95 protein-coding genes, 1 tRNA gene and 1 pseudogene (1 of these 97 cut by a window edge) are annotated in these 115,343 nt (G+C 71.4%); 36 read left to right on the forward strand and 61 right to left on the reverse strand.

Annotated elements, in window-relative coordinates; all coding sequences use genetic code 11:
• Window positions 1-64: 64 nt before the first annotated feature.
• Entirely contained in the window at window positions 65-517 is a 453-nt protein-coding gene (locus AMA02S_RS11530) for an FtsB family cell division protein (protein WP_084264993.1), read from the reverse strand.
• A gap of 108 nt (window positions 518-625) precedes the next feature.
• Window positions 626-1,909 carry a phosphopyruvate hydratase gene (gene eno, locus AMA02S_RS11535; RefSeq protein ID WP_067455924.1) on the reverse strand — a complete coding sequence of 428 codons (1,284 nt, stop codon included), beginning with the start codon at window positions 1,907-1,909 and terminating at the stop codon, window positions 626-628.
• A gap of 190 nt (window positions 1,910-2,099) precedes the next feature.
• Between eno and AMA02S_RS11540 the strand changes: the two genes are divergently transcribed.
• The 4 genes from AMA02S_RS11540 (at window position 2,100) to AMA02S_RS11555 (ending at window position 6,357) form a co-directional block, all read left to right on the forward strand.
• On the forward strand, window positions 2,100-3,158 hold the full coding sequence (locus tag AMA02S_RS11540) for an ABC transporter substrate-binding protein (RefSeq protein ID WP_067455927.1): 1,059 nt from the start codon (window positions 2,100-2,102) through the stop codon (window positions 3,156-3,158).
• Window positions 3,155-3,949 (forward strand): ABC transporter ATP-binding protein, encoded by a 795-nt coding sequence (locus AMA02S_RS11545; RefSeq protein ID WP_067455929.1) that lies wholly within the window; start codon window positions 3,155-3,157, stop codon window positions 3,947-3,949. Before AMA02S_RS11540 ends, AMA02S_RS11545 begins: the two co-directional genes overlap by 4 nt.
• The gene (locus tag AMA02S_RS11550; RefSeq protein WP_067455932.1) at window positions 3,939-4,841 is read left to right on the forward strand and encodes an ABC transporter permease; all 903 of its coding nucleotides are present in this window, start codon (window positions 3,939-3,941) and stop codon (window positions 4,839-4,841) included. The genes AMA02S_RS11545 and AMA02S_RS11550 overlap by 11 nt, the downstream gene beginning before the upstream one ends.
• Before the next feature lie 76 nt (window positions 4,842-4,917).
• Window positions 4,918-6,357, forward strand: coding sequence for a sensor histidine kinase (locus tag AMA02S_RS11555; protein WP_245667456.1), 1,440 nt, complete (start codon window positions 4,918-4,920; stop codon window positions 6,355-6,357).
• A gap of 96 nt (window positions 6,358-6,453) precedes the next feature.
• On the opposite strand, the gene AMA02S_RS11560 is transcribed toward AMA02S_RS11555, so the two are convergent.
• The 6 genes from AMA02S_RS11560 to mfd all read right to left on the reverse strand — a co-directional run bounded on the left by AMA02S_RS11560 (window position 6,454) and on the right by mfd (window position 15,571).
• Window positions 6,454-6,663, reverse strand: a complete 210-nt coding sequence (locus AMA02S_RS11560; RefSeq protein ID WP_067455935.1) for a hypothetical protein — start codon at window positions 6,661-6,663, stop codon at window positions 6,454-6,456.
• A gap of 8 nt (window positions 6,664-6,671) precedes the next feature.
• On the reverse strand, window positions 6,672-7,616 hold the full coding sequence (locus AMA02S_RS11565) for an NADP-dependent oxidoreductase (protein WP_067455938.1): 945 nt from the start codon (window positions 7,614-7,616) through the stop codon (window positions 6,672-6,674).
• A gap of 101 nt (window positions 7,617-7,717) precedes the next feature.
• Complete coding sequence (locus AMA02S_RS11570; protein WP_157430513.1) at window positions 7,718-10,234, reverse strand: penicillin-binding protein; 2,517 nt, start codon at window positions 10,232-10,234, stop codon at window positions 7,718-7,720.
• A 70-nt stretch (window positions 10,235-10,304) separates the two neighbouring features.
• Window positions 10,305-11,318, reverse strand: coding sequence for a nucleoside triphosphate pyrophosphohydrolase (locus tag AMA02S_RS11575; protein ID WP_067455941.1), 1,014 nt, complete (start codon window positions 11,316-11,318; stop codon window positions 10,305-10,307).
• Window positions 11,315-11,983: a hypothetical protein gene (locus tag AMA02S_RS11580; RefSeq protein ID WP_067455944.1), complete on the reverse strand. Its 669-nt coding sequence runs from the start codon at window positions 11,981-11,983 to the stop codon at window positions 11,315-11,317. The genes AMA02S_RS11575 and AMA02S_RS11580 overlap by 4 nt, the downstream gene beginning before the upstream one ends.
• A gap of 54 nt (window positions 11,984-12,037) precedes the next feature.
• On the reverse strand, window positions 12,038-15,571 hold the full coding sequence (gene mfd, locus AMA02S_RS11585; protein ID WP_067455947.1) for a transcription-repair coupling factor: 3,534 nt from the start codon (window positions 15,569-15,571) through the stop codon (window positions 12,038-12,040).
• Between the two features lie 326 nt (window positions 15,572-15,897).
• Here mfd and AMA02S_RS44655 point away from each other — a divergent pair, with 326 nt between their 5' ends.
• The 3 genes from AMA02S_RS44655 (at window position 15,898) to AMA02S_RS11600 (ending at window position 19,710) form a co-directional block, all read left to right on the forward strand.
• A complete protein-coding gene (locus tag AMA02S_RS44655) occupies window positions 15,898-16,986 on the forward strand; it encodes a class I SAM-dependent methyltransferase (RefSeq protein ID WP_281181865.1) in 1,089 nt (362 codons plus the stop codon).
• Between the two features lie 168 nt (window positions 16,987-17,154).
• A complete protein-coding gene (gene cysC, locus AMA02S_RS11595) occupies window positions 17,155-18,627 on the forward strand; it encodes an adenylyl-sulfate kinase (protein WP_067457070.1) in 1,473 nt (490 codons plus the stop codon).
• 150 nt (window positions 18,628-18,777) lie between these two features.
• On the forward strand, window positions 18,778-19,710 hold the full coding sequence (locus AMA02S_RS11600) for a sulfite exporter TauE/SafE family protein (RefSeq protein ID WP_067457073.1): 933 nt from the start codon (window positions 18,778-18,780) through the stop codon (window positions 19,708-19,710).
• On the opposite strand, the gene AMA02S_RS11605 is transcribed toward AMA02S_RS11600, so the two are convergent.
• Genes AMA02S_RS11605 through AMA02S_RS11615 form a run of 3 tightly spaced genes read right to left on the reverse strand, consistent with a single transcriptional unit; the run spans window position 19,687 to window position 23,758 of the window.
• The gene (locus AMA02S_RS11605) at window positions 19,687-21,018 is read right to left on the reverse strand and encodes a polysaccharide biosynthesis protein (protein ID WP_067455950.1); all 1,332 of its coding nucleotides are present in this window, start codon (window positions 21,016-21,018) and stop codon (window positions 19,687-19,689) included. The two genes, AMA02S_RS11600 and AMA02S_RS11605, sit on opposite strands and share 24 nt — an antisense overlap.
• Complete coding sequence (locus tag AMA02S_RS11610) at window positions 21,015-22,592, reverse strand: YveK family protein (protein WP_067455953.1); 1,578 nt, start codon at window positions 22,590-22,592, stop codon at window positions 21,015-21,017. Before AMA02S_RS11610 ends, AMA02S_RS11605 begins: the two co-directional genes overlap by 4 nt.
• A 14-nt stretch (window positions 22,593-22,606) precedes the next feature.
• On the reverse strand, window positions 22,607-23,758 hold the full coding sequence (locus AMA02S_RS11615) for a glycosyltransferase family 4 protein (protein ID WP_245667457.1): 1,152 nt from the start codon (window positions 23,756-23,758) through the stop codon (window positions 22,607-22,609).
• A 164-nt stretch (window positions 23,759-23,922) separates the two neighbouring features.
• On the opposite strand from AMA02S_RS11615, the gene AMA02S_RS11620 reads away from it, so the two are divergent.
• Window positions 23,923-25,053 (forward strand): DUF1972 domain-containing protein, encoded by a 1,131-nt coding sequence (locus AMA02S_RS11620; RefSeq protein WP_067457079.1) that lies wholly within the window; start codon window positions 23,923-23,925, stop codon window positions 25,051-25,053.
• A gap of 11 nt (window positions 25,054-25,064) precedes the next feature.
• Window positions 25,065-26,036 carry a phosphotransferase gene (locus AMA02S_RS11625; protein WP_157430514.1) on the forward strand — a complete coding sequence of 324 codons (972 nt, stop codon included), beginning with the start codon at window positions 25,065-25,067 and terminating at the stop codon, window positions 26,034-26,036.
• A 110-nt stretch (window positions 26,037-26,146) separates the two neighbouring features.
• On the opposite strand, the gene AMA02S_RS11630 is transcribed toward AMA02S_RS11625, so the two are convergent.
• The gene (locus AMA02S_RS11630) at window positions 26,147-27,799 is read right to left on the reverse strand and encodes a YncE family protein (RefSeq protein WP_157430515.1); all 1,653 of its coding nucleotides are present in this window, start codon (window positions 27,797-27,799) and stop codon (window positions 26,147-26,149) included.
• 106 nt (window positions 27,800-27,905) lie between these two features.
• Here AMA02S_RS11630 and AMA02S_RS41610 point away from each other — a divergent pair, with 106 nt between their 5' ends.
• Window positions 27,906-28,058 (forward strand): hypothetical protein, encoded by a 153-nt coding sequence (locus AMA02S_RS41610; protein ID WP_157430516.1) that lies wholly within the window; start codon window positions 27,906-27,908, stop codon window positions 28,056-28,058.
• On the opposite strand, the gene AMA02S_RS44060 is transcribed toward AMA02S_RS41610, so the two are convergent.
• Entirely contained in the window at window positions 28,048-31,248 is a 3,201-nt protein-coding gene (locus AMA02S_RS44060; RefSeq protein ID WP_157430517.1) for a LamG-like jellyroll fold domain-containing protein, read from the reverse strand. The genes AMA02S_RS41610 and AMA02S_RS44060 overlap by 11 nt on opposite strands.
• 225 nt (window positions 31,249-31,473) lie before the next feature.
• Here AMA02S_RS44060 and AMA02S_RS41615 point away from each other — a divergent pair, with 225 nt between their 5' ends.
• Together AMA02S_RS41615 and AMA02S_RS11645 are read left to right on the forward strand one after the other, a co-directional pair.
• Window positions 31,474-32,058: a hypothetical protein gene (locus AMA02S_RS41615; protein WP_067455965.1), complete on the forward strand. Its 585-nt coding sequence runs from the start codon at window positions 31,474-31,476 to the stop codon at window positions 32,056-32,058.
• 111 nt (window positions 32,059-32,169) lie between these two features.
• On the forward strand, window positions 32,170-33,966 hold the full coding sequence (locus AMA02S_RS11645) for a right-handed parallel beta-helix repeat-containing protein (protein ID WP_067455967.1): 1,797 nt from the start codon (window positions 32,170-32,172) through the stop codon (window positions 33,964-33,966).
• 58 nt (window positions 33,967-34,024) lie between these two features.
• Here the strand turns inward: AMA02S_RS11645 and AMA02S_RS42815 are convergent, their stop codons facing one another.
• Window positions 34,025-34,843: a sulfotransferase domain-containing protein gene (locus AMA02S_RS42815; RefSeq protein WP_084264996.1), complete on the reverse strand. Its 819-nt coding sequence runs from the start codon at window positions 34,841-34,843 to the stop codon at window positions 34,025-34,027.
• A gap of 132 nt (window positions 34,844-34,975) precedes the next feature.
• On the opposite strand from AMA02S_RS42815, the gene AMA02S_RS11655 reads away from it, so the two are divergent.
• Window positions 34,976-36,343: an O-antigen ligase family protein gene (locus AMA02S_RS11655; protein WP_084264997.1), complete on the forward strand. Its 1,368-nt coding sequence runs from the start codon at window positions 34,976-34,978 to the stop codon at window positions 36,341-36,343.
• On the opposite strand, the gene AMA02S_RS11660 is transcribed toward AMA02S_RS11655, so the two are convergent.
• Window positions 36,290-37,366 (reverse strand): hypothetical protein, encoded by a 1,077-nt coding sequence (locus AMA02S_RS11660; protein ID WP_157430518.1) that lies wholly within the window; start codon window positions 37,364-37,366, stop codon window positions 36,290-36,292. The two genes, AMA02S_RS11655 and AMA02S_RS11660, sit on opposite strands and share 54 nt — an antisense overlap.
• 47 nt (window positions 37,367-37,413) lie before the next feature.
• On the opposite strand from AMA02S_RS11660, the gene rfbC reads away from it, so the two are divergent.
• Window positions 37,414-38,004 (forward strand): dTDP-4-dehydrorhamnose 3,5-epimerase, encoded by a 591-nt coding sequence (gene rfbC, locus AMA02S_RS11665; RefSeq protein ID WP_067455976.1) that lies wholly within the window; start codon window positions 37,414-37,416, stop codon window positions 38,002-38,004.
• On the opposite strand, the gene rfbD is transcribed toward rfbC, so the two are convergent.
• The 13 genes from rfbD to AMA02S_RS11730 form a co-directional block, all read right to left on the reverse strand.
• On the reverse strand, window positions 38,001-38,840 hold the full coding sequence (rfbD, locus tag AMA02S_RS11670; RefSeq protein WP_067455978.1) for a dTDP-4-dehydrorhamnose reductase: 840 nt from the start codon (window positions 38,838-38,840) through the stop codon (window positions 38,001-38,003). The genes rfbC and rfbD overlap by 4 nt on opposite strands.
• Entirely contained in the window at window positions 38,837-39,826 is a 990-nt protein-coding gene (gene rfbB, locus AMA02S_RS11675) for a dTDP-glucose 4,6-dehydratase (protein ID WP_067455980.1), read from the reverse strand. The genes rfbD and rfbB overlap by 4 nt, the downstream gene beginning before the upstream one ends.
• On the reverse strand, window positions 39,823-40,890 hold the full coding sequence (locus tag AMA02S_RS11680) for a glucose-1-phosphate thymidylyltransferase (RefSeq protein ID WP_067455982.1): 1,068 nt from the start codon (window positions 40,888-40,890) through the stop codon (window positions 39,823-39,825). The genes rfbB and AMA02S_RS11680 overlap by 4 nt, the downstream gene beginning before the upstream one ends.
• 169 nt (window positions 40,891-41,059) lie before the next feature.
• Complete coding sequence (locus AMA02S_RS11685; protein WP_157430560.1) at window positions 41,060-42,322, reverse strand: sulfate adenylyltransferase subunit 1; 1,263 nt, start codon at window positions 42,320-42,322, stop codon at window positions 41,060-41,062.
• Window positions 42,323-42,369: 47 nt separating this feature from the next.
• Complete coding sequence (gene cysD / locus AMA02S_RS11690) at window positions 42,370-43,284, reverse strand: sulfate adenylyltransferase subunit CysD (protein WP_067455986.1); 915 nt, start codon at window positions 43,282-43,284, stop codon at window positions 42,370-42,372.
• Window positions 43,285-43,408: 124 nt separating this feature from the next.
• On the reverse strand, window positions 43,409-44,347 hold the full coding sequence (locus tag AMA02S_RS11695; protein ID WP_067455988.1) for a 3'(2'),5'-bisphosphate nucleotidase CysQ: 939 nt from the start codon (window positions 44,345-44,347) through the stop codon (window positions 43,409-43,411).
• 118 nt (window positions 44,348-44,465) lie between these two features.
• Entirely contained in the window at window positions 44,466-45,941 is a 1,476-nt protein-coding gene (locus AMA02S_RS11700; protein ID WP_067455994.1) for a sugar transferase, read from the reverse strand.
• 182 nt (window positions 45,942-46,123) lie between these two features.
• Complete coding sequence (gene pth, locus AMA02S_RS11705) at window positions 46,124-46,699, reverse strand: aminoacyl-tRNA hydrolase (RefSeq protein ID WP_067455997.1); 576 nt, start codon at window positions 46,697-46,699, stop codon at window positions 46,124-46,126.
• A gap of 75 nt (window positions 46,700-46,774) precedes the next feature.
• Window positions 46,775-47,395 (reverse strand): 50S ribosomal protein L25/general stress protein Ctc, encoded by a 621-nt coding sequence (locus AMA02S_RS11710; RefSeq protein WP_067456000.1) that lies wholly within the window; start codon window positions 47,393-47,395, stop codon window positions 46,775-46,777.
• 555 nt (window positions 47,396-47,950) lie between these two features.
• The gene (locus AMA02S_RS11715; protein ID WP_067456003.1) at window positions 47,951-48,931 is read right to left on the reverse strand and encodes a ribose-phosphate diphosphokinase; all 981 of its coding nucleotides are present in this window, start codon (window positions 48,929-48,931) and stop codon (window positions 47,951-47,953) included.
• 206 nt (window positions 48,932-49,137) lie between these two features.
• The gene (glmU, locus tag AMA02S_RS11720; protein WP_084264998.1) at window positions 49,138-50,574 is read right to left on the reverse strand and encodes a bifunctional UDP-N-acetylglucosamine diphosphorylase/glucosamine-1-phosphate N-acetyltransferase GlmU; all 1,437 of its coding nucleotides are present in this window, start codon (window positions 50,572-50,574) and stop codon (window positions 49,138-49,140) included.
• Window positions 50,575-50,739: 165 nt separating this feature from the next.
• Window positions 50,740-50,811: transfer RNA gene (locus AMA02S_RS11725), tRNA-Gln, on the reverse strand.
• A gap of 72 nt (window positions 50,812-50,883) precedes the next feature.
• The gene (locus AMA02S_RS11730) at window positions 50,884-51,642 is read right to left on the reverse strand and encodes a hypothetical protein (protein WP_067456006.1); all 759 of its coding nucleotides are present in this window, start codon (window positions 51,640-51,642) and stop codon (window positions 50,884-50,886) included.
• Between the two features lie 457 nt (window positions 51,643-52,099).
• Here AMA02S_RS11730 and AMA02S_RS11735 point away from each other — a divergent pair, with 457 nt between their 5' ends.
• Both AMA02S_RS11735 and AMA02S_RS11740 read left to right on the forward strand, forming a co-directional pair.
• Window positions 52,100-53,053, forward strand: a complete 954-nt coding sequence (locus AMA02S_RS11735) for an acyl-CoA desaturase (RefSeq protein WP_067456009.1) — start codon at window positions 52,100-52,102, stop codon at window positions 53,051-53,053.
• A 17-nt stretch (window positions 53,054-53,070) separates the two neighbouring features.
• Window positions 53,071-53,850 (forward strand): TetR/AcrR family transcriptional regulator, encoded by a 780-nt coding sequence (locus tag AMA02S_RS11740; protein WP_245667460.1) that lies wholly within the window; start codon window positions 53,071-53,073, stop codon window positions 53,848-53,850.
• A 169-nt stretch (window positions 53,851-54,019) separates the two neighbouring features.
• Here the strand turns inward: AMA02S_RS11740 and AMA02S_RS11745 are convergent, their stop codons facing one another.
• Window positions 54,020-54,808, reverse strand: a complete 789-nt coding sequence (locus AMA02S_RS11745; protein WP_067456015.1) for a trans-aconitate 2-methyltransferase — start codon at window positions 54,806-54,808, stop codon at window positions 54,020-54,022.
• A gap of 112 nt (window positions 54,809-54,920) precedes the next feature.
• Window positions 54,921-55,940, reverse strand: a complete 1,020-nt coding sequence (locus AMA02S_RS11750; RefSeq protein ID WP_067456018.1) for an aldo/keto reductase — start codon at window positions 55,938-55,940, stop codon at window positions 54,921-54,923.
• A gap of 193 nt (window positions 55,941-56,133) precedes the next feature.
• Here AMA02S_RS11750 and AMA02S_RS11755 point away from each other — a divergent pair, with 193 nt between their 5' ends.
• Window positions 56,134-56,631: a MarR family winged helix-turn-helix transcriptional regulator gene (locus AMA02S_RS11755; protein ID WP_067456021.1), complete on the forward strand. Its 498-nt coding sequence runs from the start codon at window positions 56,134-56,136 to the stop codon at window positions 56,629-56,631.
• Window positions 56,632-56,713: 82 nt separating this feature from the next.
• Here the strand turns inward: AMA02S_RS11755 and AMA02S_RS11760 are convergent, their stop codons facing one another.
• The 9 genes from AMA02S_RS11760 to metG all read right to left on the reverse strand — a co-directional run bounded on the left by AMA02S_RS11760 (window position 56,714) and on the right by metG (window position 65,735).
• Window positions 56,714-58,486 carry an ABC-F family ATP-binding cassette domain-containing protein gene (locus AMA02S_RS11760; RefSeq protein ID WP_067456023.1) on the reverse strand — a complete coding sequence of 591 codons (1,773 nt, stop codon included), beginning with the start codon at window positions 58,484-58,486 and terminating at the stop codon, window positions 56,714-56,716.
• Between the two features lie 53 nt (window positions 58,487-58,539).
• On the reverse strand, window positions 58,540-58,776 hold the full coding sequence (locus AMA02S_RS11765; protein ID WP_067456026.1) for a hypothetical protein: 237 nt from the start codon (window positions 58,774-58,776) through the stop codon (window positions 58,540-58,542).
• A gap of 67 nt (window positions 58,777-58,843) precedes the next feature.
• On the reverse strand, window positions 58,844-59,008 hold the full coding sequence (locus tag AMA02S_RS41625) for a hypothetical protein (RefSeq protein WP_157430519.1): 165 nt from the start codon (window positions 59,006-59,008) through the stop codon (window positions 58,844-58,846).
• A gap of 95 nt (window positions 59,009-59,103) precedes the next feature.
• Window positions 59,104-60,024, reverse strand: coding sequence for a 4-(cytidine 5'-diphospho)-2-C-methyl-D-erythritol kinase (locus tag AMA02S_RS11770; RefSeq protein WP_218004936.1), 921 nt, complete (start codon window positions 60,022-60,024; stop codon window positions 59,104-59,106).
• 56 nt (window positions 60,025-60,080) lie between these two features.
• Window positions 60,081-61,226, reverse strand: coding sequence for a glycoside hydrolase family 26 protein (locus AMA02S_RS11775; protein ID WP_067456033.1), 1,146 nt, complete (start codon window positions 61,224-61,226; stop codon window positions 60,081-60,083).
• Window positions 61,126-62,145, reverse strand: a complete 1,020-nt coding sequence (gene rsmA / locus AMA02S_RS11780; protein ID WP_067456036.1) for a 16S rRNA (adenine(1518)-N(6)/adenine(1519)-N(6))-dimethyltransferase RsmA — start codon at window positions 62,143-62,145, stop codon at window positions 61,126-61,128. The genes AMA02S_RS11775 and rsmA overlap by 101 nt, the downstream gene beginning before the upstream one ends.
• An 18-nt stretch (window positions 62,146-62,163) precedes the next feature.
• A complete protein-coding gene (locus tag AMA02S_RS11785; protein WP_084264999.1) occupies window positions 62,164-62,973 on the reverse strand; it encodes a resuscitation-promoting factor in 810 nt (269 codons plus the stop codon).
• 144 nt (window positions 62,974-63,117) lie between these two features.
• Window positions 63,118-63,945: a TatD family hydrolase gene (locus AMA02S_RS11790; protein WP_067456039.1), complete on the reverse strand. Its 828-nt coding sequence runs from the start codon at window positions 63,943-63,945 to the stop codon at window positions 63,118-63,120.
• Window positions 63,942-65,735: a methionine--tRNA ligase gene (metG, locus tag AMA02S_RS11795; RefSeq protein ID WP_067456042.1), complete on the reverse strand. Its 1,794-nt coding sequence runs from the start codon at window positions 65,733-65,735 to the stop codon at window positions 63,942-63,944. The genes AMA02S_RS11790 and metG overlap by 4 nt, the downstream gene beginning before the upstream one ends.
• Window positions 65,736-65,943: 208 nt before the next feature.
• Between metG and AMA02S_RS11800 the strand changes: the two genes are divergently transcribed.
• A complete protein-coding gene (locus AMA02S_RS11800) occupies window positions 65,944-67,566 on the forward strand; it encodes a glycosyltransferase family 39 protein (RefSeq protein ID WP_067456045.1) in 1,623 nt (540 codons plus the stop codon).
• A gap of 236 nt (window positions 67,567-67,802) precedes the next feature.
• Here the strand turns inward: AMA02S_RS11800 and AMA02S_RS11805 are convergent, their stop codons facing one another.
• Window positions 67,803-69,635 carry a hypothetical protein gene (locus tag AMA02S_RS11805; RefSeq protein WP_067456048.1) on the reverse strand — a complete coding sequence of 611 codons (1,833 nt, stop codon included), beginning with the start codon at window positions 69,633-69,635 and terminating at the stop codon, window positions 67,803-67,805.
• 193 nt (window positions 69,636-69,828) lie between these two features.
• Entirely contained in the window at window positions 69,829-71,214 is a 1,386-nt protein-coding gene (locus AMA02S_RS11810; protein WP_245667461.1) for a glycosyltransferase family 2 protein, read from the reverse strand.
• Window positions 71,215-71,525: 311 nt separating this feature from the next.
• Between AMA02S_RS11810 and AMA02S_RS11815 the strand changes: the two genes are divergently transcribed.
• The gene (locus AMA02S_RS11815) at window positions 71,526-73,244 is read left to right on the forward strand and encodes a glycosyltransferase family protein (RefSeq protein WP_245667462.1); all 1,719 of its coding nucleotides are present in this window, start codon (window positions 71,526-71,528) and stop codon (window positions 73,242-73,244) included.
• 79 nt (window positions 73,245-73,323) lie between these two features.
• On the opposite strand, the gene AMA02S_RS11820 is transcribed toward AMA02S_RS11815, so the two are convergent.
• Together AMA02S_RS11820 and rsmI are read right to left on the reverse strand one after the other, a co-directional pair.
• Window positions 73,324-73,629: a hypothetical protein gene (locus AMA02S_RS11820; RefSeq protein ID WP_157430521.1), complete on the reverse strand. Its 306-nt coding sequence runs from the start codon at window positions 73,627-73,629 to the stop codon at window positions 73,324-73,326.
• 111 nt (window positions 73,630-73,740) lie between these two features.
• Window positions 73,741-74,574 carry a 16S rRNA (cytidine(1402)-2'-O)-methyltransferase gene (gene rsmI / locus AMA02S_RS11825; RefSeq protein WP_067456054.1) on the reverse strand — a complete coding sequence of 278 codons (834 nt, stop codon included), beginning with the start codon at window positions 74,572-74,574 and terminating at the stop codon, window positions 73,741-73,743.
• A 68-nt stretch (window positions 74,575-74,642) separates the two neighbouring features.
• Here rsmI and AMA02S_RS11830 point away from each other — a divergent pair, with 68 nt between their 5' ends.
• A complete protein-coding gene (locus AMA02S_RS11830; RefSeq protein WP_067456057.1) occupies window positions 74,643-76,334 on the forward strand; it encodes a dolichyl-phosphate-mannose--protein mannosyltransferase in 1,692 nt (563 codons plus the stop codon).
• 22 nt (window positions 76,335-76,356) lie between these two features.
• On the opposite strand, the gene AMA02S_RS11835 is transcribed toward AMA02S_RS11830, so the two are convergent.
• Entirely contained in the window at window positions 76,357-77,577 is a 1,221-nt protein-coding gene (locus tag AMA02S_RS11835; RefSeq protein WP_067456060.1) for an MFS transporter, read from the reverse strand.
• 141 nt (window positions 77,578-77,718) lie between these two features.
• On the opposite strand from AMA02S_RS11835, the gene AMA02S_RS11840 reads away from it, so the two are divergent.
• Window positions 77,719-78,726 carry a LacI family DNA-binding transcriptional regulator gene (locus AMA02S_RS11840; protein WP_084265094.1) on the forward strand — a complete coding sequence of 336 codons (1,008 nt, stop codon included), beginning with the start codon at window positions 77,719-77,721 and terminating at the stop codon, window positions 78,724-78,726.
• Between the two features lie 104 nt (window positions 78,727-78,830).
• Window positions 78,831-79,859 (forward strand): magnesium transporter CorA family protein, encoded by a 1,029-nt coding sequence (locus AMA02S_RS11845; protein WP_084265001.1) that lies wholly within the window; start codon window positions 78,831-78,833, stop codon window positions 79,857-79,859.
• Between the two features lie 41 nt (window positions 79,860-79,900).
• Here the strand turns inward: AMA02S_RS11845 and AMA02S_RS11850 are convergent, their stop codons facing one another.
• Window positions 79,901-81,568, reverse strand: a complete 1,668-nt coding sequence (locus tag AMA02S_RS11850) for a penicillin-binding transpeptidase domain-containing protein (RefSeq protein ID WP_245667463.1) — start codon at window positions 81,566-81,568, stop codon at window positions 79,901-79,903.
• Between the two features lie 133 nt (window positions 81,569-81,701).
• Here AMA02S_RS11850 and AMA02S_RS11855 point away from each other — a divergent pair, with 133 nt between their 5' ends.
• The 4 genes from AMA02S_RS11855 (at window position 81,702) to AMA02S_RS11870 (ending at window position 88,378) form a co-directional block, all read left to right on the forward strand.
• Window positions 81,702-82,673, forward strand: coding sequence for a LysR family transcriptional regulator (locus AMA02S_RS11855; protein ID WP_067457099.1), 972 nt, complete (start codon window positions 81,702-81,704; stop codon window positions 82,671-82,673).
• Between the two features lie 113 nt (window positions 82,674-82,786).
• On the forward strand, window positions 82,787-83,662 hold the full coding sequence (locus tag AMA02S_RS11860; RefSeq protein WP_067456066.1) for a serine hydrolase: 876 nt from the start codon (window positions 82,787-82,789) through the stop codon (window positions 83,660-83,662).
• 182 nt (window positions 83,663-83,844) lie between these two features.
• Window positions 83,845-86,538 carry an AAA family ATPase gene (locus tag AMA02S_RS11865; RefSeq protein ID WP_067456070.1) on the forward strand — a complete coding sequence of 898 codons (2,694 nt, stop codon included), beginning with the start codon at window positions 83,845-83,847 and terminating at the stop codon, window positions 86,536-86,538.
• Window positions 86,539-86,815: 277 nt separating this feature from the next.
• Window positions 86,816-88,378 (forward strand): toprim domain-containing protein, encoded by a 1,563-nt coding sequence (locus AMA02S_RS11870; RefSeq protein ID WP_067456073.1) that lies wholly within the window; start codon window positions 86,816-86,818, stop codon window positions 88,376-88,378.
• 20 nt (window positions 88,379-88,398) lie between these two features.
• On the opposite strand, the gene AMA02S_RS11875 is transcribed toward AMA02S_RS11870, so the two are convergent.
• Window positions 88,399-89,670: an amidase gene (locus tag AMA02S_RS11875; RefSeq protein WP_157430522.1), complete on the reverse strand. Its 1,272-nt coding sequence runs from the start codon at window positions 89,668-89,670 to the stop codon at window positions 88,399-88,401.
• Window positions 89,671-90,163: 493 nt separating this feature from the next.
• On the opposite strand from AMA02S_RS11875, the gene AMA02S_RS11880 reads away from it, so the two are divergent.
• From AMA02S_RS11880 to AMA02S_RS11900, 7 genes are all read left to right on the forward strand, one after another.
• Window positions 90,164-91,744, forward strand: coding sequence for a gamma-glutamyltransferase (locus AMA02S_RS11880; protein ID WP_067456080.1), 1,581 nt, complete (start codon window positions 90,164-90,166; stop codon window positions 91,742-91,744).
• Between the two features lie 54 nt (window positions 91,745-91,798).
• Window positions 91,799-94,159, forward strand: a complete 2,361-nt coding sequence (locus tag AMA02S_RS11885; protein ID WP_067456083.1) for a phosphoketolase family protein — start codon at window positions 91,799-91,801, stop codon at window positions 94,157-94,159.
• 39 nt (window positions 94,160-94,198) lie between these two features.
• A complete protein-coding gene (locus AMA02S_RS11890; protein ID WP_067456086.1) occupies window positions 94,199-95,272 on the forward strand; it encodes an acetate/propionate family kinase in 1,074 nt (357 codons plus the stop codon).
• A gap of 4 nt (window positions 95,273-95,276) precedes the next feature.
• Window positions 95,277-95,852: a sigma-70 family RNA polymerase sigma factor gene (locus tag AMA02S_RS44970; RefSeq protein WP_084265002.1), complete on the forward strand. Its 576-nt coding sequence runs from the start codon at window positions 95,277-95,279 to the stop codon at window positions 95,850-95,852.
• Window positions 95,792-96,391 carry a DUF222 domain-containing protein gene (locus tag AMA02S_RS11895; RefSeq protein ID WP_067456089.1) on the forward strand — a complete coding sequence of 200 codons (600 nt, stop codon included), beginning with the start codon at window positions 95,792-95,794 and terminating at the stop codon, window positions 96,389-96,391. Before AMA02S_RS44970 ends, AMA02S_RS11895 begins: the two co-directional genes overlap by 61 nt.
• Window positions 96,392-96,420: 29 nt before the next feature.
• Complete coding sequence (locus AMA02S_RS41630; RefSeq protein WP_157430523.1) at window positions 96,421-96,576, forward strand: hypothetical protein; 156 nt, start codon at window positions 96,421-96,423, stop codon at window positions 96,574-96,576.
• Window positions 96,577-96,719: 143 nt separating this feature from the next.
• Entirely contained in the window at window positions 96,720-97,205 is a 486-nt protein-coding gene (locus AMA02S_RS11900) for a DUF4760 domain-containing protein (protein ID WP_157430524.1), read from the forward strand.
• Window positions 97,206-97,265: 60 nt separating this feature from the next.
• Here the strand turns inward: AMA02S_RS11900 and AMA02S_RS11905 are convergent, their stop codons facing one another.
• Complete coding sequence (locus tag AMA02S_RS11905; RefSeq protein ID WP_067456094.1) at window positions 97,266-97,766, reverse strand: Lrp/AsnC family transcriptional regulator; 501 nt, start codon at window positions 97,764-97,766, stop codon at window positions 97,266-97,268.
• 103 nt (window positions 97,767-97,869) lie between these two features.
• Here AMA02S_RS11905 and AMA02S_RS11910 point away from each other — a divergent pair, with 103 nt between their 5' ends.
• The gene (locus AMA02S_RS11910; protein WP_067456097.1) at window positions 97,870-101,385 is read left to right on the forward strand and encodes an indolepyruvate ferredoxin oxidoreductase family protein; all 3,516 of its coding nucleotides are present in this window, start codon (window positions 97,870-97,872) and stop codon (window positions 101,383-101,385) included.
• A gap of 7 nt (window positions 101,386-101,392) precedes the next feature.
• Here the strand turns inward: AMA02S_RS11910 and AMA02S_RS11915 are convergent, their stop codons facing one another.
• On the reverse strand, window positions 101,393-102,193 hold the full coding sequence (locus AMA02S_RS11915; protein WP_084265003.1) for a transporter substrate-binding domain-containing protein: 801 nt from the start codon (window positions 102,191-102,193) through the stop codon (window positions 101,393-101,395).
• A gap of 191 nt (window positions 102,194-102,384) precedes the next feature.
• On the opposite strand from AMA02S_RS11915, the gene AMA02S_RS11920 reads away from it, so the two are divergent.
• Window positions 102,385-102,927 carry a peptidoglycan-binding domain-containing protein gene (locus AMA02S_RS11920; protein WP_067456103.1) on the forward strand — a complete coding sequence of 181 codons (543 nt, stop codon included), beginning with the start codon at window positions 102,385-102,387 and terminating at the stop codon, window positions 102,925-102,927.
• Window positions 102,928-102,938: 11 nt separating this feature from the next.
• Here the strand turns inward: AMA02S_RS11920 and AMA02S_RS11925 are convergent, their stop codons facing one another.
• The 5 genes from AMA02S_RS11925 to AMA02S_RS11945 form a co-directional block, all read right to left on the reverse strand.
• Window positions 102,939-103,757, reverse strand: a complete 819-nt coding sequence (locus AMA02S_RS11925) for a hypothetical protein (protein ID WP_067456106.1) — start codon at window positions 103,755-103,757, stop codon at window positions 102,939-102,941.
• Between the two features lie 22 nt (window positions 103,758-103,779).
• Window positions 103,780-104,565 (reverse strand): hypothetical protein, encoded by a 786-nt coding sequence (locus tag AMA02S_RS11930; protein WP_067456109.1) that lies wholly within the window; start codon window positions 104,563-104,565, stop codon window positions 103,780-103,782.
• Window positions 104,566-104,660: 95 nt separating this feature from the next.
• Window positions 104,661-105,350: a hypothetical protein gene (locus AMA02S_RS11935; protein ID WP_067456112.1), complete on the reverse strand. Its 690-nt coding sequence runs from the start codon at window positions 105,348-105,350 to the stop codon at window positions 104,661-104,663.
• Between the two features lie 269 nt (window positions 105,351-105,619).
• Window positions 105,620-106,279 (reverse strand): TetR/AcrR family transcriptional regulator, encoded by a 660-nt coding sequence (locus AMA02S_RS11940; protein WP_067456115.1) that lies wholly within the window; start codon window positions 106,277-106,279, stop codon window positions 105,620-105,622.
• Between the two features lie 256 nt (window positions 106,280-106,535).
• Window positions 106,536-107,981: an MFS transporter gene (locus AMA02S_RS11945; RefSeq protein ID WP_067456118.1), complete on the reverse strand. Its 1,446-nt coding sequence runs from the start codon at window positions 107,979-107,981 to the stop codon at window positions 106,536-106,538.
• A gap of 74 nt (window positions 107,982-108,055) precedes the next feature.
• On the opposite strand from AMA02S_RS11945, the gene AMA02S_RS11950 reads away from it, so the two are divergent.
• Window positions 108,056-108,592: a winged helix-turn-helix transcriptional regulator gene (locus tag AMA02S_RS11950; RefSeq protein WP_218004913.1), complete on the forward strand. Its 537-nt coding sequence runs from the start codon at window positions 108,056-108,058 to the stop codon at window positions 108,590-108,592.
• A gap of 175 nt (window positions 108,593-108,767) precedes the next feature.
• On the opposite strand, the pseudogene AMA02S_RS11955 reads toward AMA02S_RS11950, so the two are convergent.
• The 8 genes and pseudogenes from AMA02S_RS11955 to AMA02S_RS11990 all read right to left on the reverse strand — a co-directional run.
• Window positions 108,768-109,379: pseudogene (locus tag AMA02S_RS11955) on the reverse strand (GTP-binding protein); the annotation flags it as partial.
• Complete coding sequence (locus tag AMA02S_RS11960) at window positions 109,360-109,800, reverse strand: DUF742 domain-containing protein (protein WP_245667464.1); 441 nt, start codon at window positions 109,798-109,800, stop codon at window positions 109,360-109,362. The gene AMA02S_RS11960 and the pseudogene AMA02S_RS11955, both read right to left, overlap by 20 nt.
• 27 nt (window positions 109,801-109,827) lie before the next feature.
• Window positions 109,828-110,247, reverse strand: coding sequence for a roadblock/LC7 domain-containing protein (locus AMA02S_RS11965; RefSeq protein WP_067456121.1), 420 nt, complete (start codon window positions 110,245-110,247; stop codon window positions 109,828-109,830).
• A complete protein-coding gene (locus tag AMA02S_RS11970; RefSeq protein WP_067456125.1) occupies window positions 110,244-112,796 on the reverse strand; it encodes a sensor histidine kinase in 2,553 nt (850 codons plus the stop codon). The genes AMA02S_RS11965 and AMA02S_RS11970 overlap by 4 nt, the downstream gene beginning before the upstream one ends.
• A gap of 4 nt (window positions 112,797-112,800) precedes the next feature.
• The gene (locus AMA02S_RS11975) at window positions 112,801-113,178 is read right to left on the reverse strand and encodes a hypothetical protein (RefSeq protein WP_067456128.1); all 378 of its coding nucleotides are present in this window, start codon (window positions 113,176-113,178) and stop codon (window positions 112,801-112,803) included.
• Window positions 113,179-113,309: 131 nt separating this feature from the next.
• Entirely contained in the window at window positions 113,310-113,828 is a 519-nt protein-coding gene (locus tag AMA02S_RS11980; protein WP_084265007.1) for an ATP-binding protein, read from the reverse strand.
• 135 nt (window positions 113,829-113,963) lie between these two features.
• Complete coding sequence (locus AMA02S_RS11985; RefSeq protein WP_067456131.1) at window positions 113,964-114,545, reverse strand: PadR family transcriptional regulator; 582 nt, start codon at window positions 114,543-114,545, stop codon at window positions 113,964-113,966.
• A gap of 119 nt (window positions 114,546-114,664) precedes the next feature.
• Window positions 114,665-115,343: the end of a fatty acyl-AMP ligase gene (locus AMA02S_RS11990; protein ID WP_067456134.1), read on the reverse strand. The gene runs 1,196 nt beyond the window's last position; the window shows 679 of its 1,875 coding nt (coding positions 1,197-1,875); its start codon lies beyond the right edge, outside the window; its stop codon occupies window positions 114,665-114,667.

Consider the following 115,343-nt stretch of genomic DNA (forward strand, 5'->3'; position numbering starts at 1 on the left):
GTCCCCACCCGCGGATCTCGCGATCGGTGTCACGCGTGCACACCACCGGACGCGCCGTCGGCTGTCAGCGCGGCCTGTCGGCGGCCTCCACCGACCGCCACAGTGTCTCGTACCACGGCGGCCTGCTCGGCGTGCCGCCTTTGCGCGTCTGCTGCCCTTCGTTCCCGCCACCGTCCAGGACGATGTAGCACTTCACGTCCGGTCGGCAGTAATGGAGTCTTCGTGTCGCTTCACGCTCAATGTACGACTTATCACCAAGTTGTCGCTTACGTTGGGCGAGCTCGTCGACCTGGCCGCGTGCGACGCCCTCCTTGTGCTGGAGATCGGCGATCTCCTTACGCTGGGCGATGTACTCGCGCACCGGGTAGGCAAGGCTCAGCGCGATGGCGCACACCACGACCGCGAGAATGGCGGCACGGCTGGTCAGCGCGGGGTTGCCGCGGCGCGCACCGTCGTCTTCGGGCTCGGCCCGCTCGGCTCGCGCCGCTCTGGAGCGGGCCTTCTCGTCCTGCGCCATGGCGTGTCCCCTGCCTGTACGAGAGCTGGTGCCGGGGTCCGGGGTGTCCCCCGGTGGGAGCGGGCGGGGCCCGGCGGGCGGGCGTGCCGAACGCCGGGCCGCGTCCGCTCAGCCCTGCGCGCCGAACCTCGGGAACGCGGCGGCGCCGGCGTAGCGGGCCGCGTCGCCGAGCAGTTCCTCGATGCGCAGCAGCTGGTTGTACTTGGCGACGCGGTCGCTGCGGGCCGGGGCACCGGTCTTGATCTGACCGCAGTTGGTCGCGACGGCCAGGTCGGCGATCGTGGTGTCCTCGGTCTCACCGGAGCGGTGGCTCATCATGCAGCGGTAGCCACTGGTCTGCGCGAGCGACACCGCGTCGAGCGTCTCGCTCAGCGTGCCGATCTGGTTGACCTTGACCAGCAGCGCGTTCGCGGCACGGTCCCTGATACCGCGGGCCAGCCGCTCGGGGTTGGTGACGAACAGGTCGTCCCCGACGATCTGGACGCGGTCGCCGACGGCGGCGGTGAGCCCCTCCCAGCCGGCCCAGTCCTCCTCGTCGAGGGGGTCCTCGATGGAGACCAGCGGGTACGCGCCGAGCAGCTCGGCGTAGTAGGCGGCCATGTCGTCGGCGGACCGCTTGGCGCCTTCGAAGGTGTACAGGCCGTCGGAGTGGAACTCGGTGGCGGCGACGTCCAGCGCGAGCGCGATGTCGCGGCCGGGGGTGAAGCCCGCCTTGCCGATCGCCTCCACGATGAGGTCGAGCGCGTCCCGGTTGGAGGGCAGTTCCGGGGCGAAGCCGCCCTCGTCGCCGAGGCCGGTGTTCAGGCCCCGGGACTTCAGCACCGACTTCAGCGCGTGGTAGGTCTCGGCGCCCCAGCGCAGCGCCTCGCTGAAGGTCGCCGCGCCGATCGGCGCGATCATGAATTCCTGGACGTCGACGTTGGTGTCGGCGTGCGCGCCGCCGTTCAGAATGTTCATCATCGGGACGGGCAGCAGGTGCGCGTTGGGGCCGCCCACGTAGCGGAACAGCGGAAGGCCCGCGGAGTCGGCGGCGGCCCTCGCCACGGCGAGGCTGACGCCGAGGATCGCGTTGGCGCCGAGCGCGGACTTGGCGGGGGTGCCGTCCAGGTCGAGCAGGAGATGGTCGATCAGCCGCTGGTCAGAGGCGGGGTATCCGACGAGCTTGTCGTCGATGGTCTCGTTGACGGCCCGGACGGCGTTTCGGACGCCCTTGCCGCCGTACCGCTCGCCGCCGTCGCGCAGCTCGACGGCCTCGAACTGGCCGGTGGACGCGCCGCTCGGGACGGCTGCCGACGCTTCGGTCCCGTCGGCGAGCAGTACCTCGACCTCGACGGTCGGGTTGCCACGGGAATCAAGGATCTCCCGGGCGATAACGGCCTCGATCGACGACACGGCGACTCCCTGATCATGAATGGTCTGGTGCGGTCACCGAGCCTATCCGCCGGTTCCCCGGGCGGCCCAACTGGCTCGCCGTTCTCAAAAGGGGCGCTCGTTACGAAACCGTTCCGGGCAAGCGACTTGACGAACTGATTGCCAACCTTATCTACTGTGCACGTCAAACCGACTTGAGAAGTAGGAAAACATGACATTGCATCGCAGACTCGGCGGACGCATCGCCGCGGTGGCACTGGCCGTTCTCACGGGGGCGGGGACGCTGACTGCGTGCGGCGATGACGGCGGCGAATCCGGCGGCTCCGGTGCGGCCGTCCAGCTCAAGCTCGGATACTTCCCGAACATCACTCACGCTACGGCTCTGGTCGGTGTGCAGAAGGGCATCTTCGCCAAGCACCTCGGCACGGCACCCAAGACGGCGACGTTCAACGCGGGCCCCGCAGCGGTGGAGGCTCTGTTCTCCGGTGCGATCGACGCCACATTCGTGGGGCCGAATCCGGCCATCAACGCATGGGCCAAATCACATGGGAAGGCCGTGCACATCATCTCCGGCGCGGCTTCCGGCGGTGTGTCGCTGGTCGTCAAGCCCGGAATCAACGGAGTCCAAGATCTCAAGGGCAAGAAGATCGCCACTCCGCAGCTCGGCAACACCCAGGACGTGGCGATCCGCTACTGGCTGAAGAAGCAGGGCCTCACCGCGAACAAGGACGGCAGCGGTGACGTCAAGATCGTCCCGCAGGAGAACTCGCAGACCCTCCAGACGTTCGCCGAGGGCCAGATCGACGGCGCCTGGGTCCCCGAGCCCTTCGCCTCGCGCCTGGTCCTGGAGAGCAAGGGCAAGAAGCTGCTGGACGAGAAGACCCTCTGGCCCGGCGGCAAGTTCGTCATCACGAACCTGCTGGTCAGCCAGAAGTTCGAGAAGGCGCACCCGGACCTTGTGAAGAAGCTCCTCCAGGGCGTGGTGGAGAGCAGCGACTTCATCAACAAGAACCCTGAAGAGGCCAAGACCGTCGCCAACGACGCCCTCAGCAAGCTGAGCGGCAAGCCGCTCAAGAAGGACGTCCTGGACTCGGCGTTCAAGGAGATCGAGTTCACGACCGACCCGGTCGCCGGCTCGCTGTTCACCGGGGCCCAGCACGCCGAGGAGGTCGGGCTCCTGGAGAAGACCGACCTGAACGGCATCTACCACCTCACCCCCCTCAACGAGGTGCTCAAGGCGAGCGGGAAGGCACAGGTCAGCGACAAATGACTGCGGCCACGGCGGTCCGGCTAAGTGATGTGTCGAAGGCGTTCGGGGCCGGCAAGGCGTCCCTGCTGGCGCTGGACCAGGTCTCCCTGGACGTGGCGCCCGGCGAGTTCGTGTGCCTGCTCGGCGCCTCCGGGTGCGGCAAGAGCACGCTGCTCAACCTGGTCGCCGACCTCGACCGGCCGAGCGCGGGGACGATCGACAAGAACGGGGCGCGCGTCGCGCTCATGTTCCAGGAGCCGGCCCTGTTCCCCTGGCTGACCGTCACGGGGAACCTGGAGCTGGCCCTGAAGATGCGCGGCGTCCCGCGCCAGGACCGCCGTGGCAAGGCAGCCGAACTACTCGAGTCGGTGCACCTCGGGGGGTTCGCCAAGAGGCGCCCGCACGAGCTGTCAGGTGGCATGCGGCAGCGCGTCGCGCTGGCCCGCGCGCTGGCCCTGACCGTCGAGGAGCAGCAGAACGGGAAGGACTCGGGGGACACGAGCGGCACCGTCCTGCTGATGGACGAGCCGTTCGGCGCCCTCGACGCCATGACCCGCGACCTGCTGCACGACGAGATCGAGCGGATCTGGCGGACGCGCGGCCTGACCGTGCTGTTCGTCACCCACAACGTGCGGGAGGCGGTACGGCTGGGCGACCGGGTCGTGCTGCTCAGCAGCCGCCCCGGCCGGGTCGTGGAGGAGTTCCCCGTACCCATGGATCGTCCCCGGCGGATCGACGCGCCGGACGTGGCCGCGCTCGCCGCGTCCATCACCGACCGGCTACGCGAGGAAGTAGGCCGCCATGGCGCATGACGTGAAGTCCCACAGCGGCCAGGCGCCCGAGATCACGGCGCCCGGCGGACGGCTCGACCGTGAGATCGCGGGGCTGGACGCCCTGGAACTCGGCGGCGGGACGTCACGCAGGCTGCTCCAGCGGGTGTGGTCGGCGACGTGGCCGATGGCCAGCGCCGTGCTCATCGCGCTGGCCGCCTGGCAGTTGGTGGTGTGGAGCGGCTGGAAGGAGCCGTGGGTCCTGCCCGGCCCCGCCGACACCCTGCCGGTCTTCAAGGACCAGGTCACGAGCTCCCGGTTCTGGGAGGCGGTGGCCCTGACGATGCAGCGCGCCCTGGTCGGGTTCGCGCTCGCCGTCGCGATCGGTGTGCTGATCGGCGCGCTGGTGTCGCAGTTCCGGGTGCTGCGCCGGGCGTTCGGGTCGCTGATCACCGGGCTCCAGACGATGCCGTCGATCGCGTGGTTCCCGCTCGCGATCCTGCTGTTCCAGCTCAGCGAGAGCGCGATCCTGTTCGTGGTGGTGCTCGGCGCCGCCCCGTCCATCGCCAACGGGCTGATCGCGGGCGTCGACTACACCCCGCCGATCCTGCTGCGCGCCGGCAAGGTGATGGGGCTGCGGGGCCTGAACCTGTACCGGCACCTGATCATGCCGGCGTCGCTGCCCTCGTTCGTGGCGGGGCTGAAGCAGGGCTGGGCGTTCGCCTGGCGCAGCCTGATGGCCGGCGAGCTGCTGGTCATCATCGGCGACACCACCTCGCTCGGCGTGCTGCTGTCGCAGGCGCGCGAGCTCAACAACACCGCCGACATGATCTCCTACATGATCGTCATCTTGATCATCGGCATCGTGATCGACCAGCTGTTCGGCTTCGTGGACCGCTCGATCCGGACCCGCTGGGGCGTCGACCAGGACTGAACGATCTTTTTACCCCCGCACCACGGTCGTGTTTGCCCCGCTCTGGCAAGAAAGAACGGGTAGTGGCAAACACGCAGTGGAGGTCGTCATCCATGTCCGGCGCCGCCGCTCCCTCGGGGGCCTGACCCACTGGGTCTGGCGGGTCGCGCTCCGGCACCCGGAGATCCGCGTCCGGGTGACGCTTTCGGCGGTCCTCGCGGCGCTGGTGCTGTCCACGGCGTTGTACGTGGTGCTCCTGGCGGTGGTGCGGCGGCAGGCGGTCGCCAACGGGGTGGACGACCTGGCGCGGGAGGGCCGGCGGGTCGCGACGGTGATCCACTCCGGGGCGCTCGGCCCGCGCGTCTACGGCTCCGATGACCAGCGGATCCAGGTCCAGGACGAAAAGGGCCGGGTGGTCGCCTCCAGCCCACCCATGGAGGGGCGACCCCCGGTCCGGTTCCCGCCACCGCCGAACGACGACGCGCGCCGTGACGGCCGCACCTGCACGGTGGACGCGCCGGGCGGGCGGTGCTTCCTCGTCGTGGTGTACCGGGTGGGCGTGGGCAGGGCGCAGCGCCTCGTCTACACGCTGGAGCCCGAGCCTGGCCTGCTGCCGCGCCCGCTGCTGGCGGGCCTGCTGGCGCTCGGCATCCCCCTCATCACCGGGCTGGCGGGCTGGGGCACCTGGCTGTCGGCGGGCCGCACGCTGCGCCCGGTCGACGCGATCCGCCGCGAGCTGGACGAGATCACCGCCACCGACCTGGAACGCCGGGTACCGGTGCCGTCCCGCCGCGACGAGGTGGCACTGCTCGCCCGCAGCGTCAACGCGACCCTCGACCGGCTGGAGAAGGCCGTCGCGCGGCAGCGCGCCTTCGTCTCGGACGTCTCCCACGAGCTCCGCAGTCCCCTCACCGGGCTGCGGATGGAGCTGGAACTGGCCCTCGCCGACCCGGACGCCACCGACCTTCCCGAGACGCTCCGGGCCGTGCTGGACAACACCGACCGGCTCACCGCGGTGGTGGACGACCTGCTGGCGCTGGCGCGGCTGGAGGCCGACCAGGACTTCGCACGCGAGGTGGTGGACCTGACCGAGCTGGTGGACCAGGAGGTGCTGCGCCGCCCCCGCCGCTCGCAGGTGACCGTCCTGTCGGAGGGACCGGTGCGGGTGAACGGCGGGCGCAGCGAACTGGCGCGGCTGCTGACCAACCTCCTCGACAACGCCGACCGGCACGCGGCCGGCGCGGTGACGGTGATCGTGGGGACGGCGCTGCCCGCGACCGCGCTGGTCGAGGTGATCGACGACGGCATCGGGATCGCCCCCGAGGACCGGGAGCGGGTCTTCGAACGCTTCACCCGCCTCGCCGAGGGGCAGCACCGCGACGCCGGCGGAACGGGACTCGGACTCGCCATCTCCCGCGACATCGCCGAGGCGCACGGCGGCAAGCTCGCCCTCACAGACCGCGCCGACGGCTACCCCGGCGCCCGCTTCGTCCTACGGCTGCCTAGCGCAAGACCAGCCCGAGAAGACGGCGCCTAATGCGCCCCGGCCCCCAGAGGCGGGGCTCGCCTTCGGCTCCGGCCCACCGGTCAGGTCGCGCGCTCGCGTGACACTTGAGGCCGCTGGTTACCCGGCTTAGCCCAGTTCCGTTAGTTCGTCCTCTAGGCGTTGGTGCTCGGCCTCCAGGATCTCTATCTGGCCCGCCAGCTCTTCGCGGGCGGCGAGGTCCTGGCCCGCGTCCACGAAATCGCGGGGAGCATCGGGGGGCGGCGACAGGTCGCTGCGCAGTCGGGCGAGGTCCTCGTCGATCACGCGGAGTCTTTCCCGCCTCTCGGCGTCGTTCATGATCCTCCTCAGATACGGATGACGGTCTTGCCTCTCGCACCGCCCGCGCGGTTGTCCGCCAACGCCTCCGGTGCCTGTTCCAGCGGCACTTCGCGCTCGATCACGACCCGCAGCGTGCCCGCGTCGATGAGGTCGGAAACCCTGGCCAGCAGCGCCGCGGTGGGCGCGCCCTCGAAGTTGACGCCGCGGATCTCCTGGGCGGCCATCGAGTCGGGGTTCACCGACCATGTGGTGCTGACGTAGGTCCCGCCCGGCCGGAGCAGCCGCGCGAGCGCCTCGGTGCGGGCGGTGTCGCTGACCATGTCCAGGACGGCGTCGACGCCGTCCGAGTGCGCGGCGAGCACCTGCTCGTTGAGGTCGCCGGCCGAGTGGTCGACGGTCTCGTCCGCGCCGAGCCCCCGCATCGTCGCGGCCATGTCGTCGCGGGCGGTGGCGATCACCTTGGCGCCGGTGGCGGCGGCGAGTTGCACCGCGGCCTGGCCGACACCGCCGGTCGCCCCCACGACCAGGACGGTCTGTCCGGTGTCGACGCGTGCGGTCTCGACGATCTCCAGGGCGCTCATGCACGCGGTCGGCACCGCCGCGGCCTGGGTGTAGATCATTCCCTCGGGCATCGGCCCGACCGGGCCGTGCTCGTCGGCGAGGGTGTACTCGGCGTAGGTGCCGAGGCCCCGCGCGACGCCGAAGAAGGATCCGTAGACCTGTTCGCCGTGGCGCAGCCTGGTCACGCCGTCGCCGGCGTCTTCCACGACGCCCGCGCCGTCCTGGCCGAGGACGAGCGGGAACGGCGCGTCCACGTCGTCCTTGAGCATGCCGTCGGCGACCTTCCAGTCGAGCGGGTTGAGACCGGCGGCGATCAGCTTCACCAGGATCTCCCCCGGGCCGGGCTCCGGGCGCGGCACGTGCGTCAGCGCGGGTGTCGCGCCGTACTCGGACACGGCGATGGCTCGCATGTCGATCGTTCCCCCCGATCGGATCTTTCGGGGCGCAAAGCCCCGAAAGTCGATCTACCCGACCGTCGAACGATCACACGACCGGGCAGGGAAAGTGCAGGTCAGGCGGGGTTCTCGCGTTGGTCGGGCGGTGGTGACCCCGCAAGGTCCGGCGGCAGTGTCGGAAGTGTCGTCGGGGGCGTGGTCGGGGGCACCGGGATGTGCTCCCCGCCGCCGCCACCGGGCCCCCGGGGCCCGGGGCCCTTGCTGATGCGCAGCGTGATGGTGTCCCCCGGCTCGGCTGAGCCGGCGGGCGGGGACGTCTCCGCGACGGTGCCCTTCTTGTACTTGTCGGACCGGACCGGGGAGCCGACGCCCACCGTGAAGCCGGCGGCGCGCAGCCGGGCGACGGCCTCGCCCGGCCTCATGCCGCGGACGTCGGGCACCTTGACCTTGTCCTCGCCCGAGCCCCTGCTGAAGAAGTGGGCCGGCGGGCGGTGGAACGAGCCGGCGGACGTGTCCGACAGCGCCCCGGCCATGCTCTGTTGCCAGATCGGCGCGGGGATCGTGGCCCCGAACACGGCGCCGTAGCAGCGGCCGTCCATGCAGAGGCTGTCCATCGGGAACCGGTATCCGCCACGCGGGTCGCCGACCCATACGGCCGCCGCGAGCTCGGGCGTGTACCCGGCGAACCAGGCGGCGGAGAAGTTGTCCACGGTGCCGGTCTTGCCCGCGGCGGGACGGCCGAGCCCGAGGCCCTTCGCGGTGCCCTTGGTGAGGACGCCGCTCAGCACGTAGTTCACCGCGTCCGCGACGCCCTTGTCGATCGCCTGCTTGCAGTCGGCGCCGGGGACCTTCATCCGGTGCCCGTCCCCGACGGTGACCTGCGTGATGGCGATCGGGGTGCAGTAGCGGCCCCGCGCGCCGAACGCCGCGTACGCCGCGGCGAGCCGCAGCGGTGAGACGGGGTTGAATCCCAGCGTGAACGAGGGGTACTGCTCCAGCGCCTGGCCGTTGGCCTGCCGCATCCCGAGCCGCTCGGCCATCTCGACCGTCTCGCACAGCCCGACCTTCTTCTCCAGTGCGAGGAAGAACGTGTTGACCGAATGGTGCGTTCCGGTGACGAGGCTGAAGGTCCGGCCGCCCTCTCCGTCCGCGGAGTTGCGCAGTTCGCTGTCGGGGTCGCTGCGGGTCCTGCCCTTGCAGTCCCGGTAGCCGACGGGGGTGTAGCTGCGCGGCGCCATCAGCCGGGTCCCGAACGGCAGTCCCTCGTCCAGCGCGGCGGCCAGCGTGAACGCCTTGAAGGTGGATCCGGCCTGCATGCCGATGCTGGACCCGTGGCTGGCGTCGGCCGCGAAGTTGATCCAGGTCTTGCCGCGCTCGCGGTCGGGGCCGAGTCTGCGGTCCACGACCATCGCCTTGATCTTGCCGGTGCCGGGTTCGACCATCGCCTCGGCGGCTGCCTTACCCGCGGAGTTGCGGCGCGGGACGTGCCCGTCGACGGCGCGCTGCGCGGCCTTCTGCGCCCGCCAGTCCAGCGTGGTGCGGATGGTCAGGCCACCTCGTTTAAGTAGCTTCTCCCGTTCCTGCGGGGTGTCACCGAACGCGGTGTTGGTGAGGATCTCCCGCTGGACGTAGTCGCAGAAGAACGGGGCCGAGCTGGTGACGCAGCCGCTCTGGACGTGCTGCACGCGCAGCCCGATGGGCTCCCGGACGGCCGCCTCCGCGGCGTCGTGGTCGAGCCAGCCGAGCTCGGCCATCCGGCGCAGGACGATGTCGCGGCGCTCGCGGGCGGCGCCCGGGTGGTGGACGGGGTCGTAGGCGTAGGGATAGCGGATGACCCCGGCCAGCAGCGCCGCCTCACCGAGCTCCAGCCTGGCGGCGGGCTTGGAGAAGTAGTGCCGGGCCGCGGCCTCGATGCCGTACGCGCCGTCCCCGTAGTAGGCGATGTTGAGGTAGCGGCGGAGGATCTCGTCCTTGGAGTAGCGCTTCTCCAGGGCCACCGCGAACCGCAGCTCGCGGATCTTGCGGGCTGCGGAGACCTCCTTGGCGGCGCGCATCTCCGCGGCCGAGTCGGCGGTGGTGAGCAGCAGGTTCTTGACGTACTGCTGGGTGATGCCGGAACCGCCCTGGGTCACCTGCCCGTTGGACAGGTTGCTCGCGAGCGCGCGCAGCGTCCCCTGGGAGTCGATGGCGCCGTGCTGGTAGAAGCGGCTGTCCTCGATGGCGAGGACGGCGCGGCGCGCGACCGGCGCGATCCGGTCGAGGGGGACGTCCACGCGGTTCTGGTAGAAGAACGTCGCGAGGACCGAGCCGTCCGCGGCGAGGATCCTGGAGCGCTGCGGGACGCCGGAGGTGCTCAGCCCCTCCGGCTCGCTCTCGAACCAGCCCGCCGCGTCGCGGGCACCGACCCCCGCGGTACAGGCGGTGGGCAGGAGCATCAGGGCGACGAGCAGGCCCGCGAGGCCGCCCAGCGCGCCCAGGCCACGGAGCGCACGCGCCTTCTCGGCGCGGGTCGTCGTGGTGGCGAACACACGGCGCGAGCGGCGGCGTCCTTGTAAGGGGCCGTGCCCTGCCGAGGGACGGCCCCTCAGTGAGGGGATGGCGTCCCCGCCGTCACTTCCCGCCTCGTTCGGCACGCGCCTAGGGTAGACGTGCGTCCCCCGCCAGACCACCCCATCGGCGATCTTTCGGACGAAATCCCCCGATTCAGACGTCTCGCTCGCGTCGTTCCCAGGCTCGGACACGATCGCGGAATACCCGCGAAACCGCGCGCAACTCAGCCTCCGGATCAACGCCCCGCTCAGCCGCCTCCCGGACCAGCCCGAAAAGCCGTATCCCCAGGTCACTCCCCGTACCGGAACCGTTGTCGGAAACCTCATCGGTACCGGTACCGGCACCCGGCCCGGACCCGATCCGGGCGGGCGCGCCGATCCGCGCGGCGCGCCGCTGGAGCTGCGCCGCGAGCGACAGCGCGGGCTGCCCCATCGGCACCCCGTCCAGCGCCGACGCCTCCGCGCCGCTCTTCTCCGCCCGCTCGGCCGCCTTGATCTGCTCCCAGTTGGCGTTGACCTCGTCCGAGCCGGAGACCGTCACGTCCCCGAACACGTGCGGGTGCCGGCGGACGAGCTTGTCGACGATCCCGCCCGCCACGTCATCGATCGTGAAAGCGGTCTCGTCGGTGCGCTCGGCGGCCACCACCGAGTGGAAGGCCACCTGCATCAGCACGTCCCCGAGCTCCTCGCGCAGCGCCCCGAGGTCGCCGGACTCGACGGTGTCGAGGACCTCGTACGCCTCCTCCAGCAGGTACGGGACGAGCGTCACGTGCGTCTGCTCGCGGTCCCACGGGCACTCGCGGCGCAGCGTGTCCATCACCGACACGAGGTCGAGCAGCCGCGCGCCGGGCAGGTCGTACGACCCGTGCAGCACCTCCACGTCCAAGGGGTCGTCCACGACGAGCGCACCGACCTCGCGCATCAGCGACTCGTCGCCCTCGGGCGCCGCCACCCACACGACGTCCCCGAACCGCGCCGCCGCCACCAGAGCGGCGGCGTCCGGGGCGTCCACCTCCTCCGGGACCACCCCGGCCTCGCGCAGGTAGGGCAGCAGCGGATGGCCGGCGCGCACCCGGACGTGCGCGCCCGACCGGAGCACGTCCCACGCCTTCCAGGTCAGCAGTCCGGGCGCCACCCGGTGGGTGGTGGCCAGCAGCGTCAGGCTCATGTGCGGTCGATACCCGATTCCGGTGTGGACAGCCGGTACAGGACCGGCCCGACGTTGCCCTTGACCGGGTCGAACGTCCCGTACCGGGGGTTGACCTCGATGTGCAGGCCGTCGGCGGTGGAGCGGAACAGGTCGTTCCACCGCTTCCCGGCCACGGCGGTCTGGAGGCTCTGCGGGTTGCCGTCCGCGCCGAGCCGCTGCATGACGAGCCGCTGCGTCGCCAGGAAGCGGGCCAGGTCACGGGTCTTGTCCCGGGGCAGCCCGCTCGCCAGCGTGATCGACTCCGCGCCGCCCTTCTGGTTCAGCAGGTCGACGGCCTCGTCGGTCCTCCCGTCGGGCACCGCCACCCCCTCCGAGGCCGCCATCTTCGCGGCGACGTGGAAGTTGACCAGCAGCGTCAGCGCGTCGCGCAGGTCGGACTCGCCGGAGTCCTCGCCCATCCCCTCGGCCGGGTCGACCGAGCCGGCCCGCATCCGGTTGGCCATCGGGTCGTCCTTGAACTGCTCCCGCCAGTCCCGGACGGTCTGGCTGAGCGAGGTGACGGTGATGCGGTCGTCGCCGACGACGGCGGCGGTGCCGGCCTTCGCGGTGCCGCCGCTACAGCCGGCCAGCGCGCCGGCCGCCACCAGGGCGGCCACCGCGACCTTCACGGACTTACCGAGCACGGGGACCCCATCTCGTCGCTGTCTCGTCGATGATCACTTCAGATCCGCGCCAGCCTAGGCGCGGACCGGTTCGAGGAACAGTGCCTCGACCAGGTCGGTCGCCCACGCCAGCAACTCCTGGTCGCGCAGCGGACGGCCGCCGAGCGCCGCGGTCTTCGGCGCCGGCACCAGCAGCGTGTCCGTCGCCGGCTTGAGGATGCTCTTCGGGTACAGCCGCTGCAACCTGACCTGCCTGGAGTCGGGCAGGTGCACGGGCGTGAACTTGACGAACGTGCCCTGGAGGGTGACGTCGGTGAGCCCCGCCCGGCGGGCCTTGGCGCGGAACCGTGCCACTTCGAGGAGGTTCAGCACGGGGACGGGCAGCGGCCCGAACCGGTCCTTCAACTCCTCGTGCACCGCCTCGATCTCGTCCTCGGACGTGATCGCGGCGATGCGGCGGTAGGCGTCCAGGCGGAGCCGCTCCCCCGGCACGTACTCGTGCGGCAGGTGCGCGTCCACGGGCAGCTCGACCTTGGTCTCGACCGCCTCCGGCTCGCGGCCCCCCTCCTTCAGGTCGCGGACGGCCTCACCGATCATCCGGACGTACAGGTCGAAGCCGACGCCGGCGACATGCCCGGACTGCTCGGCACCGAGGATGTTGCCCGCGCCGCGAATCTCCAGGTCCTTCATCGCCACGTACATGCCGGCGCCGATCTCGGTGTGCTGCGCCAGCGTCGCGAGCCGCTCGTGCGCGGTCTCGGTCAGCGGCTGCTCCGGCTGGTACAGGAAGTAGGCGTACGCGCGCTCGCGGCCGCGTCCCACCCGTCCCCGGAGCTGGTGGAGCTGCGAGAGCCCGTACATGTCGGCGCGGTCGACGATCAGCGTGTTGGCGTTCGGCACGTCCAGCCCGGACTCCACGATCGTGGTCGCGACCAGGACGTCGTGGTTGCGCTCCCAGAAGTCGACCATGACCCGCTCCAGCTCATGCTCGTTCATCTGGCCGTGCGCGGTCGCGACCCGCGCCTCCGGGACGAGCCTGGCCAGGTTCGCCGCGACCTTGTCGATCGACCGGACCCGGTTGTGCACGAAGAACACCTGGCCCTCGCGCAGCAGCTCGCGCCGGATCGCCGCGGCGATCTGCTTCTCCTCGTAGGGCCCGACGAACGTCAGGACGGGGTGCCGCTCCTCGGGCGGGGTGAGGATCGTCGACATCTCCCGGATGCCGGTGAGGCCCATCTCCAGCGTCCGCGGGATCGGCGTCGCGGACATGGCGAGCACATCCACCTGCGTCCGCAGCCGCTTCAGCTCCTCCTTGTGCTCGACACCGAACCGCTGCTCCTCATCGATGATCACCAGTCCGAGGTTCTTGAACCGGGTCTGCGACGACAGGATGCGGTGCGTCCCCACGACCACGTCCACGCCGCCCTCCGACAGCCCGCGCAGCGTCTCGCCGATCTCGGTGTCGGACTGGAACCTGCTGATCGGCTTCACCACGACCGGGAACGCCCCGAACCGCTCGGAGAACGTCGACATGTGCTGCTGGACGAGCAGTGTCGTCGGCACGAGCACCGCGACCTGCATCCCGTCCTGGACGGCCTTGAACGCCGCCCGCACCGCGATCTCGGTCTTGCCGTAGCCGACGTCACCGCAGATCAGCCGGTCCATCGGGACGGGCTTTTCCATGTCGCCCTTCACCTCGTCGATGGCGGCGAGCTGGTCGGGCGTCTCCATGTAGGGGAAGGCGTCTTCCAGCTCCCGCTGCCACGGGGTGTCGGCGCCGAACGGGTGCCCGGGGCTCGCCATCCGCGCCGAGTACAGCCGGATCAGCTCGCCGGCGATCTGCTTGACCGCCTTGCGCGCCCGGGACTTGGCCTTCTGCCAGTCGGCGCCGCCCAGCCGGTGCAGGCTCGGCGCCTCACCGCCGACGTAGCGGGTCAGCTCCTCCAGCTGGTCGGTCGGGACGAACAGCCGGTCGCTCTTGGCGTACTCCAAGATCAGATATTCGCGGGTGGCGCCCTGGACGGTCCGGCTGACCATCTCCACGTACCGGCCGACGCCGTGCTGCTCGTGCACGACGTAGTCGCCCGGCTTGAGCTGGAGGGGGTCGATGCCGCCGCGCCGCCGCGACGGCATCCGCCGCATGTCCTTGGTGGAGGACTTCTGCCCCGACAGGTCCGTCTCGGTCAGCACCGCGAGCTTGACCGACTCCCACGTGAAGCCGTTCTCCAGCAGCCCGGTCGCGACGTTGACCAGCGATGGCTCCGGCGGCCCCGGCAGATCGGTGAGCCGCGCGCCGAGCCCCTCCTCGCCCATCAGCTGGACGAGCCGCTCGGCGGGCCCGTGACCGGCCGTGACCAGCACGACCCGCCAGCCGCCGTCGATCCAGCCCTTGACGTCCCCGACCACCCGCGACGTATCGCCCCGATACGCCTCCGCGGGCTGAACCCCCAGGTTGAGCGCCTCGCCCTCCGGGTTGAGAGCTGTCACGCTCCACCGGGGCAGCCCCAGCTCCGCGCTGTGGGCGCGGACGTCCTCCAGCGACCGGAACGCGGCGGCGCCCAGGTCGATCGGCGCCTCGCCGCCGGCCGCCGCGTTGACCCAGCTCGCCTCCAGGAACTCCTGGCTGGTCCGGACGAGCTCCACCGCGCGGGTCCGGATCCGCTCCGGCTCGCACACCAGCAGCGCCGATCCCGCCGGCAGCAGGTCGGTCAGCAGCTCCATCCTGTCGGCGAGGACGGGAGAGAACGCCTCCATGCCCTCGACGGTGTCCCCATCGGCGATCCGGCCGAGGATCTCCTCCAGCGCCGGGTGCTCGGACGCCAGCCGCCGTGCGCGCCGGCGCACCTCGTCCGTCAGCGGCAGTTCCCGGCACGGCGGTGCCCACAACCCGTCCTGCGCCACTTCGAGGGAGCGCTGGTCGGCGGCCTTGAAGTAGCGGATCTCTTCGACGGTGTCGCCCCAGAACTCCACCCGCAGCGGATGCTCCTCGGTGGGTGGGAACACATCCAGGATCCCGCCGCGCACCGCGAGCTCGCCGCGCTTCTCCACCAGGTCGACCCGGTGGTAACCCGCGTCCACCAGCCGCCGGACGACGTCGTCCATCTCCGCGTCCTCGCCCGAGGACAGCCGGACCGGCTCCAGGTCGGCCAGCCCGGACACGATCGGCTGGAGCACCGCCCGGATCGGCGTCACGACCACGTCCAGGCCGCCGCCCCGGCCGGGGCCCGCACCGGCCTCGCCCGCCGGGTCGCCGGCGTCGGGGTGGACGAGCCGCCGCAGCACCGCGAGCCGCTGCCCGACGGTGTCCGAGCGGGGTGACAGCTTCTCGTGCGGCAGCGTCTCCCACGCCGGGAAGTGCGCCACCCGGCCGGGGTCGAGCAGGCTCGACAGGGCCGCGGTGAGGTCCTCCGCCTCGCGGCCCGTCGCGGTCACCGCGAGCACCGCGCCGCGCCGTCCCGCGGGCGCGCCGGTGGCGCGTGTGAGCGCCGCCGCCAGGATCGGCCACAGCGACGGCGGCGCGACGACCTCGTGGTCCACCCGCGCCTGCTCTAGCGCGCGCTCCAGCCCGGGGTCGGTGCACGCAAGGTCAACAAGTCCGATGAGCGTCATTCGCCAGCTACCCGATCCGCCCCGACAGGGGCCGCTCCGGCGCTCCCGCCGGTTCTCGCGCGGGCCCCCCGTCCAGCCTCGGGGCAGCCCGAAGTACCGAGATCCCAGCGGACCCCGGTGCCGGGTACCAGGGTACGCGCCCGCCAGAGCCCGCGTGCAGGCCCCGAGTCCCCCCTTAGGCCGACCGGGGTGCGGGCAGGATGCCCGCGGGTGCCGTCCCACCACGGTGCGGCTGGTCATGACCTTTTATCGGGGCGCGACACGACGGTAACCAAGAATGGGCAAATAGCGGACAGAGTGCAGTCGGACGATTACGCTGCGAGATTGTGACCGATCTGCGTACGCCGCCGGTCAGCGACGGCGATCTCTTCTCAGAACGCGCCCGCCAGTACGCCCTCGAGAAGCCCTTGCAGCGGATCCACATCCTGGAGGCGGGCTGCGGCTGGGGCACGGGGCTGGAGCTCGGCGACCGCGACCGCCAGGTCACGGGGGTCGATCTGGAGTCCCCCGAGCTGCGCGCCCACACCTGCGAGCGCACCGACCTCGACACCTGGTACCTGGGCGATCTGCGCACGGTGCCCATGCCGCCGCGCGCCTACGACGTGGTGCACGCCTCCTACCTGATCGAGCGCGTCCCGCACGCCGAACTCGTCCTGGACCGGTTCGTCGCGGCGCTGAAGCCCGGCGGGCTGCTGCTGGTCCACCTGCGCGACCGCAACACCGCGTTCGGCTTCCTCGACCGGCACCTCCCCCGGTGGATGCACGCGCCCGGAAGGCGAAGGAAGACCCGGCCGGGCCGGGCCGCCCGGGCCGCCCGCGGCGCCCACGCCCGCGTCGCCTACGCCGCCACCGACTCCGACTCCGGCTCCGACTCCGCCACCGGCTCCGGCTCCGCGGCAGGGCCCGCCGACCCGGCGACGAGCGCTGCCGCGGAGCCGGCCACCACGGCACCGCTCGCCGCCCGTCCTGAGGCCCGGCCTGAGGCCCAGCCTGAGGCCCAGCCTGAGGCCAGGCCGTCCGCCGCCCCCTCCCCCCAGTCGTCGACCGGGTCGCCGCCGCAGCCGGCGGAGGAGCAGTTCGGACGGCGGCGCGAGCCCCGGCGGGGGCACCGGGCCGCGGCGAAGGACGCCGACCCCCGTCCCGGCCGGAACAGGGTCGCCCACCCGCCCCGCGCCGTCTACGACCGGGTCGCGTCCCGGCAGGGAATGCAGTGGTACTGCGTGATGCGCGGGCTGGTCGTCGCCGAGGAGTACACCTCCCGGCAGGCCATCGACGCCCTCGGGGCCGGAACCGGCCTCGCCGACGTGCTGTGCCGCCTCGTGTCGGCGTTCAGCCGCGGTCGCCTCACCGCAGACCACAGCGAGGTCACGATGGTCATCCGCAAGCCGGAGAACCGTTTCGCCAGGGTGATCTGAGCCTCCCGGCCACCCGGGCCGAGGTGCGCCCACCGGCGCCATCGCAGTATTTTTCCTGCAGTACGTTTTCCAGGGGAAACGGGGCGCGGGGTGGCGTCCGCGTGCACACGACACTGGCACATGACATGGCTCGGCCCGGCCCTGCGCCGGGCGGGATCGGAGACTGCGGTGACCGCCGAAGCCGGCCTACCCGACACGCTGCGCGACTTGCCCACCTGGACGCCGGACGCACGCGAGCTCGCCGATATGGAGCTCGTCCTGGCCGGGGTGTACCGGCCGCTGACCGGGTTCCTCGGCTCGTTCGACACCGCGATGGTCATCGCCGGCGGGCGGCTCGCGGACGGGACACCCTGGCCGGTGCCAGTCACGCTGGCGGTCCCGAAGGAGCTGACCGACCACGAGCGGATCGTCCTGCAGGACCCGGAGGGCGTCCCGCTGGCGGTGCTCCAGGTCGTCGAGAGGTGGCAGGACCCCACCACGAACGCGTGGCAGCTCGCGGGGCCTCTGGAGGCTCTCCGCGCGCCGGCGCACGGACCGTTCCACCGTCTGCGTCGCCGTCCCGACGAGGTCGAGCCCGGCGCGGGGCCGCTGCTCGCCGTCGCCACCGGCGATCCCCTCCACCGCAAGCAGCTCGGCCAGCTCCGCCAGGTGGCCGAGGGTCTCGGCGCCCGCGTCCTCGTCCTGCCGCTGCTGAGCGGCGCGCACGACGAGTCCCTCGTCCGGGCGGTGCTGGGCGTGCGCAAGGAACTGCCCGAGGGCACCCAGATCATCCCCGTGCCGCTGCCCGCGCGCGGCGACGCCCCGGACCGTGACATTCTCCTGCACGCCCATGTCGCCGCCGCCTACGGCGCCACGCACCTGCTCGCCGAGCGGGAGGTGGAGGGCACCGCGATCCCGGTGGCCGTTCCCGAGCCCTGGGCGTACGACGCCGACGTGGAGGTCTGGCGGCCGGTCGCGCGGATCGAGCCCGACCACGTCCAGGCCGAGCTGACCCCGGAGCGGCTGGGCGAGTTGCTGGACGCCGGGGAGCCCGTCCCCGACTGGTTCACCCCGCCCGCCGTCGCCGCCGAGCTGGCGCTGGCGCGGCCGCCCAAGCGCTCGCGCGGCATCACGGTGCTGTTCACCGGGCTGTCGGGGTCGGGCAAGTCCACGGTCGCGCGGGGCCTCGCCGACGCGCTGGTCGAGCGCGGCGGCCGGACGGTCACGCTGCTGGACGGAGACGTCGTGCGGCGGCTGCTGTCGGCCGGGCTGACGTTCTCGCGCGCCGACCGCGACGCCAACGTCCGGCGGATCGGCTTCGTCGCCGCCGAGATCACCCGGCACGGCGGGGCGGCGATCTGCGCGCCGATCGCACCGTACGCGGCGACCCGCGCGGAGGTGCGCCGCATGGTGTCGGCCGCGGGCGACTTCGTGCTCGTCCATGTGGCCACGCCGCTGGAGGAGTGCGAGCGCCGCGACCGCAAGGGCCTGTACGCCAAGGCGCGGGCGGGTCTGATCCCCGAGTTCACCGGCATCTCCGACCCCTACGAGGCGCCGGACGACGCCGACCTGACGCTCGACACCTCCCGGCTGACGCCGGACGACGCGGTCGCACGCGTCCTGGACCTGCTCGTGGAAGGCGGCTGGGTCAGGCCGGAGTAGCGGCCCCGAGCCGTCGACGGGCGTCGGTGGTCGCCTCGGGCCTGCCCGTCCGCCCTACCTGTTTGTCCCACTTCGCCCCGGTTACAACAGCGACCTGATGTCCTTTAAGGTGTTAGGGAGTTTTTCCGATATAGCTGGTAGGTCATGGCGATGGACTTCGATTGGACGATGGCGGGCGGCTCCTTCCTGGTCGCTATCGTCGTCGGGCTGACCGGGATGGGCGGCGGCGCGCTGATGACGCCGATGCTCGTGACGTTCTTCGGCGTGAGCCCGCTCGCGGCGGTCTCCAGCGACCTCGTGGCCGCGGCCGTGATGAAGCCCGTCGGCAGCGCCGTCCACTACCGCCAGGGCACGATCAACATGCGGCTGGTCGGCTGGCTCTGCCTCGGCTCGGTGCCCGCCGCGTTCTCCGGCGTGCTGCTCGCCCGCGCGCTCGGACACGGCGAGCGGGTCGAGGACGTCATCAGCAAGGCGATGGGCGTCGCGCTGCTCATCGCGGCGGCCGGGCTGGTCGTCCGCGGCTACCTGGCCCACCGGGGCCGCTCCGGCGCGCGCACGGACGGCGGGCAGACCCCCGAGATCACGATCCGGCCGGTGCCGACCGTACTGGTCGGGCTGGTCGGCGGCCTGGTGGTCGGCATCACCTCGGTCGGCTCCGGCTCACTGATCATCGTCGCGCTGCTGGCCCTGTACCCGGCGCTCAAGGCCAACCAGCTCGTCGGAACGGACCTGCTCCAGGCGGTGCCGCTGGTATTCGCCGCCGCGCTCGGCCACCTGCTGTTCGGCGACTTCCGGATGGAGGTCACCGCCGCGCTGCTCGTCGGTTCGATCCCCGGCGTCTACCTCGGCTCGAAGGTCTCCGCACGCGCGCCCGGCGGCCTGATCCGCCGTGTCCTGGCGCTGGTGCTGGTCGCGTCCGCGCTCAAGATGTTCGGCCTCGGCGCGGTGCCGCTGGCCTGGACGATGGTCGTGCTGGCCGCCGCGACCGTGGCCGTGTGGCTCGTCCAGCGCGGCCGCACCGCCCGGTCCGAGTCCGGCGAGGGGACGGCGCGGGACCTGTCAGCCGACCAGCTCGTCCACTGACCCTTCCGTCGGGTGCGGCTCGACCCGCTGCTCACCGGCGGGTGGATCGGTCTTGCGCAACGCCCGCCACAGCATCGCCGCCGAGACCAGCCCGCCCGCGCCCAGGCAGTACGGGGCGATGGACGCGTGGCCGGGATCGGCGACCAGCAGGCCGAGCAGGACCAGCAGCCCGGTCGCGCTCTCGACGCCGCGCACGGTGAAGACGGACTTGGACATCTTGCGGGCCGTCGCCAGGCTGGCCAGCGGCAGCGTGCAGGCGAAGCAGACCGCGTAGACGCCCCAGCCGACGAGCGCGACCCGGTCCACCGAGAACGACCCGCCGGTCACCAGCGGGCCCAGCCAGTCCACCAGCAAGATCCCCGACAGGCTCATCACCAGCGCGATCACCGACAGCAGCACGCAGACGCGCACCGCCCGGCGGGCGGGCATGGGCGTCCCGGTGCGCTCCGCCTGGGCGAAGTCTCCGAGCAGGAACCCGCCGGCGCCGTTGACGAACGTCAGCGCGGGCGCCAGCAGCAGCCGCGCGGCCTCGATCCCGGCGAGGGCGGCGGTGGAGGCGAAGGCGGCGATCATGACGCGGGCGAGCAGCAGCGAGCCCGGCCGCAGCCCCGCCTGCACCGACCGCCACACCGCGAACCCGGCGATCTCCCGGAACGCCGTGTTCCGCAGCGGGGCTAGGGCGTACTCGGGGGCCGGCAGCCGGAGCCGGGCGAGCACGATGGACACCAGGCAGCCCGCGCACATCGCGGCGAGCATCAGCTCCACCGAGGCGTCCGCGCCCAGGGTCAGCGCGCCGCCGAGGGTCCCGAGCGTCACCACGAGGTACGCGGTGTCGTTGACGGCCAGCCGCCAGAACTCCATCCGCGCGGTGAAGATCCGCCGCCCGGTCTCGTTCAGCAGCCAGAGCGCCACCAGCAGCGCGAACATCGCGATCCCGGCCGCGCCAGCGAGGCCCATCACCGCGGTCACGGCCGCACCCACCGAGGCGCCCGCGGTGACCGTGATGCACACCGACAGCAGCAGCGCGCCCCGGATGCGTGGATCGAACCGGTCGAACACGGTGAGGCTGTCGCCCACCCAGCTCGTCTGCACCGCCGTGATCATGACGAGGACGGAGACGAACAGCGCGTAGGCGCCGTATCCGGAAGGACCCACCGTCCGCGCGCACAGCGCCTGGACGACCAGGCTGCCACCCGCCGTGACGAACTGGACGGTGACCGCCCCGCCCGCCGAGGACAGCAGCCGGCCGGCCTTACCCGAGAGTCCGCCGGCCTTGCCCGTGCCGTGCCCTGAAGCGGCCTGGCTCACCTGTCCACGTCGTAGTGCATCAGGGACGTGTCGCCTTTTCCCTTGCCGGACCCACTGCCCTGCTCCGGGCTACCGGAGGCGGGCTTGCCGGAGGAGGGCTTTGCGGGGGCGGACTTTCCAGTCGCGGAGTTCTTGCCGCCGAGAAGGGATGCCGGGTCCTCGGCGGTGCGGGTGGGGTCGCCGCCGCCATCCCCCCACAGGTCCACGGGCAGGTCCGACGCGGGGTTCTTCTCGGGCTCGGGTGCGGGCTCCTCACCGGGCGGGGGCTTGCCGCGCGTGCCCTTGCCACGCGGCGCCTTGCTCTGCGAGGACGAGCCGTTGCCGCCGCCCCGCGCCCCCCGGGAACCCGACCCGGTGCTGGTCGGCAGGCCGGAACCGGGGCTGGAAGCCGACGGGCTGGCCCCGTTCAGCCGGGGCCTGCCCCGGTCGCGGTCGGCGGGCGGCGCCGGCGGAACGGACGGGGGCGTCGCCGGGACTGCCTGCGTGGCGGACGCGGACGGCGCGGCCGGGGTCGACCGGGCACGGCGCGTCCCCCTGCCGCGGCCGGATGAGGGCGGCGGCGGGGCCGCTTCCTCGGTCCGCTCGCGCAGCGAGTCGCGCCCCTCGGGCAGCAGGCCGCCCACCCGCACGTCGGAGGTGTGCCTGCGCCCCTGGTAGGACCGTCCGGCGGGAAGCTCCGGCACCGCGCCGGCGCCCTGGCCGCTGCCAAGCGCTCCGCCCGGCGCGCCGGACGCGCCGCCGAGGTCGGGGGCGGGCCCGCCGGCGGGCAGCGGGCCGGTGCCCGCCGGCCGCCGCGGACGGGCGGACGCGCGCAGGAACGACACGACGCACGCGATGATCACACCGAGGGCCAGCCCGATCACGCCGTTCTGCGGCAGCTTGCTGGGGGTCGGCGCGGTCGGGTCGGCGGTGTCGAGGAACTGGACGCCGTCGTTGGTCTTGGACCGGGCCGACAGCAGCCCGCTCTCCTCGGACTGGAGCTTGGTGAGCTGCGCGGCGAGCAGCCGGTACGAGCGGCTCCCGGCCTGGGTGAGCTCCATGTCCTGCGTGACCTTGGTCTGCAGGGACTTGATGCTCTTGATCTGCTCGTCCAGCTTGCCGGTGTTGGTGGAGATCGTGACGTCCTGGTACGCCTGTAGGACCGAGTTGGCGATCACGGCGGCCTCGGTCATGCTGGCGCCGGTCGCGGTCACGATCACGACGCCGCCGTCCGGCTTGCTGGAGGTCTTGACCCGGCCGCGCAGCTGCTCGCCGGTCAGCTTGGGGCCGCGCTTGTCCCGGACGAGCTGCGCGGCACGCGCCATCACCGGCGTGGACCCCGCGAACGCCGCGCGCTGCGCGGTGTAGGTCGCATACCCCTGACCGGAGACGACGCCCATCCGCAGCGCGTTGTTGTTGTTCGTCGGGTCGGTGACCGCGAACTTCGCGGTGGCCGTGGCGCTGCCGAACAGGATCTGCGTGGCCGCGACGGACGCCAGGACGCAGGCCAGCACGATGATGAGCGACATCAGCCGGTAGCGCCAGACGGCCTCGACGAGGCTGATCTCCGGAGTGGCGGGGGTCTGTGCTGTCATCAGGTGCTGAGTCCTCAGGGGGCCGGGGGCAGGGTCGCGGGGGAGGCCGCGGTCAGGCCGTGCACGGCCGCACGCAGCTCGCGGTGGTAACGGTCGGTACCGAACCGCAGGGCGGCGTCGGCGCTGGCCTGCTTGGCCATCACCAGGGCACCGTCCCAGTCGTCCAGGAGCCGGGCGATACCGTCGGCGAGGGCGGCGGGATCGTCCGGCGGGACGACGACACCGTTGTCGCCGTCGGTGAAGATCTCGACCAGCCCCTGGGTGGCGCAGGCCACGACGGGACGCCCGGCGAGCATGGCCTCGACCGCACCGTTCCCGAATGATTCGACGCGCGAGGGCACGATCGCGATGTCCGCCTCGGCGAACGAATTCCAGACCGACGAGCGGAACCCCGCGAAGACCACGGAGTCGTCGTCACCGGCCAAGGCCCGCAGCTCCTCCTCGAACCACTCATAGCCAGGGTAGACGCTGCCGACCAGTGTCAGGTTCACGTCGTACCCGCGCCGGCGGAGCAACTGGACGGCCTTGACCCCGATGTCGGAGCCCTTGCGCTGTGACAGCCGCCCCACCAGGACGATCCTCGCCGGCGGGCCGGGCTCCGGGCGCGGCGGGGCGGGTTCGGCCGGCGGCCCGTCGACGCCGTTGTAGATGATCTGGGCGCCGGAGTCGCCGACCGCGGCGGCGCTCGCCCGGCTGTTGACGACGACCGCGCGCGCGAGGCGCAGCGGCGAGTACAGCAGCGCGCGCATCGGGCGGGGCATCCCGTCTTCGGCCTCGTGGACGTGGCAGAGCGCGGGCACCCGCGCGACCCGTCCGGCCAGGAGCCAGAACGGGAGCGTCACGGTGTTGACGTAGAGGGCGGCGGCGCGCTCGCGGCGCAGCAGCCGCCGGGCACGGGGCAGGGCGCGGGCGGCGGCGATCATCAGCCGCACGAGCCCGATCGGGGTGAGGTAGGCCTTGCGCAGGACCGGGACCGGCAGCACGACGATCTCCGCACCGGCATCGCGGAGCACCGCCGACAGTGGTCCGTCCTCCGGTAGCGTCACGATGACGCGCCACTGGGCCACCAGCGCCCGCACCGACTCGATGAACACCCGGTCGGAGCCGTACAGGTCGGGCGACGGGTGCGCCAGCACCACCGTGGACCGTGCGTCCCGTTCGGCCACTTGCCCTCCTCCAGGCACCCGGATCTATCCAGGACACCAGTCTCCCGCAACCTTCAGATTAACTGTTATTTGCCACCAAGACGTGCGCTGCCCCTTGCGCATAACCTGTGCGGATCGTAACGAGAGCGTCTGCAATCAGAGTGGGGGTCAGAGTGCGCATCGCCATGGTAGGTACACGCGGAGTGCCTGCGCGATACGGCGGCTTCGAAACAGCGGTGGAGGAGATAGGCAAGCGGCTCGTGACAGCTGGCCATGAGGTGATGGTCTACTGTCGAGGCGAACGCCATCCCGAGCCGCAGTACCTGGGGATGCGGCTCATCTATCTCCCGGCGATCGAAAAGAAAGTGGCCGAGACCCTCAGCCACACCGGACTGTCCGTCCTGCACGCGTTCCGCGGCAAGATGGCCCGCGAGGGCGCCGACGTGGCGCTCGTGTTCAACGCCGCGAACGCGCCGCTGCTGCCGGTGCTGCGGACCCTGCGGATCCCGGTCGCCACGCACGTCGACGGCCTGGAGTGGAAGCGCACCAAGTGGAGCGGTACAGGCCAGCGCTACTACCGTGCCGCCGAGTCCATGGCCGTGCGCTGGTCGGACGCCTTGATCGCCGACGCGGTCGGCATCCAGGAGTACTACCGCGAGAAGTTCGGCGCGGAGTCGGTCTTCATCCCCTACGGCGCACCGATCCTCACCTGTACCGACACCGCCAAACTGGCGGAGGCGGGCTACGAGCCGGGCGGATTCCACCTGGTCGTGGCACGGTTCGAACCCGAGAACCATGTGCACCTGGCGGTCGAGGGCTACCGGCGGAGCGGTGCCCGCAAGCCCCTGGTCGTCGTCGGATCGGCCCCCTACTCCGACGAGTACACCACCCGCGTCAGGGAACTGGCGGGTGACGACCCGCGCATCACCTTCATGGGCGGCGTGTGGGACCAGGGCCTCCTGGACGCGCTGTACGCCGGCGCGCTGACCTACGTCCACGGCCACTCGGTCGGCGGTACGAACCCCTCGCTGCTGCGCGCCATGGGCGCCGGCGCGTCCGTCCTCGCCTACGACGTCAACTTCAACCGCGAGGTGCTGGGCGAGGAGGCGGGCCGGTTCTTCGCCGACGCGGCGGAGCTGGCGGCGCGGATCGATGCGGCCGAGGCCGATCCGGGCGCGGCGGCCGACCGGGGCGACGCGGCGCGCAAGCGGGCCTCCGAGCGGTACGTCTGGGACGACGTGGCCGCCGCGTACGAGCGGCTCTGCTCGGACCTCGCCGAGCGCAGGCTCACACGCAAGACCGTGCGCGCGAAGTGAGGGAGCGGTCGATGACGGGGCGTGACGAGCCCGAGCGTGCGGGCCCGGGGCCCGCGGGGGGCGGACACGAGATGGCCACATCTGGACACGAGTTCATTCGGCCCGGAATGGGGACGCGGAACGTCCTCATCCCGGCCCGGTCGCGGCGCGGCGCGCTCGCGGGGGTGTCGTTGATCACCCGCTCCAAGCCCGCGGCGCTGGCCGCCCAGTGGGCGCTGTACGGCGCGGTCGCGGCCTTCGGGACGCGCGTCGTGCCCGGCCCGCGGGTCCGCTGGGAGCCGCCGGGCGGGCCGGAGCGCTGGGCGGCGCTGGCCGCGCGGGTCGGGCCGTTCGACGATCTGGCCCTCTACGAGCGCCCGCAGGCGTCCCGGACGGGGCTGGCGGCCGTCCTGCTGCGCTCAGGAAGGCCGGTGGGCTTCCTCAAGCTCCGCGAGGAGCCCGGCGAGCTGGACCGCGAGGAGCGGGCCCTGGCGGCCTTTCCAGGGGGCCAGGCCGGCGGGTTCCGGGTACCGCGGGTGCTGGACCGGGGGGAGACCGCGGGCTGGCACTGGATGGTCATCGAGGCGATGCCGGCCCGGCCGGCCCGGCCGGCCCGCGGGGTCGCGCTGGAACCGCTGCTGTCTGACCTGCAACGGCACTTGAAGGAGGTGCTGCCGCGCACGCAGGACGTGCCGGCGCACTGGGTCCCGATGCACGGCGACCTCACCGCGTGGAACCTGCGGCGCTGCGGCCCCGGCGTGCCGTGGCTGATCGACTGGGAGGACGCGGCGTGGGCGCCGCCGGGCGCCGACCTCGTCTACTACGAGGCGACGAACATCACCGTGTTCGGCAAGCCGTCGAGCCCGGGGGCCGGCCGGGGCCACGCGGAGGCGGCGGAGTTCTGGTTGAAGCGGGTGGCGTCGCGTTCCGATGATGACCATGACGCCGCGCTCAAGGTGCGGCTGAGCGAGGTTCTGCGGTCCCTGGGCCCGCACGTCGCCTGAGGGGGCGAGAACGGCCTGAGCAGCGGGAAAGACGAGAAAGCGAGAGCGCGCCCCGGCATCCGCCGGGGCGCGCTCTCGTCAGATCGTGCTGGGGTTGCAACCCAGGGCGGTCAGCCGACCGACGGGGAGGCCGCGCTGGTGAGCGTGTTGCCCAGCGCGTCCTTCACGCGGATGCGGTAGGTGTGCTTGCCGCTGGGTGCGGTGGTGTCGGTGAAGGTCAACGTGGGCCGGACCCAGAAGGAGGAGTCCTTCTTGATCGTGGTGAGCGGCTTGGTCTCGGCGTCGCGCAGCACCTCGTAGGTGAGCGATTCGTTGTCCTGGTCCCAGGTGGTCTTCCAGGACACCTTGATCTGCGAGGACATCCACGCCTTGGACGCGGTCGGCGCGGCCAGGTCGGCCTTGACGGGGCCGGTCTTGTTGGGCGCCTTGCCCTTCACCGCGAACCGCACCAGGCCCTGCTGCGCCTTGCCGTTCACCTTGGGGAACTCGCCGCCCATGGCGACGTAGTTGTCGTTGCCGGTGACCGACCAGGCCGCCTGGTACTGCTTGGTGAACGTCCCCTGCGAGAGGGTCGGGAACCAGTGCAGCAGGCTGGGGATCGGCTGGTTGCGGTAGTTGCTGTTGGAGCCGGGGGGCGCCTGGTCGGTGCCGGTCGCGGCCTTGGTCTCGGCGAGCGCGCGGTGCCACGTCGTCGGCCGGGTCTCCGGGAACGCGCCGAGCGAGGAGCAGTCGTGCGCGTGCGAGACGCTGTAGACGGCCTGGCCCTGGGCGAACATGCCGTAGGTGGCGCCATAGCAGTTGTCGAGCCACACCAGGTCGCCGGTGGCGGCCTTGGCGGCGAACCGGCCGTCGAACCAGTGGCCGCCCTCGCCGTCGGCGGAGCCGTACACGGTGTCACCGTCGACGAACAGGTCGGTCACGTAGGAGAAGCGACGGCTGTCCTGCCTGGTCGGGATGGGCCTGCTGGTCCACGGCAGGGACGCGCCATTGGTGGTGTTGACCGCGCCGATGCCGACGTGGGCCGCCCCGTTGAGCTGCTGGAACCGCCCGCCGATCAGGACCCGCTCGTTGCCCGGGGCCATCGCCAGGGCGTACACCTCGTTGTCGTTGGCGACCGGGCGCCAGGTGTCGATGTTGGCGCCGGTGGAGGCGTGCACGGCCGCGAGGCGTGTGCGGGACTTGCCGTTGACGTTGAAGAAGTTCCCGCCGAAGTACACCGTCGAGTTCGTCGCCGCGATGCCCCGCACGATGTTGCCGACCTTCGGGGCGAACGCGTCGACCAGCTTGCCGGTGGCGGTGTCGAACGCGGCGAGGCGGTTGTGCACCTTGCCGTCGACCTCGGTGAACTCGCCGCCGACGTACACGCGCTTGCCGTCGGGCGAGGCCACGATCCGCAGGCCCTGCCCGTTGAGCGAGTGCGCGAACGAGGTGATCAGGTTCCCGGTGGTCAGGTCGAACGCCAGGATGTTGTTACGCGTGACTTCCTTGGCGTTGCCGGTCGCCGTCCCCGGCGGGCGCGCCTTGGTGAAGTTGCCGGTCGCGTAGACCGTCGTACCGACCGTGGTCATGCTCCACACGACCCCGTTGACCTGCCACGTCGGCAGCGGGTCGGCGCTCACCGTCGGCGGCGTGCCGGTCGCCGGCACGGTGTCGGCGCCGGCGGTCGTGGCCGGCATGAAGGACGCGCCCGCGAGCGTGAGGGTCGCGGAGGCCGCCAGACCCGCGCGCACGCCCGCCCGGCGCTGTCGCAATAGAGCTCTCACGAGTCGGATCCCCTAGCGCATAAGCCCCTTGTGGCCCCTACGGCCACTCTGGATCTGGAGAGCCTAGCGGTCCCTCCGCGCGCCACATCGGGGCCCTTATGAAATCGTGACCGAATTCATGGAACAGGAGACTTCGCCCGCTCGGTGGACCGATCTCATTGTCGTGGCGAAAAAGAAAACGCCCCGGGAGGTAAACCCCGGGGCGCTTTCACACGTCAGCGATTTCTCACCGATGTCCGGCTTTGCCGTCAACCGGTGACGCGAACCGCCAGCAGATCGTCCATCGACACCACGATGGGTGCGTTGGTGGTGTTACCCGCGAGATAGGTCCAGACTCCGAGGGAGCCCGCGGATTGCAACCCGGCGGTCGAGTCCGTGCCGGTGAGCTGCCAGGCCGGTTCGGCCGTCCCGTCCGCCCAGACCTTGGCCTTCAGCGTGGTGGGCGACGTGCCCGTCACCTGGAGCCGCACGTGCAGCCGCTTGCCCGGCTCGTACGTCAGGCCCGCGACGGTCTGCTCGGCGACGATGTCGGTCTCGGCGCCGCCCGCGCCCAGCCGGCTGAGCTTGAGCGACACCACCCCGGACGGCCGCAGCCGGAGCCGGGCCCGGTAGTCCTCGCCGCCCACGCGCCGCCCGATGGCCGCCAGGTAGACACCGTTGCCGGTGCCCTCCTTGTCCACCGCCGCCGTGAAGGTCAGGTCGGTGTCCGCGGACGACACGCCGTTGAGGTAGCCGCCCCCGCTGTTGCCGGGGGCTCCCAGCTCGATGTGCCCGGTGCCGCCCACCGACAGGACACCGCCCGAGCCGTTGCGGGTCCAGGCGCCGCCGGTGTCGGCACTGCCCCACCCGCCGGTGGCGGTGCGGCCGAACTCGTCGGCCGCCAGCGTGCTGGACGTGGCCGCGACGGTGTGCAGGACCTCGGCCGTCGCGCCGTGGTCGTCGGTCACCTTCAGCTTGACCGTGTACTCTCCGGCCGTCGCGTAGGTATGGGACGGCTTGACGCCGGTCCCGCTCTGCCCGTCACCGAAGTCCCACGCGTAGCTCGCCACGGACCCGTCGGTGTCGGTGGAGCCCGACCCGTCGAACGTGCACGCGAGCTGGTCACAGGACGAGGTGAACGCGGCGGCCGGCGGCTGGTTCGGCTGGACGGAGCCGGTGCCGAGGCCGTGGTGCCGCGTCACCTCCGCCGCCGTCAGCGCGCGGGGGTAGACGGCGACCTCGTCCAGCGTCCCGTTCAGGAAGTTGCTGGTCGGCTTGTTCGGCCACCCGGTGGTGTTGTCGCCGCCGACGCGCCAGTAGCCCGCGTAGCTCTCGGCGGTCTTCGCGGTGGAGTCGGCGGCCTTCTGCGCGCCGTCCACGAACAGCTTGAGGCCGGCGTCGCCGTCGAGGGTCCCGACGACGTGGTGCCATTTGCCGTCGTTCAGCCCGGTGCCGCTCTGGACGGTCTTCGTCGCGCCCGGGTAGACGCCGAAGACGATCCGCCCGTCGTTGGTCATGTACAGGTGCCGGTCGTACTTGGTGCTCAGCCCGGTCGCGGCGTTCCCGTACCCAATGATCTTCCCGCCGCTCTTGGAGGTGGTCTTCACCCACGCCTCGACGCTGAGGTCCTGCCGGGTGGGGGCCGCGCCGCTGGCGGCCGTCCCGGACGAGGTGCCGTTGAACGTCACCGCGCGGTCGGCGTCACCGGAGATCGCGCCGGCCTGGCCGCGCGCCCCGCCAGAGCCGATCGTGAGGTCGTTCACGCCCGCATAGTCGTAGCCGGGGCCGCTGCTCTCGCCGAGCCGCCAGTAGGCGCTCGCGCCGTCACCGGTGACCTCCCCCGCGTACGGGCCGGGGGTGCCGTTCCCGGGCGTCGCCGCGTTGGACACGGCGCTGGTCACGGCGTTGCCGGTGGAGTCGACCGCGCGGACCTTGTAGGTGTGGGCGCCGGCCGGTGCGGATTTGTCGAAGAACGCCGCGTTCGGCTGGTCCCAGAACGTGGACGACTTCTCGACCACGCCGATGGGCGTCGTACCGCTGTCGCGGAGCACCTCGTACTTCAGGGAGGCGTTGTCCATGTCCCAGGTCGTGTTCCAGGACACGCGGACGCTGCCGTCCGCCATGCTCTTCGCGGTCGGGGTGCCGAGCTCGGCGGCGATCGGGCCGGCCTTGTTCGGCGCGTTGGCCTTGACCGCGAACCGGACGAGGCCCTGCTGCGCCTTGCCGTTCACCTTGGGGAACTCGCCACCCAGGGCGACGTAGTTGTCGTTGCCGGTGACCGACCAGGCCCCTTGGTACTGCCCGGTGAACGTCCCCTGGGCGACGGTCGGGTACCACTGGAGCAGGCTGGGGATCGGCTGGCCGCTGTAGTTGCTGTTGGAGCCGGGGGGCGCCTTGTCGGTGCCGGTCGGGTAGGCGGTCTCGGCGAGCGCGCGGTGCCACGACTGCGGCTTGGTCTCCGGGAACGCGCCGAGCGAGGAGCAGTCGTGCGCGTGCGAGACGCTGTAGACGGCCTGGCCCTGGACGAACATGCCGTAGGTGGCGCCATAGCAGTTGTCGAGCCACACCAGGTCGCCGGTGGCGGCCTTGGCGGCGAACCGGCCGTCGAACCAGTGGCCGCCCTCGCCGTCCGCCGCGCCATACACGGTGTCACCATTGACGAACAGGTCGGTCACGTACGAGAAGTGGGTGGCGTCCTTCTTCGTCGGGACCGGCTTGCTGGTCCACGGCAGGGACGCGCCGTTGGTGGTGTTCACCGCCCCGACACCGACCTGCGTCGCCCCGTTGAGCTTCTGGAACCGCCCGCCGATCAGGACCCGCTCGTCGCCCGGCGCCATCGCCAGGGCGTACACCTCGTCGTCGTCGGCGACCGGGCGCCAGGTGTCGATGTTGGCGCCGGTGGAGGCGTTGACCGCGGCGAGGCGCGTGCGGGACTTGCCGTTGACGTTGAAGAAGTTCCCGCCGAAGTACACCGTCGAGTTCGTCGCCGCGATGCCCCGCACGATGGAGCCCACCTGCGGCGCGAAACCCTCGACGAGAGCTCCGGTGGCGGTGTCGAACGCCGCAAGACGCTGCCGGGCCTTACCGTCCACCTGCGTGAACTCGCCGCCGACGTACACGCGCTTGCCGTCGGGCGAGGCCACGATCCGCAGGCCCTGCCCGTTGAGCGAGTGCGCGAACGAGGTGATCAGGTTCCCGGTGGTCAGGTCGAACGCCAGGATGTTGTTACGCGTGACCTCACCGGCGCCGCCGGTGGCCGTCCCCGGCGGGCGCGCCTTGGTGAAGTTACCGGTCGCGTACACGGTCGTACCGACCGTGGTCATGCTCCACACGACCCCGTTGACCTGCCACGTCGGCAGCGGGTCGGCGCTCACCGTCGGCGGCGTGCCGGACGGGGGGTCGATGTCGGCGCCTGCCTCCGCGGCGGGCAGGGCGGAGCCGCCCAGCAGCGCCAGAGTCAAGGCGGTCAAGGCGGCGGTCGCCGTTCTGCGTGCACGCGAGGCACGCAAATGCGAAGGTACAAGTCTCACTGGGTGATTCCCCTGCCGTTCGCTCCCGTGGCCCCCACGGACACAGGAGTAAAGGCAGAGTAACGGAGTCACCGCGTCTACACTGTTCAGCCCCAGGCCGGTTTCACACGGGGCCCGCCCTCCGCCCTTGACTTTCCCAGCCCGACCACTTTCGAGGAGAGCCGCATGTCCGACCGAGGAACGCGTCCGCCGAAGCGTCTCGTCGCGACGGGCGCGACGCTGGCCCTCGCGCTGGCACTGGCCGGATGCGGCGGGGGCGGGGGCAAATCCGCCGGTAAGCAGAATCCGCCACCGCCGCCCAGCACGCAGCCGGAATCGGCGGCCAACGCGGCCCCGGGGGCGCTCGACCTGAAGTCTTCCACCGGCCTGCGCAAGCCCGTCACCTATAACGACAAGATCACCGTGAAGATCGGCGGAATCCGCTACGTCAAGAACAAGGCGGACGGGCCGGGGCAGATCGCCGGACGCGTGGTGACCATTTTCACACTGAGCTTCACTAACGGCTCGGCCAAGCCGCTCGACCTCAACCAGGTCCGCGTCGTGGCCAAATACGGCCCCCGCCGGGCCGAGGCGAAGCCCACGTCCTACGCCAACATCAACGACTTCTACGGGACGGTACCGCCGGGCCAGGGCAAGAAGGCGTCCTACGCGTTCGAGATCCCGCCGGCGGGCTACAAGTCGGTCGTTCTCGGCGTCAAGTTCGATGCCCAGCACAAGGCCGCTCTCTTCGCGGGCGCGCTCCGTCCCTAAGCCACCCGGCCCCTGAGCCACACTCATCGGACCGGTGACGGGAGTGGCCGGACAGGCCCGTGGTCGGTACGTTCCTTATGTCAAGGCTTTCCGGGGGTAGGAGGTCTCGCCGTGCCGCACAGCTCGCACCGGACAACGATCGTCCGGGTCCTGACACTGCCGGTGATCGTCAGCGTCGGCTTCCTCGGCTGGCAGCTGCCCCGGCACGACGGCAAGGCACCCGTCTCCTCGCTGCCCGCGGGGCCCGGCGCCGCCCCGGTCGGCAGCACCTCCTACAAGATCCCGGACGGGGCCGTGTTCGTCTCGCCGTCCGGCGACGACGGGGCGCCGGGCACGCGCAAGCATCCGCTGCGCACCCTCGGCAGGGCGATCGGCAAGGCCGGCTCCGGCGGCACCATCGTGCTGCGCGGCGGCGTCTACCACGAGAGCGTCACCGTCCCGCGCGGCAAGCGGCTGACGATCCAGTCCCATCCCCGCGAGGCCGTCTGGTTCGACGGCAGTTCCCGCGTCACCGACTGGAGTGCGGAAGACGCGGAGGGTAATGCCTGGGTCCACGACGGCTGGACGACGAAGTTCGACTCCAGCCCCACCTACACCCCGGGCGCGCGGCCGAGCAGGGACGTCGACTTCCAGTTCGTGTCCCCCAAGCATCCGATGGCCTCCCACCCCGACCAGCTGTGGCTCGACGGCACCGCGCAACGCCAGGTCGGGTCGCGGGACGAGGTCAAGCCCGGCACCTTCTACGTCGACGAGGGCGCCTCCCGCCTCTACATGGGCTCCGACCCGCGCGGGCACGACGTGCGCGCGAGCACGCTCGGCAAGGCCATCACGATCGACGGCGAGGGCAGCACCCTGCGCGGCATCGGGGTGCGCAGGTACGCGACCTCGCTGCCCGACATCGCCATGGTCCGGGCCACCGCGCCGCGGATCACCGTGGAGAACGTGGTCGTCACCGAGTCGGCCACGACCGGCCTCACCGTCGTCGCCGCGCACGGCCGCGTCCGGCATGTGACCAGCTCGCACAACGGGCTCCTCGGCATCCACGCCAACACCGCCGACGACCTGCGGCTGGAGGGGGTGCGCCTCGACCACAACAACGTGGAGCAGTTCAAGTACTCACCGGTCTCGGGCGGCTTCAAGATCACCCGTTCTCGTAAGGTCGCGGTGGTCGACAGCGAGATCGTCGGCAACCTCGGCAAGGGCCTGTGGATGGACGAGTCCGTCTACGACATCACGATCACCGGCGACCGGATCCTGCGCAACGCCCACCACGGCATCTCCCTGGAGCTGAGCGCCAAGGCGGTGGTGGCGGGCAACGTCATCAGCGGCAACGCCGGCGACGGGATGAAGGTGAATAACACCTCCGACGTCCGGATCTGGAACAACTCGATGGCCGGCAACGGCCGCGCCGTCTTCCTCGTCCAGGACCCGCGGCGCCGCGACGACCCGGGCGTGCCCGGCCGCGACCCGCGGCAGAAGGGGCCGGACCCGGCCATGACCTGGCGGATCGGCAGGACCGCCGTCAGCAACAACACCTTCGCCGACGCCCGCCCGGACACCCCCTGCCTGCTGTGCGTGACCGACCACACCGGTGAGCGCACCGCCGCCCAGATGAACCTGACCGTCAACGGCAACGTCTACGTCCGTCCGGACGCCGCCAACCCGCGCACGCTGATCCTGTGGTCCCGGCACTCCTTCGCCGAGCTCGGCCGGTTCAAGACGGCGACCGGGCAGGAGACGCGGGGCGCGTTCCTCGCGACCGCGACCGCCGCCCGCGCGGAGGGCGACCTCGACCGCACCGTCGCGCCGGGCGCCGACGCCAACAACGCGGTGCCGCTGCCCGCCGACATCGCCGCGCTCCTCGACCGGCCGGCCGGCACCCGCCACATCGGTGCCTGGTCCGACTAGGCGGCGGGACGTAGGCGCCCGGCCCGGCTGACAAGCCCCAGGGGCGGGCCCAGGGGCCTCAGGGGCGGGTCCAGGGGAAGGTGCGGCCGAGGAGGGTCTCCAGGTCGGCGTTGAACGGGGCGTAGTGCTCGGCCAGCCGCTGGCGCGTCTCGGGGGTGAGGTCCTGGCTCGGTGCGGCGTTCCACACCTTGATCGCAGAGGGGGGCAGTGGCGCCGGTTCGAGGCCGAGGAACACCGCCACCTCGTCGCAGGCGGCCTGCGGGTCGGCGTAGAACTCCTCGGCGGCGAGCACCCGGACCCGCTCGGCGGGGAAGTGCCGCATCCAGCGCCGCAGGTGCGGGGCGTACTCCCCCTGCGCCCGGTAGGACTGCTGCTCGTGGGCGTAGCTGAGGTAGCCGGGCTCGGAGACGATCCGCTCCTCCTCGCCCTCCAGGCGGCCCGTCTCGGCCTCCAGGGCCTCCTCGAACGTCGCGAGGTCCTCGGCGTTCTGGCGGCGTCGCTCCCGGTAGTGCGAGAACGCCCGCTCGATCGGGTCGCGCAGGACGAGCAGGATCTTGGCCTCCGGGACGTCGCGTCCGGCCCGCTCGGCCGCCAGGGGGTGGAACAGGTAGTACGGCGACCCCTCCCCCACGACCTTTCCGGAGCGGCGGCTGGAGGTCGGGAAGTGCGACCGGTACCAGGTGCCGCCCTTGTCGTAGTGGGAGTCGAAGTAGTGGACGCCCTTGGTGTGGTTGTCCTTGGGCAGCAGCCGCGCGTTCGGGAACAGCGGCATCACCTGCGGGTGCTCCAGCAGCGTGTAGTAGAGCGACGTGGACCCGCCGCGTTTCGCGCCGATCAGCAGGAAGTCGGGGCCGGGGCGCAGGGCGGCCGTGCTCATCCCGTATCCGCGGATCACACTGCGGCCCGCGGACACGACAGGGCCGGGCAACGTCGCTCGATTCACAGCGGACAGATTACCGGCCCGCCGCCCGTATTCTTGGACACGTCTTGAGAGCTTGTGAGGACGCCCATGACCGTGAAGGGGATCTTCCCGCGCCGGACGCCGCCTCCGCCCAGCGCGGGCTGGTGGGCCGTCGCGCTGCCGCTCGCGCTCATGCTCGCCAGCGACTACAAGCTGCGCAGCCGGGAGGTCGACCAGGCGGTGGGCGGCAGCGCCGACCTGACCGTCCTGGTCGAGGTCGCCGTGTACGGCATGGCCGCGCTGTACCTGGTGTACAAGTTCGGGCTGCGGCCGCCGTCGCGGCGCATCACCGGCCTGCTGTTCGCGGCATGGGTGTTCTGCGGGTACGTCGCGTTCTCGGCGTTCTGGTCGCCGTTCAAGTCGCTCGGCATGGTCCGCGGCGCGCAGCTGCTGGTCACGATGCTGCTGGCGCACCTGCTCGCCACACGGGCGACGCTCGCGGACCTGCGGCGGCTGGCGCACGTGTTCATCGGCATCGTGGTGATCTCGGTCGGGATCGGCGTCGCGCACCCGTTCCCGCGCACCCGCCTCACCGAGGAGCGCTTCAACTGGCTGTACGTCCATCCCGTCCAGGCGGGCGTGTATCTGGGCATCGCGGTGCTGCTGACGGTCGGCTACCTGATCCGCTGGACGACCCCGCAGGACCGGCTCTGGCATCCGATGCTCTACCTGGGCGCCCTGGCGGTGCTGTCGGGCGCGCTCGTGGCGACCGGGACGCGGGGCGCGGCGCTCGGCTGCGCGCTCGGGCTGGTGGTCCTGCTGGCCACCGCGCGGGGGCCGAAGGGCCGGGTGGACGTGCTGGTGATGGGCGCCGCGGTCGCCGCCCTCGGCGTGCTGGCGTTCTCCGACTCCATCCTGGCGTTCGTGGCCCGGGGCGAGTCCGCCGAGACGCTGTCGTCCCTCAACTCCCGCACCGACCTGTGGTCGCTGGCGATGAAGGCCTACTCCGAGGAGCCGATCTTCGGGCGGGGCCTCGGCGCCTCGCGCGGGCTGTTCCTGGACGACATCGGCCTCGGCGGCGGGCATAACGCGTTCGTCAACGCGCTGGTGGACAACGGGACGGTCGGTACCGCCGCGTTCGTGGCGCTGCTGCTGACGCTCGGGTTCGTCCTGCTGATGCTGGCCCGGCACCGGACGCTGCGCGCCGACGCGGGGATGCTCCTCGGCATCCTCGGCTTCTTCCTGGCCGACAGCATCACCACCGAGGGCCTGGCCGCGCCCGCCAACGTCTCCAGCGCGTGGCTGCTGCTCCTGGTGGCCTGGGCGGAGACCATGCGGCGGCAGGGCGGCGACCCGCAGCAGGCACCGGACGACGCGCTGGAGGACGAGGCGCTGACCGACGATCCGGCGCGGGTGAGGGCGTCAGCCGGAGCGCTGGCGTCCCCGCACGTAGAAAAAGCCCCCCAGCAGCCCTAGCAGCACCAGCCCGATGAGGGCGCCGGTCCCGAGGAGCCCCCCGGGCGGCCCCGACTCGGACGGGAACGACACCGGGGAGCTCTGGTCGTTGATCGGCATCGTGCCGGACGGCTTCGGCTCCCCGGCGCCGGTCGCGGAGGCGGCCCCGCTGGGCAGCGTGACCGACCGGAAGACCGGGCGCGTTCCCGGGTCGGCCATGACGACCCGCCGTCCGTCCGCGGAGACACCGAACGCCGTTCCGGTCATCTTGGCGGCCGTCCGGACGACCTGACCGACCTTCTCCCGGATCCCGCCCAGCACCCGCACGTCCCGGGTCGTCTTGAGGACGACGTGGCCGTCCCGGGTGAACTCGGCGCCGCGGACGGGGAACGACAGGGTCCGCAGCCGGGTCAGGGCGTTCAGTTGCGGGCCGAGGACGCCGGGCAACGCGAACACGGCCGCGGCGGTGTCTCCCTTGGTGATGATGTAGACACGGCTCTCGGCGGGGTCGGCCAGCAGCGCGCCGCCCTGGTGGCCTCCGTCGGGATAGCGCAACCTGAACGGCTTCACCTGGAGCGTGCCGCCCGTCAGCGCGGCGGGCTCGGCGACCCGGTACAGGGTGAGGCTCCCGGCGCGTCCCTCGTCGAGGTTCCCGACGAACAGCCCGGACTCCCCCGCCCCGTTCTTCACGATCGTGACCGCGCTGAGCCGGCCGATGGTGGCGCCGGCGAGGGTGTAGGCGGCGCGGGTGCGGCCCCGCGCGTCGAGGGCGAACAGCAGCGGACGGCCGGAAGCGGACCCGATCGTCCACCAGATCTCCGGGTGGAGGACGCCCGCGACCAGATCGACGGGGGCGCTCAGCCGCGGGTCGGCCGCCCGGAACGCGGCCGTCGCGGGAACAGTGCTGGTCACGGCGGGGCTAGGCTTTGGGGTGGGCGCCGCCGCCGCGGGCGCGCCCGTCAGGACCGGGCCTGTCAGGACCACGAGCGCCGCCACCGCACTGCCGGCGGCGAGGCGGCGCGCACGCGGAGAGTGTGCTCTCACTGTGTGACGTCCATCTCTGCGGGGGACCGTGTGGCATTCTTGCGCATGTGGATCCACTCGGCATCAAAGGTACTTACTTGTTCACCCCGCCCGTGCACGGTGATGAGCGCGGGTCCTTCCATGAGTGGTTCCGGAGCGACGACCTCCAGGCGCACGCCGGGCACGGCCTGAACCTGGCCCAGGGCAACTGCTCCATCTCGTCCAAGGGTGCCCTGCGCGGCATCCACTTCGCGGACGTTCCACCAGGCCAGGCCAAATACATCACCTGCCTGCGCGGCGCGATCCTGGACGTGGTCGTCGACATCCGCGTGGGCTCGCCCACGTTCGCCCAGTGGGAGGCGGTGCGGCTGGACGACAAGACCCGCTCCGGCCTGTACATCGGCGAGGGGATCGGCCACGGCTTCCTGGCGCTCACCGACGACGCGACCGTCATCTACCTGTGCTCGGAGCCGTACACGCCCTCGCGCGAGCACGGCGTCCACCCCCTCGACCCCGAGATCGGCATCGAATGGCCGGCGGACGTCGAGCCCGTCCTGTCCCCGAAGGACGCCGAGGCGCCGACGCTGGAGGAGGCCCACCGGGCCGGCCTCCTCCCCGACTATCAGTCCTGCCTCGACTACTACGCCAAGCTCGGCTAGGAGGGGCGAAGCACCGGCCACGCCGCGTGGAGGGCCTGCCTCCAGTCGCGCATCGGCGTCAGGCCCGCCTCGGCCCACCGCTCGTGCCCGAGGACGCTGGACGCCGGCCGCGGCGCCGGGCGGACGAACCGGTCGCTCGTCGTCGGCCGGACCCTGTCCGGGGCGAGGCCGAGGAGCGCGAACACCTCGCGCGCCAGCCCGTACCAGCTCGTCCAGCCGCCGTTGGTGCCGTGGTAGACGCCGGCGGGCGCGCCGGACCCCGCCAGCGCGATGATCCGGTCGGCCAGGTCACCGGACCAGGTGGGCTGCCCGGCCTGGTCGTCGACGACCTCGACGGTCTCGCGCTCGGCGGCCAGCCGCACCATCGTCCGCACGAAGTTGTTGCCGTGCGCCCCGTACAGCCACGCGGTGCGCACGACGTAGCCGCGCCCGTAGCCGAGCACGGCCCGCTCACCGGCGAGCTTCGTCCGCCCGTAGGCGTTGATCGGGCCGGTCGGGGCGCCCTCGGGATAGGGAGCCTCGGCGGTGCCGTCGAAGACGTAGTCGGTCGACAGGTGGACGAGCCGCGCGCCGATCTCCTCGCACCCGGCGGTGATCGCCTCAAGCGCGGTGCCGTTGACGGCGAGCGCCTCGTCCTCGTGGGTCTCGGCGTCGTCCACGGCCGTCCAGGCGGCGCAGTTGACGACGACCAGGGGCCGGTGCCGCCGCAGGGCCTCCCGCACCGCCGCGGCGTCGGTGATGTCCAGCTCGTCGCGTTTGGGGGCGACGACGTCGTCCAGCCGCGCGACGAGGTCGGCGCCGAGCATCCCCCCGGCGCCGGTGACGAGCCAGGTCATGTGGCGTCCTCCGACCGCTTGCGCAGCGGCTCCCACCAGTCGCGGTTCTCCTCGTACCACCGGACGGTCGCGGCGAGGCCCTCCTCGAAGGGCACCCGGGGCGCGTAGCCGAGGCGCCGGAGCCGGGCGTCCGACAGGGAGTAGCGGCGGTCGTGTCCCTTGCGGTCCTCGACGCGCTCCACCCTGTCCCAGCCGGCGCCGAACGCCTCCAGAAGGCGCCGGGTCAGCTCCAGGTTGGACAGCTCCGCAGTCCCGGCGATGTGGTAGACCTCACCGGGTTCGCCGCCCTCGGCCACCACCTGGATGCCGCGGCAGTGGTCGGAGGCGTGGATCCAGTCGCGGACGTTCCCGCCGTCCCCGTACAGCGGCACCGTCCGGCCGTCCATCAGGTTGGTGACGAACAGCGGGATGATTTTCTCGGGGTACTGGTAGGGCCCGTAGTTGTTGCCGCAACGGGTGATCGCGACCGGCAGCCCGTGGGTCCGCGCGTAGGCGCGGGCGATCATATCGCCGCCCGCCTTGGCCGCCGAGTACGGCGAGTTCGGCGCGAGCGGGGCGTCCTCGTCCCAGGAACCCTCGTCGACGCTGCCGTACACCTCGTCCGTGGAGATCTGCACGACCCGCGGCGTCCCCGCGTCCAGGCACGCCTGCATCAGGGTCTGGACGCCGAGGACGTTCGTCCGCACGAACTCCCCGGCGCTCTCGATCGACCGGTCGACGTGCGACTCCGCCGCGAAGTTGAGCACGACGTCGTGCCCGGGCACCAGGTCCGCGAGCAGCTCACCGTCGCAGATGTCGCCGTGCACGAACGTGTACCCGCCCTCGACGGGCTCCAGGTTCCGCAGGTTCCCCGCGTAGGTGAGCTTGTCCAGGACGGTCACCTCGACCTCCGCCCACGCCGGATACGCCCCGCCGACCAGCTCCCGCACGTAGTGGGAGCCGATGAAACCGGCCCCGCCCGTCACCAGGATCCGCCGCGCGCTCATCTGCTGATCTGCACTTTGCTGTGGTCTCCCAACACGAGACGGTGGGCCTTCGGGACGCGGGGCGCGGGCGTGACCTCGGCCTCACGCCCGATGAGGGAACATTCGATGCGGCCGACCCCGTCGATGGACGCGCCGCGCAGCACGATCGAGTACTCGATCTCGCTGTCCAGGATCGCGCAGTCCCGGTCGATGGAGGTGAACGGTCCCACGTAGGAGTCGCGGACGGCCGAACAGGCGCCCACGATCGCCGGGCCGACGATCCGGGACCCGGTGACCCGCGCGCCCTCCTCCACGACGACCCGGCCGATCAACTCGCTGGCCTCGTCGACCTCGCCCTCCACCCGGGCCTCGACGCCCTCCAGGACGAGCCGGTTGACCTCCAGCATGTCGGTGACGTTGCCGGTGTCCTTCCAGTAGCCGGTGATCACCGTGGACTCGACCCGGTGGCCATGGTCGATCAGCCACTGGATCGCGTCGGTGATCTCCAGCTCGTTGCGGCGGGACGGCTTCAGCTCCGCGACCGCCTCGTGCACGGCGGGGCTGAACAGGTACACGCCGACGAGGGCGAGGTCGCTCTTGGGGAACTCGGGCTTCTCCTCCAGCGCCACGACCCGCCCGTCCAGGTCCAGCTCGGCGACACCGAACGCACGCGGGTCGGACACGTGAGTCAGCATGATCTGGGCCTGCGGCCGCTCCGCCCGGAACCGCTCCACCAGCCCGTCGATGCCGCCGACGACGAAGTTGTCGCCGAGGTACATCACGAAGTCGTCGTCACCGAGGTACTCGCGGGCGATGAGGACGGCGTGGGCGAGCCCACGCGGCGCGTCCTGGACGAGGTAGGTCACCTCCAGCCCGAACTGCGAGCCGTCGCCGACCGCCCGGCGGATCTCGGCGGCGGTGTCGCCGACGACGATGCCGACCTCGCGGATGCCCGCGTCCCGGATCGCCTCCAGCCCGTAGAACAGCACCGGTTTGTTCGCGACGGGGACGAGCTGCTTGGCGGAGGTGTGCGTGATCGGGCGGAGCCGGGACCCGGCACCCCCCGCCAGCACGAGGGCCTTCACGCGGCGGCCGGGAGGGGCGGGCGCTGGAGGGAGGGCACGTTCAAGGGGACTCCAAACAAGCCGGGGTGCCGGGATCGACACTCGACAGTACCGGCCTCGCAGGCCGCTGACGCCGATACGTCCGGCCCTGGCCGTGCAGGTCAACGCCAGGGCCGGGTTCCGCGTCGGGCTACCGCACGCTGGTGATCATCCCGGCGGCGACGGTGTTGTGGGTGGCCTCGTCGATGAGGATGAAACCGCCGGTGAGCCGGTTACGGCCGTAGTCGTCGACGAACAGCGGCTGGGTGACCCGCAGCGACACCCGGCCGATCTCGTTCAGCCCCAGGCTCGCCGCCTGCTCGTCGCGGTGCAGCGTGTTGACGTCCAGCCGGTAGTGCAGGTCCTTGACCATGGCCTTCGCGGTCCGCGTGGTGTGCTTGATCACCAGCTTCATCCGCGGCGACAGCGGCCGGTCGGGGGTCATCCAGCACACCATCGCGTCCAGGTCCTGCGCGGACTCCGGCCGGTTGTGCGGCCGGGCGATCATGTCGCCGCGGGAGATGTCGATGTCGTCGGCCAGCCGCAGCACCACCGACATCGGCGCGTACGCCTCCGCGACCGGCCCGTGCGGCCCGTCGATATGCGTGATCGTCGTGGTCAGCCCGGACGGCAGGTGCACGACCTCGTCGCCCGGCTTCAGCACCCCGCCCGCGACCTGCCCCGCATAGCCGCGGTAGTCGTGCAGCTCGGGGTCGGTGGAGGCGTGCGGGCGGATCACGTACTGCACCGGGAACCGGACGTCGATGAGGTTGCGGTCCGAGGCGATGTGGACGTGCTCCAGGTGGTGCAGCAGCGACGACCCCTCGTACCACGGCATGTTCACGCTGCGCTCGACCACGTTGTCGCCGTGCAGCGCCGACAGCGGAACGAACGTCAGGTCGGTCACCTCCAGCTTGGAGGCGAACGCGGTGAACTCGTCCACGATCTGCTCGTACACGGCCTGGTCGTAGTCGACCAGGTCCATCTTGTTGACCGCCACCACCAGGTGCGGGACCTGGAGCAGCGTGGTGAGGAACGCGTGCCGGCGGGACTGCTCCAGAATGCCCTTGCGCGCGTCCACCAGGATGATCGCCAGGTCGGCCGTGGACGCGCCGGTCACCATGTTGCGGGTGTACTGGATGTGCCCGGGGGTGTCGGCGATGATGAACTTGCGGCGCGGCGTCGCGAAGTACCGGTAGGCGACGTCGATCGTGATGCCCTGCTCCCGCTCGGCCCGGAGGCCGTCGGTGAGCAACGCCAGGTTGGTGTACTCCTCGCCGCGGTCCGCGCTGGTGCGCTCCACCGACTCCAACTGGTCCTCGAAGATCGACTTCGAGTCGAACAGGAGCCGTCCGATCAGCGTCGACTTGCCGTCGTCGACGCTGCCCGCCGTCGCGAACCGCAGGATGTCCATGCTCTTGGGGGTGCCCGGCCTCGGGGGGGTGCTCTGCCCGGTCGCCATCAGAAGTAGCCCTCTTTCTTGCGGTCCTCCATGGCGGCCTCGCTCGCCCGGTCGTCGGCGCGGGTCTGGCCGCGCTCGGTGACCCGCGTCGCCGCGATCTCCTCCATCACCTGCTCCAGCGTCGCCGCCGTCGACTTCACCGCGCCCGTGCAGGACGCGTCGCCGACCGTCCGGTAGCGGACCGTCGCCTCGAAGGCCGGCTCGTCCTCGCCCCGGTTGGCGTACGGCAGGTCGGCCAGCAGCATCCCGTCGCGCTCGAACACCGAGCGGGCGTGCGCGAAGTAGATGGACGGCAACTCCAACTCCTCACGCCGGACATAGTCCCAGATGTCCAGCTCCGTCCAGTTGGACAGCGGGAACACCCGGACATGCTCACCACGGGCGATCCGGGTGTTGAACAGATTCCACAGCTCCGGACGCTGATTCTTCGGATCCCACTGCCCGAACTCGTCCCGGAACGACACCACCCGCTCCTTCGCGCGGGCCTTCTCCTCATCCCGGCGGGCACCACCGAACGCCGCATCGAACTCATGCGACTCAATGGCGTCCAGAAGCGTGACGGTCTGCAACCGGTTCCGGGACGCCCGGCGCCCCTTCTCCTCCACGACCCGCCCCGCATCGATCGACTCCTGAACGGACGCGACCACCAGCCGCACGCCCGTCTCCGCGACCCGCCGGTCACGGAAATCGATCACCTCGGGAAAGTTGTGGCCGGTATCGACATGCATCACCGGAAACGGGATCGGCGCCGGCCAGAACGCCTTCTGGGCCAGGCGCAGCATCACGATGCTGTCCTTGCCACCCGAGAACAGCAGCACCGGCCGCTCGAACTCGGCCGCCACCTCCCGGAAGATATGGATGGACTCGGCCTCGAGGACGTCTAGCTGGGATAGCAGGTAATCGCAACGCTGCATGGTCTGCGGCTCTCTCCACGCTGGTCTGGCAGATACACCGGTGGCAGGGGGATCGACGGCATGCCTTCCCACCGGATCGAACGTCTCCCCGCCGGGTTTTCGTCCCGCCGGGTCACGATGGGCGCTACGGCAGAGTTCCCTCAAGAACCCGGATGCCGGTCAGCAGCGTCGACGCCGACATGGGATGGCACACCAGGATATCCGGCAACCGGGGGTCCTCCCGGTTGTAGACGAGCGGCGACCCGTCCACCCGCGACGCGTGAGCGCCCGCCGCGAGCGCCACCGCCGCCGGAGCAGCCGAATCCCACTCGTACTGGCCGCCCGCATGGACGTAGGCGTCGACCTCGCCGAGGAGCACCGCGGAGATCTTCGCCCCCGCCGACCCGATCGGCACCAGCTCCACATCCAGCTCCAGATCGTCCGCCAGCCGCCGCACGAACTCGGGCGGCCGAGTCCGGCTCACCGCGATGCGCAGCTTCCCGGCATCAGGCGCAGGCGCGTGCAACGGCACCTCACAGGGCGACCCGCCCCGGCCACCGCTCCGCGGCCCCGACGTCCCCGGCTCCCCCGGATCGTCCCGGACGAGCAACGCCCCACCCGTCGCGGCCGTCCGCAACGTCAACCCCTGCGCCGGAAGCGCCACCGCCCCCGCCGCCAACCGGCCCCCGCCACTCCCCCGCTCCCACAACGCCACGTGGACGGCCCAGTCGCGGCGGCCCTCCTCGGAGAACTCACGCGTCCCGTCCAGCGGATCCACGATCCAGACCCGCCCGGCGGTAAGCCGCTCGGCGTCGGCGGTATTGGCGGTCGGCGCCCGGTCGGCGCCACGGGCACGCTTGCCCGCGACCGAGGAACGGCCTTCTTCAGAGAGAACGGCGTCGCCGGGACAGCGCTCGCCCAGCGCCGCCATGAGGTACTCGTGCGCCCGCAGGTCGCCGGTGTCCTTCAGGGCCCGCGCGTCGGCGAAACCCACCTCGTCCCGTACGCCCAGCAGCAGACGCCCGGCCACCGTGGCGAGCTCAGCCGCCAGGGCGTGGTCGTCCGCCGCCACACTCTCCGTCATCCGTCGATCACTTTCCCGACTCGAAAGGTCCGCTCGACCCCGACCCGACTGGCCCGGTCGACCCACAGTCTCATGGATACCCGATGACGGCTTGTGCCGGGGTGCCAGGATGGGCGGCTCAATAGGCGCCCGAACCGCGGAACACCGCGGACCACGTCTTCCACATGATCTGCAGATCGAGCGCCAGCGACCAATTGTCGACATAACGCAGGTCGAGCCGCACCGACTCCTCCCACGTCAGATCGGACCGCCCACTGACCTGCCACAGCCCCGTCAGACCGGGCTTCACCACCAGCCTGCGGTAGACGTCACCGCCGTACTGGGCGACCTCCTCCGGCAGCGGCGGCCGCGGCCCGACCAGCGACATGTCACCACGCACCACATTGATGAGCTGCGGCAACTCATCGAGCGAGTAACGACGCAGCCACCGACCCACCCGCGTGATCCGCGGATCCCGCTTGATCTTGAACAGGACGCCGTCGTTCTCGTTGTTCTCCATCAGAGCGCTCTTGCGGGCCTCCGCGTCCCGCACCATCGTGCGGAACTTCAGCACCGTGAACTCGCGGCCCCCACGCCCCACCCGGACCTGCCGGAACATCACCGAACCCGCACTCGTCACCTTGATCAAGAACGCGACGACCAGCAGCAACGGGCTCAGCAACAGCAGCCCGGCCAGCGCCGCCGTCCGATCGAACAGGCCCTTCAGCACCTTACGGCCGCCGTCCAGCTCCGGATGCTCGACGTGCAACAGCGGCAACCCCGACACCGGACGGATCGAGATCCGCGGACCCGTCACATCCATCAGCGCGGGCGCCACCACCAACTCGACGTCATCCCGCTCGATCTGCCACGCCAACCGGCGCAGCGCCACCCCGTCCATCTCCGGGCACGCCAGAACGGCCACGGAATCCGCACCGATCCGATCGGCGACAGCCGCCGCCTGACCGAAATCGCCCAGCACCGGGACACCCTCCACCTCGCTGACTGCGTCCTCACCCGACGCCAGCGCAGCCGGCAGGCACACCGCCGCGATGTCCATCCCGTGGTACCGCTTCTGCCGCAACAACCGGATCAAGTCCTGAACCGACGTCCGGTGCCCGACCGCCACCACCCGCCGCATACAGTCGCCGTTCCACCGCTTGCGATGCAGCCACTTCCGCAACCGATACCGCGCGACAAGATCAAGGAACGTTCCGAGGGGCATCGCCATGATCACATAGCCCCGCGCGACCTCCGTCTTGGTGGCATACGCGACGATCGCGAGCGTGGCCATGAAGATGAACCCGGCACGCAACACCCGGTGGAACTCCTCATACCCCACACCGATGTACCGCGGCTGATAGGCCCGACACAGCATCAGCATCGGCACCCACAGCACGGGCAGCGCCACGGTCAGGGCCACATACGGCACCGTCGGATCACTGGGCACCCCCGGGAAGCGGAGCACGAACGCGATCACCCCGGCCGCCAGCATGCTGAAGAAGTCGAGGGCGCCGGCGAACCGCCGATACCATCCACTCCAGCTCTGCGGCTGCGGGCGACGTTGCTCGTGGCTGATCGGTGACTCGGACTGAACCTTGTCAACGACGGCCATACGCCCTCACCAACCTTTGTAACGCGCGCCCCGGAAAGCTCGATCCACCTCGAAGACGGCTGAAGAGCGCTTCAGGTTCACAAACAACCTGAACCTCATTAGTGATGCATCTTACGAGCGCTTTGCCATCACGCCAGGCCCAAGACTCGCATCCGCCTCAAAGCGGTCGTGGCCCAATCCGGTCAACCCGCGTGGAAGGTGTTCTGCGCGGCGCCCAGCCCCACACTCACCAGTGCCTCCACCGCATCCGCGGCCCGCTCCACCTCAAGCGCCAGATCCTTGCGTTCGACCGCGGAGAAGTCTTTCAGGACGAACGCGGCGGCGTCCATCCGCCCAGGAGGCCGTCCCACCCCAAAACGGACACGCAGGTAGTCCTTGTCCCCTAGCGACTTGGTGATGGACCTCAGACCGTTGTGACCGTTATCACCGCCGCCCTGCTTCAACCGCAACGTCCCATAAGGGATGTCCAGTTCGTCGTGCACGACGACCACCCGCTCAACCGGCACCTTGAAGAAGTCCCGGAGCGCTTTCACCGGACCACCGGACTCGTTCATGAACGTCCGCGGCTTCGCCAGCACCACACGCACGCCACCGAGCCGCCCCTCCACCACGTCCGCACGGGCCCGATGCGACTTGAACCGCCCACCGACCCGCCCCGCCAGCACATCCAGCACCATGAACCCGACATTGTGCCTATTACCCGCATAGGACGGCCCCGGGTTGCCCAAACCAACGACAAGCCAGACGTCCGCGCTCACCCTCACTCCTCACCGGCGACGGCCCCCGCAGGCACGCACCTGCGGGGGCCGTGACAGCCCGTGCTCGCGTCCGCGCTACTCGGCGCCCTCGCCCTCGCCCTCGGCGGCCTCGCCCTCGGTCTCCTCGCCTTCCGCCTCGGCGGCCGGCTCGGTCGAGACCGTCGCGTCCACGATCTGGACGATCAACGTCTCCTCATCGGCGGCCAGCGTCGTCCCCGAAGGAAGCTTCAGGTCCCTCGCCAGCACCTGAGAGTCGATCTCCAGACCGGTGATGTCCAGATCCACCGACTGCGGAATGTGCGTCGCCTCGGCCTCGATCGAGATCTGCACCTCGGTCTGGACGAGCCGCCCACCCGCCACCACATCGCCGACCACATTGACGGGCAGGTCCACCACGACCTTCTCGCCCCGCTTCACCAGCAGCAGGTCGACATGCTCCAGGAAGCCCTTGATCGGGTCACGCTGCACGTCCTTCGGCAACGCCAGCTCCGCCCCACCCCCGAGACCCTCGATGGTCAGCAGCACATTGGGGGTCTTCAGCGCGAGCATCAGCTCGTGACCGGGCAGCGAGATGTGCTGGGGGTCGGTGCCGTGACCATAGAGGACGGCGGGCACCTTGCCGGCCCGGCGGGTGCGCCGCGCGGCACCCTTACCGAACTCAGTGCGCGGCTCGGCGGCAATGCGTACCTCGGACACGGCGAAAACTCCTCGTTGTTGCGATCCACGGCCGTCCGGCATGGACGTCCGCTGCGGACAGAGCGAATCAGGCGATGCTCGATGCGTCAGGCGCCTCGAAGATTCTTTGCGTTCCCCAGGGAGTACGGCTCCAGACCAGGCACCGCACTGAACGACCCGGGGCATACGCGGATTGAACAAGTCTAGCCGATGGCCGCGACGCGCAAAGCCAGCACGGTGCGCCCGGCAGCGCTAGAGCACCCCTCAACACCGGCGATCAACATGGTCACCACCGTGGTGAATACCGGGACCCACGCTTCCACACCACCGCCACCCTCATCACCTGAGCAGCCACCCGGCGGCCTGAACCGCACCCCGACAGGTCGAACCTCAACCCCGGCCGGCCTGAACCTCAGCCGCCGGTTACGGGACAGGCACGCGGAGCGAGCTCTGCGAGCGCAGCGGGCATGCCCGGCGCGCCGCGCCCCCGCAGCGAGCGCCAGCGGAGCGAGGAGATGGCGAGCCGCGCAGCCGGGGGTCTGGGAGTCGCCCCCCAATAAGGACCAGCCCCCAAACCTAGCTGTGCCCTCCGAACAGGCTTGTCACCGAGCCGTCGCTGAAGACCTCGTTGATGGCGCGGGCCACCAGGGGGGCGATGGACAAGACGGTCAGCTTGTCGAACTGCTTGTCTTCGGGGATGGGAAGGGTGTTGGTGAGGACGACCTCGGAGACGCGGGAGTTCTTCAGGCGATCGACCGCGGGACCGGAGAGGACACCGTGGGTGGCGGCGACGACGACCTTGGCGGCGCCCTGGTCGAAGAGGGCGTCCGCGGCCTTCACGATGGTGCCACCAGTGTCGATCATGTCGTCGACGACGACGCAGGTGCGGCCCTTGACCTCGCCGACGACGTCGAAGACCTTGACCTCGTTGGCGACGTCGGGGTCGCGCTTCTTGTGGATGATCGCCATGGGAACACCGCCCAAGCGGTCGGACCAGCGTTCGGTGACGCGCACCCGGCCGGCGTCCGGGGCGACGACCGTGACCTGGGACGTGTCCAGCCGGCTCTCGAAGTGCTGGGCGAGCAGGTCGAGGGCGAACAGATGATCGACGGGACCGTCGAAGAAGCCCTGGATCTGCGCGGTGTGCAGGTCGACGGTGATCAGCCGGTCGGCGCCGGCGGTCTTGAACAGGTCGGCCATCAACCGGGCGGAGATCGGCTCGCGGCCACGGTGCTTCTTGTCCTGGCGGGCATAGCCGAAGAAGGGCGCGACGACGGTGATCCGCTTGGCGGACGCGCGTTTCAACGCGTCCACCATGATCAGCTGCTCCATGATCCACTGGTTGATGGGAGCCGTGTGGCTCTGGATCACGAAGGCATCGGAGCCGCGAACCGACTCCAGGAACCGGACGAACGTCTCACCGTTGGCAAAGTCGTACGCGGACGTCGGCGTGAGGTCGACGTGGATGTTGTCGGCTACTTCCTTGGCCAGGTCCGGGTGGGCTCGGCCGGTGAAGAGCATCAGCTTCTTCTGGCCGCTCGCTTTGATCCCACTCACCTCTGACAACTCCCCCTCAATGGAACGGTTCCCTCACGTGGGGTGGTGTCCCCACTCCCGCGCAGCACAAGGGTCTCCGTGTCGCGCGGTTGTCTTTTGTCCGTGTTGTCTCTTGTGTGTGGGGAACGCCGCTGTTCCTCCACCTCCCCACCCTGAAGCGGGGCAGTCCTGTGATCGCGGACGGGTCACCCCGCCCGCACGCCGGCCTACTGCTCGGCCTCCTGCGCACGGCGGGCGGCCTCAGCCGCGGGCGTGCCGGGACGCTTGCGCTCGACCCACCCCTCGATGTTGCGCTGCCGCGCCCGCGCGACGCCCATCGCCCCCGCCGGCACGTCCTGAACGATCACCGACCCGGCGGCCGTATAGGCGCCGTCCCCGACCGTGACCGGAGCGACGAACATGTTGTCGCTGCCGGTCTTGACGTACGACCCGATCACGCTGCGATGCTTCTGGACGCCGTCATAGTTCACGAACACCGAACTGGCGCCGATGTTGGAGTGCTCGCCGATCTCCGCGTCGCCGACATAGGTCAGATGCGGCACCTTGGTGCCCTCACCGATCTCGGCGTTCTTCGTCTCGACGTAAGTGCCGATCTTGGCCCTGCGCGCCAGCACCGTACCGGGCCGCAGGTACGCGTAAGGACCGACCATCGCCTCCGGACCGATCACGGCACCGTCACAGACGGCATTGACCACGCGGGCGCCTTCACCGACACGGGTGTCGGTAAGCGTGCAGTTCGGGCCGACCTGCGCACCCTCGTCCAAGTGCGTGCTGCCATGGAGCTGGGTGCCCGGGTGGACCTCGGCGTCCGAACCGGCGGTCACGGTCACATCGATCCAGGTCGTGGCCGGGTCGATGATCGTGACGCCGGCGCGCATGTGCGCCTCAAGGATGCGGTCGTTGAGCTGCCGACGCGCCTGCGCGAGCTGGACCTTGTCGTTGACGCCCTGGGTCTCCACCCAATCGGCCGCCAGGTGCGCGCCGGCGCGGTGCCCGTCGCCGCGCAGGATCGCCACGACATCGGTGAGGTACTCCTCGCCCTTGGCGTTGTCGGTGGTCACGCGCTTGAGCGCGTCCTCCAGCAGGGCGCCGTCGAAGGCGTACATACCGACGTTGATCTCGTTGATGGCGCGCTGCGCCTCGTCGGCATCCTTGTGCTCGACGATCGCGGTGACGCTGCCGTCCGTCGCCCGGACGATCCGCCCGTACCCGGTCGCGTCGGGGATCTCGGTCGTCAGGACGGTCGCCGCGTTGCCCTCATCCTCGTGGGCGCGGACGAGCGCGGAGAGCGTCTCCCCGCGCAGCAGCGGATGGTCGCCGTTGGTGACCACGACGGTCCCGGTCAGTGCCCCGGTCTGCTCCAGCGCCATGCGGACGGCGTGCCCGGTGCCGCCCTGCCGTTCCTGGACGGCGGCCTGGGCGTCGGGCGCATGCTCGGCGAGATGCTCGACGACCTGCTCCCGACGATGCCCGACGACCACGACAAGGCGCTCGGGCTCCAGCTCACGGGCGGCGGCCAGGACATGGCCGAGCATGCTGCGCCCGCAAAGCTCATGGAGCACCTTGGAGGTGCGGGACTTCATCCGGGTGCCCTCGCCCGCGGCGAGGACGATGACGGCGGCCGGGCGGCTGGCGGCGCTCACTAGGAGGCTCCTCGGCGTCGCGGACAGGTTCCTGGGTTGGGCTATCTACCTGCTGCAACAGCCCACGGCAGGCCACAGCGCGCCCAACACGGGAAGGATACCGCCCGCCGCCCCCGGCGCAGCCGCCCCCCACCCGGATGACCCGAGAACGGACATTTCCGACAGCTCCGGCGCAAGGACTCGAACCTTGTCTAAGGGTACCAAAAACCCTTGTGCTGCCAATTACACTACGCCGGACCAAACGGGACGAACCAGACATGGCCGAACCGGCTGGTGCCACGATACCGACACTGCGGGCGCGAGCACACATCAGTTATCAGACGCGTCCTGTCGCAGAATGTGACGCTCGGCTTGCTGTGAGCGTCGGGTCAGATAGACCTCGGCAAACCCCGCCCCCAGAATGGCGCCGTGGGCCCAGCCCTCGATGCGGCGGTACAGATCGGCACTGTCCAGCACACGGACCTCAAGGCAGCCGCGATAGCCCACGGACGTGTTCTTGCGGAGAGTCTTTGGCTTGTGGCGCTTGATCACCGGCTTCTGGAAGCGGTCTGCCGTGATCCCAGCTAGGGCGGACCAGTACTCCGTGGCGGCTTCCCGGTCGGCCGTCTCATGGATGTGCAGCCGGAGACGGAGTCGCTCCAGGGACACACCTGCCACGTCAAGGAAGTGGAGGAAGAGGACGATCAACGCAGGATCGCTGTTGATGAAGGCGACCATCTCACTGCGTCGATGAGCCTTGTCCTTGCTGCCTTCACACCGGTAGGCCACGGCCCCAGCGATGAGAACGTCCCGTTCGGTGAGCTGACCTACCTCCTGACAGGCGGCCAGCTTCGTCTCTCGTCGTTCACGCTCACGCCTCGCATGGAACGGCACCCAATGCCCGTTCCACATCGCGGCCGCCCTCTGCTGGCTGTACTTCTTGCGCGGAGACCGCGGGAGATCCCTTAACCACAGGGAGCAGATGCTTATCGAGATATCCAGGGAGCCTGCGATCTCCCGGTAGGTCCAGCCTTGGCGGCGGAGCTCGATGGCCTTGGGCTTGAGCTTGTCTCGGATCTCGTCCGACATTGATCCACTCATGACGCGACGCTAGCAGCCTTTTAACTCTACGTGTTCGATCCATCGCTCAGTGCAGCTGAATCTCTGGGTCGATTCACCCGAAACGGTTTAGAACCTCCAGGACGGAGCACCCCAACCTCGTGTCGTCCGGTCGAGCCCAGGCGCGGGCGGCACCGCGGTCTCCGCGGAGACATCAGGGTCGGCGAGGAGGAAGAAGCGGCCTCCGCGTTCGTCGCCAACTGACAACCCGACGTGTGAACCTTCGGCGCCGGCCGAGCGTTCCTCCGGGGTGAGGGCTGTCTGGCCCTTCCTCTCCCGGGCTGACGACATCTGGAACGCAAGTGAGTCTTGTGGCTCATGGGGCAGGTTCCCACTGATTTGGGTTCACCACTGTCCAACTTACGGTTCCGTAGGTTACGGTGGCGTAGGTAAGGCTGCCCATAGGAGCAAGGAAAGCGGTGAGTACATGACCACGGCCCCCGCCCTCGATCCTCCCCGACCTCAACGACGCCCAGAGATCGGGCCCGACCAGCAGGGGAACGCCGAGCGGGTGCTCGTCGCGGTCTTCACCGGCGTGCCCTTCCTGGCGCTGTTCGCTGCCGTCCCGCTCGCCTGGGGCAGGTTCCTCGGCTGGACCGACATCGCGATCATGGCCGTGTTCTATGTGCTCTCCGCGGCGGGGATCACGATCGGCTACCACCGCTACTTCACCCATGGCTCGTTCAAGGCCAAGCGTCCGCTGAAGATTTTCATGGCGCTGGCCGGCAGTCTCGCCATAGAGGGTCCCGTCATCACGTGGGTCGCCGACCACCGGCGCCACCACAAGCATTCCGACAAGGAGTTCGACCCGCATTCGCCGTGGCGGTTCGGCAATGACTGGAAGGCGTTGAGCAAGGGTCTCGTCTGGGCCCACTACGGCTGGCTGTTCGACAGCAACCGCACGTCGAAGTCGAGGTTCGCGAAGGATCTGCTGGACGACCGGGACATGGTCCGCATCCACAAGCTGTTCCCCGCTCTGGTGGCGGTGTCGTTCCTGCTGCCGGCCGCGCTCGGCGGTCTGCTCACCATGTCGTGGGCGGGTTTCCTCACGGCCCTTTTCTGGGCGGGCTTCCTGCGGATCACGCTCGTCCACCATGTGACGTGGTCGATCAACTCCATCTGCCACACCTTCGGCAAGGAGGAGTTCGAGGTTCGCGACAAGTCCCGCAACGTGTGGTGGCTGGCGATCCCGTCGCTCGGTGAGTCCTGGCATAACCTGCACCACTCCGACCCGACCTGTGCACGTCACGGTGTCCTCAAGGGGCAGGTCGACATCAGCGCGCGGATCATCTGGGTGTTCGAGAAGGCGGGCTGGGCGTACGACGTCCGGTGGCCGAACCACGACAGGCTCTCCGCCAAACGCACCAAGCAGGCTAATTGACCGCCACAATTGATCCCGTGACAGAACCTGCTCCCAGGGCCCGCAGAAAGCGGATGACCGGCAAGGAACGACGCGAGCAGCTCCTGGACATCGGACGGACTCTGTTCGCCGAGCGCGGCTTGGACGGGACGTCGGTGGAGGAGATCGCCTCGGCCGCCGGTGTTTCCAAGCCCGTGGTGTACGAGCACTTCGGTGGCAAGGAGGGGTTGTACGCGGTCGTCGTCGACCGGGAGTTCGAGAAGCTCTTGAGCCTGGTCACGGAGTCGCTGAATTCGGCGGTCCACTATCGGAGCAAGCTGGAGAAGGCCGCGCTGGCGCTGCTGGAGTACATCGAGGAGAGCCCGGACGGGTTCCGCATCCTCGTCCGTGATTCGCATGGCGGTACGGGTACCGGCAGTTACGCCAGCCTTCTGAGCGAGATCGCGGGAGAGGTCGAATACATCCTCGCCCAGGAGTTCGACCGGCATGACTACGACGACAAGTTCGCGTCGTTGTACGCGCAGAGCTTGGTGGGGATGGTGGCGCTGACGGGGCAGTGGTGGTTGGACGTCCGCAAGCCGCGCCGTGAAGAGGTCGCCGCGCATATCGTCAATCTCGCTTGGAACGGTCTGTCCGGGCTGGAGCCGCGTCCTTCTCTCGACCCCCGCCGTCGCCGTAAGGAGATGGAGCGTTTGGGGAAGCGCGCTGAGAAGGCGGCGGCCAAGGCGGAGAAGGCCGAGGAGAGGGCTGCGGCGAGGGCCGAGAAGGCGCAGCGTAGGGGTCGGCGCGAGTCCGAGGGCGAGCCGCAGGAGGAGTGAGGTTCTCCCGGATGTGGAACCGGTGGCCGTCCGGAGTTCGTCCGGTCGGCCACCGGCCGGGGTCGCCGCCGTCGGGTCACGACGCCGGGTTGTCGGATGCCGCCTGCCCGCCGGGTTGGCACACCGCAGGGGAACGAGTCGCTTTCCCGGTGGGCGGGCGGCACCCCGTCTATGGGGCGTTTCGGTGCGCTATGACGAATACTCGCCGGAAGGGGAACACGGTTCCGTAGGGGGCCGCGGGGTAGGCCTCGCGGAGCAGGTCTCGGTAGGAGGCGAGGAACTCGTCGCGCTCCTGCTGGTCGAGTTCGGTCAGGATGGGCCGGAGTGTGGTGCCCTTGACCCATTCGAGGACGGGGTCGTCGCCTTGGAGGACCTGCGTGTAGGTCGTTTCCCAGGCGTCGACGAGGCATCCGTGTCGTGCCAGGAGGTCCAGGTATCTGGCCGGGTCGAGGATGGGGTCGGATTGCAGGACGTCTCCGATTCGATCGACCCATCTGTCCGAGCGGCACAGCATCCGTAGTAGTGCGTGGCTGGGCTCGTCGAAGTTGCCGGGTACCTGGAATGCCAGTCGTCCGCCTGGGGCGAGGGCGTCGACCCATTGTGGTAGCAGGTTGTCGTGCTCGGGGACCCAGTGCAGGACGGCGTTGGACACGATGATGTCGACGGCCTTGTCCGGCTTCCAGGCCGCGACGTCGCCGACCGTGAAGTTGAGCCGTCCGGGGATGCTGTGGGCCTGTGCGGCGGCGATCATGTCGGGTGAGCTGTCGATCGCGTCGATGACGGCGTCGGGCCAGCGGGTGGCGAGCGTGGCGGTCAGTTCTCCTGGCCCGCAGCCGAGGTCGACGGCGTACCGGGGTTCTGGGCCGCTGATCCGCCCGACCAGTTCGGCGAATGGTCTGGCGCGTTCGTCTCCGAAGACTCCGTACTGTGCGGGGTCCCATTCTGCATCTCTTGACATCAAGACATAGGATGCCCCGCCTCATATCTTGATGTCAAGAATCCCCCCGGGGGTGCCTGATGCGACTAGCTGGTCCTGGAGCCCCAGCGTGGACAACGATTGTTGCGCTGCCTCACTCGAGGTCACCGCGACTCGGGTTCGCCCAAGCCGGCCGGCGGCCTTCCAAGGTGACGTCGCCGTGCAGCCAGGGGCGGGCCCCGGCGTTGACGTCGGACGGGTATCCCGGCTCGAAGTCCACCGCCGCGTCCAGGCGGGCCACGGTGTCCGCCGGGAGGGCGACGTCGGAGGCGCCGAGGTTCTCCGTGAGCTGCCGGACGTCTCGCGCGCCGATGATCGGATGCACCGCGCGGGACCGGGCCATCGTCCAGGCGACCGCCACCTGTGACGCGGTCACTCCGAGGTCGGCGGCGACCTCCCGGACGGCGCGGGCCGCGCGCCGGTCGCGTGCTGTGAGGGTGCCGGGGTCGACGCGGGTGTCGCCGGGTGGCCGGCCCTCCTCGAATTTGCCGGACAGGATCCCGGCGGAGAGGACCCCGAACGCGGCGACGCTCAGTCCGTACGCCTCGGCCATGGGCAGCAGTTCGCGCTCGATGTCGCGTTTGAGGAGGCTGTAGCGGACCTGCACGCCGGCGAAGGGTGTCCAGTCGCGCCACTCCGCCAGGGTGTTCGCGCGGGACACGAGCCACGCGGGGAGGTTGGAGGCGCCGACGTAGAGGATCTTTCCGGCGCGGACGGCGTCGTCGAGTGCCCGCATGGTCTCTTCGATGGGGGTGTTCTCGTCCCAGGTGTGCACCCAGAACAGGTCGATGTAGTCGGTGCGGAGCCGCCGCAGGCTCGCCTCCAGCGAGAGGGTGAGGTTCTTGCGGTGGCTGCCGCCGGAGTTCGGGTCCTTGGCGTCGCGGGTCAGCGTGTACTTGGTGGACAGGACGAAGCCGTCGCGCCGGTCCTTGAGGATCTGGCCGAGCAGTTCCTCGCTGTCGCCGTAGGCGGAGGCGGTGTCGATCACGTTGCCGCCGGCGCCGGCGTAGGCGTCGACCATCGCGCGTGCCTCGTCCGGGCCGGTGAAGGTCATCGCGCCGAGGAACATCTGCGAGACCCGGAGCCCTGTCGGTCCGAGCAACCGGTACCGCATCACGCCACCTCCCGCGTGGACGGTCCAAAGGCGTCAGTATGGGGTGGCATGGTGAGGGAGAGGGATGGCATGCCGTGATTCTGACGCCGGGCGGGGGCCGGGAGGGAGGCCGGGCGGAGACCCTCCCTGGGAGGGCCACCCTGGGCGACCACGATGGCGATCGTCTCGATATCAAGACAGGTAGGGTGTCGGCATGGAGGATGAGGTCGACCGGCTGGTCGCGGCCTGGAACGCCGAGCGCCCCGACCTCGACGTGCGTCCGCTGCACGTCCTCAGCCGGGTTTCGCGGCTCGCGCGGCATCTGGACCGGGCCCGGCGGGCGGTGTTCGTCGCACATGATCTGGAGTCGTGGGAGTTCGACGTCCTCACCGCGCTGCGCAGGGCGGGCGGCCCCTACCAGCTCAGCCCTGGACGGTTGTTGCGCGCGACGCTGGTGACGTCCGGCACCATGACCAACCGCATCGACCGGCTGGCGGCGGCGGGTCTGGTCGAGCGGCATCCCGACCCGTTGGACAAGCGCGGGGTGCTCGTCCGGTTGACCGATGCGGGCCTGAAGCGGGTGGACGCGGCGTTCGCCGACCTGCTCGACCGAGAGCACGCGATCCTGGAGAGCCTCAGCCCTGCCGAGCGGGAGACTTTGGCGAACCTGCTGCGAACCCTCCTGGTCCCCTTCGATTCCACTCCCGCCTAGGTCTGTCCAACGCGCCTCAGCCGCGGCGTGAGCGCGCTACCTGAGCGGTGAGGCGAGCCCCTGGGCCGGGATTGAAATAAGTTCAGCCGACGTCTTCGGCGAGCATGAGCCATTCCTCTTCGACCTGGGCGGCCTCGGCCTGGATTTCCTTGAGGCGGCCGTCCAGTTCCTGGAGTTTGGCGTAGTCGGTGGCGTGTGCGGCGAGCCGTTCGTGGAGCTCGGCCTCCTGGCCGGCGAGTTTCTCCAGGCGGCGTTCGAGGCGGTCGAGTTCCTTGCGGGCCTTCCAGTCCTGGCCGCCCTTGGGCTTCGGCGCCGCTTCCGCCTGTTTCGCGGGCTTTGCGGGGCTCTCGGGGGGACGGGACGGGGCGGTGCCGGCGGCGCGGCGTTCCAGGTATTCGTCGATCCCGCCGGGGAGCAGGGACACGCGTCCGTCGCCGAGCAGCGCCACCACGTGGTCGGTGATGCGCTCCAGGAAGTACCGGTCGTGGCTGACGACGACGAGCGTGCCGGGCCAGCCGTCGAGGAGGTCTTCGACTTCGGTGAGCGTCTCGATGTCGAGGTCGTTGGTGGGCTCGTCCAGGAGCAGGACGTTGGGTTCGCCCATGAGCAGCCGGAGGACCTGGAGGCGCCGCCGCTCGCCGCCGGACAGGTCGCCGACGGGGGTCCACTGCCGGTCGCCGGGGAAGCCGAGCCGTTCCAGGAGTTGGCTCGCGGTCCATTCGCGTTTGCCGACGGTGATGCGGCGGCGGATCTCCTCCACCGACTCGAGAACGCGGCGGGAGGGGTCCAGTTCTTCGAGGTTCTGCGTTAGATGCGCGAGTTGGACGGTCTTGCCCTGTACGACCGTGCCGGCGACCGGGGCGACCGAGCCGTCCAGGAGCCGCAGGAGGGTGCTTTTGCCGCTGCCGTTGACGCCGACGAGGCCGACGCGGTCGCCGGGGCCGAGCCGCCAGGTCATCCTCTCGAAGAGGGAGCGGTCTCCCAGCCGGACGGTGACGTCTTCGAGGTCGTAGACGGTCTTGCCGAGGCGTGCCGTCGCGAACCGGGTGAGTTCGACCGCGTCGCGCAGGGGTGGTTCGTCGGCGATGAGGGCCTGCGCGGCGTCCACCCGGAATTTGGGCTTGGACGTGCGGGCCTGGGGGCCTCGGCGCAGCCACGCCAGTTCCTTGCGGAGCAGGTTCTGCCGTTTGGCCTCGGTCGCGGCGGCGATCCGGGACCGCTCGGCCTTGGCGAGGACGTAGGCGGAGTAGCCGCCCTCGTAGCGTTCGACGCGGCCGTCGACGACCTCCCAGGTCCGGTCGGTGATCTCGTCGAGGAACCAGCGGTCGTGGGTGACGACGAGCAGCGCGACCTTGCGGGTCTTGAGGTAGCGGGCGAGCCAGTCGATCGCCTCGATGTCGAGGTGGTTGGTGGGCTCGTCGAGGATCAGCAGGTCGGACTCGGGGACGAGCAGCCGGGCCAGTGCGACGCGGCGGCGTTCGCCGCCGGACATCCCGGCGAGGGGCGCGTCCAGGTCGAGGCCGGAGAGCAGCCCGGCGAGGACGTCGCGGGCGCCGGTGTCGCCCGCCCACTCGTGTTCGGCGCGGTCGCCGAGCACGACGGAGCGGACGGTGGCGCCTTCGGGGAACTCGTCCCGCTGCGTCAGGAAGCCGAGCCGCAGCCCGCGGGCGTGGGTGACGCGCCCGCCGTCGGGCTCGGTCTGGCGCGCCAGGACGGACACGAGGGTGCTCTTACCGCCGCCGTTGCGGCCGACGACGCCCACGCGGTCGCCGTCGTCCAGGCCGAGGGAGATGGCGTCGAGGAGCGGCTGTGGCCCGTACGCCTTGGTGACGTTCTCAAGGTTGATCAGATTCACGACGCCTCAAGCCTATTGCCCTTCGCGAACCGGTCGTGCGGGCGGCCGGGCGGTCAGGGCGCGGGCGGCCCGGCCGGGCCCGGGGGCTGGCCTTGGCCCGGCGGCTGCTCGTGGCCGGGGGGCGGGCCGTACCCGGGCGGCGGGTAGGGGCCGTAGCCTGGCGCGCTGCCGGGGGTCTGGCGTTTCCGGCTGAACATCACGGCGATGGCGACGACCACGACGATCCCCACGAGGACGAGGAGCACGACGAGCAGGAGCAGGATCTCTAGTAGTCCGAAGCTGGTCGCCATGGATGGCCTCGCAGAGTTCGCAGGGGTTTCGGGGCGCTCGGGCTCGGGACGGCGGGGTCGCCGGGGTTCAGCCCTCGTGCCGCGACATCAGGCTAGTGCCCTGCGAGTGCCCTTCGGCGGACGAACCGGGCGCGTCCCTGCGGATGGCGCGGTCGTGGCGCACGGTCAGGGCGGCCAACGCGACCAGCATGGCGATGGCCAGGAGGCCCAGCAGCCCGGACAGATACGTCATCTCTCCACCTCGTCGTGGAATCGGCGTCACCGATACAGACGTCCGGCGGGCGGCCGAGGTTCGCTTGTGTGACCAGAGCAGCTAGTGCGCCTCAGTCACACTACTGTGGCCCCTGGGACAGGCCCGGAGGCCCGGACGATCGAGTCGGCGACGCCCGCGCCGGCGAGGTCGGCGGCCAGGTCGGCGGCGTGCTCGTCGTTCGAGGCGAGGAACGCGCAGGTGGGGCCGGAGCCGGAGACGATCGCGCCGATCGCGCCGAGGTCCCGTCCGGCGGCGAGCGTCCGGCGCAGGGACGGGCGGAGGGTGAGCGCGGCGGGTTGGAGATCGTTCACCAGGGCGGCGCCGAGGTTCTTGGCGTCACCGGTGGCGAGGGACGCCATCAGGTCCTCCGAGACCTGGGGCCGGTCGCCCGGGCGGTTGTCGGCGGCGCGGATCCGGTCGCACTCGGCGTAGACGGCGGGGGTCGACAGGCCGCCGTCGGCGGTCGCGAACACCCAGTGGAAGACGCCGCGGGCGAGTGCGGGGGTGAGCCGCTCGCCCCGTCCGACCCCGATCGCGGTGCCGCCGAGCAGCGCGAACGGCACGTCGCTGCCGAGGTCGGCGGCGAGCTCCAGCAGGTCGTCGCGGGTCAGGACGGGCTCGTCGCGGTCGTCCCAGAGCCGGGCGCAGGCGACGATCGCGGCGGCGGCGTCGGCGCTGCCGCCCGCCATGCCGCCCGCGACGGGGATGGCCTTGCGGATGCGCAGCGCCACCGCGGGTTCGACGCCGAGCCGGGCCGCGACGAGCAGCGCCGCCCGGGCCGCGAGGTTGTCCGCGCCGGTGGGGACGCCGTCGACCGCCACCCGCGAGTAGGGGGCGGTCTCGACGGTCACCTCCAGCCGCCCGGCGGGTGTCGCCGTGACCTCGTCGAAGAGGGACACGGCGTGGAACACGCTGACGAGGTCGTGGTAGCCGTCGTCGCGGATCGGCCCCACGCCGAGTTGGAGGTTGACCTTCGCGGGGACGCGTACGCTCACTGCGGTCACGCCACCGAAGCGTACGGGACGCGGCGAGCCCGCACGCCCGCACGCGATCAGTCGCTGGTCACCGGGAGGTTGCGGGGGTTGAAGTAGGGGGTGGTCGCGATCTCGCGGAGGGCGGACACGGCGCGTTTGTCGCCGGTGACGGAGAAGGCGCGGCGTTTGTCGCGGGGGTCGTCGGCCTGCTCGTCGGAGTCGAAGTAGACGACGGCCTTGATCTGCGGGTCCTGGAGGGTCTTGGCGGCCGCGCGGAGCCATTCGGCGCGGCGTTCCCCATAGGACTGGGGGACGCCGAACTCGGCGATCATGATCGGTTTGGCGCGGCCCCGGGCCCATTCCATGAACAGCTTCACGGCTTCGGACAGGTCGCGGTAGTCGTAGTCGCCGCCGGGCTGGGCGTCGGCGCAGATCCAGTCGACCTCGCCGTCGCCCGGGTAGAAGGACCCGGCGTTACCCGAGCCGAAGCCGCGGGCGGACGGGCACCAGACCCAGGCGACGTTGTCCACCTTCTCCTGCTTGAAGATCGTGCGCAGGTGTTTCCAGGCGGCGATGAAGTCGGCGGCGGAGTGGACGCGCGGCAGCGCGCTCTTTTTGTCCATGTCGCGCGACCAGCGGAGGAAGACCGGTTTGCCGGTGGCCTTGATCGCGCGGGCGCGGTCCCGGATCAGCTCGTCGTGGGTGCCCTGGACGATCTCCTTGGTGTCGGCGCTCCCCCAGGTCAGCAGCAGGTAGCGGTTGCCGCTGAGGACGGAGGTGTCCAGGTCGCCGGGGAAGGGTGCCTTCCAGCTCGCGTAGTTCTGGACGATGTCGAGTTGCCGTCCGAGCTGGCGTTCGAACCCGACGACGGGCGCCATGCCGGGTTTGCCGGCGTCCTTGCCGGTCGGTTTGGCGGACGGCCCACCCGACCCGGACGGTGATCCCGATGGTGATCCGGAGGGGGTGTCCGATGCCGTCGTCGGGGAGGACGTGGAGGGGGATGTGCGTTTGCCACGGACCTCGGGGGGGACCCAGGCACCGAAGTAGGCGCCCTTCGTCGGTGGTGTCGGGGCGACGCCGGCCCGTGCGGTCGTGGTGATCTTCGGTGCCGCGCCCGCCCCGCTACCGCACCCCGCCGCGGTCAGCGCGGCCAGCGCCGCTATCACGATCGGCGCCCCCGCGGGCACCCCCGCCCGCGCCGTCCGCGAACGCGCCTTCACCATCGCCCTCCGCCTCTTCCGGATCTGTCGTGCCCCCGGGTCCGGCCGCAGGGGGATTATGGGCACCGCCCAAAGGACCATACTCGGCAATACGGGCGAAGGAGGCCACGTCCAGCGCTTCGCCCCGAGCTTGTGGATCAACGTCGGCGGCGCGCAGCGCCCGCTCGGCGTCCGCGGCCGAACCGGCCCAGCCCGCGAGGGCCGCCCGCAGCGTCTTGCGGCGCTGCGCGAAGGCGGCGTCGATCACCGCGAACACCCGTTCCCGGGTCGCCGTGGTGGACGGCGGGTCGCGGCGGGTGAACGCCACCAGCCCGGAGTCGACGTTCGGGGCGGGCCAGAACACCGCGCGGCCCACCGGCCCCGCACGGCGGGCCTCCCCGTACCACGCGATCTTCACCGACGGCACCCCGTAGATCTTGGAGCCGGGCGGGGCGACCATCCGGTCGGCGACCTCGGCCTGGACCATGACGAGGGCGCGCCGCAGCGAGGGCTGCGTGGCCAGCAGGTGGAGGACGACGGGGACGGCGACGTTGTAGGGGAGGTTCGCGACCAGCGCGGTCGGCTCCGGGCCCGGCACTGTTGTGACCTTCATCGCATCGGCGTGGACGACCTCCAGCCGCCCGGCGAGTTCCGGTTCCCGTGCCGCGGCCGTGGCGGGCAGTTCGGCGGCGAGCGCCGGGTCGATCTCCACCGCCACGACGCGCCGCGCCGCCGGCAGCAGCGCCAGCGTCAGCGACCCGAGCCCGGGCCCGACCTCCAGGACGACGTCGTCCGGCCGCAGGTCAGCCGCCCGGACGATCCGCCGGACGGTGTTCGCGTCGATGACGAAGTTCTGCCCGAGCGTCTTGGTCGGCCTGATGCCCAAACGTCCGGCCAACGCCCGGACGTCCGCCGGCCCGAGCAACCCCTGTTTTTCCCCCACGTCCCCAGTGTCTCAAACCTAGGAGAACAAAAAACGTCCACAGTTCGGCCATTGGCCTTGCCAGCGCCCGTTCACCCTGTTGTAGAGCATCTGCGCCCGGTAGGTCTGCTCGCCGGCGCTGGCGTCGGACGGTTTGCCCGATCCGCCGACCGACGCCCAGGACGCCATCGAGAACTGGTACAGCCCGTAGTAGCCGGCCGGGTTCACGGCCTTGGGGTTGTTGTTGGACTCGCATTTGGCGAGGCCGGCCCAGTTCAGCCGTGCGGCGCTGCCGCCGCCGGCCGACTGCGGGCCGACGGCGAGGATCCGCGCGACGGGCTTGCGCTTGACCTTCTGCGAGATGACCAGCTTGACCTTCTTGCCCTTGCGGCGGACGTAGGCGGTCTGTACGACCTTCAGCCCCGGCTTGCCCTTGCGGAGCTCCTTCTCGCTGAAGGGCGGCACCGATGAGCTCTTCTTGCGGATCGTCGGCGCGGGCACCGCGACGACCTTGGTCACCGGCGCCGTCAGCAGCCGCACCACCTTGATCATTTTTCCGGCGGGGCGTTCGCGCGGCGGGGCGACCAGGTCGTGCGGGCCGAGCGGGATCTTCGCCTGGTCGAGGACCTGCTGGACGGTCGTCCCCGTCGTCATCGTCTCGGTCTTCTTCTTGTCGACCACGATGACGATCTTGCGTGGTGCGGGGGCGCTCGTCCGGGGCGCGTCCGCGACGGGCGCGGCCTTGCCCGGGTCGCCGGATCCGCCGCCGCCCCCGCCACCGCAGGCCGCGGCGAGCAGCGCGGTCACGAACAGGACGGGGATCGCAGGGGTCGTGGGGGTTCGACGCACCGTGTTCCTCCAAGGCCGGCCGGGCTGGGGGGGTCCCCGTCTCACCGCGCCAGAGAGTAGGCCAGCCGCCGGCCCTTCGCCACCTCAACGCCCCCAAAGGTCACTTCAGGGGTGAAACATCCGGCTTCACGGCACGCCCGAATGTCACCAGGGGCCGAAGGCCCGCTCCCCGTTCGCCGCGATGGCGGTGCACAGTTCCGCCACGTCCACGCCCTTGATCTCGGCCATCGCGCGGACGGTGTAGGGGATCAGGTACGAGGCGTTCGGCTTGCCCCGGTGCGGGATCGGCGTCAGGAACGGCGCGTCCGTCTCGACCAGGACGAGGTCGAGCGGCGCCACCTTCAGCGCCGCGCGCAGCGGGTCCGCATTCTTGAACGTGACATTCCCGGCGAAGCTCATCAGGTAGCCGCGCTCGGCGCAGATCTCCGCCATCCGCTCGTCACCCGAGTAGCAGTGGAAGACGACCCGGTCGGGCGCGCCCTCGTCCGCGAGGATCGCGAGCACGTCGTCGTGCGCCTCCCGGTCATGGATGACCAGTGCCCGGCCGGTGCGCTTGGCGATGTCGATGTGGCCGCGGAACGACTCCTCCTGGGCCGCCCTGGGCGCCCAGTCGCGGTAGTAGTCCAGGCCGGTCTCACCGATGGCGCAGACCTTGGGGTGCGCGGCCAGCCGGGCGATGTCGTCCAGGACGGCGGCGGAGATCCGCGTCGTCTCGTTCGGGTGGATCGCCACCGCCGCGTACACCTGGTCGAACTCGCTGGCGGCCTCCACCGCGAACCGGGAGGACGGCAGGTCACAGCCGATCGTGACGATCCGGGTGACACCCACCGCCTTCGACGACGCCAGCTGCTCCTCCACCGGCGTCCCGACGATGTCGAGATGGCAGTGGCTGTCGAACACCGCGACGGGCAGCCGGTCGGGCAGCGGCGGGTACGAGCGGGCGGCCTGCCCGTCCTGCTGGTCACGGGTCACGGCTTCTCCAGGCGGGCGAGTTCCTCGTCCACCACGGACGTGTCGAGCTTCTTGAACAGCGGCACCGGCTTCTGCAGCGGGACCCCCACCTTGACCGGCGTGGACTCCCAGCGGGCCCGGGTGGCGTAGTCGCCGGTCAGGATGCGGTAGTCGGGGCCGCCGTCCTCCGACACCGTCGTCAGCTCCGGCATGCCGCTCCACACCCCCTCGCCGCCGAGCATCTCGTGCACCTTCTGGGACGAGTTCGGCAGGAACGGCGTGAGCAGTGTCTTCGCGTCGTCCACGACCTGGAGCGTGGTGTGCAGGATCGACTGGACGCGGGCGGGGTCGTCCTTCAGCTTCCACGGCGCCTGGTCGGACAGGTACCGGTTCGCGTCACGGACGACGTCGAGCGCCTCGGTGATCGCGTTCTTGAACCGCGACCGCTCCAGCTCCGCGCCGACCGCGCCGAACGCGGTGCGGCTGCGCTCCATCAGCGCCCGGTCGGCGTCGGTGAGGTCGCCGGGCCCGGGGATCGCGCCGAAGTTCTTCGCCGCCAGGTTCACCGACCGGTTGACCAGGTTGCCCCAGGCCGCGACCAGTTCGTCGTTGTTGCGGCGGACGAACTCCGCCCAGGTGAAGTCGGTGTCCTGGTTCTCCGGGCCGGCGATCGCGACGTAGTAGCGCAACGCGTCCACGTCGTAGCGCTCCAGGAAGTCCTTCACGTAGATGACGACCTGCCGGGACGAGGAGAACTTCCTGCCCTCCATCGTCAGGAACTCCGACGACACCACCTCGGTCGGCACGTTCAGCGCGCCCAGCGAGCCGGGGGTGCCGCCCTTGTCGCCCTGGCCGCTGTAGCCGAGCAGGATCGCCGGCCAGATCTCGGCGTGGAAGACGATGTTGTCCTTGCCCATGAAGTAGTAGGACAGGGCGTCCGGGTCCTGCCACCAGGCGCGCCACGCCTCCGGGTCACCCGACCGCCGCGCCCACTCCACCGACGCCGAGAAGTAGCCGATGACCGCGTCGAACCACACGTACAGCTTCTTCGCGGGGTTCTCGCGCCAGCCGTCCAGCGGGATCGGCACACCCCAGTCGAGGTCGCGGCTGATCGCGCGGGGCTGCATGTCGTCGAGCAGGTTCAGCGCGAACTTCAGCACGTTCGGGCGCCAGTCACCCTGCTTGCCGCGCAGGTAGCGGCCGAGGACGTCGGTGAAGGCGGGCAGGTCGAGCATCAGATGCTCGGTCTCGACGAACTTCGGCTTCTCCCCGTTGATCCGGCTCACCGGGTTGATCAGGTCGATCGGGTCGAGCTGGTTGCCGCAGTTGTCGCACTGGTCGCCGCGCGCGCCGTCATACCCGCAGATCGGGCAGGTGCCCTCGATGTAGCGGTCGGGCAACGTCCGGCCCGTGGACGGGGAGATCGCACCCATCGTGCTCTTGCTGAAGACATAGCCGTTGTCGTAGAGGCCCTTGAAGACCTCCTGGACGACGGCGTAGTGGTTGAGGGTGGTGGTCCGGGTGAACAGGTCGTAGGACATGCCGAGGCCGTGCAGGTCCTCGGCGATCACGGCGTTGTACCGGTCGGCCAGTTCGCGGGCGGTCACGCCCTCTTTGTCGGCCTGCACCTGGACGGGGGTGCCGTGCTCGTCGGTGCCGCTGACCATCAGGACCTTGTTGCCCGCCATCCGCTGGTAGCGGCTGAACATGTCGGCGGGCAGCGCGAATCCGGAGACGTGCCCGATGTGACGGGGCCCGTTGGCGTACGGCCAGGCGGGCGCGGCCAAGATGTGTCGGCTTGACGAGGACATGGAATCAAGGGTAGTCGCGTCCACCCCCGCAACCGCACCAATATCGGCCCCTGGGGGGCGGCGGGGCGGCTGGAAGGTTCCCGGAGATCTCCGCCCGGCGCCTCCGGGCGGTCCAGGACGCGAGTAGCCTGGTCCGGCGTTTCGGCCGCACCGACCCCGGGCACCCGAAACCAGCCGCACCAGGAATCGAGCGAGGCAGAAGCGAGGCATGGCCCAGACCACGGCCGGCGAGCCGTCCGTCACCGACGAGGAACCGACGACCCGGCAGGACGGGCCGCCCCGCCCGCTCGTCCGCGCGCTGCGCCGCGTCCGGCGGACGCGGCGCGTCGTGTGGCTGGCCCTGCTGGTGGCGGCGTGCACGGTGCTCGCCCACTGGGTGATCATGACGCCGCCGCTGTACTTCGACCCGTACTACGTGTGGCTCGGCGCCCGCGACTGGCCGGACGTCCCGCTCACGCAGTGGCCGTTCGACGAGGTCCCGCACCAGGTGACCCGGATCGGGCTGGTGCTGCCCGCGCGGCTCGTCCAGGACGTCCTCGGCCCCGGCCAGGCCGCCTACTTCGTGATCGCGGCGCTCGGCGGCTGCGCGTTCTTCGTCGGGACCTACCTGGTCGTCCGGTCGCTGTTCGGGGACCTCGCGGGGCTGGCGTCCGCGCTGGTCCTGCTGGTCAACCCGTTCTTCACGATGACCAACCCGTTCGGCCACGACATCACCTGGTCGACCGGCGTGATGCTGCCCGACATGCCCGGCGCGGGGCTGTTCGCCCTCGGCATGGCGACCCTGGTCGTCGCCGGCCGCCGGACCGGACGCGCCCAGACCCGGTATCTGATCGCCGCCGGGGCCCTGCTGGCCTCGGCGTTCCTCGTCCGCGAGTTCCTGGCGTTCCTGTTCCTGCCGATCCCCGTGTACCTGTGGCTGCTGCGCATCCCGTGGCGGCGCAACGTCACGGTCGGCGCGCCGATGGTCGCGCTCCTGGCGGCCAACCTCGTCCACAACGCGGTGGTCTGGGGTGACCCGCTGGCGGGCCTGATGTCGGCGGCCGAGCACGGCGGCCAGTCCCGCGACTACGTGACCCGGGAACTGGCGCTGCGCTCCTTCCTGCGCGCGATGCACGACTGGCAGCCGCTCGGCACGATCTTCGTCGGTCTGCTGGCGCTGACGGTCGTGGGTCTCGCCGTCACCCGCGACCGGCGGCTGGCGCTCGTCCTGGTGTGGTTCTTCACCCTCGCCGTGCCGCTGACGGTGCTGTCGGGCGTCCTCGACCCCAACAGCATCTCGCTGCGGGCCTGGCTGCCGCGGTACTGGTTCGCGGTGCTGCCCGCGCTGCTCGCCGGCGGCCTCGGATCAGTGATCCTGATGATCCGGATGCTGCCGGACGGCCTGGTCCGGCGCGCCCGTGTCCGCACGGTCGTCGCGCCGGTCCTGGCCCTGGCGCTCGGCGGGTCGTACGCGGTGTCCGCCGTCCGCGCCGTCCCGGACCTGCCGCGCGACACCGCCTGGAACGAGCTGCGCGGCTACCTGGGCGAGCACGGCGAAATCCGGCTGATCTGCGCCGACCGGCGGCTCGCGCAGACCCTCACCTTCTACACCCGCGACATGTGGGGTAACCCGATCTGGCACGGCGAGATCCGCGACTTCCCGCACTACATGCCGCAGATCCCCCGCAACGCCCTGGAAGGCCCCATGCTCTACACCCGGTGGCGGGGCCAAGAGTCACCGATAGCCGCCGGCTGGCAACCGTCCCCAGCCCAAGGCTGGAAGCTCATGTGGCGCTCCTCAGACAACATCCTCCAACTCTGGAACCCACCCCCAAACGCAGCAAAAAGCTGAGCCTCCAAGCCACAGGGCTAGAACCCAAACCACCAACAAGCGAAACGTTGCGATCGCGTGCGAAGCCAGGTTCGAGCGTGCGAGAACCTGATCGCGAAGCGAGCCCTCAAGGGCGAGTCGAAAGCGATGCAGCGATCGCCGCACTGCCCGTGGAAGGAAGGGCCTCCAGGGCCCGACCGCCAAGGGCGGTGCAATAAACACAGCGATCGCCGCACTGCCCGTGGAAGGAAGGGCCGTCAAGGCCCGACCGCCAAGGGCGGTGCAGACCACACCACCCAGTCGCCTTCGGGGGTTCGGCGGTGGTCGAGGACTTTCCAGCCTTCGGGGGCGCCGCCCGGCCACGTGGCCGTCGGGGGGACGTTCTTGGGCCAGTACAGGACGACCATGTCGACGTTCCGCGGTGGTTTCGTCCAGCGGGCGTCGAAGATGCTGCCGTCGCTCCACCAGGCCCAGTAGTAGTGGGACAGCCGGATCGTCCAGGGGACGTTCCAGTCGAGCGCGATGGAGCGGGTGTGCTTGAGGTCGGCGCGCCCGCGCAGGTCGGTGTAGGCGGTCGTCTCGCGGACGAGCGGGCGCGCGATCCGGTCGGTCGCCGTCACCACCATGGCGAGTGCGACGGCCGCGAGCAGCCCGGCGAGCATCGTCGGGCCCGCCTGCCGGGACGGGCGGCGCAGCAGCGTCGCGAGCACGGCCAGGCCGAGCAGGGTGAGGCCGGCGAGGGTCGCGTGCCAGAGCCGGAACGACGTCCAGTCCCAGGTCAGGAATGACGTCTCGGGGAAGTCGTAGCGCGTGTAGGTGAAGCGGCTGAGCCGGTCGCCCGCGTACCACTGGACGACGCACGCCGTGAGGACGGTCAGCGTGACCGCGGCGGAGACCGCACGCAGCAGCGTCTGCCGGGAGGCACGCAGCAGCACCGCGACGCCGACCGCGAACAGGATCGGGGTGACGCAGGCAAGGTAGCGGCCGTAGACGTAGTTGCCGATGCGGTACTCGACGGGCAGTGCCCCCGAAGTGGCGAACGCGATGCCCGCGACGATGGCGAGGATGCCGAGCGCGAGGGCGCGCAGCCGCGCCGGTGTTCCCCGCCGGGTCGCGGCGAAGCCGACGGTGACCAGGCCGACCGCCGCGAGCCCGCCCGTCGCGACGGCCTGGTACCAGATCTGGCCGGTGCCGAGCGACAGCATCCAGGCGAGGCCGTCCTGGGTGGTGAGGCGGCGGGCGAGGTTGCCGCTCAGGTTGTTGTCTCCGGCCGGGTACAGGTGCGGCAGCAGTGAGTGGTTGAGGATCGTTCCTGCCATCGTCACGGCCCCGGCGACCAGTGCGGTGAGCGCCGCGCTGTGCCAGGGACGCCACCGGCACACCACGGCGACCGTCAGCAGCGCGCCGTGTACGAGGAGGAAGACGGCGCCGCGCGTGTGCGAGGTGTAGGCGAAGGCGACCAGCAGCGACGCCCCCGTCCCGTACAGCGTCACCCGGCGCGGCGCGCGCTCCCCCGGCCTGTTCGGCTCCGTCAGCCACGAGTGCAGGAGCAGCAGCCAGCCGAGCAGCACCACCGGCAGGACCGCGTCGGTCAGCACGAACTCGGAGTAGAACAGCACGCCCGGCAGCAGCGCGGTCACGTGCGCGAACACATACGACCAGCGTCGCCGCACCTGGAGGCGGCGCAGCAGCAGGTAGGCCAGCGGCAGCATCAGGGCGCTGATCAGCGCGTTGATCACCAGCGCGGACCGGTACACCGTCACCGGGTCGTCGCCGATCCAGAACGCGGGTGTCAGCAGCAGCGGGTACCCGCCCCGGTAGACCGTCCCGTACGACAGGTCGGCGTCGGTGCCGCCGGTCAGGACGCGTGCGGCGAACAGGTAGCCCGCCTCGTCCGGTGTCGCGACCGGCATCGTCTGCCCGGACGCGAGCCAGAGCCGTACCGCGACCTGGAGCAGCCAGCCGAGCAGGAACAGCCAGATCCAGCGGCCGCGGCGGGCGGGCGCCGGGACGGTGCCCGTACCGGACGGCGCGGCCTGTGGGCGCGCGACGCCGGTCCCGGCCCGCCGGGGCTCGATCTCGGTGCTCATGGTCGTCCTGCGCGTCGGAGGCGCGCGGTCAGGGGAGGAAGATCCATTGCCGTACAAGCCTGTCACAGTCCGGGCGGGGCATCGTCCGCCGCCCGGAAACGCTCAGCAAGTTCTCGGCATTCGGCACGCTCAGCGACGTGGCCTTCCGCAGATCCGGGCCACGGGTCGCACGGGGCGCACGGGGCGGCCGCCCTCAGCTTTCGGACTTACCGCCGGACTCTCCAGACTTCGCCGACTTACTCGACTTTGCGGACTTCTTGCTCTTCGTGCCCGGCTCGACGGACGCGGCGGTGGCACCCGCCGCGGTGGCACCCGCCCCGGTCGCCGCCTCGGTCGCCGCCTCCTGCGAGGCGGCCTTCCGCTCGCCCGCGACCTTCGCCGCCGCGGCGTCGACGACGCCCGCGGCCTCCTCGACCGCGTCGGTGAGCGGCGGGTGCTGGCGGCGGCGGATGCCGAGGATGCTGACGAACAGCGAGGCGAAGATGGCCTGGAAGCTCATCACCAGCGCGGTCGCGGCGGGCACGACGATGCGCAGCGAGTGCCGCGGGTCCAGTTCACCGAAGCTGTTGACGCGCCAGTGCAGCAGCGACGCGACGAGACCGCCGAGACCCGCGACCGCGAGCAGACCGCCGAGCAGCAGGCCGCGCTCCAGGCTCCACCAATCGATGATCTTCTGGACCCGCTGGTCATGCGGCAGGAATCCCTCCTGCATCGCGTAGACCTTCGTGAGCAACGCGAACAGCACCGCCTGGAAGCCGATCACCAACGCGGCGGACGCGCCGACGAGGGTGTCGACGTCGAAGGCGACCTCCCCGACCGTGACCGGTCCGGTGGACAGCGCGATGCCCGCGAGCAGCCCGAGCGTCATGAAGACCAGGCCGGGGATCAGGAACAGCCAGCGCGGGCTGTAGAGCATGAGGAAGCGCAGGTGGCGCCAGCCGTCCCGCCAGGTGTTCAGATGCGGGGCGCGGGACCGCCCGTCCGGCGACAGCGTCGTCGGGACCTCGCGGATGTCGTACTTCTGCAGGGTCGCCTTGACGACCATCTCGCTGGCGAACTCCATGCCGCCGGTCTGGAGGCCGAGCCGCAGGATCGACTCCTTGTTGAACGCGCGCAGCCCGCAGTGGAAGTCGCCGATCTTGCTGCGGAAGAACAGCCGCCCGACGAAGCTCAGCACCGGGTTGCCGAGGTAGCGGTGCAGCGGCGGCATGGCGCCCGGCGCGATACCGCCCTTGAACCGGTTGCCCATGACGAGGTCGGCGCCGTCGCGCAGCTCGTCCAGGAACGGGCCGAGGGTCGCGAAGTCGTAGGAGTCGTCGGCGTCGCCCATCGCGACGTAACGCCCGCGCGCGGCACCGATACCGCCCATGAGCGCGTTGCCGTAGCCCTTGTCGAGCACCGGGACGACCCGCGCCCCCGCGTCCCGCGCAAGTTGCTGGCTGCCGTCGGTGCTGCCGTTGTCGGCGATGACGACCTCGCCGTCGATGCCGCTGTCCTCAAAGAAGCCGATCGTCTTGCGGACGCAGGTCTCGACCGTCTCCGCCTCGTTGAGACATGGCATCACTACGGAGAGTTCCACGCGATCTCCTTCGTTACCCCTGGTGACCGTCTGCGGTGTTGTCCACTAATCTCACGTGTGTTCCGCCGGGCGGCCCGTCGTCGTTCATGATGCCTGCCGGGAACGGAGAATGCCGGGCGCTCCCCACAAGAGCGCCCGTATCGTGTTGCTCACTTGCAACCGAAAAACCATCCCCGCCACGGTCACGGGCGGCAGGCTAGGACATCAAGCATACGGGCACGGCGGCCCGGAAAGGTTGGGTCGGCTGTGACGCGCGTGGGAAATGCGGTGCCACCAGGCGGGACACCGGACAGCGAAGGGGAGGTGCGGTAGTGGCGGGCGATTCGCCGCACGGCACCATGCTCGACGAGGGCGCACCCGAGGAGGCCGCGCTCGACGAGGCCGGGTCCGGCGACACGCCCGGCGGCACGATGACCATCACCGATTCCGCGACCGAGGTCGAGACGGTCTCCGGTTCCGGTCAAGCCGCCGGTGGCGGTACGGCCACCGACTCCGGAGAGTCACCCGCGCCGGACGAGCCGTCCCCCTCCGGCGACGAGGGGCGGCAGGGCCGCGCGGCCGAGCTGTGGGCGATGGTCCGCCGACACCCCGCCTTCACTGTGATCATTGCCACAGCGGCGCTGCTCCGGCTGATCGCGATGATCGGCTACCAGCCGGCGATGTTCTTCAATGACAGCTTCGACTACCTGCACGTCGCGATGGAGCCGTTCCCGCACCCGCTGCGTCCCGACGGCTACTCGTTCCTGCTGCTCGCCCTGAAGCCGTTCCACAGCTTCGCCCTCGTCGTGCTCGTCCAGCACCTGATGGGCCTGGCGATGGGCGTGATGATCTACGCGCTGCTGCGCCGCAGGTTCGGCCTGCCCGGCTGGGGGGCGACGATCGCCGCCGCGCCGGTGCTGCTGGACGGCTACCAGATCCAGCTCGAAGAGCTGGTCCTGTCGGACACGATGTTCACGTTCCTGGTGATGTGCGCGGTCACGCTGCTGCTGTGGCGCGACCGCCCGACCTGGAAGGTCGCCGCGTCCGTGGGGCTCATCGTCGGCGTCGCGTGGCTGACCCGGTCGGTCGGCATGCCGGTGCTGCTCGGCGTGCTGGCGTTCATGCTGATCCGGCGCAGCGGCTGGCGGCTCATGGCGGTGACGCTGGTGGCGTGCATGCTGCCCGTCCTGGCCTACATGGGCTGGTACAAGGCCGACAGCGGCAAGTTCGCGATAACCGAGAGCAACGGCATCTTCCTGTATGCGCGCGTCTACAAGTTCGCGGACTGCCACAAGATGCACGATCTCCCGGTGAGCGAGTACGCGCTCTGCACCGAGCCCGCGAATCGCCTGCCGAACTCCCAGGACGGCATCTGGAACGCCCGCTCCCCCCTCAACCGCTACACCGGCAAGCGGTTCAGCCCCGAGAACAACGCGCTCGGCAACGACTTCGCCAAGCGCGCGATCGTCGCGCAACCCGTCGACTACCTGCGTGTCGTCGCACACGACTTCTTCAAGGTGTTCCGGTGGGAGCGGACGGTCTTCCCCGACGAGGCCACCTACCGGCAGTACGAGTTCCGCAAGACCGGAACGCCCCTGCCCGACTGGCACATGGACGCCGACTCCACCGCGTCCGGTGAGGCGCACGCCTACGAGGACGGCAACGCCCGCACCCAGGTGGTCGAGCCGTTCGCCGGGGTCATCCGCGGCTACCAGGACTACTTCTACCTGCGCGGCACCATGCTCGGCGGCATCCTGCTGATCGGCCTCGCCGGGATGGTCCCGCTGTGGCGGCGCTTCGGCGGAGCGGCGCTCCTGCCGTGGACGCTGGCGACCGGCCTGCTCCTCGCACCCGCCGCGACCGCCGAGTTCGACTACCGCTACGTCCTGCCGGCGGTACCACTGGCGGCCCTGGCGGCGGGGATGGCCTTCACGCCCGAGGCCCGCGGCCGCTTCGCCGCCCTGCCGCGCCGCGTCCGCCGCCTCACGACCCGCACGCCCAGCGGCGCCACGGGCGCCACAGACCTCGGCCGGACCTCACCAGGCACCTGACCACGGACCTCACGAAGGGCCGCGGCACGGACCTCACCACGGAGGACGCCCCGGCCCGACCGGCACGGGACGGCCAGCGTCACCAGGCGTGCAGGCGGCGCAGATGGAAGATCATCGCGACGTCGCCGCTGCCATCGCGGGCCATGGGCACCTGGGTGTGCCTGCCCAGCGGAGTCGAGAACACCTTGATGTTCTGGCTCTGGCACCGCGGGCACACATGATCGACCCAGGGGGTCATGCACCGCTGCCCGCCCCGCTCGTACACGGCGGCCTCGCCGCCGTGCCCGTCGTCATAGTGGCGGACCTTGAACTTCTCGTTCCAGGTCGTCGCACAGGCCTGGCATTCGTAGACCCACACTTCGTGGCTTGACCATGCATCGTGCACGGCCGTCACCCCCTCGCGACGCGAGTGCGCGCTGTCCCGTGGTCACCCCGAACGTGACGCTGGACGGGTTATTCCCCGGATGACAGGGGTTGGACCGCTCCCAGGAAGTGATTATTTCCTGGCGCCGACGACGGCGTCGTAGACGACCCGTTTCGGCAGGCCGTTCTCCTTGGCGATCTCCTGGATCGCCTGTTTCCGGGGAGTTCCCGCGTCCTCCCGGACGGCCACGGCGGCGGCCAGGTCGGACGGCTCGGACAGCCCCTCGGGCTCGGGCGCGCCGCCGACCACCACGGTGATCTCGCCGCGCACCCCGTCCCGCGCCCACGTCGCGAGATCACCGAGCGGGCCCCGGCGGACCTCCTCGTAGGTCTTGGTCAGCTCCCGGCAGACCGCGGCCGGACGACCGGCGCCGAACGCGCCGGTCATGGCGACGAGGGTCGCCTCCAGCCGGTGCGGCGCCTCGAAGAACACCATCGTGCGGGGCTCGCGGGCCAGCGCCTCCAGCCGCCGGGTACGCTCCCCCGGCTTGCGCGGCGGGAAGCCCTCGAAGCAGAACCGGTCGGTGGGCAGGCCCGACACCACCAGCGCGGTGGTGACGGCGGACGGTCCGGGCAGGACCGAGACCGGCACCCCCTCCTCGACGGCCGCGCGGACGAGCCGGTACCCCGGATCGGACACGCCCGGCATGCCCGCGTCGGTGATCACCAGGACGTCCCGTCCGGCCAGCAGGTCCGCCAGCAGCTCGGTCGCGCGGGCCCGCTCGTTCTGGTCGTAGTACGACACCACCCGCGCGGACAGCTCCACCCCCAGGTCGCCCGCCAGCCGCCGCAGGCGCCGGGTGTCCTCGGCGGCGATCACCGGTGCGGCCGCGAGCGCCGCCCGGAGCCGCTCCGACGCGTCCTCGGGCCGTCCGATCGGCGCCGCCCCCAGCAGCAAGGTCCCCATCACGCCGTCATTGTCCCATCCGTGCCCGTTCCCGGCGTGCCCCGCGAGAGCACCCCTACGATTGCAGGATGGCGACGACGGATCTGGCGACCGCGCCGACACCCGGCCTGCGGCGGCGGACGCCCACCCTCCGCGAGTGGCTCGCGCCGGCGATCCCCGGCAGCGCGCTGCTCGGCTGGCTGGGGCCTCTGCTGGTCACGGCGCTCGCGGGGTATCTGCGGTTCTACCGGCTTGGCACGCCCAAGGCGGTGGTCTTCGACGAGACCTACTACGCCAAGGACGCGCTGGCGCTGTGGAAGTTCGGCTGGGAACACAACACGGCCGATAACGCCGACAAGATGCTCATCGCCGACAAGAACGCGAACATCTGGACGGACGGGCCGTCCTTCGTGGCGCATCCGCCGATGGGCAAATGGATGATCGCGATCGGCGAGTGGATGTTCGGCGCCACACCGTTCGGATGGCGGTTCGTCCCCGCGCTGGTCGGGACGTTGTCGGTACTGATCCTGTGCCGGGTCGCGCGCCGGATGACCGGCTCGACGCTGCTCGGCTGCGCCGCCGGGCTGCTGCTGGCGCTGGACGGCCTCCAGTTCGTCACCAGCCGTGCCGCGCTCCTCGACATCTTCGTGATGTTCTGGGTCCTCGCCGGGTTCGCCTGCCTGGTGAACGACCGGGACCGCTCCCGCCGGATCCTCGCCGAGAAGATCGAGGCCGGGCACACCTCCGGCTACGGGCCGTTCCTGGCGCACGGCTGGCGGTACGGGGCCGGGGTCTGCCTCGGCCTCGCCTGCGCCACCAAGTGGACGGGCCTGTTCTACATCGCCGCGTTCGGCCTCATGGTCGTGCTGTGGGACTACGGCGCCCGCCGCGCCGCCGCCGTCCGGCAGCCGCTGACCGGCACCCTGCTGTTCGAGGCCGGGCCCGCGTTCGTCCAGCTCGTCGTGGTGGCGCTCGGCGTCTACCTCGCGTCCTGGTGGGGGTGGATCTTCAGGCCCGGCGGGTGGGGGCGCGGCGAGGCGTCCGGGAATCTCCTGTGGCGTCCGTTCGAGGCGATGCCGAAGCTGTGGCATTACCACAAGGAGATGCTGCACTTCCACACCGGTTTGGACGCCAAGCACCCGTACCAGTCGTGGCCGTGGGACTGGCCGATCCTGCGCCGCCCGGTCGCGTTCTTCTACACCGAGCCGAAGGGCGGCTGCGGCGCGGCGCGCTGCTCCCGCGAGATCCTCGGCATCGGCACGCCCGCGCTGTGGTGGGGGGCGCTCATCGCCCTCGTCGGTGTGCTGTTCATCTGGCTGGTCCTGCGCGACTGGCGGGCCGGCGCGGTCGTGCTCGGGTTCCTCGCGGGCTGGCTGACGTGGTTCCCCTCGGCGTTCGCCGACCGCACGATGTTCCTGTTCTACGCGACGCCGATGATCCCGTTCATGGTGCTGGCGGTCGTCCTGGTGATCGGCTACCTGGTCGGGCCCGCGCCTACCGCGGCGGTGGGCGCGCACGCCCCGTCCATCCCCCGCGTGGCACCGGCCGACGACGGGTACGGTCACGCCTTCGACGAGTACGGGCCGGACGCCGGCGCGTCGGCGGTCCGTCCTCCGCCACCGCCCGCCGCGGGGGTGCGCCGCGTCGCCGGCGCCGCCGCCGCGGGGGCGTTCCTGCTGGTGGTCCTGGCGAACTTCGCCTACTTCTATCCGATCCTGGCCGCCCAGACCCTCCCGTACGACGACTGGCACGCCAGGATCTGGTTCGGCACCTGGATCTGAGGCCCCGTCGTCGTCCGCGGGCTCAGGCGGGCGAGCCGGGGCTGAGGCGGACCCGGCCGGCCGGGCCGGGGTCCGGGACGGGACGGAGGGCGCGGGCGCCCGCCAGACAGAGCAGGAGGGCCAGGACGCCGCCGGCCCCGGCGCCGGCGAAGGCGCCGGGCACGCCCGCGAGGTCCTGGCCGAGGCCGGATACCGCGGAGCCGAGCGAGCCGCCGGCGCCGACCGCGGCGACCACCCAGGCGAACGCCTCGGTGACGGTGCCGCTCGGGGCGAGCCGGTCGACGAGGGTGAAGCTACAGGCCAGCACCGGCGCGAGGAACACGCCGCTGACGAAGGCGAGCACCGACATGGCCGCCAGGCCCGGCGCGAAGACGAGCGGGACGTACCCGGCCGCGAGCGCGGCGAGCAGCCAGGGCAGCCGGCGGTGCGGCTCCCCGGTCCAGGGCCGGGCGCCGTAGGCGATCCCGCCGGCGAGGGCACCGCCGGACATGGCGGCCAGCAGCAGCCCGGACGCGATGCCGGAGTCGAGCCGCTCGGCGTAGGCGACGACGGCCACCGCGTACACGCCGAGCGCGATCCCGGCGCAGGCGAGGGAGGCGAGCAGGACGCGCAGGCCCGGGGAGCGCAGCGGCCCGGCCCAGTCGGAGGCGCGCGGCTCGCTCCGCCACCGCCGCGAGGGCTCCGACAGCGCGACGACCAGCGTCCCGGCGACCCCGAGCAGGCCGGTGAGCAGCAGTGCCGTCTCGGTGTTGACCGCCGCGGCGGCGACCACGAGCAGCGGGCCGACCGTGAACAGGATCTCCTGCGCGGCCGCGTCGAGCGCGTACGCGGCGTCCACCTGCGCGGGGCCGTCCAGGACGTCCGGCCAGAGCGCGCGGAGCCCGGCCTCCAGTGGCGGGGAGGCGAACCCGGCGAGCAGCACCGCGCCGACGGACAGCGGCAGCGGGTCCGCGCCGACGGCGGCGAGCGCCGTGAACCCGACCGCGGCGGCGAGGGCGGAGGGCAGCAGGACACGTTTCTGCCCGTACCGGTCCATGGCCCGGCCGAGGACGGGCTGGCCGGCGGCCATCGACAGGCCGAGCAGCGCGGCGAGGGTGCCGGCCAGCGGGTAGCCGCCGCCGTCGGCCCGCACGTGCAGGACGACGGCGAGCATGCCCATGCCGTTCGGCAGGCGGCCGAACAGGGTGCCGCCGAGAAGCCTTAACGCGTACGGCCGTCGCAGGAACTCGACATAGGCGCGCATTCGCCCCCCAGAAGGTCACAGGTGCGGTCACCCGGGTAGTCATACGTATTACTCGTCCGCGTCATACGTACCACCCAAGGGCCTTCCGGCTCTAGTCTGTTTTCCGTTCCGTCCTACCGCGGGGAGGCGCAGGTGCCGGCGATGAGCCGTCCCACCAGCAAGGACGTGGCCCACGAGGCCGGGGTCTCGCAGTCCACGGTCTCGCTCGTGCTGGGCGGGAAGTGGACGGGCCGGGTGTCCCCCGCGACCGCGCGGAGCGTGCACGAGGCCGCCGAGCGGCTCGGCTACCGGCCGAACCAGGCGGCGCGGAACCTGCGCCTCGGCACCACGCGCACCGTCCTGCTCATGGTGCCGACCCTGACCGCGCCGTTCTTCGGCCCCGTCTACACCGGCGCGGTCCGCGTCGCGGCCCGGCACGGCTTCGGCGTCGTCGCCTACGTGTGGCCGGACGACGCGGGTCCGGCCGACAGCCCGTTCGCGGCCCCCCGCGAGGCGATCGACGGGATCCTCGCCTCGTCGATGGCGGTCGACGCGCTCGCCGAGTTCCGCGGCACGCCCGCGGTGATGCTCGACAGCGACCCGTCCGGCACCGTCCCGACGGTGGGGTTCGGGGTCGCCGACGGGATGCGGGCCATCGTCGCGCACCTGGCCGGACTCGGCCACCACCGCATCGGGCACGTCGCGGCGGCCGTCGACCAGTGGACGTTCCGCGCCCGCGCCCACGCGCTGGCCACCGAGGTCGGCGCGCTGCCCGGCGGCGCGCTGTCCCGAACAACCAGCGCGATCGAGGTCACCTCGGCCAAGGCCGCGGCGACGCGCCTGCTGACGCGTCCCGACCCGCCGACCGCCCTGGTCTGCGACGACGACCTGATCGCCGCGGGGGCCTACAAGGCGGCGCGCACACTCGGCCTGGACGTGCCGTCCGATGTGTCGGTCACCGGTTTCGACGACGTCCTGCTGGCGACCGCGCTGGAGCCCGAGCTCACCACCGTGGCCCTCCCCGCGGAGGAGATGGGGGCCCAGGGCATGCAGACGCTCCTGGAGTTGCTGGACGGCCGGCGCCCGCCCCGCCGCGTTCTCCCCGGCGTCCTGAAGGTCCGGGGCTCCACGGCCCCTTCCCCGCCTCCCCGGAGAGCCGCGCGGCGCTGAGCCGCCGCGCGTGTCTGCGAGACTCGGCGGGTCGCGGTGGCGCCCGCCAGGACGACGGGCCCGCCGCGGGTCAAGGAAACGAGTAGCGCGGGTATAGGGGGCGCATGGCAACGCATCCGTCGGAGACCGACGTCGACCGGCACCCCGGAAACCGGATCGGCAGCGCACCGCCCCGGACGCGGGCGTGGCGGGACGGGAGGATCGAGGCGGAGGGGTTCCCGGTCGCCGAGGTCAGCGACCATCTGGAGCGTCCCGGCGTGGTGGTGTGGCTCGACCTGTGCGCCCCGGACCATGACGACCTGCGGGTCATCAGCGAGGAACTGGGGCTCGACCATGTCGCCGTCGAGGACGCCGTGTCCCGGCACGAGCGGGCGAAGATCGACCGGTACGACCGGTACGCGTTCCTCAACGTCTATGTCCCGCGCGTGAACGACGGCGACCTCGTCCTGCACGAGGTGTCGGCGTTCCTGACGGACCAGGCGCTCGTCACCGTGCGGCAGGACGCCGAGTTCGACGTGGACGAGCTCATCCACAGGTGGGACGCGAGCCCGGGCGTCGACGGCACCAGCGCCGGGCTCCTCCTCTACGGGCTCCTCGACCTGGTGGTGGATCTCCAGCTCGACGCCGCCCAGGCGCTGGACGACGAGGCCGACGAGGTGGAGGCCCTGGTCTTCGACGACACGTTCCCGGTCAAGGAGATCCAGCGGCGCAGCTTCCAGCTGCGCAAGAACCTCGTCGCGCTGCGGCGGGTGGCGCTGCCGATGCGGGAGGTCGTGAACACGCTGCTGCGCCGGGACCTGCGGCTCGTCCCTCCGGCGCTGGTGCCCTACTTCCAGGACGTCTACGACCACACGCTGCGCGTGGGCGAGTGGACGGACGGGCTGCGCGACCTGGTCGCCAACCTGCTGGACACGCGGCTGGCGCTGCAGGGCAACCGGATGAACGAGGTGATGAAGAAGGTCACGAGCTGGGCGGCGATCATCGCCGTGCCGACAGCCGTGACCGGATTCTACGGACAGAACGTCCCCTATCCCGGTTTCTCGCAGCATGACGGGTTCATCGCCAGCACCATCGTCATCATCGTCTGCAGTGTCGGCCTCTACGTGATCTTCAAGTGGCGCGACTGGCTGTGACGCCCGCCCTCACACACCCGCCCCTCACACACACCCGCCCCTCACACACCCGCCCCTCGGACACCCCGCAGGAAGGACGCGGCGATGGGCGCGGCGGCCTCGGCGCCGGTGCCGCCGCCCTCGACGATGACCGCGAACGCGAGGTCGCCCCGGTAGCCGATGAACCAGGCGTGGGTGGGCGGATTGTCGCCCGCACCGAACTCGGCGGTGCCGGTCTTGCCCGCCGTCCCGGACGGGAAGCCGACGCCGGCCGCGGTGCCCTCGCTGACGACGGCGGGCATCAGCGCATGCAGAGCGGCCTTGACGGCGGGCTCCAGCCGGTGCGGCGGCTCGGGGGCGCGTCCTCCGGCGTCGGCGGCGCTGGCGGCGAGCGTGGCGTCCACCAGGCGGGGCGACCGCCAGGTGCCGTTCGCGGCCGCCGCGGCGACGCTCGCCATGTTCAGGGGGCTGGTGAGCACCTGCCCTTGCCCGAACGACGCGGCCGCGAAGGCGGTCTCGTCCTTGGTGACCGGGAACGCGGCGCGGACGGCGGGGAGCCCGGCGATGATCGGCGCGTTGAAGCCGAACTGCGACGCGACCTGCGCGAGCCGCTTCTCGCCCAGCTTGTCCACGGCGAGCCGCGCGAACGTGGTGTTGCACGAGTGCGCGAACGCCTCCCGGAGCGGGACGGTCCCGAAGTCCTCGTGGTGGTAGTTGTGGAATGAGCGGCCCCCGACGGTGGTGGTGGCGGGGCACCCGACCGGCGTCCGCGCGTCCATGCCGCCCGCGACCAGCGCGGCGGCCGTGACGACCTTGAACGTCGAGCCGGGCGGGTACTGGCCCATCAGCGCCCGGTTGTAGCCGCCGGGCTTGTTGGCGACCGCGAGGATCTCCCCGGTGGACGGGCGGAGCGCGACCAGCGACGCGGGCTTGGTGACGCCGGACAGGGCCTTCCCCGCCGCCTTCTGCACCTTCGGGGCCAAAGTCGTCCTGAGGGGCTCGCCGTCCGTGCCGCCGAACCGTTGGAGGGTCTTCACCGGCGTGCCGTCCGCGCCGACGATCTGCACGGCGAGCGCGGGCGTTCCGGCGAGGCGCCGCTCGTACTGCTTCTGGAGGCCGTCCGCGCCGACCGTGTCACCCGTCCGGTACGGGGCGCCGAGCTTCCTGGCCGCCTCGGCGGACGCGGCGCCGAGTGGCCCGGTCAACTGCTGGACGGACCCGGACGGCGAACCACCCAGATCACTCCCGTCCGCCGCCGTGACGCCTGCCCGCGACGGCCACGCCCGGGACGCACGCAGGCGCTGGCCCTCCGCGAGGGTCGGGTACATGACCTGCGGCGACCAGCGGACGCGCCATTTCCCGTCGCGCTCGGTCAGCGGCAGCGATCCGCTGTACTTCCACGGCCGGTCGCCGGCGAGGGTCAACTCGGCGCTGTAGGAGCCACCCGCCGTCCCGTCCTTGGGACGCCCCACCGAGGCGACCGTGTACCGCTGCCGGGTGACGCCGAGGTCGTCGCGCATCCGGGTGAACCGCTGCTCGAAGTCGGCGGGCGGACGGTCGGTCAGCGCGCGCATCGCGGCGAGATCACCGCCGCTCCAGGCGGCGAGGTAGCGTCTGGCGGCGTCGCCGGGGCCCTCTCCGTCCCGCATGAACCACACCGCCCCCACGAGCACGGCCACCGCCGCGGCGGTGCTCGTCAGGACGAGGACCACGCGCGATCGGCGCATCATCGGACTCCCTCCGTCATGGGCCCGCTGGGGCCCGCCCTTCTGGCAACGCCCCACAGAAGACCAGCTGACCAGCGAAAAGTCCAAGATTGATATCGGATCCACAGTGATATCGAAATGGGTATCATTGCTGCTCGTGAATCTGGTGGGGCATCTGAAGTGCTTCGTCATCGTCGCCGAGGAACTGCACTTCGGCCACGCGGCGGAGCGTCTCGGCATGGCCCAGCCGCCGCTGAGCCAGCGGATCCAGCGGCTCGAAAGCGAGCTCGGCGTGCGGCTGTTCGACCGGTCGAGCCGGAAGGTGGAGCTCACCGCGCCCGGACGGCTGCTGCTGGACGAGGCCCGTGACATCCTCACCCGCGTGGACCGCATCTACTCCGTCTCCGAGCGGGCGCGGCTCGGCGCGGCCCGCACGGTGCGGGCGGGGCTGCCGAGCGATCTCGGCGGCCCGATCGTCGCGGCGCTCATCGCCGCGTTCCGCGATGGCCGCCCCGACCTGCGGCTGGAACTGCGGGAGACGGCAACGGCCGAGCAGGTCCGCGCGCTCGCCGAGGGCGCACTGGACGCGGGCGTCGTCCGGCACCCGTGCGCCGCCCGCGACCTGGAGTACGGTCCGATGCTCGGCCAGCCGGTCGGGGTGCTGCTCCCGGACGGCGCGCCGCTCGCCGCCGCGGCCGAGGTGCACCTGGGCGACCTCGGGGAGCGCGACCTCGTCGTCCCGCCGCGCGAGGAGGCGCCGGGCAGCCACGACGAGTTGCTGGCCGCCTGCCGCCGGCACGGGTACGCGCCGCCCGCCGTCCACGAGGCGCGCAACGCCCAGTTCGCGGTCGGCCTCGTCCTCGCCGGGACCGCGGTGGCGCTCGTCCCGGCCGGCGGCGCCGCGGGCACCGCCGGGGTGACATGGCGTCCGCTCGCCGGGGAACCGCTGTCGCTGCGCACCTCGTGCGCGTGGCGTGCCCCCGAGGGCGGGCTCGCCCCGCCGGACGGAGTCGCCGACTTCGCCGCCGCCGCGACCGCCGTTCTCCGCCGCGAGGCCGGGATGGCACCGCTGGATCGCGCGCCCATCCGCCGGGTCGTTCCGCGCCCGTCGTCGGGGTTCCTGGCGTGAGCGGGCCACGGCGCGGCGGCCCGCGCACAAGCAGCGGCACGGGCATACGCACAAGCAGCGGCACAAGCAGAAGCACGAACGCGGACGCGGGTGGGGACACGGGCGCGGGCGCGGTGGAGCGGATCGAGGCGGCGTTCCGCGACGCCGGCGTGACCGGTTTCCTGCACGCCGTCGACGTGGACACCGGACGGGACGTCGCCCTCCGGGCGAGCGCCCCGGTCGTCCTCGCCTCGGTGTTCAAGGTGCCGCTGCTCGTGGCGTTCCACCGGCAGGTCGCCGACGGGACTCTCGACCCCTCCGAACAGCTCACGCTGCGCCCACAGGACCGCACCGCCGGGCCGACCGGGCTGTCGGCGCTGCTGGACGAGGTGCGGATGTCCCTGCGCGACCTCGCCTGCCTGATGATCACCGTCAGCGACAACGCGTCCGCGGACGTCCTGCTCGAACGGGTCGGGCTCGACGCGGTGAACGCCACCGCCGCCGCGCTGGGCCTGGCCGACACCCGCATCGAGGGCAGCGGGCGGGAACTGTTCGAGTCGCTGCTCGACGACGCCGGGGCCGACAGCTTCGGCGAGGTGTGGGCGCGGCTCGACGAGCCCGGCATGCTCGACCGGCTGCGCGCGCTCGACCCGGCCGTGACGAGCCGTAGCACACCCCGCGACATGTCCCACCTTCTCGGCCGGATCTGGCGGGACGAGGCGGCGCCGCCCGCCGAGTGCGCGGCGATGCGCCGGCTGTTCGGCCTCCAGGTCTGGCCGCACCGGCTGTCGTCGGGCTTCCCCTTCGACGACGTGGTGGTGAGCGGGAAGACCGGGACGCTGCCGACGATCCGTAACGAGGTGGGCGTGGTGGAGTACCCGGACGGCGGCCGGTACGCGGTGGCGGTGTTCACCCGCTCGCTGTTGCTCGACGCCGTCCTCCCGCAAGCCGACGCCGTCATCGGTACCGCCGCGCGGCTCGCGGTCGAGTGGCTGCGCCGCGTTCGCTGAGAGTCTCACGAGGGCCTGAGAAGGGGTCACGCGAAGCGGGTGTGATGCTCGTCACCGGCCGTATCCGGCCGGATGCCTAACAACCCCGTCCCAATACCCGAGATGCGCCTGACCGCTAAGCCGGCACCCACTCCGGAAACGTAGGCTGTACCTCTGCTTTGATCACTCTTGGGGAGAATTCGTTGCGGCTGCCGGAGCATCTGGAGCTACTGCTCACCGACGAGCCGGTGCTCGACGTCTACTCGTACGGACCGTGGCGGGTCCCGGACGGGCTGTTCGAGGAGATCGCGTCCCGGATCGACGCGCTGGCCGCCGACCCCCGGGCCGCGGACCTGACGACCGACGAGCACAAGCTGCTGACCCTGCCCGCCTCGCTCGTCACGGCGGAGATCTTCGGCATCCTGGCGTTCCTGCCCGGCGGCGGTGCGATCAAGGCGGGCTCCTGGTCCCAGCTTCCGGAACGGCTGCTGCACCGCCACCTGGTCAACCCCGGGCCGCTCAGCACCCGGATGACGCGGTGGGACGCGCCGGGCGGCCGATGGCGGCCACCGGTGGACTGGCTGATCGAGGCGCCCGACCGGGAGCCGGCGATCGAGCTGGCCCGCGAGTGCCTCGCCGTCCTGGAGGGCATCGAGCCGCTGGACGAGCGGCGCAAGGCGCTGCTGCGGCTGTACGACGACCCGCCCACGTGCGATGTGAACCTGCCCAAGATGGAGCTGCGCGAGCACTGGCATGCGCACGCCGACGACGCCACGGTCACCTCCGTCCCCGAACTGCTCGGCCCGGTCGGCTACCTGGAGTGGGTGTGCGCCGGCCTCATCGCCGCGTACGCGCATCTGGCGGACGTGGCGCCCCGCGACGAGACGGTCGAGTCGCACCTGATCCAGCTCCTCCTCCAGGGAAGCCTGGACCACGTCCCGGCGGAGCTGGCCGCCGCGCTCGGCGAGGACCGGTACCGCGAGCTCCAGCAGCGATTCGCCGGGGAGCGCCGCGGGTTCAAGGCGGGCGCGTGGCAGGAGCAGACGCGGGCGTGGCTCGTCCGGGCGCTGGTGTCGGGCGCGGCGGACGGGTGCCGTGCCTGGCTGGACATGGCGATGCGGTTCGTCGCGATCGTCCAGGGCCTGCCGGGCGACCCGTGGTTCCCGAAGGCCGAGTGGATCCCGGTCGGGCAGTTCCAGACCGACCTGCGGCGCCTGTACGCGCCGCGCCGCCGCGTCGTGAACCCGCTGACCGAGGGGCTGAAGGTGCCGGCGGGCACGCAGAGCGAGCCGAACTCCCGGCCGGAGCTGGCGACCTCGCTGATCGGCCAGCCCGACGTCACCCTGGCGCTGGACGAGCTGACCCGCGGCAAGGAACCCGTCCGGCTGCTGCTCGCCGGGCCGGACGGCACCGGCAAACGGGACGCGGCGCAGGAACTGGGCAAGGCGCTCGCGCTCAGCCGCGACCCGCTGTGGGTCACCGACAACCTGTTCGCCGGGCAGCGGCTCTCCGACGCGGTCGCCAAGCTGCACGCCGACGCCCGCGACTGCGCCGGCGACCGGCTGCTGATCATCGAGGGCCTGGACGGCATCGTCGCCGACCCCGGCAACGGCGAGGCCCTGGCCGCCGAGTTGCACCGGCTGCTGGCCGTCCACCCCGACCTCCAGCTCGTGGCGCTGTGCGACGCGGACGGCGACGAGCGGATCCGCGAGATCAACCCCGTGCTGCCGCAGCGGTTCCGGATCGCGCGGACCCGCCCGTTCGACGCCGCGGGCCACGCCGAGCTGTTCCGCCGCGCGCTGGACCGGCACGGTGTCCGCGCGACCCGGCACGCGCTCGACGCGGCGGGCGCGCTGCTGGCGGCCACGCCGGCGATGCAGACGCTCCGCAACGCCCGCCTGGCGCCGCACCTCGCCGACCAGATCGTGGCCGTGGTCCGGGCGCGGACCGCGGCGGACGCGGAGGCCGTCGTCCGCAAGCAGGACATCCCGGAGACATTCGACACCTCGCGGGCCACCGGCAACCCGCTCGCCGAACTGCGCGACCTCACCGGGCTGGAGACGGTCAAGCACGAGATCGCGCTGCTGGTCGCGGGCACGCACGCGGCGCGGCTGCGCAGCGAGTCCGGCTTGACCATCACCCCGCCGACCCGGCACATGGTGTTCACCGGCAACCCCGGGACGGGCAAGACGATGGTGGCGCGGCTGCTCGGCCGCATCTACAAGCGGCTCGGGGTGCTGTCGTCCGGTCACCTGGTCGAGGCGTCCCGCGCCCACCTCGTCGGCGAGTACATCGGGCAGACCGCGCCGCGCACCCGCCGGCTGGTGGAGCGGGCTATCGGCGGCGTCCTGTTCATCGACGAGGCCTACACGCTGACGCAGTCGCCGCTGAAGGGCGACTACGGCCACGAGGCCATCGCCGAGCTGGTCAAGCTGATGGAGGACCACCGCGACGACCTGGTGGTGATCGTCGCCGGGTACCAGCAGGAGATGGCGGAGTTCCTCGTCGCCAACCCCGGCCTGGACTCGCGGTTCCCGAAGCAGCTGCACTTCCCCGACTACACCGACGACGAGCTGATCACCGTGTTCGGCCAGCTCGCCGCCGCGGACGGCTTCCAGCTCGCGGACGGCACCACGGACGTCCTGGCGACGATGCTGCGCCGGGCGCCCCGCGGCCCCTCGTTCGGCAACGGCCGCCTGATGCGCAACATGCTGGACGTGGCGGTCGCGAACCAGGCCGACCGGGTCGCCACGGCCGCCGTCACCGCCAGGCGGGACGTCAAGAAGGGCGCGAAGCCTCCCAAGGGCCCGTCCAAGAAGGAGCTGATCACGCTCACCGCCGACGACCTCCCGCCCCTGCTGGAGCACCCAGAAGAGTTCTTCGGTCTCTACCTGTGACGCAACCCCGGCCCGAGGCACTCGCCTAAGGGCTGTGTTCACTGCAATCCCGGCCCGAGGGAGTCGCCTAAGGGCTCGCCCCTCGACCGTGCTTGGGCGAGCGCGTCATCGCTTCGCGATCTTCCCGCGGGGCTCGCCTCGGCGTCGCCCCGCCGCTCAGGTAGCGCGCTCGTTCGACGGTTGAGGCAGACACCAGTACTCGGGCGTTCAGCTAGTAGCCCGGGCGCTCGGCGGGTATGACTTTCCACGGCTTCCCCGCCTTGGTGAGGAGGCTGCCGTGGCCGCGACCGTACGGAACGTCCCGGACGAGGACCGGCAACGCCAGTCGGCGCTGCTGCGCGGCATCGCCGCCCGGGAGACCGCCCGGCTGCGCGACGGGACGCGCCCGTGGGAATGGTGGCTGGAGCGCGCCGTCCTGCACGGCCGCCGGTACGGGTACACCGACACGCTGCTGATCGCCGCCCAGTGGCGCGCCGCGACCGATGTCCGCTCGTACGAGGAGTGGCGGACCGCCGGTCGCCAGGTCCGCAGGGGCGAGACGGGCATCCGCGTGTTCACCCGGTCGGGCGGGCTCCGCGCCGTCTTCGACGTGGCCCAGACGGCGGGGCTTCCCCTGCCGCGGCCCGCCCGCGTCTCACCCCTCGGACTCCCCTCGGAGCGGATCGCCGACCTGTCGTCGGCGCTGCGCGAGCGCCACGGCATCGGCTCGGTCGAGGCCGACTCGGTCGCCTTCCTGGTGCTGGCGTGGCTCGGATTGGAACCCCGGCCGCCGATCTTCCCCGTCAATGCCTTCTGGGCCGGCCCTGTGACGGGCGACCGGATCCTCCGTCTCGGCCGGCGCGTCTACGAGAGCGTCGTGGATCCGTCCGCCGGTGGCGTGATGGCCGCCGCACACCGTTTCTTCCGGGCGCGGCTCGCCGGGAGCTGGGTCACCGGCTACCTGGCCGGGCGCGGGGTCGCGGCGGGCGCGCAGCGGCGCTGGCAGATCGGCTGCGCGCCGCCGGGGCCGGCCGTGCTCACCGGCCACCTGCGCGGCCTCGGCCACGGCGAGGAGGACATCGTGTCGTCCGGGCTGGCGCGCCGCGCGGGCGACGGGCGGCTCGTCGACACCTTCCGGGACCGCGCGATGTTCCCGATCCGCACGCCGGACGGCACGATCGCCGGGTTCATCGGCCGCCGCCGCGACGGCGCGGACGGGCCGAAGTACCTCAACGGACCCGACACCGCCCTGTTCCACAAGTCCGAGCTGCTGTTCGGCCTGCACGAGGCGCGTGGCAGGCTCGCGGCGGGCGCCCGCCCAGTCCTGGTCGAGGGCCCGCTGGACGCCATCGCCGTGGCGCTCGCCGGGCCGGCCGAGCACGCCCCCGTCGCCCCCTGCGGGCTCTCCCTGACCGGGGCGCACCTCGACGCCCTCGAGGGCAGCGCCGATCTCGGCACGACCGGCGTGCTCGTCGCGCTGGACGGGGACGCAGCGGGACGCTCCGGAGCGATCCGGGCCTTCGAGACGCTCGCGCGCGTCGGCGGGCCGCTGGAGGTCGCGTCCCTGCCGGCCGGGTGCGACCCCGCCGACCTGCTGCGGGACGGGGGCCGCGCCGCCGTCCGCCGCGCCCTGCGGACCCGCGCTCCGCTGACGGACGTGGTCGTCGACGCCGCCATCGGCCGGGCCGGCGGGACGCTCACCACCGCCGAGGAGCGGCTCCGCGCGATCCGCGCCGCCGCCGCGGTGGTCACCGCCCGCCCGGCCGAGGCGGCGCGCCAGGCGATCCGGATCGCGGCCCGCACGTCCGTCCCCACGGCGATGGTCACCGAGGCGCTGATCGAGGCCGCCGCGTCCGGGTAGCGGACCAGCACGGGTTCGGGTCAGGGCGTGAGGCGTTCCGCCGCCTCGAAGAGGAGGTCTTCGGAGCCCGCCCTCGTGACGAGCTGCGCGCCGACGGGAAGGCCGCCGACCGTGCCCGCCGGGACGCTCAGGGCGGGCAGCCCGAGCACGTTCCACGCGCAGGTGAGGCTGATCAACAGGGGTGTGAGCGGCCCGAAGTCGCTGACGGTCGCCCCGATGGGCGGCGCGGTGATCGCCATCGTGGGCAGCACGAGCAGGTCGTAGCGGTCGAGGAGCCCGGCGACCTCCGCCCGCAGATCCTCGCGCTCGCGGACCGCGCGGACGTAGCCCCATCCAGGGGTCCGCCCGGCGCGCTCCAGGCGCTCCAGGGTCGGCGGCTGGTACAGGCCGGGCGCCTCGGCGACGCGCTCGGCGTGGACCTCGTACGCCTCGCTGTCCTGGATCGCCGCGAAGATGCGCCGCAGCGTCCGCAGGTCCACCTTCTCGGACGCGGCGTCCGGGAACAGCGCGCGGACCGTCTGCTCCACCTCCGGGTCGATGTCGTACGGCTCGATCCAGGCCGCGCGCCCGCCGGACGTGGCGTCCCGCCTCTCGGGGAGATCGGCGAGCGTCCGGTAGGCGGTCCGGCAGTCGGGCGGGGTCGCGGCGAGCACGCCGACGTGGTCGAACGACGTCGACAGCGGGAACACGCCGTCGGTGGGGATCGCGCCGAAGTGCGGTTTGAACCCGCTGATCCCGCAGAACGAGGCGGGGATGCGCACCGAGCCGCCCGTGTCGGTGCCGATCGCGAACGGGACCATGCCCGCCGCGACCGCGACCGCGCTGCCGCTGGACGAGCCGCCCGACATCCGCGCGGGGTCGTGCGGGTTGCGGCACGGGCCGTCCGCGGAGACGTCCCCGCCGCCTCCGTACGCGAACTCGTGCGTGCCGGTCTTGCCGACGATCACGGCGCCGGCGGTGCGCAGCCGGGTCACCACTCCCGCGTCACGATCCGCGATGTTCCCGGCGAAATGGGCCGAGCCCATGCGGGTGGGCAGGCCGGCGACGTCGATGATGTCCTTGACCGCGACGGGGATGCCGTGCAGCGGGCCGCGGTCGGTACCGGACGCGAGTTCCTCGTCGGCGCGGCGGGCGGCGGTCGCGGCGCCGTCCGGGTCCAGGGTCACGTACGCGTTGAGGGACGGGTCGACCGACTCCAGGGCGCGCGCCAGCAGCCCGGTCGCCGTCTCGGTGCCCGAGCGCAGCCCGGTGCCGAGGTCCGCCAGCGTCCGTCCGGCGAAGAATCCGGTCATACCGCCTCCCATCAGGTGATCCGCACGTCTGCGTAGCATCGCAGACCGCGCGCGCCGATTCAGCTGCGCCCGTACGCCGCGCGTGAGTGCACGTTCACCGTCCGCTCGCCGCAGAGCGCGGACCACTCGTCGATCACCGTCCCCGTCGCGTCAACCTACACGCGAGTACGCGGCAAGCTTCAACGCACCTTGTGGAGGTGCTCCCACCGGTTCGCTTGGGGGCGGGGCGGCGGCTGCCGTGTCGCCGCCCCCAGCCGGTGACGTCCACACCCGGGGTGGAGAGACGGGGCCGCGGCGGCGTGGTAGAAGGCGCGCGCCCGCCGCCGTGGCCTCCTCGGCCTCCGGCCAGTACTGTCGATGGCGTGGACGCGCCGGGCGATGCCGGCTGACCGGCGCGGCGCAGCGGACACCGCCCTCCCCCGCTCCCCGTGCCGAGCCGACGACGCGCGCCCACCCCTCCTCGGCGCATGTCGTGAAGGCACCGGAGGCTCCCATGACGACGACCACGGCCGACCGGGCGATGATCTGTTCGGCCGACCACCGAGCATCCTCGGCCGGGCTCGCGATCCTGCGCGCCGGCGGCTCGGCGGTGGACGCGGCCGTCGCGGCGGGCGCCGTCCTCGCGGTCGTCGCGCCGCAGCGCGGCGGCATGGGCGGTGACCTGTTCGCGATCGTGCACGCCGGCCCCGGTCCACCGGAGGTGATGAACGCCTCCGGCCGGACGGGCTCGGGCGCCGACCCCGAGACGCTGCGGCGTGAGGGGCACCAGCGGATGCCCGTCCGGCATGACATCCGGTCGGTCCCGGTCCCCGGCTGTGTGGACGGGTGGCTCGCCCTGCACGGCCGATACGGGCGGCTGCCGCGTGCGGAGGTGCTGCGGTCAGCCGTCCTGCACGCCGAGGGGGGCTTCGCCACCACCCCCGGTCTCATGGCCGCCGTCGAGGCCGCGGCCGGCGCGCCCGGCGCCCGGCGGCCCGCCTGGGCGGACCGTCCGGGCAAGGTCGTGGCGCGTCCCGGCGCGGCCCGCGCCCTGCGCGCCATCGTCGACGAGGGACGCGCCGGCTTCTACCAGGGCGAGTTCGGCAGCGGGCTGCGGGCCCTCGGCCGCGGTCACTACGGCGCGGCCGACTTCGCCGAGCCGGACGCGGAGTGGTGCCGCCCCCTCGGCCTGCGCACGTTCGGGCACGACGTGTGGACGGCTGCGCCGAACTCGCAGGGCTACGTGCTGCTCCTCGCGCTGGCGCTCGCCGAGGGGCTCGGCCTGCCCGGCTCACCGGACGACCCCGCGTGGGTGCACCTGCTCGCCGAGTCCGCCCTCGCCGCTGCCGCCGACCGCACGGCGATGCTGCACGAGGACGCCGACGGCGAAGCGCTTGTCCGCCCGGAGCGGATCCGCTCCCTGCGCGGCACGATCGACCCCGTCCGGCACTGGCGGCGGCGCGGCACGATCATGTCCGCCGACACCACCGTCGTGTGCGCCGTGGACGAACGGGGCATGGGCGTCTCGCTGCTCCAGTCCAACGCGAACGGGCTCGGCTCGCTGCTGTTCGAACCCCGCACCGGGATCAACCTGCACAGCCGCGGGATCGCCTTCGGGCTGGCCCCGGGGTCGCCCGCCGAGTACGGTCCGCGCCGCCGCCCGCCGCACACGCTCGTCCCGGTGCTGGTGACCCGGCCGGACGGGGCGCTGCGCGCCGTCCTCGGGTCCACCGGCGGCGATATCCAGCCGCAGATCCTCATGCAGTTGCTCGTCCGGGCACTGCGGCACGGCGCCCCGCCGGACGTGGCGCTGGCCGCACCCCGCTGGCGGCTCGCGACCGGTTTCGGGCGGTTCGAGACGTGGCAGGGCCGTACCCCGATCCGGTTGGACCTGGAGAACGGCGTCCCCGCCACCTGGACGCGGGAACTGCCCGGTTATGGCCACATCGTCCGCGCCGCGACCGCGGACGACGAGTTCGGCGAGGCCCAGCTCATCGAGGTCACGCCGGACGATGCGGGTCTTCGCGGCGCCGCCGAGCCACGCGCACCGCACAGCGCCGCCCTCGGTTACTGGAGCCCGATCGGGGGGACGTGATCTCCGGGCGGTACACCGAACGCAAGCCAGACACCGAGCACCGGAGGCACACGTATGACCGAGGGCGTCGCGATGACCGACGAGGACGTGCGGCGGATCGACGCCTACTGGAGGGCCGCGAACTACCTCTCGGTGGGACAGATCTACCTGCTGGACAACCCGCTGCTGCGCGAGCCCCTCACGCGGGCGCACATCAAGCCGCGGCTGCTCGGGCACTGGGGCACCTCCCCCGGCCTCAACTTCTGCTACGCGCACCTCAATCGGACGATCAGGGCGCGCGACCTCGACATGATCTACATCATGGGGCCGGGCCACGGCGGCCCGGCGGCCGTCGCGAACGCGTGGCTGGAGGGTACCTACAGCGAGGTCTACCCGCGGATCTCACGGGACGCCCCGGGGATGGCGCGGCTGTTCCGGCAGTTCTCCTTCCCCGGCGGCATCCCGAGTCACGTCGCGCCGGAGACGCCCGGCTCGATCCACGAGGGCGGCGAGCTCGGCTACTCGCTGGCGCACGCCTACGGCGCGGCGTTCGACAACCCGGACCTGGTCGTGGCGTGCATCGTCGGCGACGGCGAGGCCGAGACCGGCCCGCTCGCGGCGAGCTGGCATTCCAACAAGTTCCTGGACCCGGTGAACGACGGCGCCGTCCTGCCGATCCTGCACCTGAACGGCTACAAGATCGCGAACCCGTCGGTGCTGGCGCGCATCCCGGAGGAGGAGCTCGTCCAGCTCTTCGACGGCTACGGGTACCGTCCCACGCTGGTGAGCGGTGACGATCCGGCATCGATGCACCGGAAGATGGCCGTCGCGCTCGACCAGGCATTGGACGAGATCGCCTCCATCCAGGCCGCCGCGCGGGACGGCGGGGCCTCCGAGCGGCGACGCTGGCCGATGATCATTCTGCGGTCGCCGAAGGGCTGGACCGGCCCGAAGGAGGTCGACGGCCTGCCCGTCGAGAACACCTGGCGCTCCCACCAGGTCCCGCTCTCCGGGGTACGCGACGACCCCGACCACCTCGCGCAGCTGGAGGCGTGGCTGCGCTCCTACCGCCCCGAGGAGCTGTTCGACGACGAGGGCCGTCCGGTGGAGGCGTTGCGCAACCTGGCGCCCGCGGGCGAGCGCCGGATGAGCGCGAACCCGCACGCCAACGGCGGCCTGCTGCTGCGCCCGCTGACCCTGCCCGACTTCCGCGACTACGCCGTGCCCGTCGACAAGCCCGGCACCACGACCACCGAGCCCACCCGGCGGCTCGGCGCCTACCTGCGCGACGTCGTGAAGGCCAACCCGTCCGACTTCCGCATCATGGGCGCCGACGAGACCGCCTCCAACCGGCTCGGGGACGTCTTCGAGGCGACCGACCGCGTCTTCGCGGGCGAACGGTATCCGACCGACGAGCACCAGGCCGCGCACGGCCGCGTCATGGAGGTGCTCAGCGAGCACCTGTGCCAGGGCTGGCTGGAAGGCTATCTCCTCACCGGACGGCACGGCCTGTTCAACAGCTACGAGGCGTTCATCCACATCGTGGACGCGATGTTCAACCAGCACGCCAAGTGGCTCAAGGTCACGCGGGAGCTGCCGTGGCGCCGCCCGATCGCGTCCCTGAACTACCTGCTGTCCTCGCACGTGTGGCGGCAGGACCACAACGGCTTCACCCACCAGGACCCCGGCTTCCTGGACGTCGTCATGAACAAGAAGCCGGAGATCGTCCGGGTGTACCTCCCGCCGGACGCCAACACCCTGCTGTCGGTCGGCGACCACTGCCTGCGGTCCCGCGACTACGTCAACGTGGTCGTCGCAGGGAAGCAGCCCGCGCTCAACTGGCTGCCGATGGACGCCGCCATCGCGCACTGCACCCGCGGCATCGGCATCTGGGAGTGGGCGTCGTCGGACGGCGGCGCCGACCCCGACGTCGTGCTCGCCTGCGCGGGCGACATCCCGACACTGGAGACCCTCGCCGCCGTCGACCTGCTCCGCCAGCACTTCCCCGAGCTGCGCGTCCGGGTCGTGAACGTCGTCGACCTCATGCGGCTCCAGCCCGACCGCGAGCACCCGCACGGGCTGCCCGACCGGGACTTCGACGCCCTGTTCACCACCGACAAACCCGTGATCTTCGCGTTCCACGGCTACCCGTACCTGATCCACCGGCTGACCTACCGCCGCGCCGGGCACCACAACCTGCACGTCCGCGGCTACAAGGAGGAGGGCACGACCACCACCCCCTTCGACATGGTCATGCTCAACGACCTGGACCGCTTCCACCTGGTCATGGACGTGATCGACCGCGTCCCCTCGCTGGGCGGACGGGTCGCCCACATCCGGCAGCGGATGTCGGACCGGCGCCTGCAACTGCGCCTGCACACCCGCGAGCACGGCGAGGACGCCCCCGAGATCCGCGACTGGACCTGGCCGTACTGAACGGCGGAGTCGAGGACACGACCGCACGGAAGGGAACACATGCGCGTCCTGACGGTCAACCCGGGATCGAGCAGCCTGAAACTGAGCCTGCTCGACGCCGGCGACACGGTCCTCACCGAGGCGTCCGGCCCCCGGCAGGAGATGGCGCCGCTGGTCAAGGACATGCCCAGGCCGGACGCCATCGGCGTCCGGTTCGTCCACGGCGGCACGGACTTCACCGCCCCCGTCCTCGTGAACGACGCCGTCACCGAACGGCTGCACGCCCTCGCCGACCTCGCGCCCCTGCACCAGCCGGCGTCGCTGCACGCCCTGTCGGAGATCACCGGCGTCCTGCCCGGTGTCCCGGCCGTGGCGTGCTTCGACACCGCCTTCCACGCCACGCTCCCGGAGGCCGCCGCCACGTACGCGCTCCCGGCCGACTGGCGGGAACGCTTCGGCCTGCGCCGCTATGGGTTCCACGGGCTCTCGTTCTCCTACGCCGTCCGCCGGGCCGGTGAGCTGCTCGGCACCGACCCGGCCACCCTCCGGATGGTGGTCTGCCACCTCGGATCCGGCGCGTCCCTGGCCGCCGTGGCGGACGGCGTCTCCATCGACACCACGATGGGATTCACGCCCCTGGAGGGTCTGGTCATGGCCTCCCGCGCGGGCAGCATCGACCCGGGCATCCCGCTCTGGCTGATCAAGCACGGGCTCTCCGCCCACGACGTCAACGACGTGCTCGAACACGGCTCCGGGCTGCTCGGCCTCACCGGCACCGGTGACATGCGCCGGATCCGCGAGCTGGCCGAGGGCCGCGACGTGACCGCCCTCGCCGCCCTGGACGTCTACCACCACCGCCTCCGCGCCTGCGCCGCCGCCATGATCGCGTCCCTCGGCGGCCTGGACGTGCTGGCGTTCACCGGCGGCGTCGGCGAGCACGCCCCGTCCGTCCGCATGCGCCTCGCCGAGGACCTCGCCTTCCTCGGCACCGCCGTCGACCCCGACCGCAACGCCGCCGCGGACGGCGACGCCGACATCACCTCCGACGGCGCCGCCGTCCGCGCCCTCGTGATCGCCGCCCGCGAGGACCTGGAGATAGCGGCAGGAGTCCGGCAGGTCCTCACCCGCAGGTGAGAGCATGTGCGCATGCCGGAACCCGTATGCCGCACCTGCGGAGAGCCCCTTCCGCCGTCGGACGGCAGGCCGGGGCGCGCGCCCGAGTACTGCTCGGCGGCCTGCCGCCAGAAGGCGTAGCGGTCGCGGCAGGCCGGCGGCGGCGATCCGGACGGGCGACGAGTGGTCGTTCGCCGGGCTGGTCGAGCCGTACCGGCGTGAGCTCCAGGTGCACTGCTACCGGATGGTCGGCTCCTTCGACGACTCGGAGGACCTCGTCCAGGAGACGCTGCTCAAGGCGTGGCGGAACCGGGCCGGGTTCGAAGGACACTCCAGCCTCCGCGCCTGGCTCTACAAGATCGCCACCAACACGACCCTGGACTTTCTGAGGCGCCACGAGCGGCGCCCCCAGCAGTACGGGCCGAGCCCCCTCCTCCCAACAGACGGCGTGACGGCGTCACCGTTCCTGCCCTGGTTGCAGCCGTTCCCCGACTCACCAAGCCCGCAGGCGCCGATGACCGCCGCGACCTGTCGGAGCGGATGGCGGCGGCCCTCACCAGCGTCCTTTCCGGCGGTCACACCGCCACCAAGGTCACCGTGATCTGCGACCTGGACACCCTCACCGGCGGTACCGCCCCGGCCCGCCTCGCCGACGGAACCCCCATCCCCGCCGAACAGGCCCGACGTATCGCCCTCAATGCCGGGGTATCCCCGCTGCTGCTGGGACGCGGCCACCTACCGCTCTACCTCGGCCACGGCCGCCGGTTCGCCAGCCCCGCCCAACGCCGCGTCCTCGAGACCATCTACCCGACGTGCGCCGTCCAGGGCTGCGAAGTCCCCGGCCATCTGTGCGAAGTCGACCACGTGAACGGCTGGGTCCTCAGACACAGCCCCACCGGCATCGACAAGCTCGCTCTCTGCTGCGGATGGCACAACCGCTTCAAGCACACCGCCCCGGCCCGGCTCCACATCACCACCGACGAGAGCGGCCGCTACACCTACCGCCTCCTCCCACCTCCGAACACCGCGCGCCCGAACCCGTGGTACCAGGCTCCACCGGCACCCACGCCCCGTCGGGTTGGCCTCCGTCCCCGCACACGTAGCCACGCCACCCGAACCAACAGCCGTCCATGCGGTTAACGCCAGACCGCTGGCCCGTAGCCTCACGGATGACCTTCTTCATTTGCGCCGGGACGCTACGCACCTTCCTCCGTACTCCCCACCCGGTCGCCTACGCCCAGCTGCTCCAGACGCCGGCCTGCGAGATCTGGCTGCGCTCCCGGCGGAGCTTGACGCGAACCCCGGCCACCGGCGGCGGAAGGTGATGACCTCGCCCTAGGAGGGCACGGTGTTCCCCACAACACGCACCGCCGCCTCCTCGACCGTGGCCGTGTCCGCCCGGCGGAACCCGGCACTGTTCCCAGGAGTCTGACCGACCGAAATCGCCGTCGAATCCGAGGTGGTCGGGATGCTGCTCAACCTGGTCGCGATCGCGCTGTCCGCGCTGGCCCTCGCCTGTTCCACCTACCTGGCCCACCGCCAGGTGACCCTGATGCATCGCTCCGCCTACCTGCCCGTCTACCTGGCCTTCCTCAACGAGTTCCGGTCGATGGAGTTCCACGACCGCTACCGGTTCGTCTGCGAGCGGCTACCGCACGAGCACGAGCCCGGCAACGGCCTGTCGGGGTTACCTGACGAGGCGAGACGGGCTGTGCTGGACATCGCCTACTACTTCCAGAACCTCATCCTCGTCTGGCGGCTCAGCCTGCTGGACGAGCAGGTCCTCGCGACGATGGGAATCCGGTTCCTCCGGGTCTGGGACGCGATCGCACCTTTCGTCGAGCGCGAACGCGAACTCATGGGCGCTCCCGAATTCCGGCTGATGAGCAGCCTCGAAGCCTTCGCCGAGGAGGTCAGGCAGAGCCGCCCACCCAGGCGCCGTCGGCTCCTCTAGGAGCCCACCGCCTCCGACCACCCGTCAGTCACCTGCCACCAACGTCTCGACCCGAGCCGTCTAGCGGCCTGGTCTGCGGGCTTCGGCTCGGGCGCGGCGTTCCTCGTCCTCCAGGAGCGGGCCTATGCGGAAGGGGACCTGATGGGTGAGGACGATCGAGGTCGTGCTGCGCCGGACCCCCGGGCAGGCGAGGATCGAGTCGATCACCTCGTGGAGCTGCCTGCCGTTCGGGGCCGCCGCGCGGACGAGGAGATCGCCCTGGCCGGTGATGCCGAGCACCTCCAGGACGCGGGGAATCGCGGCCAGGGCGGCGGCGGCCTCGCGGAGACGGCCTTGGGCCACCTCCAGGGTGACGAAGGCGGTGAGGTCGAAGCCGAGGGCGTCCAGGTCGACTTCGCGGCCGCGGTGGCCGATCACGCCGTCGCGTTCGAGGCGTTCGACGCGGGCGTGGGCGGTGTTGCGGGCGATGCCGAGCCTTGCGGCCAGTTCGGTGACACCGATGCGGGGCTGCTCGACGAGGCGGCGCAGGATCTGGATGTCGAGCAGGGTGGGGCGCGTCACAACGCTCACCTCCGGCGGGTAACTCGGTTCTGACTTGAGCAATCCGCTCAATTGTGGCGTTCACATCTTGCACGCCGCTCAGCGAGGGGGGCTCAATGCACGCATGACCACCATCGCTGCCTCTGGGAACCCGCTCCGCGACCGGCTGGAGCTGGAGCGCGGGCGGATCGCCGTCGGCGGTGTGCAGGCCCTCGTCCGGCTGCTGCTCGACCAGCGGCGCGCGGACATCCGCAGGGGCTGGACGACCGCCGGGTTCGTCTCCGGGTACCGGGGGTCGCCGCTCGGCGGGCTCGACCAGCAGCTCATGCGGGACGCGGCGCTGCTCGGCGAGCACGACATCCGGTTCGTGCCCGGCGTGAACGAGGAGCTGGCGGCGACGGCGGTGTACGGGTCGCAGCTCGTGGAGCATCTACCTGGGCCGCGCTACCAGGGCGTCTTCGGACTCTGGTACGGCAAGGCGCCCGGCGTGGATCGCTCCATGGACGCGTTCAAGCACGCGAACTGGCTCGGCACGAGCGAGCGCGGCGGGGTCCTCGCGGTGGTGGGGGACGATCCGTCCTGCAAGTCCTCGACGCTTCCGTCGGCGACGGAGGGCGCGCTTGCCGAGGCGTTCATGCCGGTGCTGGTCCCCGCGTCCATCGGGGACGTGCTGCGGCTGGGCCGCGCGGGCTTCGAGATGTCCCGGTTCAGCGGGGCCTGGGTCGGTTTCAAGGTCGTGACGGACGTCGCGGACTCCCATGAGGTCGTGGACGTCGCACCGGTACCGGACCATGTCGTCCCCGAGTGGGAGTGGCGGGGGCGGCCCTGGCGGCCGACCCGCAGGCCGGGGGTGGATCTGAAGGACACGACGTCCCTGGAGGCCGAGGTGCTGGACGGGCGGCTCCGGGCCGCCACCGCGTTCGCCGCCGCGAACGGCCTCGACCGGATCGAGGGCGCGGCGGACGCGACGATCGGGCTGGTGGCGGCCGGCCGCACCTACCTTGAGCTGCGCGAGGCCCTCGACCGGCTCGGGTTGGACGAGGACGCGCTGGCCCGGCGCGGGGTCCGGCTGCTGCGGCTGGCGCTGATCCATCCGCTCGACCGGGCCCGGATCAGGGAGTTCGCGGACGGGCTCCGCGAGATCGTCGTCGTCGAGGAGAAGCGCGCGTTCGTCGAGACGCAGATCCGGGACGTCCTGTACGACGCGGCGGAGCGGCCCGCCGTGCTCGGCAAGCATGGCCCGGACGGGGCCCCGTTGATCCCGGCGGACGGCGGGCTGGACGCCGACCGCCTCACGAAGGCGCTCGCCCGGCTGCTCGCCGACCGGATCGGCGAGCAGCACCTCGACCTGCGCGACCCGGTGCTGCGGCCGCGCAAGCCGACGCTGAACCTGATCTCCGCCGCCCGGACGCCGTTCTTCTGCTCGGGATGCCCGCACAACCGGTCGACGGTCGTCCCGGCCGGGTCGGTCGCGGCGAGCGGCATCGGATGCCACGTCATGACCGTGTTCAACGACCGCAGCATCGGCACGACGCAGATGGGCGGGGAGGGCGCGATGTGGGTCGGCGCGGCGCTGTTCAGCGACACCGCGCACATGTTCCAGAATCTCGGCGACGGCACGTTCTTCCACTCGGGCAGCCTGGCGGTCCGGCAGGCCGTGGCGGCGGGCACGAACATCACCTTCAAGCTGCTGTACAACGCCGCCGTGGCGATGACGGGCGGGCAGGACGCCGACGGCGGCGCCGACCCGGCGGCCGTGACGCGGATGCTGCACGCCGAGGGCGTCGCGAGGATCGTCGTGGTGGCGGACGACCCGTCCCGCTACCCGCGCGGGACGGACTGGGCGCCGGGTGTCCGGGTCCGGCACCGCGACGACCTCGACGCCGTCCAGCGGGAGTTGCGCGAGATCCCGGGCGTGACCGTGCTGTTGTACGACCAGGCGTGCGCGGCGGAGACGAGGCGCAAGCGCAAGCGCGGGCAGGCGCCGGACCCGGCCGCCCGCGTGCTGATCAACGAGGCGGTGTGTGAAGGGTGCGGCGACTGCGGCACCGCGTCGAACTGCCTGAGCGTCGAGCCGGTGGAGACCGAGTTCGGGCGCAAGACACAGATCAACCAGACGTCCTGCAACAAGGACTACTCCTGCCTTGACGGCGACTGCCCGTCGTTCCTCACCGTGATCCCGGGCGGCACGAAGGCCGCCGCGCCGTCCCTCGCGCCGATCGGTGCGCCACCCGAGCCGGCCGCGCGTCCGGTGGCGGCGGACATCCTGCTCGTGGGCATCGGCGGGACGGGCGTCGTCACCGTCAACCAGGTCCTCGCGACCGCCGCGCTGCTCGACGGGCGGCACGCCCGGGCGCTCGACCAGACCGGCCTCAGCCAGAAGGCCGGGGCCGTGGTGTCGCATCTGCGGATCGGGGACGCCGACCGGGACCGACCGGGGATGGTCGGCGCGGGCGGCGCGGACACCTACCTGGTGTTCGACTCCCTCGCCGGCACGTCCGAGGCGAACCTGCGCCGCTGCGCGCCCGGCCGGACCGCCGCGGTCGTGTCCACCAGCGAGGTCCCTACCGGACGGATGATCACCGACACCGCGGCGGCGCTGCCGCCGAGCGCGTCGCTGGTGCGGCGGATCGCCAACCGCACGGACGCCGCGCGGCTCGTCGCGCTGGACGCCCTCGGACTCGCCGAACGCTGGTTCGGCGGCACTACCACGGCCAATTTCGTCGTGGTCGGCGCCGCATACCAGTCCGGGCTGCTGCCGCTGTCGGCCGCCGCGATCGAGGAGGCGCTCGCCCTCAACGGCGTGCAGGTCGAGGCGAACGTGCAGGCGTTCCAGGCCGGGCGGCGGCTCGTCCTCGACCCCGGCTTCGCCGACGGTGCATCCGCGGACGCCGCCGCGGGCGTCCAGGCCGTCGCGCGGCCCTTGGACGCCACGGCGCCCGCCGCGCTGAACCTGGTCGCCGCGTCGAGCGCGGACGGCGAGTTGCTGCGCGTGCTGCGGATCCGCGTCCCCGACCTCGCCGCCTACCAGGACCTCGCGCTGGCCAGGCGCTATCTGGACGCCGTCCTCCGCGTGGCGGACGTGGAGCGCGCCGCGGGCGTCCCCGGGCAGCGGCTCGCGGTCGCCGTCGCGCGCAACCTGTACAAGCTCATGGCCTACAAGGACGAGTACGAGGTCGCCCGGCTGCACCTCGACCCGGAGCTGGCCCGGCGGGTCGAGGAGCGGTTCGGTCCGGGCTCGACCGTCCGGTACATGCTGCACCCGCCCGTCCTCAAGGCCCTGGGCATGGACCGGAAGATCGCACTCGGCCGGACGGCGCGCCCCGCGTTCCACGTTCTGCGGGCGATGCGGCGGCTGCGCGGCACCCGCCTCGACCTGTTCGGCGCGACCGCGCACCGCCGGGCCGAACGGCGGCTGATCGCCGAGTACCGCGCGGTGATCGTCGAGCTGCTCGCCGGCCTGGACGCGGAGCGGCACGACCTCGCGGTGCGGATCGCGGAGCTGCCGGACATGATCCGGGGGTACGAGGACGTCAAGACCGCCGGCATCGCCCGCTACCGCGATGAGCAGCGCAGGCTGCTCAGCTCCTGGCGCGACGCGCCGGCCGGGAAGGACGGGCGGGCGGGGGCGCTGACCTGAGGACGGCTCAGACGCAGCCCTCGAACTGCGGGATCTCCACCTTCGAGAGATCGAGGCCGGTGCCGGTGAACCACTTGGTGATCAGCTTCTGGGCGGTGCCGTCCTGGTACATCTGCGTGATCGCCCGGTTGAGCGCCTCGCACCCGTCCACATCACCGCGGCGCAACCCGATACCGGTGTTCTGCTCGCTGATCCGGGCGTTGACCAGCCGGTACCCGCTGCCCTCCCGCCGGATGAGCCCCGCCAGGATCACGTCGTTGGTGGTGATCGCGTCGACCGCCCGCGCGCGGATCTTCGCCATGCACTCGTCATAGTTCGTCGCGGGGACGATCCGCGCCGCCATCCCGTGCAACGCCAGCAGCCGCTCGACCGGGTCGGAGCCCCCCACCCCGCAGAACCGCCGGCCCTTCAGGTCGCGGACGCCCCTCGCCGGTTCCTCCTTCCGGACAAGGACGTCCTGATAGGACACGTAGTACGGGCCCGCGAAGGAGATCATCGTCTTGCGCTCCGGCGTGACTGACAGGGTCGCGAGCACCATGTCCGCCCGTCCGGACGTCAGCAGCGGGATCCGGTCGGACGAGTAGGCCTGGATGAACCGGACCTTGCGCCCGATCCGGTCCGCCACGTACCGGGCGACGTCGATGTCGAAGCCCTCGAACGTCCCGTCCGCACGGCGCTGCCCGAGCCCGGGAAGGTCCGGCCGTACGCCCACGACCAGGGTGTCCTTGTCGAGCAGGGACTCCCCGCCACCGTCCCCGCAGGCCGTCAGCAGCCCGCCCAGCAGCACAACCGTCGAGAGCAGGCGCATCGGCCTTGTCATACGCACACCGGAGATGATTCCGGGTCCGCCGCCACAGTCAAGACCCGCCCCCGGAAGAGTCCTTTGACTGTCAAGCAAAAGCCCCGGTTCGGCACTGGCGCAACCTGGCCATCGCCGAACAATCGCAGGTCAAGCGGCCTCTAATCCTGCATAACCGAAAAGCTGGAAGGAACCCCCCCATGAATTTCAAGCGGATCGCCATCGCGAGCACGGTCGCCGCGGCCGTCGTCGCGAGCGGCACTGCGCTGGCCACCCCCGCGTCCGCCGACACCACCTCCTACGCCGCGCCGTACGGTTACTGGCCCGTCCTGCGGCAGGGCCAGGTCAGCGAGAACGTCCGCGCCCTCCAGTGGTTCCTGAGCTGCGACGGTTACGACCAGCCCGCCCCCTCGCACTACGGCCCGAAGACCACCGCGAACGTCAAGGCGTTCCAGCAGCGCTACCTGACCTCCTTCGACGGCAACACCGGCGCCCTCACCTGGAAGGCCCTGCTCACCCACGCCGCGCCCACCGGCTACGGCCAGAAGAACCACTGCGTCAAGGCGCTACAGGTCCTGCTCAACAAGTGGCGCTACAACGACGACCTGCCCATCACCGGCTACCACGGCCCGCGCACCAAGAAGAAGCTCATCCGCTTCCAGTCCGGGCACGGCCTCCCGGCGACCGGCACCCCCGACCTGCGCACCTACCACAAGCTGATCGCGACCGCCCCGGGCGCGTGACCGCCGGGCCGCTATCTGCCGGTGCGGGCGGGCAGGGCGGTGTAGGGCTTGAAGGTCAGGTACTGGACGAAGACCGCCGTGTTCGTCCCGGCCTTGGCGGGCAGGCCGCCCCGCCAGTCCACCAGTCCGTTGAACAGGCTGGCCGGACCGCAGCCGGTGGCCTTGGGCGCCGCGAACACGTTGTCGACCAGCGTCATCTTGTAGGTGGGCGGGTCGGGGGCGACGTCGACGGGCGGGCTGCCGGTGATCGGCTTGTTGGGCGGCGGCGGCCTGGTCGTGCCGACGGTCAGCGAGAGGGTGACCGGGGCGTCCTTGGTACCGATGGCGCACTGGTCGCCGACCAGCGGATTCTGGACACCGATCTTGAGCTTGAGCCTCAGCAGCGTCTGGGGGTCGACATTGAACTCGGGCGTCGCGGCCAGCGTGGGCTTGGCGCTCACCTGAAGCACGGGCAGCACGTCCGTGCCGGGGATTCCGAGCACACCGCCGTCCACCCGGATGGGGTCGCCCTTCAGCGGCACCACGATCGTCTTCTGTTCGAGCGTCTCGGGGTCGTAGCCGATCGCGTACGTCAGCCTGAGCGGCTTGACGATCGCCTGGTCGATCCGTCCCACCTGGAGACGCCCGCCGCTGATCACGCCGACGTTGCAGTTCCACAGGGACGGGTCGTCGCCCGCGGGCAGCTTCGGGCAGTCCTCGAAGGTGAGGCCGGGAGGCAGGGGCTCGCGAGCGGGTACCGCGGACGCGCCGGCGGGTGCCGCGAGGGCCGTGGTGCCGATCGTCACGCCGAGCGCGAGCGCGGTTCCGCGGCTTGCGGGGGTCGCTCTCATGGGGTGCTCCCTCGTGACGCGGCTAGGACGGGATCTCGGTGTAGGACTTGAAGCTCACGTACTCGGAGAAGATCGCGGTGTTCTTCCCTGCCGCGGACGGCAGCGCCGCCTGGAGGTCGACCGCCCAGTTCAGCGCCCCGGCGAGACCGCAACCCCGGGCGGCGGGGACGGCGAAGGAGTTGTCCACCATCGTCGCCTTAAAGATCGGCGGGTTCTTCGACACGTCGACCGGCTGGCTGCCCGAGATCGGCTTGTTCGGCGGCGGCGGCTTGGTCGTCCCGAACGTGAGGCGGAGCTTGACGGCCGCCGCGTCCGACCCGATGGAGCAGGACTGGCCGAGGACGGGATTGATCACGCTGACCTTGAGGTTCAGCAGCACGTCGCCGTCCCGCAGGTCCATGAACCCCGCGTACTCGGGACGCGCGTACACGGCGGTGAGGATCGGGTCGCCGAAGATGCCCGGCTTGACCAGCATCGCCGCGGCCTCGAAGCCGCCGACGAGCACCTTCTGCTCCAGGGTCTCGGGATCGAATCCCACCGCGTAGGTGATCGTGATCGGGGACGTGAGCCGCTGGTCGAAGCGCCCGAACGTGAACTGCCCGCCGGTGATGACGGCGACGTTGCAGTTCCAGAAGGAGGGGTCGCTGCCCGCGGGCAGCTTCGGGCACTTGGCGAAGCTGAAGCGCGGGATCGGCTCCGCCGAGACCGGCGGGGCGAGGACGGCGGACAGCGCGATGGGCGACAGGACGGCGGCGATGGCGAGGACGGCTCTCGTGGCCGGACCGCGCAGGCGGAGCGGGGGTCTCACAGCGTTCTCCGTGGGGTGGGGACAGGAGCGGGCTGCCGGTGAACTGGTGTGGAGGCCGCCCCGGCTCCGGGACCGGGGCGGCCTGCGGCGCTCGATCAGGGACCGAGGACGAGGTCGGCGCCGCCGGGAGCGGTCAGGATCTGGTACCGACCGTTGGCCGAAGCGCTCGCGGGGCAGCCGCTGGTGTTCTCGGCGTTCGCGACCTTCTGCAACGACTGGCCCTTGAGCTCAGCTTGGGAATGCGGATTCGCGGTGTCTGGCCGGGCAGGATTGCTGCCGTTGTACAGGTCGATGGTGAGCGGAGTGCTGCCCGTGAGCCCGTAGTGGCAGGTCTCGGTGCGCCCCAGTGAGGTGAGCTGGAGGACGGCCTTGACGTCCACGCTCGGATTCGGGGCGTTGATCTTCAGATAGCCGTCGCGGCCACCCTTCACCGGGTCGTAGACCACCGATCCGCCGGTGTAGGGGAGCTTGCTCGCGGTGATCGTGTCGCTGCCGCCGAAGTTGTTGGTGCAGCCGGTGAGCGCGATGTCCTTGAGGGAGCCGGTGCTGCCGTCGGAGACCACCGAGGCGACGAGGGTCGCGCCGGTGCAGGTGGTGGTGATCAGGCCGACGCCCGGCCCGTTGCCCGACAGCCGGGTGCTGGTGAGGTTGGTGGCCTTGACGTCGCCGTTGTAGGGCGCACCACCCGAGGTGATCGTTGTGGAGGCGAGCGCCGCGGTCGCGGTGACCAGCAGGAGGGCACCGGCTCCGAGGGCGGGGAGCACGATCGTGGACGGTTTCGGCACCGTAGCGGTCCTTTCACACAGGGGCGGGGGGTCCGTGGCCCTCGCACCGAAACATAAACTGGAACGTTTCTCAAGTACGGCGCCGTACCCAATGATCACGGAGACCCTTTTCGGCATCGGGGTACGGTGACGTACCCAATGTCCTTATCGAAGGCTGGAAACGCGGACGAGGGTTTCCGGACGCGTCCCTAGATGGCCTGATACGGCCAAGCCCGGAGAACCAGAGCACGGCGCCAAAGGACGGGAGTCAACCAAGGAGAAGGGCGGACCTAGCGATCCGTGGTGGTCTCCGGCGGTACCGGGAGGACGAACATTCCGACCAGGCCACGCCACAGCCCGGGGAGCAGGTGGGCCTCACCCTGGCTGATCCTGCTGTACACCACCTCGTGGACTCCGCCGACGATCACCTCGGCGGTCAGTTCCGGCTCGGGGCAGCCGGGATACAGCGCCAGCAGGTGCGTCACGATGGTCGCGTTGAAGTGCTGCTTCACCTCGTCGCGCCGCGCGACGGCGTCCGGGCCGGCCGCCATCACCTCCACCACGCACATCCGCGCGGCGAGCGGCTCGGCGGCCAGGAAGTCCAGCAGCGCGGCGAGTCCGGCACGCAGTCGCGCGTCCGGGGCCGCGTGCGTGTCGAAGGCGGCGGAGACGGCGTCGACCAGCCGCGTGGCGACCGAGTCGTAGGCCGCGAAGAACGCCTCTTCCTTGTTCCGGAAATGCTCATAGAACGTCTTCTTGGAAACGGCCGACAGCGTCACGACGGAATCGACGGTGAGCTGCGCGTACCCCTTCGAGCCGACGATGCCGATCACCGCCTGGAGGATGCGGCCCCGCTGGTTGCTGGCCACATAACTGCGCGAAAGGCGATGCCGCCCGGACGGCAGCCGTGCCGCGCCCTGTGCCCGGCGCACCCCGTCGACCTGTTCCATACTCAGCCCGCCGCGTCGGTTCCGTGTAATCCAACCCCGCAGCAATTCTAGGGCGTGTCCATTGCAATCCCGGCCCCTGATGGCGGCACCAGAGGGGTCGCACCCCAGTGGGCGCCCTCCTCCGGATGGAAGGCGCCCACCGTGGCGAGTGGGCGACGGGACGAACCGGACCGCCTGGCGGGCCGTCCGGGTCAAGGTTTCGTCCGCGCCCGGGCTCTGGTCTTGCTCACAGGGGTCGTACTGACGATGGCCTTGCTCACGAGGTTCCGGCGACCGCCTCCTGTTCTCTTCCGGGGACGTGTTCGGTTTCGGGAACGTTCGGGGACGGCTGGGGACGCCGCCGCGGGGACATGCCGAGGCCCGCCGCCGCGGCCACGACCATGAAGGCGCCGACGACCAACCAGGCGTGCACGTAGCCGCGGTGGGCGTCGGCGTAGCCGTGCGGGGTGCCGAGCACCGCGACGGCCAGGCTCACGCCGAGGACGCTGCCGACCTGGCGGCTCATGTTGACGACGGCGCTACCGGTCGCGAACCTGTCGGCCGGCAGGTCCGCGGCGGAGGCCGAGAGGATGGTGGGCAGCGCCAGGCCGACGCCCGTCCCGCCGATGAGCCAGCCCGGCAGCAGCTCGGACGCGTACGCCGGCGACTGTCCGAGGCTCACCGCGATGAGCGCGACGCTGGCCGCGCACAGCAGGCACCCGGCGGCGGTGATCCGGCCGACGGGGACGCCGCGGGCGGCCAGCTTCCCGGCGATCAGCGCCATCACCGGGACCATCAGCGGGCCGGGCGCGACGCCGAGCCCGGTCCGGATCGCCGAGTACTGCCAGACCTGCTGCATCCACAGCACGCCGAGGAGCAGGTTCGCGGCGAAGGCGACGGTGAACAGCAGGATGGCCGCGTTCGACCAGAAGAAGGTCCGCACCGCCAGCAGGGACGGCTCGATCACCGGCGCCGGGTGACGCACCGAGCGGGCCCAGAAGCCGCCGAGGACGACCACCGCGGCGGCGACGGCGAGCAGGGTCCGCTGCGCCGGCCAGTCATTGATCTTCACGAGGGCGAGCGCCAGCAGCGCGATGGCCGCCGTCAGCACCGCGGCGCCCGGCAGGTCGGGGACGCGCGCCGCCGTGCCCTCGCGGGAGTCGGGGACGTAGCGGAGCGCGAGCAGCGCCGCGAGCAGGCCGATCGGGACGTTCACCTCGAACACCCAGCGCCACGACACGTCCACCAGGACGCCGCCGAGCGCGGGACCCGCCGCGGCGGCGAGCGCGGAGGATGCCGACCAGATCCGTACCGCGCCGGCCCGCCGTCCGGGTGGGAACACCGCCAGCAGCAGGCCGAGGCTGGTGGGGATGAGCGCCGCAGCGCCCACCGCCTGGACGACGCGGAAGACGACCAGCCACCACAGGGAGGGGGCCGCGGCGCACGCCTGCGAGGCGAGCGTGAACACGGCGAGACCGAGGAGCAGGCCCGACTTGCGACCGTAGCGGTCGGCGAGTCGGCCGAGCGGGACCAGCAGCGCCGCGAACACGATCGCGTAGCCGTTCAGCACCCAGGACAGGTCGGCGAGCGATTCCCCGGGGAAGTCGCGTCCGATGTCGTCGAAGGCCACGTTGACGATGAACAGGTCGAGGCCCGCCATGAAGGAGGCGACGCAGAGCACGGCGAGAGCCGACCCGGAGCGAACCTGACTTTGTTGCACCATAGTCAGGGAGGCTAGCGAGGAGGCTGACTTTGGTCAATAGAAGTCAGGTGGATTCGCTGCGTATACTCGGCCGCGTGACGATCACACTCGAGGGGCACTTCGCCGACCGGTCCGCCTGGTCGATGCAGAACTGCCCGGTGGCCAGGACGCTGTCGGCGCTCGGCCCGCCGTCGGCGGTCCTGGTGCTCAGCGAGGCCTACTTCGGGACGAACCGTTTCGGAGACTTCGTCCGCAATCTCGGCATGACCGAATCCGCCGTCACAGCCCGGCTGCGGCACCTGGTGAAGGCCGGATTGCTGAGCAAGGAGCCGTATCAGGAACCCGGCCAGCGCACTCGTTACGAGTACCACCTGACGAAGATGGGCCTCGATCTCGCGCCGACTCTGGTCGGCCTCATGGAGTGGGGCGAGACCTACCTCCCGCACGAGGAGGGCCGCCAGGTCATGCTCACCCACGCCGGATGCGACGAACCGGTCGCGTCGCAGGTGCGCTGCGCGTCCGGCCACGACGTCCCGGTCAACGAGATCATCATGCGTCCGCCGCACGAGCCCGAAGGGTGGTCCCCGGAGCCCGGGGAAGCGGACGTCCAGGGAGACGGGGATCACGCCTGACCCGGACGCCCGCCCCCAGCACCGGGCGACGCGTCCTACGCCCGGCCGCTCCTCACTCTTCCACAGGGGACCGCGCAGGGGGGACGGCTTGCCACAGGCGCAGCCCCGGCGCGGTACGCGGTCCCGACGGACGCCCCGGCGCGTGGCCCGGGCCCGGCCCGGGCACCGGCGCACCGCTGGCCAGGCGCAATGCGTGCTCGACGAGCGCCACCAACACGTCCTTCGCCGACACCTCCTGCCGGGCGTCGCATAGCAGGACGGGCACATGCTGGTCAATGTCCAGTGCCATGCGGACCTCCGGCGGCTCGTAGCGGTCGGCGCCCTCGAAGCAGTTGACGGCGACCACGAACGGCGTGCCCTTCTCCTCGAAGTAGTCGATGGAGGCGAAGCTCGCCGTGAGCCGCCGCGTGTCGGCCAGCACCACGGCACCGAGCGCGCCGCGCGACAGCTCGTTCCACATGAACCAGAACCGCTCCTGGCCCGGCGTCCCGAACAGGTAGATCGCGACGCCGTCGCGCAGGGTGATGCGGCCGAAGTCCATGGCCACGGTGGTGGTGGTCTTGGCCGCCACGCCTTCGAGGTCGTCCACGCCGACGCTCGCGTCGGTGAGCGCCTCCTCGGTGCGCAGCGGGCGGATCTCGCTGACCGCGCCGACGAGGGTCGTCTTGCCGGCCCCGAATCCCCCCGCGACGAGGATCTTGAGCGCGACGCGGGGGCCGTCGTATCGGTCGTCGGTCCCGTCGCTGGAAGGGCCGCCGGGCGGGGGGTCAGAGCGCACGGAGTTCATCGAGCACCCTCCTGAGCAGGTTCTGGTCGGTATGGGGCTGGACGGACGGCTCCGACCACTGCTGGACACGCACGAAACCCGAGTCCAGCAGGTCGCCCGCGAGCACGCGGACGACGCCGAGCGGCAGGTCGAGCTCGGAGCCGAGATCGGCAATGGTGTGCGGGCGGCGGCACAGCGCGAGCAGGCGGCGCTGCTCGCGCGAGAGCCGGCCGAGTTCGGGCGGTCGGGCGCCGGTCGCGACGAGGATCGCCACGATGTCCAGCGGCTCCCCGCTCGGGCGGGTCCGGCCACGCGTCACCGCGTAGGGGCGGACGATGGGTCCGGCGGCGTCGTCCAGCCACCGTTCCCGCCCGGGACCCCGCGCACCGCCGGGTACCCCGGGCACGCCGGGAGGACCCGGCACCCCCGGGGTACCGGGCACGCTAGGGACGCTGGGGTCCATGGGAGGTCACCCGGATCCAGGTCCCGGTCTGGTCTGTCTCAGGCCGGTGGACAGCTGTTTGCCGACCCGCTTGACCAGCATCGTCATCTCGTAGGCGACGAGGCCCGCGTTGGCGCCGACATCGCTGAGCAGCGCCAGGCAGCTGTTGGCCCCGGCCGGGACGACGAAGAACAGGCCCCCGTCCATCTCGATGAGGGTCTGCCGGACCTCGCCGGAGTCCAGTTGTGGCCGGGCCCCGATGGCGAGGCTGTGGAAACCGGCGGCCAGCGCGGCGAGGTACTCGGCGTCCTCGCGCCCGACGCCGCGCGAGGCGCCCATGACCAGGCCGTCGCGCGACAGCACGACGACCTTGCGGACCTGCGGGACCCGGTCCACGAGGTCGTCCAGCAGCCAGCCCAGTTCGGCGGCGACACCCTGATACGTCATGATCTTCCCTCCATACCGTCTGCCGGCCCTTCGTTCTCACGCCCGCGAAGCCATCCCGCCTGTAGCGAGGCGAACAGGTCACGGGACGCCTCCGCCGAACGCTCCTCCCACACCGAGAGCGCGTCGCTCTCCTGCGGCGGCGCGGGCGGCCCGGCGTCGCGCAGTTGCGGGGCGAGGCTGGCTCGCCGGACGCGGCGGGGCAGCGGGGCTCGCCCGTCCCCCGGCGGCGCGCCGAACGATCCCGGCGGATCTGGAATCGGGGTTCCGGACACCGGCGTTTCGGACATCGGAGTCTGGTACACCGGGGTTTCGGGCGTCGGGGTCTCCGGCATCACGGCCTCGGGCATCGGGGTTTCGGGCGCCGCGGTGAAGGCACCCGTCCCGTTCGCAGGCGCGGGCGGCGGGGACGGCACCGGGGGCACTGGGGGCGGCACCGGCGGCGCGTCGTAGGCCACCGGCGCGTTGAGCATCGCCGTGGACGTCGGGTACGCCCCGTTCGAGCCGTTCCCCGGGACGTGGTCCACGCGGAACGGTTCCGTCGGCACCGGGCGCGCGACGGGAACATCCCACGGCCCCGGCGCGGCCGGCCTGGCCGCGGGCGGCGCGGCGGCGAGTTCGTCCTCGGGCTGGTCCACGTCCACGATCAGCGGGGCGGGGATCAGCACCACCGCGCTGACCCCGCCGTACAGGGACGGCTGTAGCGCGACCTTGATGCCGTGCCTGCCCGCGAGCCGCGCGACGACGAACAGACCGAGGCGGTCGGTGACGGCGAGGTCGAACTCGGGGGGCCGCGACAACCGCAGGTTCAGCGCGTCCAACTCGGCCTGGTCGAGCCCGATCCCGCGGTCGATGATGTCGACCGCGAAGCCGTTCGCGCCCATCTCGCCGCGGACCAGCACCTCGGTCGGCGACGGCGAGAACACCGTGGCGTTCTCGATCAGCTCGGCGAGCAGGTGGATCACGTCGGCGACCGTCTCGCCGATCACGGCGGCCTGGCCGGAGACCACGACGATCTCCACCCGGGTGTAGTCCTCCACCTCCGAGACGGCGGCGCGCAGCACGTCCTCGACGTGCACCGGCTTGCTCCAGCCCCGGCCCGGGGACGTCCCGGACAGGATGACCAGGCCCTCGGCGTGCCGGCGCATGCGGGTGGTGAGGTGGTCGAGCCGGAACAGGTCCTCCAGCGCCTTCGGGTCGGACGCACTCCGCTCCATCTCGTCCAGCATGCGGAGCTGGCGGTGCAGCAGCGACTGGCTGCGCCAGGCGACGTTCAGGAACACCCGGCTGATGCCCTGCCGCAGGTAGGACTCGCGGACGGCGGTGTCGATCGCGGTGTACTGCACCTGGGTGAACGCGTCACCGACGCGGGCGACCTCCCGGCTCTTGCCGATGACGAGCGGCGGCGCCTCCGCGTCGACGTCCACCTCCTCGCCCCGGCGCAGCCGGGCGACCACGGCGGGCAGCCGGTCCTCGGCGAGGTCGAGGGCGGCCCGCTGGAGGTCGCGCAGCTCACGCGACAGGCTGCGGGCGGCCAGCAGCGACAGCACGATGGACGCGACCACCGCGAGCAGCCCGAAACCGCCGGCGAGGACGAGCCGCAGCACGATCCGCTCACCGATGGGCTTGGCCAGCTCGTTCAGCGCCAGACTCGCCTGGGTGACCTTCTGCTCCCACGCCTGCGACAACAGTGTGGTGGTCGCGGCCCAGTCGCCGGCCTCGGCGGGCAGCCGGTCGCCGCGCGCGTTCACGATCGCCGCCTCGGCCGCCCGGTACCGCTGGAAACCGTCGGACGCGGCGAGTTGTTGCAGCGGTTTGCGGATGTCCTCGCCGAGGTCGGCGAGCCCGGAGTCGAACTCCTGCTGACCGTTGGCGGCCCACTGGACGAACGCGGTGTGCTCGGCGGGGGTCAGCCGGCCGTTCTTCGCCAGCGCGGCCGTGACCAGCGCGTCCTCGCGGAGCATGTACGCGCGCGCGTTACCGATCGCGATGAGCGCGCGCCCCTGCTCGAAGATGGCCAGGTCGTTGACCGTCACCAGGCCGGTGAAGACGCGGATGACGTCGTCGAGGACGGTGCTGTAGGAGTCGATGACCTCCAGCGTGGAGGCGCGCCCGGAGTCGACCTTCGCGCGCAGCCCCGGGAGGCGGTCGAGTGAGGTGACCGCCTCGTCGAGCCGCTGCTTGGTCTCCTGCTTCGCCGCGTCCATCGCGTCCTTGGACAGCGCCGACTGGCGGAACTTCGCCTGGACGGCGCTGACCCGCGCCCGCTGCGCGCCGAGCTTCTGCCGGTCCTGCGGGGTGCGGGTGCTCAGCGCGACGATGCTGAGCGAACGTTCCTGCTGGAGCTGCCCGACCAGATAGATCCCCGGCAGCCCCATCTTCTCGTAGGTGGTGGAGAAGTCGTACTTGTCGTGCGCCGCACCGAGCGTGATGTTCGCCGCGAACGCCCACAGGGTGATCAGCGAGATCAGCGGTACGAGCAGCAGGGCCGTGATGCGCAGCCGGATCGGGCGCCTGCGCCGGCTACCGGACGTCGACCTGTCGGTGGCCATCAGGTCACGCTCCCGGCTCGGGATGGAACACGGCCGACGGCCGCGTCCCGTCCAGCGCGGCGCGGGCGACGAGGTCGCGGAGCCGCTCGGTGATCATTTCGACGGCCTCCGCGTGCCCGCGGGCCGCCTTCTCCCGTGTCGTGTAGCGCCCGATATCGGCGTGCATCGCCAGATCGGACACGATCGTCTGCCATAGCAAAGGTCTCCCATTCGCCGCGAATCCCAGGTCGGTCACGGTGAACCAGGTCGAGATGACCACGACGACCCCGCCGACGCGGACGACATCCTGCGCGAGCAGGCGTCCCCGCACGTCCAGCAGCAGCCGTTGCGCCTCGTCCGAGGTGACGCGTTCACCGTCCGACCGGTACCAGTCCACGGACATCGCACATCCCATCGCCGCCGGTCAGCGCGCCGTTCCGGGACGGCGCACCGGCAGGTAACCGCGGGCATGCCGGTGTTACGCGCGTGGCCTCCCACCGCCCGCGTGACCGGCGGGACGCTGCGCGGCGATGCTCAGTGCGAGGGCCGCTCGTCACGCGGCCAGGCGCGCATCTCACACCAGACGGACTTTCCGGATGGGGTGTGGTCGGTGCCGTGCCGTTCGGCGATGACCGCGACGAGGAACCAGCCCCGTCCCGTCTCCTCCATCAGGTCGATCTGCCGGGCCCGCGGGACCGCGGGGCTCGTGTCATGGACCTCGACGCGCAACCGCGACCCGGCGCGCAGCAGGCGCAGGCGCAACGGCGCACCCGGGATCGTGGCGTGCTGGACGGCGTTGGTGACGATCTCCGAGACCAGGACCTCCGCGTCGTCGCGGACGTGCCCGATACCGGAGGCGGTGGTGACGGCCCGGCTGAAGTTCCGGGCCCGGGGGACCGACTCGAGTGTCGCGGGCAGGTTCAGCTCGCCCAGCAGGATGGGGGTTCGGGCCACCGCAGCGGGCGGGGCGACCGCCGTGGTGGTGCCGGCGTGTTCCGGCGCTTCGGCTTGGGCCTCGTTAGGCAACTCGATGGTGTGGTGTTCGCCCGACATACGGAACGCCTCCTTGACTAAGGCGTGGTGGCCCGGCGGGGGGCCACATGGGGGTAGGTGCCGCTGCCGCCGCCGTTCGGGCGAGCGTCGGAGCGGTGTGCGAGGGGAGGCGGCCGGACGGCCCACGGACGGCGGTCATGCCGGCTCACCCCCCTCGGCGGTGGCGCCGGCCCTGGCGCGTAGCAGCCGGGCGGTGCTCGTGAACCACTCGTGGTTCTCCTGCTCGAACCGCCGGCCCCGCAGGCAGGTCAGGTACGGGCCGATCGGTGCGGCACTCTGCAGGAACGCCTCCTCGTCGAGGTCGCCGCGCAGGTGTCTCAGGGTGTGTTCGAACAGCTCGATCTTCGCGGCGGACGCCAGGGCGCGCTCCTCCAGCTGCGCGATCACCGCGTCCGCGGAGATGTGGTCCACGGCCTGCACCATGACGAGCAGGTTCTCGCGGATGATCCCGGGCTTGGCCGGGGTGGCGGCGAAACGTTCCAGTTCGTCGACACCGGCCTGCGTGACGGTGTACACGCGTTTGTTCGGGCGGTCATGCTGGATGATCTGCCGTCCGCTGATCAGGCCTTCGGTCTCCAACCTCGACAGCTCCGAATAGAGCTGCTGCGGTACGGCATGCCAGAAGTTGGAGACCGACAAATCAAAGATCTTGGCGAGCTGGTAGCCGCTGTACTCACCGTCCAGCAGCGCCGCCAGCACCGCGTGACGAAGTGCCATCGGCTGTTCTCCCTGCCTTGACTCAGGGTTGCGGATGACGTTAGCAGACAAAGAGCTGAATAGTCATGCTTTTGACTATGATCGGATTCTGAACCCTTTTTCGGACAGGATTTCGGGCATTACCCCGGCGCCGAATCCGGCTCCTGGTCCCGCGCAAGCTCCTGATCAGGGCGGAGTGCGGCGACCTCGCGCTCGATGTTGCCCGCCAACTCGGTGAGCCGCCCGTCCAGAAAGTCCTGGCGGGTATGGCGGCGCTGGGTCTTCCCGCTGGTCGTCCGCCGAACCGATCCCCGTCCGCACAGAACGACACTCAATGCGGGCAGCTCGAATATCCGCGCGACCCGTCCCTTAATGAGCATCGCCAGTTCGTCCAGGGCCGTTCCCCTGGCCAGCCGCGTGCTGATCTCCTGGACGAGGACGACGTGCTCCGTCCCGTCGTCAATGGTGAAAGCGGCGGCGGGGCCCGCCGCCGGGTGCACGGCGCGAGCGGCCTCCTCGATGTCCTGCGCGTGGATATTCCGGCCGTTGACGATGATCAAGTCTTTGATCCGCCCGGCGATGTACAGCTCGCCGCCGCAGGTGAAACCGAGGTCCCCCGTCCGCAGAAACGGCCCGTCCCCGTCAGCGGTGAAGGCCCCGAAGGTCTCCCGCGTCTCCTCCGCCTTCTTCCAGTACCCGCCGGCGACGCTGCCCCCGCGCACCCAGATCTCTCCGACGCCCTCGTCCTCGACCAGGACGCCGCTCTCGGGATCGACGACCCGCACGTCCAGGGTCACCGGCCGGCCGCAGCTCACGAGC

The organism is Actinomadura macra NBRC 14102, assembly GCF_001552215.1.
GTDB lineage: Bacteria > Actinomycetota > Actinomycetes > Streptosporangiales > Streptosporangiaceae > Spirillospora > Spirillospora macra.

What these genes read in the sequence shown, in the direction of transcription:
- AMA02S_RS11530 (WP_084264993.1), bottom strand. Translation starts at nt 517, where the DNA reads ATGGCGCAGGACGAGAAGGCCCGCTCCAGAGCGGCGCGAGCCGAGCGG.
- AMA02S_RS11540 (WP_067455927.1), top strand. Translation starts at nt 2,100, where the DNA reads ATGACATTGCATCGCAGACTCGGCGGACGCATCGCCGCGGTGGCACTG.
- AMA02S_RS11545 (WP_067455929.1), top strand. Translation starts at nt 3,155, where the DNA reads ATGACTGCGGCCACGGCGGTCCGGCTAAGTGATGTGTCGAAGGCGTTC.
- AMA02S_RS11550 (WP_067455932.1), top strand. Translation starts at nt 3,939, where the DNA reads ATGGCGCATGACGTGAAGTCCCACAGCGGCCAGGCGCCCGAGATCACG.
- AMA02S_RS11560 (WP_067455935.1), bottom strand. Translation starts at nt 6,663, where the DNA reads ATGAACGACGCCGAGAGGCGGGAAAGACTCCGCGTGATCGACGAGGAC.
- AMA02S_RS11565 (WP_067455938.1), bottom strand. Translation starts at nt 7,616, where the DNA reads ATGCGAGCCATCGCCGTGTCCGAGTACGGCGCGACACCCGCGCTGACG.
- AMA02S_RS11575 (WP_067455941.1), bottom strand. Translation starts at nt 11,318, where the DNA reads ATGAGCCTGACGCTGCTGGCCACCACCCACCGGGTGGCGCCCGGACTG.
- mfd (WP_067455947.1), bottom strand. Translation starts at nt 15,571, where the DNA reads ATGACGCTCATCGGACTTGTTGACCTTGCGTGCACCGACCCCGGGCTG.
- AMA02S_RS11600 (WP_067457073.1), top strand. Translation starts at nt 18,778, where the DNA reads ATGGACTTCGATTGGACGATGGCGGGCGGCTCCTTCCTGGTCGCTATC.
- AMA02S_RS11610 (WP_067455953.1), bottom strand. Translation starts at nt 22,592, where the DNA reads ATGACAGCACAGACCCCCGCCACTCCGGAGATCAGCCTCGTCGAGGCC.
- AMA02S_RS11620 (WP_067457079.1), top strand. Translation starts at nt 23,923, where the DNA reads ATGGTAGGTACACGCGGAGTGCCTGCGCGATACGGCGGCTTCGAAACA.
- AMA02S_RS11625 (WP_157430514.1), top strand. Translation starts at nt 25,065, where the DNA reads ATGACGGGGCGTGACGAGCCCGAGCGTGCGGGCCCGGGGCCCGCGGGG.
- AMA02S_RS41615 (WP_067455965.1), top strand. Translation starts at nt 31,474, where the DNA reads ATGTCCGACCGAGGAACGCGTCCGCCGAAGCGTCTCGTCGCGACGGGC.
- AMA02S_RS42815 (WP_084264996.1), bottom strand. Translation starts at nt 34,843, where the DNA reads ATGAGCACGGCCGCCCTGCGCCCCGGCCCCGACTTCCTGCTGATCGGC.
- AMA02S_RS11655 (WP_084264997.1), top strand. Translation starts at nt 34,976, where the DNA reads ATGACCGTGAAGGGGATCTTCCCGCGCCGGACGCCGCCTCCGCCCAGC.
- rfbD (WP_067455978.1), bottom strand. Translation starts at nt 38,840, where the DNA reads ATGACCTGGCTCGTCACCGGCGCCGGGGGGATGCTCGGCGCCGACCTC.
- rfbB (WP_067455980.1), bottom strand. Translation starts at nt 39,826, where the DNA reads ATGAGCGCGCGGCGGATCCTGGTGACGGGCGGGGCCGGTTTCATCGGC.
- AMA02S_RS11685 (WP_157430560.1), bottom strand. Translation starts at nt 42,322, where the DNA reads ATGGACATCCTGCGGTTCGCGACGGCGGGCAGCGTCGACGACGGCAAG.
- cysD (WP_067455986.1), bottom strand. Translation starts at nt 43,284, where the DNA reads ATGCAGCGTTGCGATTACCTGCTATCCCAGCTAGACGTCCTCGAGGCC.
- AMA02S_RS11695 (WP_067455988.1), bottom strand. Translation starts at nt 44,347, where the DNA reads ATGACGGAGAGTGTGGCGGCGGACGACCACGCCCTGGCGGCTGAGCTC.
- AMA02S_RS11700 (WP_067455994.1), bottom strand. Translation starts at nt 45,941, where the DNA reads ATGGCCGTCGTTGACAAGGTTCAGTCCGAGTCACCGATCAGCCACGAG.
- AMA02S_RS11730 (WP_067456006.1), bottom strand. Translation starts at nt 51,642, where the DNA reads ATGTCGGACGAGATCCGAGACAAGCTCAAGCCCAAGGCCATCGAGCTC.
- AMA02S_RS11735 (WP_067456009.1), top strand. Translation starts at nt 52,100, where the DNA reads ATGACCACGGCCCCCGCCCTCGATCCTCCCCGACCTCAACGACGCCCA.
- AMA02S_RS11745 (WP_067456015.1), bottom strand. Translation starts at nt 54,808, where the DNA reads ATGTCAAGAGATGCAGAATGGGACCCCGCACAGTACGGAGTCTTCGGA.
- AMA02S_RS11750 (WP_067456018.1), bottom strand. Translation starts at nt 55,940, where the DNA reads ATGCGGTACCGGTTGCTCGGACCGACAGGGCTCCGGGTCTCGCAGATG.
- AMA02S_RS11755 (WP_067456021.1), top strand. Translation starts at nt 56,134, where the DNA reads ATGGAGGATGAGGTCGACCGGCTGGTCGCGGCCTGGAACGCCGAGCGC.
- AMA02S_RS11765 (WP_067456026.1), bottom strand. Translation starts at nt 58,776, where the DNA reads ATGGCGACCAGCTTCGGACTACTAGAGATCCTGCTCCTGCTCGTCGTG.
- AMA02S_RS41625 (WP_157430519.1), bottom strand. Translation starts at nt 59,008, where the DNA reads ATGACGTATCTGTCCGGGCTGCTGGGCCTCCTGGCCATCGCCATGCTG.
- AMA02S_RS11775 (WP_067456033.1), bottom strand. Translation starts at nt 61,226, where the DNA reads ATGGTGAAGGCGCGTTCGCGGACGGCGCGGGCGGGGGTGCCCGCGGGG.
- metG (WP_067456042.1), bottom strand. Translation starts at nt 65,735, where the DNA reads ATGTCCTCGTCAAGCCGACACATCTTGGCCGCGCCCGCCTGGCCGTAC.
- AMA02S_RS11800 (WP_067456045.1), top strand. Translation starts at nt 65,944, where the DNA reads ATGGCCCAGACCACGGCCGGCGAGCCGTCCGTCACCGACGAGGAACCG.
- AMA02S_RS11805 (WP_067456048.1), bottom strand. Translation starts at nt 69,635, where the DNA reads ATGAGCACCGAGATCGAGCCCCGGCGGGCCGGGACCGGCGTCGCGCGC.
- rsmI (WP_067456054.1), bottom strand. Translation starts at nt 74,574, where the DNA reads ATGGGGACCTTGCTGCTGGGGGCGGCGCCGATCGGACGGCCCGAGGAC.
- AMA02S_RS11830 (WP_067456057.1), top strand. Translation starts at nt 74,643, where the DNA reads ATGGCGACGACGGATCTGGCGACCGCGCCGACACCCGGCCTGCGGCGG.
- AMA02S_RS11835 (WP_067456060.1), bottom strand. Translation starts at nt 77,577, where the DNA reads ATGCGCGCCTATGTCGAGTTCCTGCGACGGCCGTACGCGTTAAGGCTT.
- AMA02S_RS11840 (WP_084265094.1), top strand. Translation starts at nt 77,719, where the DNA reads ATGAGCCGTCCCACCAGCAAGGACGTGGCCCACGAGGCCGGGGTCTCG.
- AMA02S_RS11845 (WP_084265001.1), top strand. Translation starts at nt 78,831, where the DNA reads ATGGCAACGCATCCGTCGGAGACCGACGTCGACCGGCACCCCGGAAAC.
- AMA02S_RS11850 (WP_245667463.1), bottom strand. Translation starts at nt 81,568, where the DNA reads ATGATGCGCCGATCGCGCGTGGTCCTCGTCCTGACGAGCACCGCCGCG.
- AMA02S_RS11875 (WP_157430522.1), bottom strand. Translation starts at nt 89,670, where the DNA reads ATGACCGGATTCTTCGCCGGACGGACGCTGGCGGACCTCGGCACCGGG.
- AMA02S_RS11880 (WP_067456080.1), top strand. Translation starts at nt 90,164, where the DNA reads ATGACGACGACCACGGCCGACCGGGCGATGATCTGTTCGGCCGACCAC.
- AMA02S_RS11885 (WP_067456083.1), top strand. Translation starts at nt 91,799, where the DNA reads ATGACCGAGGGCGTCGCGATGACCGACGAGGACGTGCGGCGGATCGAC.
- AMA02S_RS11890 (WP_067456086.1), top strand. Translation starts at nt 94,199, where the DNA reads ATGCGCGTCCTGACGGTCAACCCGGGATCGAGCAGCCTGAAACTGAGC.
- AMA02S_RS44970 (WP_084265002.1), top strand. Translation starts at nt 95,277, where the DNA reads ATGTGCGCATGCCGGAACCCGTATGCCGCACCTGCGGAGAGCCCCTTC.
- AMA02S_RS11895 (WP_067456089.1), top strand. Translation starts at nt 95,792, where the DNA reads ATGGCGGCGGCCCTCACCAGCGTCCTTTCCGGCGGTCACACCGCCACC.
- AMA02S_RS41630 (WP_157430523.1), top strand. Translation starts at nt 96,421, where the DNA reads ATGACCTTCTTCATTTGCGCCGGGACGCTACGCACCTTCCTCCGTACT.
- AMA02S_RS11900 (WP_157430524.1), top strand. Translation starts at nt 96,720, where the DNA reads ATGCTGCTCAACCTGGTCGCGATCGCGCTGTCCGCGCTGGCCCTCGCC.
- AMA02S_RS11910 (WP_067456097.1), top strand. Translation starts at nt 97,870, where the DNA reads ATGACCACCATCGCTGCCTCTGGGAACCCGCTCCGCGACCGGCTGGAG.
- AMA02S_RS11915 (WP_084265003.1), bottom strand. Translation starts at nt 102,193, where the DNA reads ATGCGCCTGCTCTCGACGGTTGTGCTGCTGGGCGGGCTGCTGACGGCC.
- AMA02S_RS11920 (WP_067456103.1), top strand. Translation starts at nt 102,385, where the DNA reads ATGAATTTCAAGCGGATCGCCATCGCGAGCACGGTCGCCGCGGCCGTC.
- AMA02S_RS11925 (WP_067456106.1), bottom strand. Translation starts at nt 103,757, where the DNA reads ATGAGAGCGACCCCCGCAAGCCGCGGAACCGCGCTCGCGCTCGGCGTG.
- AMA02S_RS11940 (WP_067456115.1), bottom strand. Translation starts at nt 106,279, where the DNA reads ATGGAACAGGTCGACGGGGTGCGCCGGGCACAGGGCGCGGCACGGCTG.
- AMA02S_RS11945 (WP_067456118.1), bottom strand. Translation starts at nt 107,981, where the DNA reads ATGGTGCAACAAAGTCAGGTTCGCTCCGGGTCGGCTCTCGCCGTGCTC.
- AMA02S_RS11965 (WP_067456121.1), bottom strand. Translation starts at nt 110,247, where the DNA reads ATGACGTATCAGGGTGTCGCCGCCGAACTGGGCTGGCTGCTGGACGAC.
- AMA02S_RS11970 (WP_067456125.1), bottom strand. Translation starts at nt 112,796, where the DNA reads ATGGCCACCGACAGGTCGACGTCCGGTAGCCGGCGCAGGCGCCCGATC.
- AMA02S_RS11975 (WP_067456128.1), bottom strand. Translation starts at nt 113,178, where the DNA reads ATGTCCGTGGACTGGTACCGGTCGGACGGTGAACGCGTCACCTCGGAC.
- AMA02S_RS11980 (WP_084265007.1), bottom strand. Translation starts at nt 113,828, where the DNA reads ATGTCGGGCGAACACCACACCATCGAGTTGCCTAACGAGGCCCAAGCC.
- AMA02S_RS11985 (WP_067456131.1), bottom strand. Translation starts at nt 114,545, where the DNA reads ATGGCACTTCGTCACGCGGTGCTGGCGGCGCTGCTGGACGGTGAGTAC.